The sequence below is a fragment of the Sunxiuqinia elliptica genome (genome assembly GCF_900113005.1).
Classification (GTDB): Bacteria; Bacteroidota; Bacteroidia; order Bacteroidales; family Prolixibacteraceae; genus Sunxiuqinia; species Sunxiuqinia elliptica.
Genome location: NZ_FONW01000001.1, coordinates 115,343 through 230,685 on the forward strand (window position 1 = coordinate 115,343; position 115,343 = coordinate 230,685).

General features: G+C 41.7%; 76 protein-coding genes and 1 tRNA gene (2 of these 77 running past the window's edge). 23 read left to right on the forward strand and 54 right to left on the reverse strand.

Features of this window, described 5'->3' with window-relative positions; all coding sequences use genetic code 11:
- From BM156_RS00455 to BM156_RS00515, 13 genes are all read right to left on the reverse strand, one after another.
- A protein-coding gene (locus BM156_RS00455; RefSeq protein ID WP_093917853.1) for an MATE family efflux transporter crosses the window boundary here: on the reverse strand, positions 1–226 show its 5' portion. The gene continues 1,331 nt to the left of window position 1, outside the view; the window shows 226 of its 1,557 coding nt (coding positions 1–226); its start codon is at positions 224–226; the stop codon falls past the left edge of the window.
- A 605-nt stretch (positions 227–831) separates the two neighbouring features.
- Positions 832–1,725 (reverse strand): carbohydrate kinase family protein, encoded by an 894-nt coding sequence (locus BM156_RS00460; RefSeq protein ID WP_093917854.1) that lies wholly within the window; start codon positions 1,723–1,725, stop codon positions 832–834.
- A 189-nt stretch (positions 1,726–1,914) separates the two neighbouring features.
- Entirely contained in the window at positions 1,915–4,611 is a 2,697-nt protein-coding gene (locus BM156_RS00465) for a glycoside hydrolase family 2 TIM barrel-domain containing protein (protein WP_093917855.1), read from the reverse strand.
- Positions 4,612–4,756: 145 nt separating this feature from the next.
- Positions 4,757–7,486, reverse strand: a complete 2,730-nt coding sequence (locus tag BM156_RS00470) for a sugar-binding domain-containing protein (protein ID WP_093917856.1) — start codon at positions 7,484–7,486, stop codon at positions 4,757–4,759.
- A gap of 5 nt (positions 7,487–7,491) precedes the next feature.
- Positions 7,492–8,940 (reverse strand): arylsulfatase, encoded by a 1,449-nt coding sequence (locus BM156_RS00475; RefSeq protein ID WP_212733378.1) that lies wholly within the window; start codon positions 8,938–8,940, stop codon positions 7,492–7,494.
- Between the two features lie 93 nt (positions 8,941–9,033).
- Positions 9,034–10,548, reverse strand: a complete 1,515-nt coding sequence (locus tag BM156_RS00480; RefSeq protein ID WP_093917857.1) for a RagB/SusD family nutrient uptake outer membrane protein — start codon at positions 10,546–10,548, stop codon at positions 9,034–9,036.
- Between the two features lie 12 nt (positions 10,549–10,560).
- Positions 10,561–13,905: a TonB-dependent receptor gene (locus BM156_RS00485; protein WP_212733379.1), complete on the reverse strand. Its 3,345-nt coding sequence runs from the start codon at positions 13,903–13,905 to the stop codon at positions 10,561–10,563.
- Between the two features lie 149 nt (positions 13,906–14,054).
- A complete protein-coding gene (locus tag BM156_RS00490; RefSeq protein ID WP_170846811.1) occupies positions 14,055–15,038 on the reverse strand; it encodes a FecR family protein in 984 nt (327 codons plus the stop codon).
- Positions 15,039–15,119: 81 nt separating this feature from the next.
- The gene (locus BM156_RS00495; protein ID WP_093917859.1) at positions 15,120–15,707 is read right to left on the reverse strand and encodes an RNA polymerase sigma-70 factor; all 588 of its coding nucleotides are present in this window, start codon (positions 15,705–15,707) and stop codon (positions 15,120–15,122) included.
- Positions 15,708–15,874: 167 nt separating this feature from the next.
- Positions 15,875–17,485 carry a RagB/SusD family nutrient uptake outer membrane protein gene (locus tag BM156_RS00500; RefSeq protein ID WP_093917860.1) on the reverse strand — a complete coding sequence of 537 codons (1,611 nt, stop codon included), beginning with the start codon at positions 17,483–17,485 and terminating at the stop codon, positions 15,875–15,877.
- 28 nt (positions 17,486–17,513) lie between these two features.
- On the reverse strand, positions 17,514–20,900 hold the full coding sequence (locus BM156_RS00505) for a TonB-dependent receptor (RefSeq protein WP_093917861.1): 3,387 nt from the start codon (positions 20,898–20,900) through the stop codon (positions 17,514–17,516).
- A 164-nt stretch (positions 20,901–21,064) separates the two neighbouring features.
- The gene (locus BM156_RS00510; RefSeq protein ID WP_093917862.1) at positions 21,065–22,120 is read right to left on the reverse strand and encodes a FecR family protein; all 1,056 of its coding nucleotides are present in this window, start codon (positions 22,118–22,120) and stop codon (positions 21,065–21,067) included.
- Positions 22,121–22,376: 256 nt separating this feature from the next.
- On the reverse strand, positions 22,377–22,967 hold the full coding sequence (locus BM156_RS00515) for an RNA polymerase sigma factor (protein ID WP_139218181.1): 591 nt from the start codon (positions 22,965–22,967) through the stop codon (positions 22,377–22,379).
- A 683-nt stretch (positions 22,968–23,650) separates the two neighbouring features.
- Between BM156_RS00515 and BM156_RS00520 the strand changes: the two genes are divergently transcribed.
- Positions 23,651–23,839, forward strand: a complete 189-nt coding sequence (locus tag BM156_RS00520; RefSeq protein ID WP_093917864.1) for a hypothetical protein — start codon at positions 23,651–23,653, stop codon at positions 23,837–23,839.
- A gap of 73 nt (positions 23,840–23,912) precedes the next feature.
- Here BM156_RS00520 and BM156_RS00525 read toward each other — a convergent pair.
- The 4 genes from BM156_RS00525 to ileS all read right to left on the reverse strand — a co-directional run bounded on the left by BM156_RS00525 (position 23,913) and on the right by ileS (position 28,754).
- A tRNA-Ile gene (locus BM156_RS00525) sits at positions 23,913–23,989 on the reverse strand.
- 97 nt (positions 23,990–24,086) lie between these two features.
- A complete protein-coding gene (locus BM156_RS00530) occupies positions 24,087–24,743 on the reverse strand; it encodes a lipoprotein signal peptidase (protein ID WP_093917865.1) in 657 nt (218 codons plus the stop codon).
- Between the two features lie 79 nt (positions 24,744–24,822).
- Positions 24,823–25,200, reverse strand: coding sequence for a TraR/DksA family transcriptional regulator (locus tag BM156_RS00535; RefSeq protein ID WP_093917866.1), 378 nt, complete (start codon positions 25,198–25,200; stop codon positions 24,823–24,825).
- Positions 25,201–25,316: 116 nt separating this feature from the next.
- On the reverse strand, positions 25,317–28,754 hold the full coding sequence (gene ileS, locus BM156_RS00540) for an isoleucine--tRNA ligase (RefSeq protein ID WP_093917867.1): 3,438 nt from the start codon (positions 28,752–28,754) through the stop codon (positions 25,317–25,319).
- Positions 28,755–29,012: 258 nt separating this feature from the next.
- On the opposite strand from ileS, the gene BM156_RS00545 reads away from it, so the two are divergent.
- The 4 genes from BM156_RS00545 to BM156_RS00560 all read left to right on the forward strand — a co-directional run bounded on the left by BM156_RS00545 (position 29,013) and on the right by BM156_RS00560 (position 38,596).
- Positions 29,013–30,854: an AraC family transcriptional regulator gene (locus BM156_RS00545; RefSeq protein WP_093917868.1), complete on the forward strand. Its 1,842-nt coding sequence runs from the start codon at positions 29,013–29,015 to the stop codon at positions 30,852–30,854.
- A gap of 352 nt (positions 30,855–31,206) precedes the next feature.
- Positions 31,207–34,365: a SusC/RagA family TonB-linked outer membrane protein gene (locus BM156_RS00550; RefSeq protein ID WP_093917869.1), complete on the forward strand. Its 3,159-nt coding sequence runs from the start codon at positions 31,207–31,209 to the stop codon at positions 34,363–34,365.
- A 56-nt stretch (positions 34,366–34,421) separates the two neighbouring features.
- The gene (locus tag BM156_RS00555; RefSeq protein WP_093917870.1) at positions 34,422–36,101 is read left to right on the forward strand and encodes a RagB/SusD family nutrient uptake outer membrane protein; all 1,680 of its coding nucleotides are present in this window, start codon (positions 34,422–34,424) and stop codon (positions 36,099–36,101) included.
- Positions 36,102–36,241: 140 nt separating this feature from the next.
- On the forward strand, positions 36,242–38,596 hold the full coding sequence (locus BM156_RS00560; RefSeq protein ID WP_093917871.1) for a GH92 family glycosyl hydrolase: 2,355 nt from the start codon (positions 36,242–36,244) through the stop codon (positions 38,594–38,596).
- 147 nt (positions 38,597–38,743) lie between these two features.
- On the opposite strand, the gene BM156_RS00565 is transcribed toward BM156_RS00560, so the two are convergent.
- From BM156_RS00565 to BM156_RS00635, 15 genes are all read right to left on the reverse strand, one after another.
- Positions 38,744–41,158 carry an ABC transporter permease gene (locus BM156_RS00565; RefSeq protein WP_093917872.1) on the reverse strand — a complete coding sequence of 805 codons (2,415 nt, stop codon included), beginning with the start codon at positions 41,156–41,158 and terminating at the stop codon, positions 38,744–38,746.
- Between the two features lie 50 nt (positions 41,159–41,208).
- Complete coding sequence (locus BM156_RS00570) at positions 41,209–43,602, reverse strand: ABC transporter permease (RefSeq protein WP_093917873.1); 2,394 nt, start codon at positions 43,600–43,602, stop codon at positions 41,209–41,211.
- Positions 43,603–43,626: 24 nt separating this feature from the next.
- On the reverse strand, positions 43,627–46,050 hold the full coding sequence (locus BM156_RS00575) for an ABC transporter permease (protein ID WP_170846812.1): 2,424 nt from the start codon (positions 46,048–46,050) through the stop codon (positions 43,627–43,629).
- Between the two features lie 14 nt (positions 46,051–46,064).
- Positions 46,065–48,407 carry an ABC transporter permease gene (locus BM156_RS00580; protein ID WP_093917875.1) on the reverse strand — a complete coding sequence of 781 codons (2,343 nt, stop codon included), beginning with the start codon at positions 48,405–48,407 and terminating at the stop codon, positions 46,065–46,067.
- Between the two features lie 114 nt (positions 48,408–48,521).
- Positions 48,522–50,912, reverse strand: coding sequence for an ABC transporter permease (locus BM156_RS00585; RefSeq protein WP_093917876.1), 2,391 nt, complete (start codon positions 50,910–50,912; stop codon positions 48,522–48,524).
- Positions 50,913–50,978: 66 nt separating this feature from the next.
- Complete coding sequence (locus tag BM156_RS00590; RefSeq protein WP_093917877.1) at positions 50,979–53,372, reverse strand: ABC transporter permease; 2,394 nt, start codon at positions 53,370–53,372, stop codon at positions 50,979–50,981.
- Between the two features lie 43 nt (positions 53,373–53,415).
- A complete protein-coding gene (locus BM156_RS00595) occupies positions 53,416–55,740 on the reverse strand; it encodes an ABC transporter permease (protein WP_093917878.1) in 2,325 nt (774 codons plus the stop codon).
- A 239-nt stretch (positions 55,741–55,979) separates the two neighbouring features.
- Positions 55,980–58,358, reverse strand: a complete 2,379-nt coding sequence (locus BM156_RS00600) for an ABC transporter permease (protein WP_093917879.1) — start codon at positions 58,356–58,358, stop codon at positions 55,980–55,982.
- Positions 58,359–58,369: 11 nt separating this feature from the next.
- A complete protein-coding gene (locus tag BM156_RS00605; protein ID WP_093917880.1) occupies positions 58,370–60,769 on the reverse strand; it encodes an ABC transporter permease in 2,400 nt (799 codons plus the stop codon).
- A 44-nt stretch (positions 60,770–60,813) separates the two neighbouring features.
- On the reverse strand, positions 60,814–63,183 hold the full coding sequence (locus BM156_RS00610; RefSeq protein WP_093917881.1) for an ABC transporter permease: 2,370 nt from the start codon (positions 63,181–63,183) through the stop codon (positions 60,814–60,816).
- 29 nt (positions 63,184–63,212) lie between these two features.
- Positions 63,213–65,606 (reverse strand): ABC transporter permease, encoded by a 2,394-nt coding sequence (locus BM156_RS00615; RefSeq protein ID WP_093917882.1) that lies wholly within the window; start codon positions 65,604–65,606, stop codon positions 63,213–63,215.
- A gap of 101 nt (positions 65,607–65,707) precedes the next feature.
- The gene (locus BM156_RS00620) at positions 65,708–66,406 is read right to left on the reverse strand and encodes an ABC transporter ATP-binding protein (RefSeq protein ID WP_093918653.1); all 699 of its coding nucleotides are present in this window, start codon (positions 66,404–66,406) and stop codon (positions 65,708–65,710) included.
- Between the two features lie 66 nt (positions 66,407–66,472).
- Positions 66,473–66,835 (reverse strand): four helix bundle protein, encoded by a 363-nt coding sequence (locus BM156_RS00625; RefSeq protein ID WP_093917883.1) that lies wholly within the window; start codon positions 66,833–66,835, stop codon positions 66,473–66,475.
- 115 nt (positions 66,836–66,950) lie between these two features.
- Complete coding sequence (locus BM156_RS00630) at positions 66,951–68,201, reverse strand: efflux RND transporter periplasmic adaptor subunit (protein WP_093918654.1); 1,251 nt, start codon at positions 68,199–68,201, stop codon at positions 66,951–66,953.
- Positions 68,202–68,371: 170 nt separating this feature from the next.
- Positions 68,372–69,721 carry a TolC family protein gene (locus BM156_RS00635; protein ID WP_093917884.1) on the reverse strand — a complete coding sequence of 450 codons (1,350 nt, stop codon included), beginning with the start codon at positions 69,719–69,721 and terminating at the stop codon, positions 68,372–68,374.
- A gap of 236 nt (positions 69,722–69,957) precedes the next feature.
- Between BM156_RS00635 and BM156_RS00640 the strand changes: the two genes are divergently transcribed.
- On the forward strand, positions 69,958–71,325 hold the full coding sequence (locus BM156_RS00640) for a sigma-54-dependent transcriptional regulator (protein WP_093917885.1): 1,368 nt from the start codon (positions 69,958–69,960) through the stop codon (positions 71,323–71,325).
- Entirely contained in the window at positions 71,322–72,677 is a 1,356-nt protein-coding gene (locus BM156_RS00645) for a sensor histidine kinase (protein WP_093917886.1), read from the forward strand. Before BM156_RS00640 ends, BM156_RS00645 begins: the two co-directional genes overlap by 4 nt.
- On the opposite strand, the gene BM156_RS00650 is transcribed toward BM156_RS00645, so the two are convergent.
- From BM156_RS00650 to BM156_RS00670, 5 genes are all read right to left on the reverse strand, one after another.
- Positions 72,674–72,865, reverse strand: a complete 192-nt coding sequence (locus BM156_RS00650) for a PspC domain-containing protein (protein ID WP_093917887.1) — start codon at positions 72,863–72,865, stop codon at positions 72,674–72,676. The two genes, BM156_RS00645 and BM156_RS00650, sit on opposite strands and share 4 nt — an antisense overlap.
- Before the next feature lie 52 nt (positions 72,866–72,917).
- Positions 72,918–73,415, reverse strand: coding sequence for a DUF4252 domain-containing protein (locus BM156_RS00655; RefSeq protein WP_093917888.1), 498 nt, complete (start codon positions 73,413–73,415; stop codon positions 72,918–72,920).
- Positions 73,416–73,587: 172 nt separating this feature from the next.
- Positions 73,588–75,195, reverse strand: coding sequence for a PspC domain-containing protein (locus BM156_RS00660; protein ID WP_093917889.1), 1,608 nt, complete (start codon positions 75,193–75,195; stop codon positions 73,588–73,590).
- A gap of 47 nt (positions 75,196–75,242) precedes the next feature.
- The gene (locus BM156_RS00665) at positions 75,243–75,575 is read right to left on the reverse strand and encodes a PadR family transcriptional regulator (protein WP_093917890.1); all 333 of its coding nucleotides are present in this window, start codon (positions 75,573–75,575) and stop codon (positions 75,243–75,245) included.
- 57 nt (positions 75,576–75,632) lie between these two features.
- The gene (locus BM156_RS00670) at positions 75,633–76,106 is read right to left on the reverse strand and encodes a hypothetical protein (protein WP_093917891.1); all 474 of its coding nucleotides are present in this window, start codon (positions 76,104–76,106) and stop codon (positions 75,633–75,635) included.
- Between the two features lie 837 nt (positions 76,107–76,943).
- On the opposite strand from BM156_RS00670, the gene BM156_RS00675 reads away from it, so the two are divergent.
- The 5 genes from BM156_RS00675 to BM156_RS00695 all read left to right on the forward strand — a co-directional run bounded on the left by BM156_RS00675 (position 76,944) and on the right by BM156_RS00695 (position 87,437).
- A complete protein-coding gene (locus tag BM156_RS00675; RefSeq protein WP_093917892.1) occupies positions 76,944–79,658 on the forward strand; it encodes a TonB-dependent receptor in 2,715 nt (904 codons plus the stop codon).
- A gap of 138 nt (positions 79,659–79,796) precedes the next feature.
- Positions 79,797–81,737, forward strand: coding sequence for an endonuclease (locus BM156_RS00680; protein WP_093917893.1), 1,941 nt, complete (start codon positions 79,797–79,799; stop codon positions 81,735–81,737).
- Positions 81,738–82,114: 377 nt separating this feature from the next.
- Positions 82,115–85,324, forward strand: a complete 3,210-nt coding sequence (locus BM156_RS00685; protein ID WP_093917894.1) for a beta-galactosidase, LacZ type — start codon at positions 82,115–82,117, stop codon at positions 85,322–85,324.
- A gap of 201 nt (positions 85,325–85,525) precedes the next feature.
- Positions 85,526–86,518 carry a quinolinate synthase NadA gene (nadA, locus tag BM156_RS00690; protein ID WP_093917895.1) on the forward strand — a complete coding sequence of 331 codons (993 nt, stop codon included), beginning with the start codon at positions 85,526–85,528 and terminating at the stop codon, positions 86,516–86,518.
- Positions 86,519–86,702: 184 nt separating this feature from the next.
- Positions 86,703–87,437 carry a hypothetical protein gene (locus tag BM156_RS00695; protein WP_093917896.1) on the forward strand — a complete coding sequence of 245 codons (735 nt, stop codon included), beginning with the start codon at positions 86,703–86,705 and terminating at the stop codon, positions 87,435–87,437.
- On the opposite strand, the gene BM156_RS00700 is transcribed toward BM156_RS00695, so the two are convergent.
- The 9 genes from BM156_RS00700 to panC all read right to left on the reverse strand — a co-directional run bounded on the left by BM156_RS00700 (position 87,430) and on the right by panC (position 95,002).
- The gene (locus BM156_RS00700; protein WP_093917897.1) at positions 87,430–88,353 is read right to left on the reverse strand and encodes a CPBP family intramembrane glutamic endopeptidase; all 924 of its coding nucleotides are present in this window, start codon (positions 88,351–88,353) and stop codon (positions 87,430–87,432) included. The genes BM156_RS00695 and BM156_RS00700 overlap by 8 nt on opposite strands.
- Positions 88,354–88,455: 102 nt before the next feature.
- Positions 88,456–89,364, reverse strand: coding sequence for a DUF4252 domain-containing protein (locus tag BM156_RS00705; RefSeq protein WP_093917898.1), 909 nt, complete (start codon positions 89,362–89,364; stop codon positions 88,456–88,458).
- Between the two features lie 72 nt (positions 89,365–89,436).
- Positions 89,437–89,886, reverse strand: coding sequence for a hypothetical protein (locus tag BM156_RS00710; RefSeq protein WP_093917899.1), 450 nt, complete (start codon positions 89,884–89,886; stop codon positions 89,437–89,439).
- On the reverse strand, positions 89,843–90,382 hold the full coding sequence (locus BM156_RS00715) for an RNA polymerase sigma factor (RefSeq protein ID WP_093917900.1): 540 nt from the start codon (positions 90,380–90,382) through the stop codon (positions 89,843–89,845). The genes BM156_RS00710 and BM156_RS00715 overlap by 44 nt, the downstream gene beginning before the upstream one ends.
- 93 nt (positions 90,383–90,475) lie before the next feature.
- Positions 90,476–91,816 (reverse strand): GntP family permease, encoded by a 1,341-nt coding sequence (locus tag BM156_RS00720; protein ID WP_093917901.1) that lies wholly within the window; start codon positions 91,814–91,816, stop codon positions 90,476–90,478.
- Between the two features lie 41 nt (positions 91,817–91,857).
- Positions 91,858–93,222 carry a DNA repair protein RadA gene (radA, locus tag BM156_RS00725; protein ID WP_093917902.1) on the reverse strand — a complete coding sequence of 455 codons (1,365 nt, stop codon included), beginning with the start codon at positions 93,220–93,222 and terminating at the stop codon, positions 91,858–91,860.
- A 2-nt stretch (positions 93,223–93,224) separates the two neighbouring features.
- A complete protein-coding gene (gene rfaE2, locus BM156_RS00730; RefSeq protein ID WP_212733380.1) occupies positions 93,225–93,713 on the reverse strand; it encodes a D-glycero-beta-D-manno-heptose 1-phosphate adenylyltransferase in 489 nt (162 codons plus the stop codon).
- Between the two features lie 84 nt (positions 93,714–93,797).
- The gene (panD, locus tag BM156_RS00735; RefSeq protein ID WP_093917904.1) at positions 93,798–94,148 is read right to left on the reverse strand and encodes an aspartate 1-decarboxylase; all 351 of its coding nucleotides are present in this window, start codon (positions 94,146–94,148) and stop codon (positions 93,798–93,800) included.
- An 11-nt stretch (positions 94,149–94,159) separates the two neighbouring features.
- Positions 94,160–95,002 (reverse strand): pantoate--beta-alanine ligase, encoded by an 843-nt coding sequence (panC, locus tag BM156_RS00740; protein ID WP_093917905.1) that lies wholly within the window; start codon positions 95,000–95,002, stop codon positions 94,160–94,162.
- A 154-nt stretch (positions 95,003–95,156) separates the two neighbouring features.
- Here panC and BM156_RS00745 point away from each other — a divergent pair, with 154 nt between their 5' ends.
- The 6 genes from BM156_RS00745 (at position 95,157) to BM156_RS00770 (ending at position 102,254) form a co-directional block, all read left to right on the forward strand.
- A complete protein-coding gene (locus BM156_RS00745) occupies positions 95,157–95,960 on the forward strand; it encodes a glycogen/starch synthase (protein ID WP_093917906.1) in 804 nt (267 codons plus the stop codon).
- Positions 95,961–95,988: 28 nt separating this feature from the next.
- Positions 95,989–97,359 (forward strand): DUF4270 domain-containing protein, encoded by a 1,371-nt coding sequence (locus tag BM156_RS00750; protein WP_093917907.1) that lies wholly within the window; start codon positions 95,989–95,991, stop codon positions 97,357–97,359.
- 40 nt (positions 97,360–97,399) lie between these two features.
- The gene (gene glmS / locus BM156_RS00755) at positions 97,400–99,238 is read left to right on the forward strand and encodes a glutamine--fructose-6-phosphate transaminase (isomerizing) (protein WP_093917908.1); all 1,839 of its coding nucleotides are present in this window, start codon (positions 97,400–97,402) and stop codon (positions 99,236–99,238) included.
- Between the two features lie 61 nt (positions 99,239–99,299).
- Positions 99,300–101,165, forward strand: coding sequence for an Ig-like domain-containing protein (locus tag BM156_RS00760; RefSeq protein ID WP_093917909.1), 1,866 nt, complete (start codon positions 99,300–99,302; stop codon positions 101,163–101,165).
- The gene (locus BM156_RS00765; RefSeq protein ID WP_093917910.1) at positions 101,104–101,958 is read left to right on the forward strand and encodes a DUF3108 domain-containing protein; all 855 of its coding nucleotides are present in this window, start codon (positions 101,104–101,106) and stop codon (positions 101,956–101,958) included. Before BM156_RS00760 ends, BM156_RS00765 begins: the two co-directional genes overlap by 62 nt.
- A gap of 2 nt (positions 101,959–101,960) precedes the next feature.
- Positions 101,961–102,254 carry a hypothetical protein gene (locus BM156_RS00770; protein ID WP_093917911.1) on the forward strand — a complete coding sequence of 98 codons (294 nt, stop codon included), beginning with the start codon at positions 101,961–101,963 and terminating at the stop codon, positions 102,252–102,254.
- On the opposite strand, the gene BM156_RS00775 is transcribed toward BM156_RS00770, so the two are convergent.
- On the reverse strand, positions 102,255–102,647 hold the full coding sequence (locus BM156_RS00775) for a DUF3859 domain-containing protein (protein WP_244525701.1): 393 nt from the start codon (positions 102,645–102,647) through the stop codon (positions 102,255–102,257).
- Between the two features lie 75 nt (positions 102,648–102,722).
- On the opposite strand from BM156_RS00775, the gene BM156_RS00780 reads away from it, so the two are divergent.
- The 5 genes from BM156_RS00780 to BM156_RS00800 all read left to right on the forward strand — a co-directional run bounded on the left by BM156_RS00780 (position 102,723) and on the right by BM156_RS00800 (position 109,351).
- A complete protein-coding gene (locus BM156_RS00780; protein ID WP_093917913.1) occupies positions 102,723–103,079 on the forward strand; it encodes a hypothetical protein in 357 nt (118 codons plus the stop codon).
- 217 nt (positions 103,080–103,296) lie between these two features.
- On the forward strand, positions 103,297–105,648 hold the full coding sequence (locus tag BM156_RS00785) for a TonB-dependent receptor (RefSeq protein ID WP_093917914.1): 2,352 nt from the start codon (positions 103,297–103,299) through the stop codon (positions 105,646–105,648).
- Between the two features lie 91 nt (positions 105,649–105,739).
- Complete coding sequence (locus BM156_RS00790) at positions 105,740–106,660, forward strand: hypothetical protein (protein WP_093917915.1); 921 nt, start codon at positions 105,740–105,742, stop codon at positions 106,658–106,660.
- Positions 106,661–106,906: 246 nt separating this feature from the next.
- A complete protein-coding gene (locus tag BM156_RS00795; RefSeq protein WP_093917916.1) occupies positions 106,907–108,016 on the forward strand; it encodes a Gfo/Idh/MocA family protein in 1,110 nt (369 codons plus the stop codon).
- A gap of 147 nt (positions 108,017–108,163) precedes the next feature.
- Positions 108,164–109,351, forward strand: coding sequence for a hypothetical protein (locus BM156_RS00800; RefSeq protein ID WP_093917917.1), 1,188 nt, complete (start codon positions 108,164–108,166; stop codon positions 109,349–109,351).
- A gap of 67 nt (positions 109,352–109,418) precedes the next feature.
- Here BM156_RS00800 and mgrA read toward each other — a convergent pair whose 3' ends face one another.
- The 7 genes from mgrA to BM156_RS00835 form a co-directional block, all read right to left on the reverse strand.
- Positions 109,419–110,408, reverse strand: coding sequence for an L-glyceraldehyde 3-phosphate reductase (gene mgrA, locus BM156_RS00805; RefSeq protein ID WP_170846813.1), 990 nt, complete (start codon positions 110,406–110,408; stop codon positions 109,419–109,421).
- Between the two features lie 137 nt (positions 110,409–110,545).
- Positions 110,546–111,256 (reverse strand): class I SAM-dependent methyltransferase, encoded by a 711-nt coding sequence (locus BM156_RS00810; protein WP_093917919.1) that lies wholly within the window; start codon positions 111,254–111,256, stop codon positions 110,546–110,548.
- A gap of 14 nt (positions 111,257–111,270) precedes the next feature.
- Complete coding sequence (locus BM156_RS00815; RefSeq protein ID WP_093917920.1) at positions 111,271–112,026, reverse strand: sulfite exporter TauE/SafE family protein; 756 nt, start codon at positions 112,024–112,026, stop codon at positions 111,271–111,273.
- Positions 112,027–112,158: 132 nt separating this feature from the next.
- Positions 112,159–112,494: a YXWGXW repeat-containing protein gene (locus tag BM156_RS00820; RefSeq protein WP_093917921.1), complete on the reverse strand. Its 336-nt coding sequence runs from the start codon at positions 112,492–112,494 to the stop codon at positions 112,159–112,161.
- Between the two features lie 107 nt (positions 112,495–112,601).
- Positions 112,602–112,985: a YkvA family protein gene (locus BM156_RS00825; protein WP_093917922.1), complete on the reverse strand. Its 384-nt coding sequence runs from the start codon at positions 112,983–112,985 to the stop codon at positions 112,602–112,604.
- Positions 112,982–113,995 (reverse strand): tRNA dihydrouridine synthase DusB, encoded by a 1,014-nt coding sequence (dusB, locus tag BM156_RS00830; protein ID WP_093917923.1) that lies wholly within the window; start codon positions 113,993–113,995, stop codon positions 112,982–112,984. The genes BM156_RS00825 and dusB overlap by 4 nt, the downstream gene beginning before the upstream one ends.
- Positions 113,996–114,188: 193 nt before the next feature.
- Positions 114,189–115,343, reverse strand: the end of a protein-coding gene (locus tag BM156_RS00835) for an efflux RND transporter permease subunit (RefSeq protein WP_093917924.1). 2,286 nt of this gene lie beyond the right edge of the window; 1,155 of the gene's 3,441 nt are visible here — the last part of the coding sequence; the start codon falls outside the window, past its right edge; its stop codon occupies positions 114,189–114,191.

A 115,343-nucleotide genomic window follows, 5' to 3' on the forward strand; every position in this document is an offset into this window, starting at 1 on the left:
CTTCACCCTGGGCATAGGACATAAACCGCTGTGTTGCAGAAGCCATTGCACTGTTTAAAAAGGCAAGCATCGCAATAGAGCCTCCTACAACATTAAAAATACCATAATCTTCGGCACCCAAGGCAGCTAAAACCAGTCGGGTTGCATAGAGCGAGATAAAAACAGTTATAGCCATCCTGGCATACAGAATGCCGGTATTAACTGCTACTCGTTTGGCAGGTTGCATAATATCTTTTAAATAAATTGGAAGTTAAAGTCAGGGTGTTACAAACGATTAGTTGTAATGACTTTGAGACGAGAAGTTTTAACAGAAAAATCCACTTAACTTCTTGCGGAACCGCAAATAGCAATTCGAAATAGCCTCACTAAACCAATACTGTAACAACACCAATACAAAAAAACGCCTAACAGTCTATAGCTTCGCTTCGTGCCTCCCAATTATCACTAATTAGTAGCCTACCTATTTATATAGTTAAGATTTGAATCGTCTGCTAAGCATGCTACACACATCGTTACTTATAAGTAATAAATGCATACAGCTTCGCTACCTGACTCCCAATTTAGACTTGTTGTCTTCATGGCATTCCAGTAGCTTTTTTGTACTTCCAAATATCCTTTGAGATGTGTTATAAAACAATGGGTAATTTCACGTAAATACAAACCGCATCTTCTAAAAGGCCTGTAAATACTGATCAAATAACAATAGAATACATAAAGAGAAAAGCTTTGACAAAGTCATCCCCCGACTAAAAAAAGATAAAAAAGTATGGATCAGGATGTTGAAATTAAAGTTGTACTCCCAGTAATGAGGGTTATTACCCATTCAATGTCTTATGAGGTCATCAGAGAACGAACTTCATCTAAGTTATAAGCAGGAGTAGCTCCCGATTTTGAGGCGACAAAAGCACCTGTCGCGCAAGCAAAGGCTAAAGCCGTAGGATAGTTCTCTCCATCCAATAAGGCAGACACCAAACCCGCAAGAAAAGCATCTCCGGCACCTACTGTATCTACCGTTTCCACACGATAGCCCGGATGCTGATAGCAATCCCCTTCAGCCCACAGGGTCGCACCATCCGCTCCTTTAGTTACACAAATCAGCTGTGTACCATAGCGCTGTGCCAACCAAGTCAAAAGTTCTTCTTCTTTTAAATGATGTTGATCAAACCAATTGGCAAACACCTTCAACTCATCGTCATTCAGCTTGATAATATCGGCCTTCCGTAGTAAAGGTTCTACAAGCTCTTTTCGATCATACGGCTTCCGAAGGTTTACATCAATTAACTTTAAGATATCAGGTTGCAGTAAACTCATCAGCGTATTACGAGTTGTTTCATTGCGCGAAGCTAAAGAACCAAAAATCAGAAGTCCAGCTTGATTCGCTGTTTTCTCTAATAGGCTTGTCCTTTCAATATTATCCCAAGCTACCGGCTCACAAATTTCATAGCTTGCATTATTCTTTTCATCCAGATGCACTAGCACCTCACTTGTTGGAAGTTCATCATCCAGTTGGATTAACTCACAACTCAAGCCACTTTGTTTCAAAAAGGTCTTTAACTCCTCTCCTGGCTGGTCAGCACCTACACGACTTGCAATTACGGCATCCTTTCCAATTGCATTTAAATGCAAAGCGACATTCATCGGAGCACCTCCCGGCTTTGCTCCTGAAGGTAATCGGTCCCAGAGAACTTCACCAAAACAGAGATTTTTTTTACTTCTGACTTTCACGGCTTTCGTTTTGAGTTTCTCAAATATAGCTATCCTCCCCTGAATTACTCAATCTCTGCTCCTGTTATATAGGATCATCGATTCAACCACTGCTATAGGCTTTCTTCCGGTTTTAAATAGAAAAACGGGAATACCCTTCTATGAATGTTGGTATTCCCGCTTCCAATAAAGGCTCAAGCAGAGTAATGATTAATCGAGTCCTTCAAATTCTTCTTGCTGACGTTCAATCTCTTTTAGCTTCAACTGATTCAACTCACGCTGGGTTTCTTCTAACTTTTGTTTTAATTCTTTCACTTCAGCTGGTTCAACATCATTGGAACTTGTTCGGGTTGTTTGCCCAACTTTTGCTGCCGGCTGCTCATTATAGATAAACGACATATTCGCAGGAATGCTTTCGATAACCAACTCACCTTTTTCGAGACGATTAATACCTCCAAATGCAGGTTTTGCAACAATGGTTATTTTCCCCGGAGTAGTGGTTGAGCGAATCAATGCAGGAGCTGTCCCCCATTCAACCCGGCGCGGATTGGCGCCAATAGTCGCATCACCAACCAAGCTGCCTTCCCCACTAACTTCAAAATAGATCTCATCTTCACATAAACGCTTGACATTACCTCGATCGTCCTCAACAAAAGCAACGACGGAGAGCAGGTCAGATCCATCAGCTTGCAAAGGCGCACCAGCATGATCAACCTTTAATACAATACGTGTTTTTCGACGGGCTGGCATACGGGTGCTGGTTGTTACCACCTTTCCATCTATAACTCCTTCGGCGACAACGGTTGCTTGATCAAACTTTCGAGCCCGATGTAATTTCTTTTCTTCCATGAAATCGAAAGCATCCTCAAAAACGACAATTGGATGTTTAATACCCGGTTCATCATTTCCAGCCTTTTGCGTTCCAACTTCTTTCCCAAATACCGTTAGCCGAACCTCGTCACAGTTGGTATAAACAGTAATGTCTTTACTTGAAAAAGGCGAAAGCTCATTCGCAATATAAACCATTGGCCCATTGGCTACATTGGGAACTTCCAGTTGCGGCTCACGCTGGCTGCGGAACATGTACCAAGCGTATTTGGGCTGCCGGAACGCATCCATGATACCGCCCCAAAAAGGATCGGGATGGTAGCCCCGCTGGTGGTCGAACGAGTGCCACATGGTGCCGCCAACATGCTGTCGAGGTGTTTTATACAACCGGTCAATACATGAAAACGGATAATCGGGTTTGGCATAGTGATTGGCTTGGATCAACTGAGGTGCTTCGCCCCAACTAAGCGGCATCCGGCTAGTTGAGTTGTGTGATGACCAGTCATCCACATTATCGCCCCATTCGCGGGTAAACACCGACTGCTCCATTTCATATTCATCACGAGGGTGAGCAAAAACGACATCGAATATTTCGGTTGTTTCGGGATGTGATGGCGACAAATCAGCTGCCGTATAAGCTCCCTGATAAGGAAATTCCTCGTGTACAATGTTATGAACTGTTTGCGCAAATTCTTTGGGATAATGTGTTTCGTTCAGGATTGGCTCCCAAAGCATAACACTTGGATGGTTACGGTCACGACGGATCATATTGCGGATATCGCTGTAAACACGTTCGCTAAAGATTGGCTTTTTGTTGTAAAACTGCCAACCAGGAGTCGCTACAATAACCAGCATGCCTAACTCATCACAAGCATCCATAAAAGCAGGATCCTGAGGATAATGAGCAGAGCGAATCACCCGAAATCCGGCTTCACGTAATTTTTGAACATCGCGCCAGTGCATGTTATTTGAGATGGCATTCCCCACATAAGCAAAATCCTGATGCCGATTGCCTCCAATCAACTTATCTTCAAAAGGTTTATTATTAATATACAGGCCATCTCTTCCCCGAAATTCAATTTTTCGAATACCAATACGAGTTCGGACTGCATCAATCGCACCTGAAGAACGCCCCAAAACACGAGAATCCAGCTGATATAAATTTGGATGATCGGGATGCCAAAGCTGCGGATTGTCAACAATAATTTTCTGCTTAACCGTTCGGCTTTCACCGGCTTTCATTGTCAGGCTGCTTTGGGTTTTACCAACAGCTTTATCCGCTTCATCTCGTATAACCGATTCCAGTTTTACGGTTTGCTTCCGCCCCGACTCATTCAAAACATGCGTTTCAACAACGACTGCTACCTGCTTTTCAGAAAGATTTTCGTAATGCACAAAAACACCGCCTCCAGCTACCACATCCGAAAAATTAGGATTGGTAATGTGAACAGGATTTGTTTCAACCAGCCAAACATCCCGATAGATACCCCCAAAGTAGGCGAAATCCATTGTTTCCTGTGGCTTTCCTGGCGGATAGTCCGGGTCGTCACTGTTGTCGGCCATAACAGCAATAACATTATCTTTTCCAAACTCAATATAATCTGTTACATCCACAATGGATGGCAAGAAACCGCCAAAATGAGACTTAACAAACTTACCGTTTATCCAAACTTTTGACTTGCCCATAATGGCTTCAAAATGGACAAATAACTTCTTACCGGCCTGCTCATCAGTTAGTCGAAACTGCTTCCGGTACCAGGCTACTCCCTGGTAATTTATTCCACCGCTTGCCTCTTCAGGCAACAGCTCCAAACCATGTGGAACACTGACCAGCTCCCATGATGAATCATCAAAGTCCGCTTGCCAAGCATTTTCCATATCGCCTTTGAAAAATCGCCAACCAACATTGAAATTATATACGGTTCGCCCTTCACTTCCAGCTTTATAAAAACCTGCGTGCGAATAGTCTCTGGAACGAACCTCGATTGACTCTCCCGGCCATTGAGCCGAAACTCCAACTGAAACAATGGATAACACACATAAGGTGACCCATTTCAAAAACCATCTCCTCTGCTTCATTCTTTAAATTACTATTTTATCACCTGACAGTTAATAATCAATAAAGTCAGGTCTATGTTTAACTTTAATAAAAAAACAAGTCGACTTTGGCTGTCCATTTTCGATTATCCATTTGCCGTTAATCTTACTTTCATTGGAACAACAACTATTTAAACAATGATTTTAACTCCATCAAGTCAAGTTGTTGTGTCGGGTTAAATTTATCACTAATCAAGTATTCAATTATTGAATTTCTCAATTGCCCTGCTTCTGGTCGTTCAGCGAGTTTTGTTTCAATATCCATGCTACAAACCATCAATTTTCCTTTTCCAACTTTACATTCAAACAGCGTTGCCAATTTATGATTTCGTCCATAATGATCAATCACACGAATAATGGGTTGTACATTAGTGCCCAGTGTATCCAAAATAATGGAATTCGACATTTCCTGCAAACTCCACCATTGCCAGTTGCTATGATATTCTGTGGGAAAATCCTCAAAAACAGGATGTTTTGGGTCACAAAGAATCCCCATAGTTGTATTACCTCCTCTAGGCTTTGTCCAGAACCAGGTCGGACTCCAAAAAACGGTTTTAGGATTTCCCTCAAGGCAATTGCTCAGGTTTTCTTTGGCAGACAACAACAAAACATTTTCACCTTTTTTAAGTGCATCTATTGCTTTTTCATCCAAGGTGTTCCGAACGACCAAACTTTGTGGCCAGACCTTTGCCTCGGCTTCAGGATAGCACCAAATATCCCAATTATTGAGGTATTCCGTACCTTCAACTTCGACAGATACAATAAGCTTGGCTGCCTTTTTTACAAACGATAAATCAACATTTATATCGCCCAAAGAAACACGTTCGCCTTGCGGAATATCCTGTAGTCCGAAATTTCCTTGTTTAAGAATTTCACCGGCTTCGTTGTGTATTGTCCAAACTGGCTTAGCCTGTTTTAAGGATGCTGGTCCGTAGTTCAGGATCTCAGCTTCGGCAACAAAATTTTCATTGGAAGCATAGGTTCTTTTCTCCATTCGTAACAAAGGAGTTACAGGACTGCAAAACTTACGAAATTCCTCCTTCGTAATTCCTCCTTTGTTAGCCCAAAATGCATCAAATAAACCAACATGTGCCGTTCCCTGACCCGGATAATCTTGCAAAGAAAGTAGTTGAAAGCCAGCATTACCTTCACTTCTCATTAAGACTTCGATCTCCTCTTTATATAGAATTGCAGAAAATTTTGCTGTTGCACTTGTAAATTGAGATGCCAGATCAAGCATTCCTTTTTCTTCTAAATCTCTTTTTATTGCTTCCAGGTTAACAGGCTTTAACACACCGGTATATTTGGGAATTTCATGAATATTTGGATAAACGGCATGTTGACCAACTTCGTGGGTAATAGAAGCAAATCTGTAGTTGCTGTAATATTCGCTGTGGTCTTCTGCGGTACCCGGTGTTTGAAATCCCCTTTGTCCTCCAACCCGGTATTCATCTACTTTTGAGCGGCTTACCTTATGATCCATTCCATGTCCGCCCGAAGTTGTGGAGTACAAATGACGGTTATCGTCTTCCTTAGCCTTTGCTATCATCGCTGCATTAATCCCTTCATCAGGACCTTGTTGACTTAACTCGTTGCCACTAGTCATGAACATAAAAGATGGATTATTTCCATAGGCTTTATTAATTCGCAATAATTCGTCCATAATGAATTTATCCCGTACCGTGTCATTATACACATTGGCACGAGGAGCTTCAGCCTGGATATACATCCCCAGAATATCTGCCGCTTCGAATGCTGCTTTAGGAGGACACCACGAATGTGTACGCATGTGGTTGAGTCCATAGCTTTTCATGGTTTTCAATACGTTCATCCAGCCACCAATTGTCATGGGTGGATAACCTGTTTCAGGGAAGATACAACACTCGAGGTTTCCACGCATATAGGTGCGTTTACCGTTAATGGTGAATGTGGTGTTCTCAACACCCAACTCGCGCATTCCGAATGATGTTGCCTCCACATCTTTGTATTTCCCAGCAGACAATTCCGCTTTCAAACGGTATAGAACGGGTGAGAATTCATCCCAAAGCTGAACATCATCTCCCATATGAACAAAGCCCTCAATAGTTGACACGCCACCGTCAACCTTAAAATTAAGGATTTGGCTCCCAGCCTTTATCCCATTTTCTTTTAGCTCAGTTCTTAGCTTAATTTTTCCTTCAACTGCCACACCAGTTTTGTTGTAGACCTTACAAGTTACTTTTGCCCGTTTATTCGCGACATCCGGATATACACGTATATCATCCATGTATACGGGATCTTTAACTTGTAATTCTATGCGACCAATAATTCCGTTCCAGTTGCTTTGCGTGTGTTCAGACACAGAAGAAGCAAACATTCCCAAGCTAAATGGATAGTTATTGTCTACACAAATGGTTAACGTATGTTTTCCGGGTTTCAGAAACGATGTAAGATCGTATTGCTGAGCCGTACTCAAACTATTTTCAGAACCTATGTATTGGTTGTTAACCCACACCTGCGTAATCCAGTGACAACGTTCCAGAAATAATACAAAATGTTTGTTACCCCAGTTTTTAGGAATTTCAATTTCTCGCTTATACCAAGCTTTCCCTACGTAATAGTGGGGGCGTATGAGCGCGTTATAAGGATCTTTGTATTGTTCTGGTTCTCCCAAGCCTGCCTCGTCTGTAGTTCCCGGAAGTTTTATCCTATGGCTTAACTCTTTTCCAAACCATTTTTCTGTTAGTCCTAAATCATTCGGGTCAAGCTGCACGTTCCACTCTCCCGACAAATCAACTAAAACATTTTCATTTTGGGGACTGCAGGCAAACAGGCATCCCAGAATACAAATAACTATCCAATAACTTACTTTTTTCATTGGCGCTAATTTTTAGCAGTTCGCTCCTTATACTTTTTTGCAGCCACATAATTCTGGACTTTACCTCCAAAAGGAAATCCTTCAGTATCGGTCCTGCTCTCTTTAAACAGTTTTTTTACCTGTTCAACAAGTTCCGGATGCTCACCTGCCAAGTTCTTTGTTTCAAATAGATCTTTTTCCAAATTATAGAGTTCAACAGGAGATTCAACGCCATACCTCACTCCTTTCCATTTACCAATACGTACAGCTTGCCTAAAACCACCATCTGGAAGTTTAGTTCCCCAACCATCAATTTGTAGTTCCCAATACAAATAACTGTGTTTTTGCTGGTTACCTCCTATCAACTCTGGTAAAAAAGATATTCCATCTGTTTGCTGAGGTGCCTCAATTCCCGCAATTGCCGCCAAGGTTGGCATAAAATCCTGAAAGGATCCCACATGTTCAGACACCGTACCTTGTTCAATTTTGTCTTTCCAATAAGCAATCATTGGTATACGGATTCCCCCTTCATACATGTCTCGCTTATAACCTTTCAATCCTCCACAGCTATCAAAAACACGGTGGTCATGGCCACCTTCCCGATGTCCTCCATTATCGCTGGTGAAGAAAACCACGGTATTATCCAGTTCGCCTGTCTCCTCCAATTTCTTTAATAGTCGTCCTATTTGTTTATCGAGTAAAGTAATACGTGCTGCATGTCGTCGCTCGGTTTCCGGCCAGCCCTGACCTGCATACAATTCCTTATTTCGGGTATAACGCTCATGCCCATGAGGAATGCGATATGACATGGTTATAAAAAAGGGCTTATTATCTTCTTTTTGATCAAGATAATCCAAGACAAAATTGGTACGAAACTCATCGATACAGTCGTATTCTTCCTGATCGTAACGAATGGAATCATGATCTATGTTGATCCAATGGACTAGTTCATCATAATTTTTCCCGCCAAATCTGGAGGGCCATTGTTCTTGTATAGCATAATCAAATCCCCGGTTCATCGCCCAGGTTGATTCGTCATTCGGATCATCCAAATGCCACTTGCCAATAAAAGCGGTTTGATAACCGGCTCCTTGCATCATTTCTCCGAGGGTTAGCTCATCCTTTTTTAATGCCACCCTTTTCCAAACATTGTTAGGGTAAATTCCGCTGTTGCCCCGGATACTCGCATGCCCCGCATGTTTCCCGGTCATTAGTACCGCACGGGAAGGAGAGCATACGGAAGACCCCGCATAAAAACTGGTAAATCGTACTCCTTGTTGAGCCAAACTATCCAGTACCGGGGTTTTTATTTGTTGCTGCCCATAACTTCCCAGTTCTCCATAGCCCATATCATCAGCTAAAAGAAAAAGGATATTGGGCTTTTTATCTGGAACTTCCTGCTGTGCTTCACACGATAATACCAAAGGAGCTATACACAGCATTAAATTCAAACTTGAAAAATTCATTTTACTCATTGATTTTAGGTTTTCAATACCACATGGATCACATCCAGAAATATGCAAGGAGTATTGTCTCCTTGCATATTTTTAAGCATTCACTTTCAGTTACTACCAACCAGTAGACTGTTCAAGAAGTGGATTGTTTTGCACTTCCTTATTGGGAATTGGGAAGTATAAATGCTTTTCACTAAAGTTTTGAGCTCTAACTGGATCTTGCTTCTGAAGAGCTTCTTCCAGCATCCCCCAACGACGGAGGTCATAAAAACGAACACCTTCTTTTGCAAACTCAATGTACTTTTGATGAATCAATTCTGCCTTAAGCGACTCTTTATCCGTTCCTCCGGAATACTCAGCCAAGTTAGCTCGCTGCCTGATTTGATTGAGATAGCCAATGGCTTCATCGGCATTTCCGAGCTCCAGTTCAGCCTCTGCCAAATTGCAAATAACATGTGCGTAGCGAATATAACGTTCATTTATCGCTGACATCGGATCCAATTCTTTTTCTCGCGTATAGGCATTTTGATACTTGGTAAACCAATACGAATCATGTTTTTCGGGAGCAAAAACCTCTGTAAACGGTTTTAGATAATACATACATCCGGGATAGTTCCATGCCACAGTCATTCGCGCACGAATATCAAAATTTTCATCCAAGTCTTTTTCTTTCCAAAATTCATCCATCAAGACTTGAGTTGGTACCGCCTCAAACCAACCACCAACTTCAGCAGCAGCATACTCTTTGGCAATGGTATTGGATTGTGTGGCATTTACATCTTCACCGTCACCCCATTTATTTGTACCACCCGACATATCAAATATAATTTCAAAAACGCTCTCTTTATTGTATTCATGCGCTTCATCAAAATTCCATCCATACTCAACCAATTCATAATCGTATGGAGCTTTAGTTAATGGTTCCAACTGCGTTTTTGCATTGTCCCAATCATTCATTTCGATATAGATTTGACCAGCTAAGGCTTTCGCAGATCCTTTTGAAGGCTTACCTTTTGCAGAGGCAGCATCGGTAATCACAGGCAATAAGTCTTCTGCTTTCTTCAAATCAGCTAGTGCCTGAGCATAAACCTCTGATTGCGGTGATTTTGCCAAAGGAAAGGTGGTTGGGTCTTGCGAAGCTTCTAAACGAATAGGAACATCTTTAAACTCACGCGCCAAAATATGGTAGTAGAATCCTCTCAAGAAATAAGCTTCCCCCAAGATTTTATTCTTAAACTCTTGCGAAAATTCTTTCTCTTCTAATTTTTCTTCTATCAAGTTACATCGGTATATCCCTCTATAACATTGGCTAAACATGAAGGCCACCCATTTATTATCTGGATCATTTGTAAAACGACTAACCTGATAAATTCCGCCAATATCATTTCTAAATTCAATCTCGTCAGAACGTCCAATTCGCAACATCACACAACGAGTTCCTGTATATCCTCCCGCTAATCCACTCTTTGCTGACACATATGCAGAAATCAAAGCTTGTTCAAAATCGGTCTCTGTCTGAAAAAAGGTGTCTGTAGTTATTTGATTTGGATTCGTAAGATCCAAGTTGTCCTCACATCCAGTAACCAAGATTACGACAATCATGGCCATTAGGTAAACTATATTCTTCATTTTCCAGTTTTTTTAATAAGTTACATTAATCCCAATCATATAGATTTTAGAGGCCGGATAGGCAAAATAATCGTTTCCTCTGGAGTATGAGTTAAACGAATTATAGTCAGGAGAAACTCCCTTGTATTTAGTAAAAGTAAAGGGGTTTTCGAGGCTAATATAAGTTCTGAATCTCGAGAATTTGTTTAAAAATCCTCTAGTTGGAAGATTATATCCTAGTTGAATACTTCTGACACGTACATAGTCCCCCTTTTCAAGATAACGATCAGAGTTGGTCCGGTAGTTTCCATTGGGATCATCATATCGTAGGTAAGGCTGAGAGGCATCTTTGTTATTTTCTGTCCAATAATCTAAGGTTGATGACAAATAGTTGGTTCCGTTAACCACAGTTGTCAGGACATTTCGTGTATCATTCAGTATTTTATTTCCAAATACCCCCTGAACATCCACCCGGAGATCAAAATCTTTATACGCAACATGATTATTCAATCCGAATGAGAATTTAGGAAAGGGACTTCCCATATAGATTCGATCATCATCACTAATAACACCATCATCATTGGCATCAATAAACTTAACATCGCCCGGGACTGCCTGAGGTTGAATTAAGCTACCCTCCTTACTGTGTGCATCAATAGCGACCTGATCCGGGAACAAACCATCTGTTGCCAGCAACCAAAATCCACCAATTGGATAATTTTCCAATGTTTTGGTTGTATAGCTACCTCGAAAAGATTGCCCCGAATTAATCACTTGATCTTCGGACACTAGCTTTTCAACATTATTCTTAATAAAGTTCCCGTTAAAACTCACCGAATAATTTAGATCATTAGTTATATCATCTCGCCATGAGATTGCAAACTCTAAACCTTTGTTGGAGATCTGCCCGATGTTTTGAATCGGATCATTGGTTCCTCCTGATGAATACGGAATTGGAACTGTCAGTAGAATATCGTCAGTGAGTTTATTGTATAAATCGACTGTTGTAGTCAGTTTCCCTCGAAAAGCAGTCAGGTCAAAGCCAACATTCATCATGCTGGTTTTTTCCCACTCAACGATAGGATTGACAAACTCTCTTGGAAAAGCTCCTTGATGTACACCACCATCTCCATCTGCATAATTAATACCTGTTTTCACAGTTGACGTGTATTTATAATCACCAATCTCCTGGTTTCCAAGCTCACCATATCCGCCCCTGATTTTCAGAGCATCAAGCCATTCAACATCGGATAAAAATTGCTCTTCGGCAATGTTGTAACCAACGGAGAAAGAAGGGAAATTTCCAACTCGTTTATCTTTAGCAAATTTTGATGAAGCATCGCGTCTAAGAGTTGCTGTAAGCAATAGTTTATTTTTATAGGAATAAAATACCCTGGACAAAACAGAAGCTAAGGCACTTTCTACTGAGTTTCCTGTAACCATCCGGTCAAGTGTTGCAGCATCAAGCTCAAGCAAACCTGTAGGTAAAGTTGACCCGGAGCCAAACAAGTATCGGTATTTAGTGTTCTGATAGGTGTAACCAACCAAAGCTGTTATTTTGTGATCGCCAAAAGTTTTATCAAAATTTAGCGTATTCTCTACCAAAAGACTCTGTGTCATCGGTTGGTTGCGAGAAACTGAGTTTTTTATCGAAGAGGCTTGCCCCATATCATATTTTCCACTGTAGGTCATGTTGTCTCTAACATTAACACTTGGAGTAACATCGATCTTATATTTCAGCCCTTTAACGATTTCTGCCTGTGCCCATATCTTCGCATAAATATTCCAAGCATGACGATAGGCATCATAAATATAGGGATCGGTGGTTGCCAAAGGGTTCACCAGATTCATGGCATCACCATAATTACTTCCATAACCTCCCAGGTTGTTTTCATCATAAAGCGACATTGTTGGTAATGCCTGTAATACTGATCCATAAAGGCCACCTCGAGGATATGAGGCAATTGAGGGCTTGGTATTTTCATAATTTAAAAGAATATTATTCCCTGCCGAGAACCAGCCTTTCTGGTATGATGTTTTAAACTGTCCATTTACTCGTTCGTAATCAGTTCCTTTAATAATACCATCTTCTCCTAAATAACCTAAACCTGAATAATATTTAAAATTTTCCGTTCCTCCCGACAATGACAAGTTGTAGTTATGCCTAAAAGCAGGCCCCATCATTATATCTTGCCAATCATTATTTTCTTTTGATTCCAGGTCAGTCAACATTTCCAACGGAGCCAAGCCTGAATTTGTCCGAGCCAGATTTACCACTTCAGCAACTCCATTGGCATCCAACAAATCCAAGTATTTGGCAGGAGTTGCAATTCCCATGTTTGCTGAGAAATTAAATGTTGGAACACCTTTGGAGTTTTCTCCCGATTTGGTAGTAATAATTACCACTCCATTTGCAGCTCTTGAGCCATAAATTGCAGAAGCCGAGGCATCTTTTAAAACGTTGATACTCTCAATATCATTCGGATTGATGAAATCCATACTTCCCATATAAATTCCATCAATGATGTATAGCGGAGATGAATTATTCAGTGTTCCGATCCCCCGAATCATAATGCGGCTTCCCGCTCCCGGAGCCCCACCTGAGGAGACAATTTCGACTCCTGCCATTTTTCCTTGCAACGCTTGTCCAATATTGGTATTACTTTGCGTACTGAGTTCCTCGGTTGAAACATTAGAGACAGACCCCGTTAAATCAGATTTCTTCTGAGTTCCATATCCAATGGCAACCACTTCCTCCAACCCAATACTTTCTTCTTCCATACTTAAGTTAATGATTACCTGTCCTCCAACAGAGACCTCCTGAGTTCGCATTCCGACAAATGAAAACACAAGCACTCCATTAGCTGGAACATTTCCAATAGTATAGTTCCCATCAAAATCAGTAATTGTACCATTCGTGGTTCCTTGTTCAACAATGGTTACTCCTGGCAAGGGAGCCCCTGTATTATCGGTAACTTTTCCTGAAACACTAATTTTCTTTTGGGGAAGAAGCGACTGGCTATTCGAGATAACAATATTCCGATCAATGATATGATACGTATATCTCTCATCCTTTAACACTTCTTTCATTACTTCATCAATGTTCGCATTTTTCAATTCAACTGAATACCGCTTATTTAAATCAATTTGATCTGATTTAAAAAAGAAGCCAAAATCAGACAAACGTTCAATCTCATCAAAAACTTGAATGATCGAAGCATCTTTCAGATTCAGATTCAATTTGGTACTTTGAGAGTATGTTCTGGCAGAAAGCGTCATTACTGACAGAAACAGAAATCCAATAACTAATTTCATAATCAATAAGCCTTTCATAATTCCATATCTAAAAAGATATAGATCATGTTGTTTTTTCTTCATAAATTTGAGTGTTATTACATTAATAATGGGCCAGCGATCTACCATAATCTTTCTGGCCAAAAAATCCAATAGCCGGGGTGGTTGCAGCCTTCCCGGTTTTTTTTTAGAATCTTACTTAATCTGTTTTCTTCTCATAGGCAATTTCATTTTTAATAGATGATTACGAGGTCAGGCCCTCCTGGTTTTTCAATGATTTTAAAATTTAGATTAGTCGTTATTTTTAGCATTTTGAGCACATAATGAACTGTTGTTGATCGTTTAATTTTCCCCGTGTAAATCTCCTCTCTGATCTCCTCATTATCAAATCTGAATTCTACATCGTACCAGTTCTCTAGTTCTTTACAAATACTTTCTAAACTCTTATTGTGGAAGACAAATTTACCTTCTCGCCAAGCCGCTATTGCTGACACATTGGCTTCTTCCAGCCTCAGCCTTGTACTTGATTGTTCGTAAATAGCAATTTGCCCCGGGTTCAATGCCAGTAATGATCTTCCTGCCTCATCTCTCAACTCAACATTCCCCTCAATTAAGGTGGTCTCAATTTCCTGATTTCCCTTGTAAGCCTTTACGTTAAAGGTCGTTCCAAAGTCATAGATTCCGATATTACCGGCATAAACAACAAATGGGCTTTCCGCAACATGTTTCACGTCAAAAAGTGCCTCTCCTGATAGATACACTTTACGCTCACCTGTCTCTGGATTGCTTATGTAACGCAATTCAGTCGCAGAATTAAGCCAGATTGTTGTTCCTTCATCCACCTCAATTTTTGCGACACTTCCTTTCTCTGCCTTATAAGTTTGTGATATAATATTAGCAGTTGTTGTATTCTGTCGGACATACAAGGTTCCTAGTATACCAACCCCAAGTGCCAAAATAACAATAGCAGCATACCTGAATACTCGGTAAATATTCGTCCGTTGACTCTTCTTCTTATCGATATGCCTCCAGAGACTAGCCAATTCCTTCTTCTTATCAATATCATATTTCTTTTTTGAGACCTTCACCCAAAGGTTCTTCATTTCGTAATGCAATTCTTCTTTGGCTTGGCTTTTCTGCAATGTGTTGTAGTATTCCGACTTCTCGTCTTCTGTTGCAGTTCCAGATAATATTTTGGCAATAAGATTACTTTCCATTGTCATTTAGTTTACCACTAAACAAACGACTTTAGAAATACCCTAATGGAAATTTCAATTTTTTTTAGGGCTCAATAAAAATTACGATAATAGGGTCGTGATAACAGCAATCGTAGGGAGTAAATCTTTTAGGTCTGAACGAAGTAATTTTAATGCTTTGGTCAAATGAGCCTCCACTGTTTTAATCGATATATTTAGCTCATCAGCAATTTCTTTATTTTTCTTATCCTCAAACCGGCTCATCAAAAATACTTTTTGACAGTGTTCTGGAAGTCGTTGAATCGCCCTTTCAACCCTTTCCTTTAACTCCTCAAATTCCATGTAGTCAGATCCCATCCGGCTTAGGGACTCATAGGCATAGTGCATCTCCATCCACTTTATTTTTTCATGTTCTTTGATTAGAAACTGGCGACGTTTCAACACATTCAAACAATTATTCTTGGTAATCGTGAATAAGAAATTACGAATATTTGAATTGGGGGCTAAATCAGACCTGACTTCCCAAAGTTTAGTAAAAGAATCCTGAACAATTTCCTTCACTTCTGCTTCATTGCACAAGTATTGATAACTTAGATGGTAAAGCATCTCGTAATATTGATCGAAAACAATATTGAAGACAGACTTGTCTCCCTGACTCAAACGCATTATTATTTCACCAGATGTCACCATTTAAACATGAGAGTTAGGCGAATTTAAAAAAACCTTTGCACATCCCAACAAACAACATCAAAACACCTAAAATATTTTTCAGACCAAAACAATACCGTATAAAAACTACCAAAGCCATAATTACAAAGAATTATGGCTTTGGCCTATTATTTAGAAACTAAAAAAGATCAATCCCATCCTGGGTTTTGAGTCAGATTTTCATTTAAACCCAACTGGCTAATTGGCAATGGCCACAAGTAATGTTTTGCAGGATCGAAAGTCCGCTTACTGGCTGGCTGAGCAATAATAATACTGTCAGCTGTCAGATTCAATGACTCTGGATTTACGTCCTCATATTCGCCGGCAAAAAGACGTGCTCCATAAACCGTTTCAGGCATCACATCTTCTGCAATCTTCCAACGCATAATATCATCGTAACGGAAACCTTCCATAACCAACTCACAACGACGCTCGCGTCTGATTTCTTCCAACATATCCAATCCATTAGCCTGCACAAAAGCATTAGTCAGATGTGGCATTTCCACTCGGTCTCTCAACTTGTTTATTGAGATATTCAGATCGGTATCAGAAATTTCGCCATCCAACTCATAAGCTGCTTCGGCATAAATCAAAAGCACCTCTGCATAACGAATAAACATCCAATCGATATAAGACTTTTGAGTTTCCCATTCTGCTGCATAGGCATATTTCTTGAACAAGACACCGGACAAAGTTGAATAAATTGAAGGAGTCCAAGGGTTACCCGCACCTTTCAGGTCATCTCCTCTTTTAAGAATAACAGACAACAAACGTGGATCACGATTTTCAAATTCGGAAGCATATTCAGTCCAACCTTGGAACAAAGCTGACTTTTCAATTGGCAAACCATCCGTACACAAGTATGAATCGAGCAATTTACGCGTAGCACAAGCTTGTCCTTGTTCCAGATTTCGATTATTGAAATAAGCTACCGGATTGTCGTCTCCTGTTCCATACTCATGAGCCAAAATGGTTTCGTCACTACCTTCACCATCATACAAGAAAAGGCTGTTGTAGTTATCGTAACCATTTCCTTTAGCGGTGTACAATGCGTATTCACCACTTTCAATCACTGCTTTTGCTGCAGCTTTAGCTAGCTGCAAAAGTTCAGTTTCATACCCATAATTATGGTATTTCGCACGAGTACCTTCATACAAAGCTACACGGGCTTTAAGAGCCAAAGCTGCCCCTTTAGTTACCCGTCCTTTTTGGCTTAATCCTGATTTAGCAGGGAGGTGAGTTACAGCAAAGTCAAGATCAGTGATTACCTGATCAATTACATCTTTTCTGGGTGCACGACTTCCATATAAACCTTCACTAGTAATATCCAATACTTCTAATACCAAAGGAACATCACCATAAGCTTTTACCAATTGAAAATAGGCAAGTGCCCGGAAGAAACGCGCTTCCGATTCAAGTGTATTTGAAGCATTCAGCTCAACCTCTCCCAATTTCTCTATAATATTGTTGGCGCGTCGAATCACGATATATGAACCATTCCACGGACCAAAGTTTGAACTAGGCTGGTATGAACCTTCGCTAATACTATTCGCGGAGTTTCCTACCTGGATATCACTCATGTTATCATCATTGAAGCGTCCCCAACCAGGAATTGAGGTATACAGCGCATTTAAAGCCTGCGTAAAATCGCCTTCTGTTTTCCAGAACACCGCATCCGACAAATCTCCCTCTGGATAACGGTCCAAGTCACATGAAAAACTTATCAAGGCAACGAGTAAAAGAATAAGATATTTCTTCATAATGTTTGTCTTTTTGATTTAGCTAAGATTAGAATGTTAGATTTACCCCAAATGCAAATCCTCGAGTAAATGGATAACGGTAACTACTTCCCTGTGGCATCTCAGGATCATAAATTTCAAGGGTTTTTGTTTTCTCCCAAAGATCTTGTCCTGTAAAATAAACACGCAACTTCTCAATTCCAGCCCGCATAGTAACTTTCTTGGGAATGGTATACCCCAACTGAATATTCTTTAAACGGATATAAGCACCATTCTGAACCCAGCGATCGCTAACTTTATAGTTATGGAATCCACGTTCGTACAAACGAGGGAAATAAGCATCCCGGTTATCCGGGGTCCAGTAATCGCGATGAATAGTATATGGATTTACCCAGCTGTAAGCAAATGGCATCAGGTCCATATTATTTACATAGAAGTTACGTTTTCCTACTCCCTGAAAGAAAGCTGTGAAATCCCACCCTTTATAAGAAGCATTGGCTGTAATACCGTAGTTATAACGAGGACTAGTATTACCCAAATAAACCAAGTCTCCATGATCTTCAATGGATTGACGCCCTGCATTGATTTTGTCATCGTCATTCATGTTGACATATTTGACATCACCAACATCGGTCACACTACTTTGGAAAACATGATCTTCAACCTCTTCGGGAGTTTGAAAGAAACCGTCCGTTTTGTAGCCGTAGATTGAATTAATTGGCATGCCCTCAATCAACTTATTCATTCCCTCTTTAATTACATCCTTTCCATAGTAATCAACCAACTCATTTTCACTATCTCCTAAGTTAAATGCAACGGAATAAGAAAAATCGTTGATCTTTTGTTTCCAGGTAGCTGACATTTCCCATCCCCAGGTTTTCAATTCTCCTGCGTTGAATGCCGGAACACTCACTCCGATTACCGAAGGATAAGTTACATTAACCAACATGTCCTTATTATACTTCACAAAATAATCTCCTGTTAAGTATAGCTTATTGTCGAAAAAGCCTAAGTCAATACCAATATTGGATGTTTCAATAGTCTCCCAACTCTTCTCAGCTGAAGCTAAACGTCCTTGGTAAATATATTGGCTTTGTGCGCCATCCAGAATAAGTCCCTTGCTACTATTTAACATTGCAATGTAATCGTAGTTACCAAGCACATCACCATTTCCTAAGCGTCCCCATGATGCGCGAAGCTTGGCTTCGTTCATAAACGGAACATTAAACCAAGACTCTTGTGAGATACGCCATCCAAGAGAAAACGATGGAAAAATTTGATATCGATTCTCTTTTGCCAATTTAGAACTACCATCATACCGCACATTCGCTTCAAAAAGATATCGACTATCGTAATTGTAGGTCAAGCGCCCAAACACAGCCTGAAATGCATTCGATTGCATATTGTCACTAGCTTTATAGCTGCTGATATCGGCCCAGTCGAAACTGTACAAATTGTCATTAACCAATCCATTAGCCTGAGCATTCCAATAGGTGTAGTCATACTCTTCAAAAGAATAACCTGCTAACCCATGAAAGCTGTGTTTTCCAAAAGACTTGTCGTAATCAACCAGAAACTGGAAATCTTTCTTCAATACTTCGGTATTACTTCTATAAACCTTATCGTTCTTATTATCCCATCCAATAATCGTTGAACCATCTGCACCAATAATAGGAGCCTTTTTCAAAAAGCTGAAAGTTCTATTCCAGTCGCTACGAAGACCTCCCAGAACTGTAAACTTCAATCCTTTTACCAGGTCTGTAACATACAAACGGCTATTCAACTGGTAACGATCTTTTGTTACGTCTGTTGTTCCGGCAGTTAACTGAGCTGCAAAGCCTGTCATATCACCAAGTGGCGTATAAAGTGGATACAAACCACGAATCGTATAAATCTTATACAAGTTAGAGTAGTTTCCTTCCATATTTCCATAAGAAGGTTGATCGTAGCTGTTGCGGTAGAATGAAGCATCTGTTTCCAGACGAACGTATTTGTTAATGTCCGATCCCAGGTTAATACGCATTGAATAGCGCTGGTTATCATCATTTCCAAACTTCAACAAGCCTTTCTTTTGGAAATAAGTAGTTGATATCCGGTAAGTCAGTTTTTCCTGTCCTCCGGAAATTGCGACGTTATGATTCTGTTGTGGCACGTTATCGTTAATCATCAAATCTACAAAGTTGTTATCACCATACCACTTCCACGCATTCGGTTTGTTTGGGTCTGTTTCGTACCAGATATTAGGATCATTGATTTTTTCAATATCCTCAGGTTTCCAGTTGGCAGCCAGGCCGGCATTCTCTCTGGACAAGTTTTGCATTACTGCAATTTCTCCCATTGGAAGCGGTTCTGGCATTCGAGCAGGTTTGTTTATTGTATAAAGGCCATTATAGGTAACTGTTACTTTGCCTTTTGCCCCTTTTTTGGTAGTAATTAAAATAACACCTCCTGCAGAACGTGATCCGTAAATAGCAGCAGCAGCAGCGTCTTTCAATACCGAAATTGACTCAATGTCTTCGGGCTGTACTCGGTCCAAACTTCCCGATACCCCATCAATTAAAACCAATACTGGCTGGTTGTTGATTGAAGTAGCTCCACGAATCTGGATTTTGAAGTCTTCCTGTCCTGGCAACCCACTTCCACGAGTAACGACTGCTCCAGGCACCGCACCTTGAAGTGCTTCGATGGTTGTACTTGTTGGACGATTAGCCAATTCTTCAGCTTTTACAGTTGCTACAGATCCGGTTAAGTTCACTTTCTTTTGCACACCGTATCCAACAGCTACTACTTCTTCCAAACCAATACTCTCTTCTTCCATGCGAAGGTTGATGTTGTTTTGTCCTTCAACTGCAATCTCTTCTGTTTTCATTCCTACAAAAGAGAAAACCAAGGTGCCGTTGGCTGGAATATCTCCCAAGGTGTAGTTTCCGTCAAAATCGGTAATTGTACCATTGGTGGTTCCCTTTACAGCAACAGTAACTCCAGGTAGTGGAGATCCGGTGTTATCCGTTACTGTTCCTTTAATCGTAATTTTTTGCTGAGCCAGTGCTTTCATCGCATCAGCACTAGCAGAGGTCAGAATAATCTGCCGTCCTTTTACTTTATAGTCAACTGCCGAGTTCTCAAACAATCGATCCAGAATTTTATCGACCGAAGTTTCGTTTATACTCAAGTTTACTTTCCTATCAACATCAATTATCTTTTCTGAATAGAGAAAAAAGAAATCAGTTTTGTTTTCAACAGCTTCCAGTACCTCACGCACCGTTGCATCTTTAAGTTCTAATGATAGTTTAGTCGATTGGGAAAAGGAATTATTTCCTAAAGCTCCCAAAAATGTAAGCATAATTACACAAAGTGTCAGTTTCATTTTCAAAAAGGTTTTTCCCACCTCCGGAATAGTCAGTCCCAGAGGGTGATCCCATACTTTTTTTTTCATACTTTTGTTTTGATGTGGTTTGAAATGGTCAATCTATTATTGACTGTTTTAAATCTTATAAGCAGGGAAATGTGCCAGCATTTTCCTGTTTTTCAGTTAGTAACTTTTTTTATTAGCAGCTATCCATAGGCCATCTCTTCATTAATTAATTCATTGATTTTTTATTATTTCTTTTTGAAGCCGAATTGTACTTTTTGCTTTGAAAAGCTTCCGTCAGCCGCTCTTACCCCCGGAGTTACATGAAAACTCATGGGAAGTGGTTCTGTTAATAATTCGAGCACCTGAGGCAGTGTCTCATCTGTAAAAGTGGCTGTAACCGTTAGTTCTTTTACCAATTCATTACTCAGCTCAACATCAGCATTAAACCAGCGTCCAAGCTTTTGAGCCACAACAGGCATTGGATCATTCCGAAATATCAGAATACCATCTTTCCAGGAGGTATATTTTTCGATATCCTTCGACTCAACTGAATAGGAGTTACTATTCACATTAAACTTCAGGCATTCGTTAGGAGACATCGCTCTGATCTTTTGTGAATTTCGTCGATCATAAACAATCACTCTCCCTTCAACAAGTGTTGCTTCCACGCGATCGTCTGCCTCGTAAGCATTAACATTGAAAACTGTTCCAGTTGCCTTAACATCTAACCGTTTTGTTCCTACAACAAAAGGAACTTTCGAATTATGGGCAACCTCAAAGTAAGCTTCCCCTTTCAAGAAAACACGTCGCGTATCCGACTCAAACCGATGCGGATAACGCAATTCGCTACCATGATTCAACCAAACCTTTGTTCCGTCGCCCAGTTCCAAATTAACTCGCGAACCTGCTGGGGCAATCACCTCCATATCGGGCTGGTTTGCTGCAAATTGGTCGGAGTAACGAATGGATGTATAAATCAATAGCGATAAAACAGGAAGCAAAAGCATGGCTGCAACCTTGGTGACTAAAGCTAACCATGGTTGTTTTTTTCTTTTAGGTAGTTCAATAACCTGACTCGACTTTTGCTCTAAATTAATTTGATGATGAATCTTGTCCAAGACTCGACTATAGCGTGCTTTCTCTTCAGGAATAGCCGTTTCATTCAGCTCGTCCCAGATTTCCCGAACCAAATTCTTAGCCGCCTCACTCTTTCCTTCATCCTTAATCCAAGCCAGAACCTCGTCGAATTCAGCCTCTGTACACGCCCCCTGTAAATACTTAAAAAATAACTCTTTGGTCATATGCGATTATCTTAAAACCACCAACACGTTCTCTCCCTGTTAAGATCCTAATCAAGTGGGATCATCTTCGCCCTTATACTTCTTTAGATCTCTGTATTTCGCAATACGATTAAGTATTCAAACACCACTACTTCTTCCAGAAAAAAAAATTCATTCCCTCTAATTCTCATCATCATGCACAGCAACAAACACGACACAATCAGATGTAGCACAAGCAATTAAAAAACAGAAAAAAGTATATTTGTTTCTGTCTTTTTTACGAAAAAAGGCAAATAAATAACAAACTTGTTAAGGTTGAATGATCGATGTGTTCTCGCAAAAAACGAAGTGCTTTCACCATATGATTTTCCACAGTGTTTTTAGAAATTCCCAACTGTTTAGCAATCTCCGGATAGCTTAGTCCTTCTTCACGATGAAGCAAATAAACCTGACGTTGACGCTCAGGCAATCTGGATATCAAGTTTTCAACCTGTTTATTGAGTTCATTAAATTCAAGTTCATTTGTGGAGGACGGAGCACTAATAACCACTGACATATTTTTGAGGTAGTCCAAATACTTAGCATTGTTCATCCGCTTTCGGATCAGATCAATGGAGTGATTATATGCAATGGTGAAGATGTAGGCATTTAATGACTGATAGTTTTCCAATCGTCCACGATATTCCCATAGTTTGACAAAAACCTCTTGCATGATATCCTCAGCCTCCTGTTCATTTTTCAATATTTTCCGAATAAATGAAAACAGTTTATGACTGTATAATTCATAGATTTTGTCAAAGGCAAGCATATTACCGGCCTTCAAATCCAGTAAAAGTTCTTGTGTAATATTCTCCTTTAAAGCACTCAAAACCAACTAAATCATTTTTACCAAAAGTCAAAAATACAAAAATTGTTCTTCAGATAACCAGATTCTTTTAGATCGATTTCTCTCCTTCAAAACCTCTGAAAAAAGACTTAACGATAAACTCAATGCAATCGATTGAATTTCATTTTCATTCCCCTTCATGTCATTATCAAAAAAAACATGCGCCCAAGTCAGGTAAGAAACTAAAGATATGATACTTATCAGAATCTAATCTGAAAAAAATCGCGTTCTTATAAAAAAAAATAAAACATCATTCTTCTATTCCTATCTTCCTGACAATAGACATAATAATTTAAAATCAAAATCAAGTCTTTCCTAAAAAAAAACGTCAATACTAAAAATCGACTAATTTACCTTCTCCATTCTTAAACACTGGAATACCAAACACTTCAAAACTCATTTTACAAAATTGAATATCACCCAAAAATTAACCTAACAAAAATCATCCTAACCATTGGCTTCAATAATCCGTAGAATTCTAAACATGAAACTCCAATAGACCAAAGGAAACTTAGAATCATGAAAAAAGAATATCAATGTCATCTTCTTAGAAATGGATCACCGCCGATCCATCTGGCGCGATCAGCATCATCGTGTTTAACACGTATTTTGGATTGCTGCAAGCTTACAACATTATGGCATATTAACCTCAAAATAAGCATCCTATGAAAAAGCGATTTAATATTTACAGCATGGGAGTTTTAGTATTAAAAGATGACACCTTAATAAAACTCAAAAAGAGCCTTAACAAAAAAGGAATCCAAAAAAAGATTGACGTACTTGACCAAAATGAGTTCTTTATTTACCATGATCCGGAAACAGGACGCCAATGGGAATACGAAAGGGTTATTTAGATCATCAGGCAAACACATCGATTACCGATAAATGACAAAGCGTTGTATCTTTTTGGATACAACGCTTTTGTTTTGGTGGGCCCACCTGGGCTTGAACCAGGGACCACCTGATTATGAGTCAGGTGCTCTAACCAACTGAGCTATAGGCCCTAAAATATTTTAGATTCAATCTTACGATTTTTTTCGGATTGCAAGTTTACAACATTAGCTGAATATACACAAGCAAAATTTAATATTTCTCTATTATCTACGCCTCTTGTCCTGAGCTTGTTTCAGTCTTGGTTTCTTCGTCATGATCAAGCTTGCTGAATAGCCCTCGGTAAAACAACAGGATACTAAAAATACCAATGGTTATTGAGGAATCAGCAATGTTGAATACCGGACGGAAAAACAAGAATTCGTCTCCACCCCAGAATGGAAGCCAAGCAGGATAACGTCCGGAGAAAAGAGGAAAATACAACATATCGACTACCTTCCCATGCAGGAATGAGGAGTAACCTCCCTCTGCAGGAAACAACTGCGCCACCTGACCATAGCTTTCATTGAAAATAAGGCCATAAAAAGCGCTATCGATAATATTTCCAATAGCTCCGGCAAAAATCAAAGAAACGCATGCGATAAAGCCCATGGGCACCTCTTTATTTTTAATCAGTTTTAGCAGGTACCATCCAATTCCGATGACTGCGACAATCCGGAATAAGCTTAGAAACATCTTTCCGTATTCTCCAGCAAACTCAATTCCAAAAGCCATTCCATTGTTTTCAACAAAATGGATTAGAAACCAATCTCCAAATACTGAAAATTCTTGTCCAAGATACATATTGGTTTTAATCAGTATTTTAACAACCTGATCAACCAGGAGTACAAGAAAAACCAGAAGTACGGATTTCGTTAATCTAGACATGATCTTTGATTTTCTTATAAAAAAATGATTGGAAGGTATTCTCACTCCCAATCATCTTTTATATCGTATTGCAAACTTTTTATTTTTGACTATTCTTTGCTTCAATGCTCAAAGTAGCATGCGGGACCGCCCGCAAACGCTCTTTAGCAATTAGCTTTCCGGTTTCGCGACAAATGCCGTACGTTTTATTCTCAATCCGTACTAAAGCTGCCTGAAGATGCTGAATGAACTTCAACTGCCGCTGGGCTAATTTTCCAGCTTCTTCTTTCGATAAAGTTGCTGCACCCTCCTCCAAGACTTTAAACGTTGGCGAAGTATCTTGTGTGTCATTACCATCGCTTTGCGTAATCGAATTCTTATAGATTTCGTAATCCGCCTTAGCCTTTTCAAGTTTGCCAAGAATCAGTTCCCTGAATTCCACCAATTCTGCATCTGTATATCTCGTTTTGTCTGCCATAACCGAAAATTTTAGAGCAACCTGTTTCAAGGTTACGTGATCATCATTAGGACCCTAAATTATAAAAATATTTTTAATTGTATAAGGTCTTAAAACATACGAAAACGGTTACTGGTTCAACTTATTTTTTGTAACTGAATAACTGCTTCAACCTCTTGGTCAATCTCGACCTTGCAAGCTGTTGCTATATCCAATTCATCGACCAACTCAAGACTTTCACCTAGTGTTTGATTACTAATGTAATCGCGGAAGTTCTCAACTGCCTGATTGTAAAAGTCATGCTTCTCGATTTTTATATAAATACGATCAGTAACTTCGAAATTACTTTCCTTCCGAAGGTTTTGGATCTTGTTGATAAACTCCCGGGCAATTCCCTCTTGTTTCAGGTCTTCACTCAAGTTAATATCCAACGCAATCGTCATTCCTCCTTCAGTAGCTACCAGCCATCCTGGAATATCCTCTGTCATTATCTCGACATCAGCTATGCTTAATTCAATGGTTTCTTCATTCAATTTTAACGCATAGGATTCAGCTTTTTCCAATTCAGCGATCTGCTCCTGACTAAACTGAGCCACCGCTCCGGCAATCTGCTTCATCATTTTTCCATACTTTGGTCCCAGTGTTTTGAAATTGGGCTTAATCTTCTTCTTGATGATTCCGGCAGTGTCTGTCAGGTATTCCACCTCTTTCACATTAACCTCTGAAAGAATAATGGACTCTACGGCTTCGAATTGGACTTTGAAATGCTCATTCAGCACAGGAACCATAATTTTAGCCAGCGGCTGACGCACCTTAAGCTTTTCTTTTCGGCGTAAACCAAGAATCATCGAAGAAGCTTTTTGTGCAATCGCCATTTTTTCTTCCAAATCCTGATCAATCAATTGATCATCTGCAACTGGGAAGGTAGCTAAATGCACACTTTGATCAGGCTCCAAGCCTGTAAGTTTATTCAAATCAGTGTATAGCTGATCGGCATAAAACGGCGCAATTGGAGCTGCCAACTTAGCCACAGTTACCAAGCATGTGTATAGCGTTTGGTAAGCCGACACCTTATCCTGGTCATATTCGCCACCCCAGTAACGTTTCCGGCTCAAACGAACAAACCAGTTACTCAGGTTCTCGGTAACAAATTCGGAAATAGCACGCCCTGCACGAGTTGGCTCATATGTTTCCAGACTGTTACCCACTTCCTTCACCAATGAATTTAGCAAAGAAATAATCCAGCGATCAAGCTCAGGACGTTCACTAACCGGAATCTCAGCTTCCTGGTAACGGAATCCATCGATGTTCGCATACAAAGCAAAGAAACCATAGGTATTATATAAGGTACCAAAGAATTTCCGACGTACCTCGTCAACGCCGGCAACATCAAACTTCAGATTATCCCAAGGCTGCGCATTGGTCAGCATGTACCAACGCAATGGATCTGAACCGTATTGCTCAATGGTTGCAAACGGATCGACCGCATTACCTAGGCGTTTCGACATTTTGTTACCAGCTTTATCCAGTACCAATCCGTTCGAAATAATGTTCTTAAATGCAACTGATTCATCAATCATGGTTGCAATAGCGTGTAGGGTAAAGAACCAGCCACGTGTTTGATCCACTCCTTCTGCAATAAAGTCAGCAGGGAATACATCTTTAAAAATGTCGCTGTTTTCGAATGGGAAGTGACGTTGCGCATATGGCATCGCCCCCGAGTCAAACCAAACATCGATCAAGTCTGGCTCACGGAACATTTTCTGTCCGTCCTCGCTCACCAAAAAGATGTCGTCAACATACGGACGGTGTAAATCAATTTTATCGTAATTTTCTACGGTGTTATTTCCAGTTTCAAATCCTTCATAAGGATTTTTCTCCATCATACCCGCAGCAATTGCTTTTTCAATTTCCCGCATCAGCTCTTCAACCGAACCAATACATTTAGTTTGAGCACCATCTTCGGTACGCCAAATTGGAAGTGGCGTTCCCCAAAAACGAGAACGACTCAGGTTCCAGTCAACCAAGTTTTCCAACCAGTTGCCAAAGCGGCCAATTCCAGTTGATTTCGGTTTCCAGTTAATGGTGTTATTCAACGCAATCAGCTTGTCCTTTACAGCCGTTGTTTTAATAAACCAGCTATCCAATGGATAATACAACACTGGTTTATCAGTCCGCCAGCAATGTGGGTAACTGTGTTCGTGCTTCTCAATTTTGAAGGCTTTATCGTCCTTCTTCAACATCACGGCAATATCCACATCAACCGTTGAGTACGACTCGTCCAATAACTCGTCGTATTCATTTTTCACATAGCGGCCGCTAAACTCAGGATAAGTTTCCTGATTGACATTGGTTTTCACAAAGTCAGAAGACAAATCCTCAATCCGGAAAAAACGTCCTTTGCGATCGACCATGGGTTGATTTTTGCCTTCCAAATCCTCAACAAACAATGGAACAATCCCATTTTGTTTTGCTACCCGGTCATCATCAGCTCCAAAAGTTGGGGCAATGTGTACAATTCCGGTACCATCTTCGGTCGTTACAAAGTCGCCTGTGATCACGCGGAATGCATCGCCTTTAGGTTGTACCCAGTTGATCAGCTGCTCGTAGTTAACTCCGGCCAGCTCTTCTCCAGTGTACTCAGCCACCACCTCAAACGGAATCTTTTTATCTCCCGGCTTGTACTCGTCCATCGCCAGTTCAGCATGTTTTGGGTTGAAATGAGCATTCAACAAGTCTTTCGCCAAAACCATTGTTGCCGGAGCTCCGGTATAAGGGTTGAACGATTTAACCTTCACATAGGTAATTTTCGGTCCAACACAAAGTGCGGTATTCGAAGGCAGAGTCCAAGGAGTTGTCGTCCATGCTAAAAAGTAAACAGGCGTATCTACTCCTTCAAACAGGAATTCAGATTTTTCATCGCGAACAACCTCAAACTGAGCCACTGCAGTCGTATCTTTTACATCGCGGTAACAGCCCGGTTGGTTTAGCTCGTGCGAACTCAATCCAGTTCCGGCAGCAGGTGAATACGGTTGAATGGTGTACCCTTTGTACAACAAGCCTTTGTCAAAAAGCTTGCGCAACAACCACCAAACCGTTTCGATATAACGGTTATCGTAAGTGATGTACGGATCATCCATATTCACCCAGTATCCCATTTGACGAGTTAGTTCTTCCCACTCTTTGGTATACTTCATCACTTCGCGACGACAGGCAGCATTGTATTCCTCAACCGTAATTTTACCACCAATATCTTCTTTGGTAATGCCCAGCGATTTCTCTACACTAAGCTCAACAGGCAAACCATGAGTATCCCAACCAGCTTTCCGGTGAACCCGGAAACCTTTCATGGTTTTATACCGGCAAAAAGTATCTTTAATAGCACGTGCCATTACGTGGTGAATTCCAGGCATTCCATTAGCCGAAGGAGGTCCTTCATAAAAAACAAAGGTTTCATTACCCTCTCGGGTACTTATACTTTGATGAAAAGTATCATCTTCTTCCCACTTTTTCAGAACATCCTTGTTCACCTGAGAAAGATCTAATTGCTTGTATACAGGGAATTTACCACTCATTAGGTTCCTATTTTTTCGTTCTTTTTTAAGAAGGTACAAATATAGAAATTTTTTGGCATCGGGGGGCCTAGTTCTTGTTCTTTAAAGAATTACCCGATCTTCTCTTTTTTTGCACCCCTCATTTTTGTAAAAGAGCACCCGCAACCCAATCGTGTTTTAAAAAAAATGCCAATCTTTTTGAGAAATCATTCCAACTAATCCTAAAGTCCATTAATTTTAGAAGCTGCTAGCGCTTAACAAAACCCAAAAACTGCTTCAATGAGATTTTACTTGTTGCTTATCGTTCTTCTTTTGTGCGTCTCTGTTTCTGCTCAGGAAACACAGCAAGACTCCATCAGAATGTATTTCAAACAAATAGAACGACTGATCGACAATAAGCAAGATTATCCTGAGATCTTTTCGGAACCAGAACACTTGCTTCTTCAAAAAGCCAAAGCATCTGGTGTTGAAAAAGTTGAATTGCTCCTTCAGCTATATGTTTCGTACATGTACAAATCGATTGAAACAGCCAAAAGCCTCAACGACGAAGCCTTACACCTTTCCCAAAGCATTGGTTTTAAGGATGGCGAGCTGAGAGCGAAATACAACCAAGCCTATCTTATTTTCATCAACGGTGGTTTTGATGAATCGATGAAAATAGTGATTAACACCGAGCAAGAGGCTGACAAACTAAGCTACCCGGAATCGTATGCCGACTTTAAAACGCTAAAATCATATATCTACACAGAACGGGGCGAATACGATTTGGCGCTGGAAACCGGCCTCAAATTACTGGATGAAGCCGAAAAATCGACAAACAGTTACCTACTAATGAAAGCCTGTTTCTCGCTGTCGCACTATTACTTGCGCATGGAGAGCTACTCGACTGCGCTTAGCTACTGTTTGCGTGGGCTAGAGCAAATTATCAAGCTCAAAAAGTTCTATTATGTGTATCCTAAGATTGACGAGATTGCTCGCATGACTGCCAAGCTAAACAATACGCAAGGAGCACTCGAAGCTTACGATTTTTTTTTGGAGGTTGAGCGAAAAGCCGGGCCCGCAGGAAGCTTCATTCAAAGTATTGTGTACATGAACATGGCTGATATTTACATGCACAACCAAAATTTGGATAAGGCTCAAGAGTTTCTGGCAACTGCCCAGCAAATGAACTATGAGAATAAATACAAATTCCGTATTCCACGTGCATGGATCCTGCAAGCTGAGCTTTTTCTATTGAGCAAAGATACCACCAACGCCATTCATTGCTACGAGGAAAGCCTGGATGCAGCAGAAGCCATCGATGCATTTGATGTGGTGAAATCCAACAGTTTTATTCTTGCCGAATTGTATAAACAACAAAAACAACCGGCCAAAGTCTACGAGTACACCAACCTTTACAATGCCATACGCGATTCGCTTTTCAACAACGAGAAAGAACAAAAAATCATCATTTTGGAAACTCGTCGAAAAGTGAAGGAAGTGACCCAAATGAAAAAGATCCTGGAGCTTGAAAACGAGGCGCAACGTAACAAACTTAAGCTCATTGCAATCATCCTTATTTTTATTAGCATGAGTGCCACAGGAATGACCTACTCCTACTTTAAAGTAAAGGCCAAAAATAAATTACTGTACCGCCGGACCGTTGAACTGGCTGCCATGCAATCTGAAAAACCACTACTTAAAAAAACGGCACCACCAGTCAAAGAGGCTTCTCCAAGCAAAACGCAAGCCAGCAAAAAAAATCAAGCCATCGATGATGATTTGAAAGACATGATTCTTCACCGCTTGGATAAATTGGAACAGGACAACTTCTTTTTAAATCCCAACTGCAACCTTCATGAGGTCGCAACACAGCTTAAAACCAACTCGAAATACCTTTCGCAGGTAATTAACCAGGAAAAAGAATCCAATTTCAACAACTACATCAATGAACTCCGTATCAACTATCTGGTTGCAAAACTATGGAAAGAGCCTGAATTTAGAAGAAACAAGCTCAGTTACATGGCTATTTCAGTCGGGTTCAATAACCTAAACACTTTTACCGCAGCTTTCAAAAAGCGACTTGGAATCGTGCCTTCCTACTTCATCAAAGAGTTAAACAAAGAATCCAATCCAGATTAGGTGCACTTGATCAATTCACAGTCCCAAACTTCCTTGTTACAGTTAAAAATATCATCTCGACTTTTCCTTTAAAAAAGCACAAAAAATCGGCTCATTTTTACCAAAAAAAGTCTTTATAAGCCACTAATTATTCTCAAAAAGAAGAATATTTACGAATTACGCCATTGAGGAAAACCGGCAGTTTTAGACTCATTTTCATGCGTTAACGACCGTGATATTCCAAAATTCTTGAATTTTAGACCGCTTTCCAGACAAAAAAGAAGTAAAGCCATATATCCTGAATACCTTGATCAAGCATTTTTTACCGAATGCACGTTTTTCATCCATTAACTATTTAAAACTAATCTAGCTTATGAGAATTAAAATGAAGGATTTATTATCCTTGCTATGCCTGATGTTTTTTTCACACATCGTGCTAGCCCAATCGATCACTGTCTCAGGGAAAATAACGGACGTACAAGGCAGTCCGCTTCCTTCTGTTAGTGTAATCATCGAAGGAACCTACGAGGGTGTTCAGTCTGATTTTGACGGAAACTACACCTTAAATGCCACCAAAGGACAAACCCTGATGTTTTCCTACATCGGAATGGAAACTCAGCGAGTTATTGTTGGCGATAATCCAACCATCAATGTAACCATGGCCGATGCCTTAAGCGAATTGGAAGAAGTCGTTGTTACCGGTTATTCTAAACAATCGACCCGAAATATCACAGGCTCGGTAACCATTGTAAAAAACGAAAACCTGGAAGCTGTCTCTCCCGTTAGCGTTGAGCAATCGCTGCAAGGACAAGCCTCGGGTGTTTTAGTTGGTTCTGAAGGTGGTCCTGGAGGATCAGCATTGGTTCGTATTCGTGGTTTTGGAACGGTTAACAACAACGATCCCCTCTATTTGATTGATGGTACTCCGACAACCTCTGGAATCAACAACCTAAACCCGGCCGATATTGAGTCTGTTCAGATTCTGAAAGACGCATCGTCAGCGGCAATATATGGTTTTAGAGCTGCCAACGGGGTAATTATTATTACCACCAAAGGAGGCAAATATGCCAGCAAATCAAAAATTACATTCTCCGGAAATACAGGAGTTGACTTCGTGTCCAAATCTGATTTCCCTGAATTTTTGACTCCACAAGAGATGGCTGATGTTATCTGGACCCGTTTTAAAAATGATGGCACAGATCCTTCTCATCCTCAGTTTGGCAATGGTGCACAACCCGTATTGCCGACCTACCTAACACCAGCGGGAGCAAGCACTGCAGATGAATCAACCTACAACGCGTTGACCAATAAAATTACCAAAGCCAATAAAGAAGGTACCGATTGGTTTGATGAGTATTTTAATCCTGCCTTAGTACAAGACTATAACCTGGGCATGTCAGGGGGAACTCAAACAGCCCGCTTCAACATTGGCTTAGGCGTTTTGCAGCAAGACGGTGTGGCTTTAGAAACTTACTTCGACCGCTATACTTTCCGGGCCAACTCTGAATTTAAGGCTTCGGATAAACTCCGTTTTGGGGAGTCGTTCAATCTTTCCTATTCTGAGCGTGTTTCAGCTGGCGGCAACCAGAATACTGGTGGTGATATTTCATTCATCTACCGTGCCGACCCAATTCTACCTGTACACGACATTGCCGGGAACTATGCCGGAACCCAAAGTCCGGGACTTGGAAATGGGTATAACTCAGTAGCTGCAGCCAAGCGTAACAAGGATGATGTAGCCCGTACTTCCAGAGCTTTAGGAAATGTTTATGCTGAAATGGATCTTCTGAAAGGCTTAACATTCAAATCCAATATTGGGTTGGATTATGGAACCTACCATTTCTCAAACTTCCGAGGAATGAATCCAGAAGTATCAGAGCCCAACTCGGTAAACAAACTCGATGAAACGACCTGGTACAATTTATCTTACACTTGGTTTAATACACTTAGTTACTCGGTTAGCCTGGATGACCACCATATCGACGCTTTGGCCGGTACGGAATTTTTCAAACATCAGACACGTACATTCAATGCTGCCCGTACCGATTTTTTCACAGAAGCTCTTGACTATCGCTACCTGGATGCAGGTACTGGTACCAGCACGAACTACGGCTACGGCGGCAAACGTGCCTATTTCTCTGCTTTTGGAAAAATTGATTATAACTATGCTGACCGCTACTTGCTTTCATTCTCGATACGACGTGATGCAACCAGCCGTTTTGCTGAAGACAACCGCGTGGGGTACTTCCCTTCATACAGTGTCGCCTGGCGTCTTTCCAATGAAGAATTCATGAAAGGCTTATCTTTTATCACGGACCTGAAAATTAAAGCAGGTTACGGAGAGCTTGGTAACGAAAGTATTCCTGAAGGAAGAGTATCCAACTTATATGGTAACGATATCAATACATCCAACTACGACATTGTTGGAAGTAACTCTTCTGCAACAGCCGGTTACAATTTACTCTCCATTGGAAACCAAAACTTGAAATGGGAAACCACCACAACTAAAAATATCGGTATTGATGGTATTCTTTTCGATAGCAAACTGAATTTCAGCTTCGAGTATTACAAGTCAGAAACTGTGGACATGTTGTTGCGTAGCGCTGGCGATATCACCCTGATTGGCCATGTAACTGCTCCATACGACAACTTAGGAAGTATGGAAAACAAAGGTTTCGATTTCTCAATTGGATACAACGGAACAATTGGGAACGAACTGAAATTCAATGCATCGACCAACGTTTCTGCATACAAAAACAAGGTGTTAACCTTAACGGATAATTCAGACTACTTCCTAAATGGTAATGCCGCCCGTGAAACGTATCCATCGCGTACGCAGGCAGGACACCCACTCGCTTCTTTCCATGGATTCATTATCGATGGTATCATTCAGAATGAAGCTGAACTGGATGCTGCTGCTGACTACCTGGGAAAAGATGTTGGTACATTCAAATACCGCGACGTGGTTGAAGACGGTGTAATTAACGATGATGACCGAACTTACATTGGCAATCCTCATCCTGATTTCACTTATGGTATTAATTTGAACATGGAGTACAAGCAGTTTGACTTTGCGGTGATGTTCCAGGGAAGCCAAGGGAATGACATTTACAACTTCACCCGCTTCTTTACTGATTACAACAGTTTCCCAGGAGCCAAAAGCTATCGCTACAAAAACTCATGGACCTCCAGTAATCCGGGAGCAACTTTACCAAAGCTGACCAACAATCCGGCACAACACTACTCGAGTGCCAGTACTGATTATATTGAAGATGGCTCATACCTGAGATTGAAAAACATTCAATTTGGATACAATTTTCCTAAAGCAGTCACTTCAAAACTCAACATCGGTTCGTTGCGCCTGTTCGTTCAAGCCAAAAACCTCATTACCTGGACCAACTACTCGGGTCTTGACCCAGAGATCAACCTGCAACGATACGGAGGTGATGATGTGAACCTGGACATCGGTATTGACCGTGGTGCGTACCCTGTTGCAAAGTCTATTCTTTTTGGTGTTAACCTAACGCTCTAAGCCGGTTTGACAACCATTACATGAATTATGAATGAATTTCTAAAAAATTGAAACGAATGAAGAAAACAATCATATCATCGCTATTTGCCTTATTGGTGTTGGCAGCATGCGAAAACAAACTGGACATCAATCCCCAGGGAAGTTTGACCGAAGGGGTTATTGAGATCAATGAAACCTGGGTTGGACAACAGCTCATCAGCGCCTATGCCATGCTAGACGGAAACCCCGGCTACTTCTGGGCTCCCGCCTCAAACTGGACGTTGGGCGATGTAGCTTCTGATGATTTTTACAAAGGAACAACCATTTCGGACCAGCCACCACTCAACGAAATTGAGCGCTATGCCCCCAACACCACGAATATTTACCTGATCCGGAAATGGCAGGCCATTTATGAAGGCATTTACCGTTGTAACCAAACACTGAATTCCATCAGTATGGCTATTGAAAACGGTGTTGAAGAGAGTAAGCTAAAACCATTAGGTGCTGAAGCTCGTTTCCTCCGTGGGCATTATCATCTGGAAGCCAAGAAAATCTGGAACAACATTCCTTATATTTCTGAAACAACAGTTGAAGCAGTTCCAAACGATGTTGATGTGTGGCCAAATATTGAGGACGATTTGAAATATGCCGTTGACAACCTGCCTGATACTCAAGATGACGCTGGTCGTCCGACTTCTTGGGTTGCCAAAGCATACTTAGCCAAAGCACACATGTTCCAAAATGACCTTGATGCTGCCGGTCCAATCTTGGATGATGTCATCAACAATGGTCCATTTAGCCTGGTAACCAACTACCATGATAATTTCAATGGCGAGAAAGATAATAATTCAGAGTCTGTCTTCGCTGTACAAAACTCGGTGAACGATGGTGGCGATGGCTACATTAACGGAAACCGTGGAAACCGTTTGAATCACCCGTATGCAGCTGATGCTCCTGGTGGTGGTTGCTGCGGATTCTTCCAACCTAGTCAAAACCTGGTTAACGCCTACAAAACCGACGAAAACGGCTTGCCTTACCTGGACACATTCAACGATGAAGATGTTAAAAGTGACCAAGGCGTTCCATCCGATCAGGCATTTGCTCCTTACGAAGGAACACTGGATCCACGTTTGGACTGGACAGTTGGCCGTAGAGGTATTGAATACTTAGGCTGGGGACCAATGCCAGGCATGCGCTGGGTACGTGATCAAGCCAATGGAGGCCCATACGTAGCTAAGAAACACGAAGTTTTGAAATCGCAGGAAGGAACAATTTCAGCAGCAGGATTGCCTCAGTACAACGCCATCAACACCCCGTTGATTCGCTACTCGGATGTTCTTTTATGGAGAGCCGAAGTACATGTTGAAAACGACCAACTGCCTCAAGCAATGGAACTGGTCAATCAAGTGAGAAGAAGAGCTGCAAATCCTAATGGCTTTGTTATGAATGCCGATGGCACACCAGCTGCCAACTACTTCATCAAAGAATACACTGAATTTCCTTCAAAAGAATATGCCGAAAAAGCCGTCCGCTTTGAACGCCGACTTGAGCTGGCATCCGAAGGACATCGCTTTTTCGACCTGGTACGTTGGGGAATTGCTGAATCGGTACTTAACGCTTATGTCTCAGCAGAGCAAGACCAACGGGTATACCTGAAAGGAGCCACTTTTGTAAGTGGTACCAATAGCTATTACCCCATTCCATTGGAAGCTATCAATACTTCAAGAGGAGTCTTGAAACAAAACCCTGGCTACTAAAATGGTTAAATAATTAGTTTTAAAAAAAGGAGGCAATACCTTAAAAAGTATTGCCTCCAATTTAAGTAAGTTAATACAACAACAAACTCGCTCTTAACAAACAAGCTATTCATTATCCACCCGAGGTATCAATTATTACTATGAAATCATTAATTCGAAAAACATTTTTCTTCGCGTTGGCTTCACTCCTTGTTTTGTTCGCCTGTCACTCCAATCAGCAAGCTGAAAAATCAACAACAACAGATCATTCCAAAAACCTGATTCAGTTTGTCAACCCCTTTGTCGGAACAAAAAACATGGGACACACATTTCCCGGAGCAGCCGCTCCATTTGGAATGGTTCAACTAAGCCCGGAGACCAATCAAGAGCCATTCAACAAGGATGGACGCTACAACCCCGACACTTACGCCTATTGTTCCGGCTACCAATATGCTGATTCAACGATCTTTGGATTTAGCCATACCCATTTTAGTGGAACTGGTCATTCTGATTTAGGCGATTTTTTGATTATGCCGACCACCGGAGCCCTTCAACTGGAGCCCGGAAAAGCCGGCCAAGCCCAAAGTGGCTTTCACTCCAGCTTTTCGCACGACAATGAAGAGGCTGAACCTGGCTATTACCAAGTAAAGCTGGATGATTACAACATCCATGCGGAGCTCACGGCTAGCGAACGGGTTGGTTTTCATCAATACACGTTCCCCGAAGCAGAGCAGGCACACATCATTCTCGATCTTGTTTCGAACATCTACAATCACGAAAACAAAAACGTGTGGACTTTCGTCCGGGTTGAAAATGACTCCACCGTAACCGGATTCCGCCAGACCAATGGGTGGGCACGCACCCGAACCGTATTTTTTGCCATGCAGTTTTCAAAAGCTTTCAGCTCTTATGGCCATAAAAAATACGATGACGTAACCTACAATGGCTTCTACAAGCGATTTGACGAGTCTGAGAATTTCCCAGAAATGGCCGGAAAAAATATTCGGGCTTACTTCAACTTCGCCACCCAAGCCGACGAAAAAATCAAAATCAAATTTGCGTTGTCAGCAGTAAGCACGCAGGGAGCATTAAAAAATCTGGCGGCGGAAATTCCTCACTGGGATTTTGACCAAACCAAGCAAGAAACACAGGCTAAGTGGAACCACGAACTGGCCAAAATCGATGCGAAAATGCCAACTCCCGAGCAACAGGAGACATTCTACACCGCCATGTACCACACCATGCTCAACCCCGTGGTGTACGAAGATGTGGATGGCCAATACCGCGGACTTGATCAGAACATTTATCAATCTGAAGGATTTACCAATTACACGATTTTTTCGTTGTGGGATACCTACCGTGCGTTGCATCCACTGTTTAACCTAACACAACCGGCACGCAACAACGATATGATTAAGTCGATGCTGGCTCATCATGACCAGAGTGTCCATAAAATGCTTCCCATTTGGAGCCACTATTCCAACGAAAACTGGTGCATGATTGGCTACCATTCCGTTACGGTACTTGCCGATGCGATTGCCAAGGGAACAACTGATGTTGATTTGAAGAGGGCTCTGAAAGCCTGCCAAAATACTGCAACGGTCCCCTACTATGATGGACTTGACAGCTACCTGAAGCTTGGCTACGTTTCAAACGAAGCCAGTGCCTACTCGGTATCCAATACGCTGGAATATGCTTATGACGACTGGTGTATTGCCCAAATTGCCCACGAAGCCGGTGATCAGGAAGCCTACCAAGCCTACCTGAAACGCTCCGAGAATTACGAAAATGTTTTTGATGCCAAATCAAACTATATGCGCCCTCGGCTAACCAATGGTGATTGGCGACAAAATTTCAATCCGCTGGATACGCACGGCCAAGGTTTTATTGAAGGGAATGCCTGGAACTACGGGCTTTATGTCCCGCACAACATCGATCACATGATCAGCCTGATGGGCGATAAGGACGAATTTACCGATCATTTGGATCGCATTTTCACCACCGAAATTGAAGATAAATACATTGAGCAAAACGAGGATATCACCCGCGATGGAATTATTGGCAACTATGTACATGGCAACGAACCAGGACATCATATTCCTTACCTGTACAATTGGACCAATTCCCCTTGGAAAACACAGGAACGCGTGCGGATGATTATGGACACCATGTACAGCAACGCCAAGGATGGCCTGTGTGGTAATGATGATGCTGGACAGATGAGTGCCTGGTACATCTTCAGTGCTTTGGGTTTCTATCCAGTTCTGCCGGGTTCTGCCGACTATTCCATAGGAAGTCCATTGGTGCAGGAAGCAAGCATTCATTTAGACAATAGGCAAACCTTCACCGTTAAGGCAATCAATCAAAATCCAGAGCATATTTACATTCAGAAAGTAGAACTGAATGGCGAAGTACTGAACTTCCCAACCATTTCCCATCAGGATATTATGAAAGGAGGAACACTAACTTTTTACATGGGAAGTGCTCCAAACAAAACCTGGGGAATACGTAATTAAGCAGCAATCAATCAAACTGTAGCCAACAAATAGCTACAGTTTGATTACTCCTAAACAGGAAAATACCTTAATCGAAAGGCTCATCTAACCTAAGCGATTTATATATCAGAAAGCCTCCATCTCATCCGATGGCCTTTGACGTATTCCTCATTCATACCTCAAGGCCTCAACCGGATTGCGGGTGGCGGCTTTCCAACTTTGCCAGGCAATCGTAAGCATAGCAATTCCAAGTGTTAAAGCTCCTCCCAGCAGGTAAACCCACCAGCTAATTTCAGTTCGAAAAGCATAATTCAGCAACCAGCTTTTCATTGCAAATACCGATATTGGAACTGCAATCACAATCGCAATGAGCAGTAAGGTGACAATCTCTTTAGAGAATAGAAAAACAACATGTCCGACCTGAGCTCCAAGCACTTTACGAACACCAACTTCCTTCACTTTTTTCGAGGCAGTGAAAGTTGCCAAAGCCCACAAGCCCAACATTGAAATGAAGAATGCCAAGCCCGTAAAAACGCTTACAATTCGCCCAAAACGACGATCGGTTTTATATTGCTGATCAAAAAATTGATCCAAAAAGAAATAATCGAAACTAGATTCTGGGAAATAGGAATTCCAGCGTTGCTCCAACAAACTCAAAATGGCATCGTAATCCTTTCCAGCTGTTTTAACAGCTATAAACCGGGGACCAATCCAACCAATCCGGCCATTCATTAAAAAGATAATTGGCGTGTGGGCATTACTCAAGCCCCGTTGATGCCAGTTCTTGACAACTCCTATAATTTCAGCAGGTTCAGCTTCTCCTTCCAACATCACACGCTGCCCAATGGCTTCATCAGGTTTCACAAATCCGAAGGAAGCCAAAGCAGCTTCATTGAGCAGGATATTCTGCTGGTCGTTTCCAAAACCGCGCTGAAAAGAACGGCCTGCTGCCAACTCAAAATCAAAGGTTTCAACAAAATGATCATCCACCGTCAGCATTTCAAACAAGCGATGCTGCGTTTCGTCTCCCTGCAATCGGTTCGACGCAAAATAAGCCACTTCCATACCCGGCACCGAACCCGCGACAGTCGCCGATTGGATGTTATTCTCCTGCTTCAGGTTGTCGGCAAACATGGCTACTTTTTGCCCCAGCTCATCGCGACTAACCGGATACTTTAACACAATGGTCTGATTGATGTCCACGCCCAAGTCCTGTTCCTGCATAAAACGTACTTGCTTATACACGATAAACGTTCCGCAAATCAAAAACAAGGAAGCCGCAAACTGAAAAACCACCAGTATCTGACGAGTGGTTCCTGCTGAGCCTGAATTAAAATAGTTTCCTTTAAGAATGACAGCTGGTTTCACACGGGTCATCACAAATGCCGGATAGAACCCCGAAGCAACAATTCCTAAAAGCAACATCAATATAGTTGATATCCAGAAGCGAGGCTCCTTCAGGATAAATAAACCAACAGATTCTCCTATCAGCTGATTAAACAAGGGGCGTAAGGCCAAAACCAAAATGGCCGCCAATAAAATGGCTAGCAGGTTAACAATCCACGACTCAGTCATGTACTGCCGAATCAGTTGCAATCGGAACGCCCCGGAAACTTTACGCACTCCCACATCTTTTGCCCGCTCCATCGATCGGGCTGTCGTTAGATTCACGTAGTTAATCCAAGCTGTCAGCAAAATAACAATTGCAATGATCACGAGTGTTACCAATGCACGTTGGTTTCCTTTCGTTTCCCGCTCATATTGTTTTTGAGGATTCAAACGAATATCACTCAAGGGGACAAGCGATACCCCCCACTTTTTGTTTTTCAGGGCATCACCCGTTTTATATTTTTCGGCCATCTGGGGAAAAGCAGCTTCAAGATCTGCTGGATTTTTCCCTGGGGATAGTTCCACATAGGTGTAGGCTTCATGGATGTACCAATACTCACGCATCCAATCGGGCAAGGAAGTGTACGATATCAGGTAGTTATAACGAATGTGCGAGTTCTGTGGAAAGTTTTCAACTACCCCCGTTACTTCATACCCTTGAAAAGAAGAGCCTGAAGCAAAAGTCAATATTTTTCCAATTGGATTTTCGTCCTTGAAAAAACGGTGAGCAACATCGCGGGTAATAACAACCGTATTGGGTCGTTCCAATTGCGAAGCCACATCGCCCTCAAGCAACTGAAAATCGAACACCGAGAAAAAAGAAGGTCCGGTGTAGGCAATCCCTGTTTCCCGACTCCGCTTTTCCTGGTAAGAAACCACCTGCTCCATATTATGCACGCCGATACGCACATAGTCCTCAACGCCTGTCATCTCATTTTGAATGGCACTTCCATAACCAAATGAACTGGTTGCCCAATCATCCGTTAACACATCCCCCTCATAAAACTGACTTTCCACACGGTAAATTCGATCGCGTTTGCTGTGCATGCCATCAAAGCTGTACTCAAAGCTCACATAATTCAAAATGAGCACAGCAACCGCTAATCCAATTGCCAATCCAAATAAATTAATAATGGAAAAAAGTTTGTTCTTAGCCTGGTTACGGAAGGCTATTTTCCAGTAATGCTGAAACATAATTTCTAATTTCGTAGTGTATACTATTTTAATGTTTATTCTTTGTTTTATTATTCATATCGCAACGCTTCAACAGGATTCCTCGTGGCTGCCTTCCACGACTGAAACGAAACCGTTAGCAAAGCTATCCCCAAGGCCAGCAATCCGGCCAAGGCAAATATCCACCAGCTTAAGCTGGTTTTGTAGGCGAAATTCTCCAACCATTTATTCATCGCATACCAAGCAACCGGACAGGCAATCACAAAAGCAATAGCTACCCATTTGACAAAGTCTTTATTAAGCATCGTAAGGATTTCGGAAATCTTGGCCCCATTGACTTTGCGGATGCCGATTTCTTTGGTGCGCTGCTGCGAAATAAATAATGCCAATGCACTAATTCCTATGATGCTAATCAGTATGCTGATGCTTGAAAAGGCAAAAAGAATGCGGACAAGAGTGGTTTCAGCTTTATATTGCTGTGCAACTTTCTCATCCATAAAAAAGTAATCCATTTCTTGGTTGGGGAAATACTCGCTCCATACCCTTTTTATGGCATCCATTCCAGCATGCAACCCCCCTTCATTTAAGCGTATATGTGCAAAACGAGCACGGTTTCTCGCTTCATCCAAGCTAAAAACAAAATCACCAATGGTTTCATGTGCCGAGTTGTAATTGAAATCTTCAACAACTCCAATAATTTTTATAGCCCGATAATATGCTTCCCAACGTTTCATAGGTTGCGTTTGCAAATATGAATTAAGTTCTTCTATACTACTGTGTTTCTCCATTAAACGTTTGTATAAATGGTTGTTTATAACCATTCCCCGAATAGTATCGGCAGTGGGATTTATCCAGTTTTCAATCAATTTAATGTTCATGGTTTTAAGGTAATCGTAGTTGGCAGCAACCAATTCTGCGGTTCCTTCAATACCAAAACCTTCGAGTTCCAATTTTTGTGTCGGATATCCGAAGTACTGATATGCCATACCAACTTCGGTCACCTGACTTTGATTTTTAAGCTCTTTTGTAAAAGTACCTGAATCCTTTCTTAGGTCTTTCATATGTAGAACAACTATATTTTCCTTATCAAAGCCTAAGGGTTTATTTAATACGAAGTCAATTTGTTTGTTTACCAAGAAAGTTCCTGATGCCAATACAACTACAATAGCAACCTGACCGACCAAAAGGCTTTTTAGCAAATAGCTTCCCGAGAAATTGTTCCGTTGGGCAAGAATATCAATCGTGGAATTTCTACGTAAAAAGAACACAGCAACAAAAAGGGCTGTTACTGTTAGAGACACACCAATAACCGCTAGGATACTCCAGTAAATAGCCGGTTCGTTGAAAAATATTTTAAACTCTATGTCAAACAATTGATTAACAAAGGGGTTCGCACTTTGAACAAATAACAAGGAAATACCAATTGACAGCACACATACGATCAATGCTTCGGTTAATACCTGCCTGATAATTTGCCACTGGTTAGCCCCAATGGACTTTTTTAATCCCAGCTCTTTTGAGCGCTTTATGAGCTTGGCTACAGTGAGATTGGTAAAATTTAACAACGAAACCAGCAGAATAATAAAGGACACAATTATAAATAGTGAGATGTTTATTTTGCTCGAACTTTCGCGCAACTCGAAACGAAAATCTGATTTCAGATGGATGTCGTCCAATGGAAACAAGGAAAAATCCCATTCTTTGGGGCCACCTTCCTGTTTTAAAGAACTCTTATCCCAAAAAGCTGCGATCCTTTTGGCGACCAATTCGGGAGATGCACCTTTTTGAAGTTTAAAGTAATGGTAAGCCCATAGCCTTTTTAAGTTAGGAATTGTTTTTTCAAAGGACCTTTGCATATTACCTTTTTGCGATGCCAGCAATTCGTATTTTAAATGTGTTTTGGAATGGGCATTTTTTACAATTCCACGAATTTCATAATCGCCAATATCATTTTTGTATTGCCCGGCTTCAAATTTGATGATTTGACCAACCGGATTTAGGCTTCCATAGTGTCTACGAGCAAAATCTTCTGAAATGAAAACGGTATTTGGTTGCTCCAATTCAGATAGGTCACCTACTTTCGATTTAACTTCAAACATTTCAATAAAAGCATCATTAACCCATAAAATATCGTTTTGATAAAACGAGTCGTCATCTATTTTTATGGTTCCAACAGGACAATGTACAAATTGGGTCGCCAGTTCCACCTCCGGAATTTCTGACGAAGCGGAATGAACAATCCCTAAACTACGTGCCCATGGTGAATCTTTGCTTATTCCAGCAGTTGAAATTACCCTGTAAATATTTTCATGTCCCGCAATATGCTTGTCAAAACTTTTCTCATTTGAAACATAGATAAATAGAATGAAAAATGATGAAATGCCAATTACCAAGCCAAAAACATTAACTAGCAGAAAAGCTCTGTCTTTTAAAAGTCGGCGAATGGTTATTCTGAAGTTATACATGGTTTAATGTGCTTATAGGTTGTTTTATTCATACCGCAAGGCTTCAACCGGATTCCTAGTGGCTGCCTTCCACGACTGAAACGAAACCGTTAGCAAAGCTATGCCCAAAGCCAGCAAACCAGCCAAGGCAAATATCCACCAGCTTAAGGTGGTTTTGTAGGCGAAGTTTTCGAGCCATTTATTCATCGCATACCAAGCAATCGGACAGGCAATCACAAAAGCAATAGCGACCCACTTGATAAAGTCTTTGTTGAGCATCGTAAGGATTTCGAAAATCTTGGCCCCATTGACTTTGCGGATGCCAATTTCCTTAACGCGGGCAGAAGCGATTAACCAGGAAATCGTAAAAAGATTGATCACACTTATAAAAATCGCCACCAAAATAAATAAGCGAAATATCTTAATCAGCTCATTTTCTTTCTGAAACTGCTTGTTGTAATGATCTTCCACAACTAAAAACTCAAACGGATAATTGGGAAAAGTGACTTGAAACTTATCCTGAATAAATGGGATCACCGATGCATAATTGCTCGTTGCCAACTTCAATGAATAATTTCCCCAGAGCATGTTCTTCGTCCAATCAATCAACACAATGGGTTCATGCTTTTCTTTTGTGCTTGAGAAATCAACATTCTCGGTCACTCCAATGATCTGTACATCAAAGTCCTGCATTCCACTTTCATCCTTCATGTTCAGAACCCGACCAATCGCATCGGTAGGATTTTCGAAGCCCAGAACAGATAAACAAGCGCGGTTAACAATGCAAGCATTCTTCCCTTCGGCATTGCCCGAAAAAATGAAATTCGTTCCGGCCAGCAACTTCATCTTATAATTTTCAATGTAATTGCTATCCACCACCATGATGGCTGCTTTCCCCTCCTTTTGGCTCTCCACTTCCTTGAAATTAAAATTATACGCAGGAAGATCTCCCGGAATTTTATTTGAAATCGAAATCCCAAGAATCGCATGATGACTCAAAAGGTCATGTTCAAATGCATTCAAATTGGAAACCAATCCAGATGTTCTTCTAAGGTTTTGTGGCACCTTAACAACAAGTGTATTTTCAATATCCAGCCCTTTATCCTTTTCAAGCATGTAATTCAGCTGCTTATTCATTCCCACAATTCCCACAACAATAGCGATGATGATCACAAACTGCCCCACCACGACCAGTTGTCGGTAAGAAATACCGTTCCCAATCGGCTTATACTTCAAGGTCATCAGCTCAAGAGCTGAAAACTGATTAATCAGCCAAGCAGGCAATGCTCCGTTAATCAGCACACTTAATAACAAAATTCCAAACAATCCACTCAAGAATAAGGGTTCCCTGAAAACAGGCTCCAGCAACATGTTAAACTCATTGCGTAGCAAAGGCGAAAGTGCCGAAACAGCAGCAAGAGCAATAAGCAAGGCTAACAAGTGGATCACCAAAGACTCCGCAAGCGAAGCCCATACCATTCCCAAAGACGTGGCTCCATTAATTTTTTTTACACCAGTATATTTGGCTGAATGAATTAAGCGCGAAAATGAAAACTGAATGTAGTTGAAGCCGGAGGCGACAAGAATCAACACTCCAACCAGAAAAATAAGGAAAACATATTCAGCTTTAGAATTATGCTGTAGCTCATCCTTTAAATCCGAATGAAGATGAATTTCATTCAGTGCTTGCAAATGATACTCGTGTCTTACTTTTGTTTTTTCAAATGCAATCTCTTTGTTCGCTGCAACCAAACGATTAATCCCCGATTCAATATCACGAACTTCGGCCTTCTCGTTCAATCGCAGGTAAGTATAAAATCCAACCTCACCCCACTGTGCTTTCGCCGGAGGGGGTAAATGCATGTCGTCGTGAAAAGAAAGCAACACCTCTGCCTTAAAATGCGCCTGACTGGGAATATCCTGAAAAACGCCGTCGATGGTATATTCATAGCCCGGATATTTAAACAATTGCTGACCGACAGGATCAGATGATCCAAAATATTTTTTAGCGGTACTTTCTGAAATAATTGCTGTGTATGGGCGTGTTAAAACCTGCGATTTATCCCCCTGTAATAGCGCGATGGAAAAAACATCCAAAAAACCGGGAGATGCATGATAGATCTGAGGATTCGAGAAAATCTCTTCGCCGATTTTATACTGCGGATTGCTCGCTTTTGTTATAAAGCCCGCTGCAACTACCCCCGGATAGCTCTCCTTTACCGAAGCTGCTACCCCTCGCTCACATTCCGGAACAGAAAGGCTTAACTCGTTCCCACTGTACACATCTGTGGTAACCCGATAAATGTTCTTATTATCCGGAAAAACACGATCAAAACCATGTTCGTAAAATGCATAGGCTGCAACCAGGACAAAAGTAATTATCCCAATACAGACAGAGGAAAGCAAAAACAAAGTATGCTTTCTTTCTCGAAGCAGATTTCTGAAGGCCATTCGCAAGTAGTAGTTCATAATCATGTCTTTAATTATTCATACCTCAGTGCCTCCACCGGGTTACGCGTGGCCGCCCGCCAGCTTTGCCAACTAACCGTTAGCAGGGCAATTCCCAAGGCCAGGAATCCAGCCAAAGCAAAGATCCACCAGCTTAAGGTGGTTTTGTAGGCAAAGTTTTCAAGCCACCTGGTCATAGCATAATATGCAATTGGCGTGGCGATTATAAAAGCAATCACCACCCACTTGACAAAGTCTTTGTTGAGCATGGCGAGTATTTCAGTTACTTTGGCACCGTTTACTTTTCGAACACCGATTTCTTTGATACGTCGTTCCATTACAAAAAGCGACAGGCCTACTAAGCCCAAAATTGCAATGGATATAGCCAGCACCATAAAACAGGTGAATATCGTTTTAGTATATTTTTCCGATTGGTACAATCGCTCAAACCGCTCATCAATAAACTGGTAAGAAAATGGAGAACCGGATAAGTCGAAATCCTGCCACGTGCTTTTAATAAACCCAATTGTATTAGACAGGTTCGCTGGATTTATTCGTATTGAGAGGCGGTTATAGCTCGGAGCATCCTTGTACAGGATGATCGGGAATACGGCATTGTGCAACGATTCGTAATTGAAGTTTTCCAACACACCAACGATTCTCCCTTTTTCATTTCCATATTCAACAAACTGCCCGATTGCTGCTTCAGGCGACTCCCATCCAATTTTTTCCACAGCCGCGCGGTTAACCAAGTATTCCTTCTCTTCTTTTGTTTTACTGCTGATATTATTCCCGGCAATCAATTTCATTTCGTAGGTAGGAACAAAATATTCGTCAGCCCGAATATTGGCCACTCGAAAACCAAGCGGTTCCATTTTTCCATTGTTGGAAGCTTTCATCCCATTACTATCAGCAAGACGTTGCGATGGTACTCTCTTAGAGCCTGATACCTCAAGGATTGTTGGATTTTTAATTAGCTGATCCCGAAGTACCTTCAATTTTTCAATATGATTGGGCGATGCACTCACGGTAATCACATTTTCCTGGTTAAGCCCAAGATTCTTTGTCTGCAAATAGTCTAATTGTTTATTCACTGTCAGGAATGACATAATCAGGGCTATTGAAACAAAAAACTGAAAAATCACCATCCCGTTCCGAAACGACATTTTGCTATTTGTAGAACTGTTCTTTTTACTCGACAGCAATATGTTGGCCGGGTACACTCCTGATATCAATCCAATAAAAATTGACAGGATGAAAAATAGAGCGATCATATTGAGGTTTTGACCAACTGAAAATGCCAAGTTGCTGTTAAAAAGATCAGCGAGATAAGGAATGGCCACACGAACAATGAGTAGCGCAACAATTAACGATACAATGCAGAACAAAACCGATTCGAGCATGAGTAAAGACAAGATGCGTTTACCTGTTGCCCCAATCACTTTTTTAATCTGAATTTCTTTAATGCGTTTGGTATAAATAGCCGTATTCAGGTTAATGTAGTTGATGCTTCCCAAAAGCAGAATTAACAGTGCGATCGATAACAATACATAAATACTTGAACGACTTCCATACCAGTTAAAATGGATATCCGCCAGTTTTTCCATCCTGATTTTTGTCCAACTGGTTCCGTTGTCAAATTGTTTGTTGATGAATTCATCGAGGCGGGAGTCCAACTGCTGAGGTTTATTCCTCATCAATGCAAATGTTTCGTAATTATTGCTGCCCCAATCCTTTAACTCACTTTCACCAACGGCATTTGCATAGGTAGAAAAAGAGATAAAGATTTCAGGTCGGAAATGGTTATTTTGCCCCCAGTCTTTGAATACTCCGGTAACTTTTAGATTATAGCTAGTTCCATTCTCATCGAAAAACTCCATTGCTTCACCAACAGCATATTCCTTATTAAAATACTTATTAGCAATCGTTGCAGAGATAACAGCAGTCAATGGTTCGTTTAACAAATTGTCTTCGGCAGAAAGCCCTTCGAATGAGAAAATATTCAGAATATCTGGCTCAGCAAAACAAACATCTGGTTCGGTAACTTTTTGATCGTTCATTCGAAAAAGCATGCCGGCATGAGATACCCGCGCGATATTTTCAATCTCCGAAAACTCGTCTTTCAGCAGTGGTGCAATGGGAGGAGCGACATAAGGCAAATGAAGATTTTCAGTTCCATTGTTATCGTAAAAATACCGATGAACGCGATAAATCTGCTCAGCATTTTTGTGAAACTTGTCGTAACTCAATTCATTCTTAATCCAAAGGCCAATAAAAACAACACAAACAAACCCAATGACCAATCCTGTAAAATTTATGGAGGTGTACAAAGGGTTTCGTTTAATAAAGCGGAGAATATTTGTACGTAATTTTTTCATTTTTCAACCTTTTTTTATCTATACTCTTTATCAGAATTGAATGTTTCTTGATCTGCAATTACTCAATCACTTAGCAAGAAACAAGCTTCTCTATCAAGTCTCAGCAATGCTTAATTATTCATACCGCAACGCTTCCACCGGGTTTCGGGTAGCTGCACGCCAGCTCTGCCAACTAACGGTTAATAGTGCAATCCCCAAGGCGAGTAAACCAGCCAAGGCAAATATCCACCAGCTTAAACTGGTTTTGTAGGCGAAGTTCTCCAGCCATTTAGTCATGGCATAGTATGCAATGGGTGTTGAAATAAGAAAAGCCACCATTACCCACCGAACAAAATCTTTGTTGAGCATCGTCAGTATTTCGCCGACTTTGGCTCCGTTGACTTTGCGAATACCGATTTCTTTGGTTCTTTGCCGACTAATTAGAAGCGAAAGACCAAACAAGCCCAAACTCCCAATCAGAATAGCAACGCCTGCCAGCAAACCAATAATTTTTGAAAACCGAATCTCGGCTTCATAAATTTGATTCAGAATATCATCGGTAAAATCGAAATCAAAAGCCGTTGTTCCTCCCGTAGTTTTCCAAGCATCTTCTAAAAAGGCAATGGTCTTGCTAATATTTTTAGTTTTAATCCGAACCGCAATTTCGCGACACATTTGGGGATTAATCCCAATAAGCATAGGCGTGACAGCTTCACGCACCGAATACATGTTAAAATCTTTTACAACGCCAACTACCGGACCAAAAGCCGTTTGCTCTCCAATAATCTCTGTTAAGCCGAGTGTTTCAATAGCTTGTTCGTTTACCAAAACCCCCGTTGCATTCTTTTCCTTGTCAAAATCGTTTCCCAGGATCAGCTGCATTCCCATGGTTTCGGCAAAGCCATAATCGACAAACAGGCCATTCACTTTCACCAATTGGTTCGGCTCATCCACTTTGGGAATTGACAAAAACATTTTGCCTTTATGCGGCGGAATCCAAAGGGCCCCACTCACTTTAACAACGCTCGGACTTTTCAGGATTTCCTCCTTAAATAACGCGTAATTATGATCGCCCAGAGGAATGCGAACCAAACCTTCTTTTTCAATCCCTAAATCTTTATTAAAAGCATAATGCACTTGCTTTTTAGAAAGAAACATCACTGCAATTAAAACCATAAAAACGGATAGCTGAAAAACCACCATGGCCTTCCGAACCCGATGCTTATTGTTGGCATTCGCATACTTTCCTTTCAATGTTTCTGTAAGCCTGAAAGAAGTAATTTTCAATGCAACCAATACCCCTGACAGGACTCCTGTTCCAACCGCAACCAAAAGCAAGATTGAAAGACTTAGCAACAACTGATCAGTGATAACCAAGACGTATGATTTTCCCAACATCTGGCTAATCAACGGCAAGCTTAACTGGCAAGCCAGAAGCGAAAAAGGCAAGGCAATCAACACCATCAAAACGGACTCGGTAACCAATTGGCCCACCAACTTCCCCCTGGAGGCTCCGCAAACTTTTCGTACTGCTAAAGCTTTGGTTTGCATCAGGGCTTGAGCCGAAGAAAGATTGAGGTAATTGACACAGGCAACGGCTAAAATCAGAATCCCGATACCAACTAAGGTCAATAACATGGAACGGTTTCCCTTATCTCCAGCATTGTTATCAACGATTTGGCCAGATTCAAAATAAATATTGGTTAAAGCCTGCAGTGAAAAGTTTAGCTGGTTGTCTTCGCTGGAATACTGTTCTCCCAGCTCACGCAACTTCGCCTCAACCGATGTAGGGTCCACTGCTTTATTCAACAGCAAATAAGTGGTGAAAAACAAACCATTCTCCCAAGACTCCCGCATCTCCTGAATCTCAGGAACCTCACCTGTCGAAATTAAGGTCTGTTTCAAATTTTCCAAACCAAACTCAGGACTGGCCACCAGACTGGCCTTAATGGTCGAATTCGGTGCAAAATCTTCAAAAACAGCAACAACCTCCATGTTGCGCTCTGCTCCATCTTTCCGAACGGTGAGCATCTCACCCACTGGATTTTGAGTTCCAAAATACTTGCTCGCTGCTTCCTGACTAATGACAAGCTTATTTTTAGAATGATCAAAACCGGAAAGTTCCCCATGAATCAACTCCACACCAAACATGTTAAAAAAGGCAGCTTCGGTGCAAAGTAGGCTATTTTCAGGAAGGTATTCCTCCTCTGCTTTTACCTCCAGATGATGAACAGTATACTGGTGAACGAAAGCCTCAACCTCGGCAAACTGCTCAAAGGCTGTTGAGCCCAGAACAAAAGGCGTATTGGCCCACTGATTATCGTCATCTTCGTTGTAGTTAATCACCCGAAAGATTTGATTCCGGTTAGCGAACGACTGGTTATAGGACAACTCATTCAACACAAAAACCAGCACAACAGCAACAATTCCAAGCCCCAAAGTCAACCCAGTCAAATTGATGAATGTGTTGGTTTTGTCCGAACCAAAATGGCGAAAAGCAGTTTTCAAATTATTGCTGATAGTCATTGCGTTAAGTTTTTAGCGTTTTATACATCGTTAGTCCGTTCTAATTCATATTCCAAGAATATCTTTCTACTCATACCGCAGTGCCTCCACCGGGTTTCGGGTAGCGGCACGCCAGCTCTGCCAACTTACTGTTAGCAATGCAATTCCCAGAGCCAAAACCCCAGCCAGAGCAAAAATCCACCAACTTAAACTAGTTTTATATGCAAAATTTTCGAGCCATTTACTCATGGCATAATAGGCGATGGGACAAGCAATCACAAAAGCAATAGCCACCCACTTGACAAAATCTCTGTTCAGCAAAGCAAGGATTTCTGAGATTTTGGCACCATTCACTTTGCGAATACCAATTTCTTTGGTACGATGTTGAATTGTGAATACAATCATCCCTAAAATTCCAAGAATAGAAAGAAGAATCGCAATACCAGACAACACAGAGATTGTTTTTGCAGTATTTATTTCAGCCTGATAGTTGGAGCTTATTCGCGCATCCATAAATTGCATACTAAAAGGATATTCAGGTGCAATTTGGCTCCATACACTTTTCATACTGGCAACTGCCTGAGAGTAGTCTCCCTCATGTAATCGTATGACAATATTATGATGCCCCCAGTCTCGAATATAATACATAATTGGCTTGGCACTTTCTTTCAATGTAAAATACTGCATATCCTCAATGACTCCAATAATCTCCAACTCTCCATTCGGAGTAAACGCGTTATTTAAGCCCGCAAGTTTCTCGCCAACCGGGTTTTCAAGTCTCAGCAAATCAACGGCTGATTGATTGATCACAATCTTATCCCTTTTGTCCAGCTCAATCTTTTCATCAAAGTTCCTGCCTGTAATAAACCGTGCACCTACCGCTTCTAAGAAGTCATGGTCAACAACTATTTGAGCTATATTTTGATTTTCACTAACGTCTTGCCCTGGCAATCTAACCGGAGAGTAATTATTAATGTAACCTGCGGGAGCATTCTGCGTAACTCCAACAGCATCAACAAGTGGCAGTTTTTCAATCTCTCCTTTAAAGCGATCATACCTTTGATTCATATTTTCGCTATAAGGATTTGTTACAACTAACACATTTTCCTTATCAAAGCCAGTCTTAGTTTCAAGAACAAGTTGCAATTGACTACTAACCACGACAACTGCCACAATTAAGAATGTTGCAATACCCAATTGAAAAACAACAAAAGCTCCGCGAACTTTTTGCTGCTGTTTTATCCCTTTTCGTTTTAATATCCCAACTTGACTTTTTATGGCCTCAGAAGGTTTAAATGAATTAAAAAACAGAATCGGATAAGCAGTAGACAAAAGAGCTGAGACTAAAATCAGAGGTGTAAGAAAACCAAACAAGGAAAAACCAAGTTCCATTGATTTTCCGGTCATTATATTGACATAGGGTAAGACCAGAGCTGTTATGCACAACGAAAGAAGTAGCGAAATAATTAGCAAAACCAAAGTTTCGAATCCTTGCTCAACGCCCAAAATAAATCGCGATGCCCCATTAACTCTCCGAATTCCGGTTTCCTTTATCTTTTTCCGGTAATTTGCGGTTAACGTATTGATATAATTGGTCGTGGCAATTGTCCAAATAAGGAAAGCAATAAACACAACTCCAATAACCACTTTATAATCTCCTTTTATCGCATTGTCCCATAATGTTCCAGCCGACCTTAAGTGGATATCAGCCAGCGGCTCTAAATACATTTGAAATTTAAGATCTTCATCGGCAATTTTATGACCTTTTGCAAAAAGCTCAGTGAGCTGATTTTCAATCCCATCAAAATCTCCGTCACCCGGAATCAGGAAATAGTAATTAAATGCAGTCATATACCACTTCGTTAGCAAGTTATTATTTAGCACTTTATAACTTGAAACCGAAGCCAGCATGTTCATTCTAAAATGCGACTGTTCTGGCAAATCCTTTACGATCCCTGTTATGGTAAAATCATGGTTATCCAGATGAATCAGCCTCCCCATCGCATCTTGGTCTCCAAAATATTTTCGTGCGATCGATTCTGATAAAATCATACTCAAAGGAGCTTGCAATGCCTCCTCTGGATCTCCTACTAAAAACTCAAAATCAAGTATTTTTAGAATTTCTGGGTCTCCGAATAATATATTGGTCTCGATAAAAGGTTCATTATTTACTGAAATGTATCTCTCGCCAGTTCCCAATTGCAGCCGCGCATATTTTTCAATTCCTGTCACCGAGCCAAGATTATCATTATACACTCCGGGAAAGGAACAATTGACCATATTACTCCCATCAATTGCCCGGACATTTAACCGATAGGTTTGCTCAAAATTGGCATTGTACTTATCAAACTGCATTTCATCAGTTGCAAGTAAGTATACCAGAACCGCACAACAAAAGGCTATTGAAAAGCTTACAACTGAAAAAACTGTAGATAATCGATCTTTTATCAAGTTTCTGATTAGTATCCGTATTTTAAACATACCTATTCTTTATTTTCACTTCATTAAATATGAAATTCTCTTATTATTCATACCGCAAGGCCTCCACGGGATTCCGGGTAGCGGCACGCCAGCTCTGCCAAAGCACGGTAATCACCGCAATCGACACAGCAATTAATCCTGAGACCAGAAATACCCAAACCGTAATTTGAGTGCGGAACGCATAGCCCTCAAGCCAGCGATTCATCACCATCCAAGTAATTGGTGACGCGACAAGTCCGGCCAAGCAGCCCGAAATCAGGAATGGCTTAACAAAGCGTCCTACAATGGACGGGACACTCTCTCCCAGACACTTTCGAATTCCAATTTCTTTAATTTTTTGCTCGGTAAGAAATAGCACCAAGCCCAAAAGTCCCAAGCAAAGGACAATGACAGTGAATACGGAGAAAATACCCACCAACTTGCCAAGTACAATTTCCGATTTTAATTGCCGGTTGTACTCATCGTCCAAAAAGGCATAATCAACCGGAAAGGCAGGTTCAATTTTTTCACATGCTACAATTATATTATCGATTGTCTCTTTGACATCGGTCGTCGCAACTTTCAATACCAAGTAATTTTGAGACCACGATTCTCCCAAGCTAATTGCCATTGGTTCGACCGATTCGGATAACTCGTTAAAATGCATGTCATTCATCACTCCCAGAATGGGATATTCGGTTCCATAGCCACTCAAGGTTCTGCCAACGAAAGAATCCCAGCCTATCATCCTGGCAAATGTCTTATTGATTACAATTCCCTGTCGTTGTTCGCGGAGGTAATCTCCTTCAGCCATTGTAGCGCCGAATGTTTCCAGCATGTGCTCATCTGTCCGCCAGTTGGTCACCAAGGGTTTAAACATCGGATCCTTCCCTTCCCAGCTCCAGCCTTCTCCGTTGTTCCCAATTGAGTTGGGTAAGTTCGAAACCACTGAGCCAGACAAAACGCCCGAAGATCGCTTCAGTTCTTCACGTAAAGTTTCAGCATGCTTCCCGAGTTTTCCCTGAAGCTTGACATAGAGCAACTGGTCTTTTTCAAACCCCAGCTCCATCTGCTGCATATACTCCGTTTGCTTCCCAATAATCAAGGTCGAAGACAATAGCACAATCGAAACGGCAAACATCATTACCACCATCGAGTTGCGGAAAATTCCCCGGCCTTTTGTCGTTTGGTAGTTTGAGCTCAATGTTTGAATGGGAGAAAATGAAGAGAGAAAAAATGCGGGATAGCTTCCAGCCAAAAATACTGTAAGCACATAAACTCCAACAAGAATGCTGATCGGAATCCAGGCAAAGAGCGTTGAAAGATCGATATGCTTTCCGATGGTGTTGTTAAACAAAGGAAGCCCTACAATTGCCAACAACAAAGCCAATACAAAAGCCAGAGCTCCAATAATAGCAACCTCGGAATAAATGATTCGAACCACATTCCAGCGCGAGGCTCCGATTGTTTTTCGCAGACCGGTTTCCTTAGCCTGTTTCGAAGACTTGGCAGTTGCCAGGTTGATAAAATTGAGGATCGCCGAAACAAGTACCAGAATGGCAATTATTCCAAAAATTCGGATGTTCCGAATATGATTTCGTTCATACAAATAGCCATCTTTAAACAGATAAGCCCGCAGGAAATTGGTCGATTCAGGCATTTCTTGCTGAATGCGATTGGTCACCGATGAAGCAACGGCCTCAAATGCTTCCGGACGGTTCAGCAAGCCAAAAGTTCGAAAGCTGTTATTATACCAGGTTGATAAATAATTGTCGTTGGAATAATACATCCTCAAATGCTCCAGAGGAATCACCATATCGAAATCAATGGTTGAATGCGACGGAATATCCTGAATTACGCCCGAAACCATCAAGTCCAGCTTATTATTCAATTGCAAGATCTCACCAACAGGATTCGATTTCCCAAAATAACGCTGAGCAGCTGATTCCGTCAAAATCACCTGGTTTTCAGCATCACCAGAGTTCGATCCGCCGTGTATAAATGGGAAAGAGAAAATGTCGAATAGCGAATAGTCAGCAAAGGCAACTCCTTCCATAAACCGTTTCGAGCCTGAAGTAACCAACATCTCACTGTAAGCCGGAATATACCGACAAGTCTTTTCCACTTCAGGTATCTCAGCCTCAATGGCTGTTGAAACAGCCGGCGGACAACCACCAAAAGTAATTTTTTCTGGCCCTCCTTCCAGGTAAGCGTGTACCACAAAAATACGATCCAAATTGGCATGAAAGCGGTCATGGCGAACTTCGTCTGCAATCCACAAAAAGATATACATCACACACACCAAACCAACCACCAATGCTGCAATTCCCAATGAATTAGAAGCCTTGTTCTTTTTTAATTTTCGGAGAGTAAATAGAATATTTTTCATTTATTAACGAGTACTTATCAAACTTGGTATTTTATATCATCCACCTTTACTAGTCAAACACGATGCCTTACTCCTAAGCACAAAACAATTAGACACTTAGAAAAAATACACAAAATTCAGGTGTCTAATATTTTGACAGAATGTGTACAATTTCTTGTCAGCTGCTACTCCCAGGCATGGCGCAAAACAAATGCCCCTCCAACTCTTGCCCTCTTTAGCTCGCAACGCAAAAAACTACGCTACTCATACCGCAAGGCTTCCACCGGGTTTCGGGTCGCTGCTTTCCACGATTGAAACGAAACGGTTAGCAGTGCAATACCCAACGCCAGCAGCCCGGCCAGCGCAAATACCCACCAGCTTAAGGTGGTTTTGTAAGCAAAGTTTTCGAGCCATTTATTCATGGCATAATAAGCAATGGGGCAAGCTAGCACAAAGGCAATCGCCACCCATTTGACAAAATCTTTATTCAGCATTGAAAGTATTTCAGAAACTTTCGCTCCGTTGACTTTGCGGATGCCGATTTCTTTGGTGCGTTGTTCCATCACAAAATAGGTCAGCCCCACCAGCCCCAAGCACGATAGCAGGAGCGAAATAATTGTTGTATAGGATAAGATTTTCTGAAACTGCCGATCTTTCTGATACAGGCTTTCCCATTTTTGGTCAAGGAATTGATACTCCATCGGAAAATCGGGAGAAAACCGGTTCCAAGCCATCTTCACTCGATCTATCGCCTGATCAAAATTCGCAGAAGTCGGCGCATTCATTTTAAGATACAGAACTTCATCACAATCCTGAGAGCACATGTAGCCAGCCGCTCGAACCGGCACGTGAAGCGACTCAAAATTGAAGTCGGAGACAATTCCGACAATACGGCCATGCTCAGGCTTCGAGCTAGCCATTTTAGCCGTTTCAATAGTTTCGATTTGAAATGCTCGTTTAGCCGTCTGGTTAAAAATAAACTCCTGTTTGCCATTTGAATTTTGATTGAAGCCGCTTCCTTCCAGAATCTCAATTCCGAAAAACTCAAAGAAGTTAGGGACGACAGACAGTTTCGAAAAGTTGACCTCACTTGTCTCTCCATCTTTCTCCATCCTCCGTCCCCAATTTTGAGCATTATCAACTAATACACTCTCCGAGAACGTATAATCAGTCACTTCAGGAATTTGCGCCAGCTCACTTTTAAAAGCCTCAATGTGCTCATAGAGCGCATCATTCAGATTCGCATAGATGATGCTTTCCTTATCAAAGCCCAAATCCTGGTCCTCCAAATGCTGACTCTGCTTCCGAATCGTCACAATGGATGTCATCAAAGCAATGGTCACCACAAACTGAAAAACGAGTAATCCGTTACGCGAAAAGCTCCTACTTCGTTTCTCCTCCTGTTTTCGCAGCAAAAAAGAAGGAACCCTCCGACTCAACAACACTCCCGGAAGCAAGCCAGTGCTTACAAGCATCAGCGCCACCACCGCAAGCAACATCAAAATATACTTTAATGAGATAAAGCCAGCTAATGAATAAGATGATGATGTCAAGCTGTTAAAAACCGGAAGAATAACTGCAGTTAGCAAAAGCGATAACCCAACAGCCAATCCAAGCTGGATCAATGATTCCGCAGTTACCAACTGGACGATTTTGGAGAAACTGCTTCCCATCATTTTGAAGATTCCGATATTTTTGTTCCACTTTTCGCGTTGAGCAGTAACCATATTCACATAGTTGATGCAAGCCAAAAGCAACACCAGCAAGCCGGTAATCCCAATGATTGCTAACGTCAGGCGATTGCCATGCCGCAAAAAACGCAACTCGTGAAGGTCAAAATAAACATCAGAGAAAGGGAATAATCCAAACTTGATATCCTCTTTCATATCAGCAGGAACCTTGTCTAGTGGAATGGTTTTTAGTTTGGCTAAAACGCCCTCATAAGAAGCGTGGTTATTGAGCCGGGCAAAGCCTTGATAGTTCTGCGATCCCCAATGCTTCATGTTGCTGACATACCATCCGATTTTATAATTGGTTTGAAAAGAAAGGACAGCTTCAAAGTTCCAGGACGACTCCTGAGGCAGATCTTTGATGACAGCCGTTACTTCCAACTCTTCACCCTGTAAATAAGTTGCATCGTAGGTTACAGTTTTTCCAACCGGATTTTCATCCCCAAAAAGCTTACGGGACAAAGATTGCGTAATAACCAATTTATTGGATGTATTTAAGCCTTCCACCGGATCTCCCCAAACAGCCTCAAAAGGAAAAACACGAAAAAAACATGAGTCGGCAGTAAGTAAGCGCTCAAGCTTAAACTTTTGTTGCCCTTCTTTTAAAAAGACTTGGGGCGACCAATCTACTGAGCAATAAGTTATTTTATCAACTTCCGGGATCTCTTCCTTAATCAGATTAACCATGTTCTGGGAAAGATGAACACCCGAATCATCCCCATTGGTTACACAGTAGATATTGTCAATTTCAGAAATAAAACGATCGGTACTTTTTTCCTTCATCACAAAAGAAAAAATCAACATGCTTGTGGTTAAACCAACCGTTAAGCCCACAATGTTAAGTAGAGAAACGACTTTGTTTTTCTTTAAATTTCGGAAAGCTAATTTTAAACTTTTGGATAGCGCCATAGTTCATGTTTTTATTCGTATCGCAAGGCTTCAATCGGATTACGGTTTGCAATCCGGGTATAGTTAACAGCAGCAATCAGTGCTATCAGCATCAAAAAGAATAAGCTACAACCAGCAAATATTCCCCAGTGGAGATCAATTTTCGAGGCAAAATTTTGCATCCATCGTCCGGTGATAATCCAAGCGCCAGACAAGCCAATTAAAACTGCCGGAATGGCAATATACTCTAAATCTGTGATGAAGGCCTGCAAGATATCCGATAGGTTGGCTCCACTAATCCGTCGAATTGCCAGCTCTTTGCGACGACGGTTGCCCTCGTTGGCCGTATAGCCTAACAAGCCAATCACGGTGATGAGCAAGATGATAAAATTCCCCGCCATCATTGCATTCCGGAAACCTTTCTCCGAGAGGTAGCTTTTTTGTTGTTCGTCTTGTAAACTCTTAATTACAGCATCCTGATGAGGCAATACCCGGTTAAAAACGGCAGCCATCTTTGCAGGCAATCCGGCCTCTGCACTCGGGTGTGCCTTGACCAAAATATTAAACGAAAAGGATGGGTTGTTGACCATTCTCTCAGCAAACTTCTCCTCTGACATATAAAAGAAGACAGCCGGTCTGGTGTCTGGCGAAGCCATCGAACGGATAATAAAGTCATCAAAAACACCACGAATCGTTGTTGAACCATGCTCCGTTACTCCCAGCTCTTTCCCAAGCACGCCATCGGTCCAGCCATTGTTCATCAGCAACATTTCCGCGCCTTTATCGCTAATCAGCAAATCGTGGCTAACAGCAGTTTCTTCAGAGAAATTTTGACCACGAATCACCGGAATATCAAGAATTGAAAGGTAATTTTCATCAATAAAATAGAAGTCCGCTACATTAAACAATTCCCGTTCGCCATCGGGCGAAAGGACATTATTTCCCGAAGCTCCATCGGTTGGAACTCCATCACCCATGCCAACAAGCTCAATCTCTGGCATTGATCGCAATTCATGCAGCACAGCCGAAAGCTTACGTCCATCCATACCACTGGTTGATCCATAATAAACTCCTTCGGTTCGGTAACCATGATCGGCATCTTTCATTTTATCGTATTGCAAGGACACAATTACCAGAACAGTCAGGATGAACGACGCTCCAATGAACTGCAGCGAAAGCAATGCCAATTTCCATTTATTTCTTTTTTGACGATAGTCGCGAAAAGCTGTAGCCACTGGAATTCGCGAAAAGAACTTGCCTGGCAAATAGCTAATCAACACTACCAAGGCCGTTATCACGCCCAACAAGGGCCAAATTACCGTAGGATTGAGAACTGAAACCAATTGGTGATCCAACTGCGTCTCTGCCAATGGCCTTAACAACAGAATAATGAGGGCCGCACCAGTCAACGAAATCAAAAACAAAAGAAAGGTCTCGGTAAAGATCATTCGCAGTAAATTTTGCGACAATGCACCACATGTTTTATGAATGGCTGAAGTTTTTGCCCGATTTACCAAAGCGCTTAAAGTCAGCAAAATATAATTCATCATCGATACGAACAGGACAGCCGCCGCAATGATGCTCAAAACCAAGATCATATCCTTCACATTCGCCACATGAATTTTGGTTATGGGCTCAAAAGAATATTTTAAAACAAAGCCCTGCTGAGTTTCTTCCAACGCTTCAATATCCTGGTGCTTCTCCTGCATTTTACGCACTGCAGGGGCCAGGCTTTTCGGATCAACGCCCGGCTCAAGCTTTACACAGGCATAATACCGATCGTTTCCCAACCAGTTTTCTCGTCCATCCCACATAAACTCATCAATGGAAACCATCGACACCAGAACATCATAATTGTAGTTCGTATTTTCAGGCAGCGCTTCAAATACGCCGGCAATCGTTACTTTTTTTCCGGGATACTCCTTCAACTCAATTACTTTTCCAACAACATCGCCTCCCATATCTTCAGCCACCTCGCTAGACACCATGCAACTCATTGGGGACTTGAGCGCTTCTTCGGCATTTCCTTGAAGTACCGGCCTCGGCAGGACGTCAAATAAATATTCATCGGCTAAAGAAAAGCTAGCCTTGTAACGCTTAAAGTCATCCGTATAAAAGATGGATGAGCCCAGTGGATTTAAACGTGTTGCAAGCTCAACTCCAGGCACTTCAGCTTTTAATCCCGGAGCAATCGCACCACTAACCCGGGAGTAATTGCGCAACTGATCTGACGACTTATCAACTTTAAAATTTTCGTGGACAACATAAATTCGATCTGCATCAGGATAAAAGCTATCATAGCTGTAGAAATAAAACACCTCTGCCAAAAGCAACAAACTAAAGGACAAGCCCATAGCCAGTGAAACAATTCGTGTTACCGTATGCTCTCCCTTTCGAAACAATCTTCGAAAGGCAATTTTTAATGAATTCATATATCTAATTTTTTTCTCTAATTCTCTTCTTCATCGAATTCCAACTACTCGTATCGAAGTGCGTCTATCGGGTTTCTGGTAGCTGCTTTAATGGTTTGGTAACTTGTACTAACCAATACTATGAGCAACAAAAGCCCCGTTCCCATCACAAAAATCCAGGGTTGTGCGGGTAGCTTATTTGCACTTGGAAGCGACGTATATACCAGCCAGGCACTTGGAAAAGCAACCAACATGGCCAGCAACAACAAGAGGTAGTATTCGCGATTCAGCAGATGGAATATTCCCAAGGGGGAACTGCCATTGATTTTCCGGATTCCGATTTCTTTGGTTCGCCGTGCAACAACAAAAGCCACCAAGCCAAACATTCCGACTACGGCCAGTAAAATATTCAAGACCGTAAAAAACAAAAGCGTCTTGTTCACCGAATGGTATATCTTGAAGCTGTATTCACTATTAAAAGCGGAAGGAAAATCCTTAACCTCAAATGGATCATTGGGAAATGCCATTTTCAACTCATTAGTAATGATATTTCTTGCATGAACAGCTCCATCCTCTCGAACACGAAAAGCAAACACCCAGTTCCCCTCAATTTCATTCGGGGCAAGTATCAAAACACTTGGCTCAACCGGGTTGTGCATATCGTGATAAATAAAGTCTTCCACCACGCCTACAATCGTAAGCTGGTTATCGTTAACTCGTTTGCCAATAGGATCGTCCCAGCCGAAACACTTCGCAGCAGCCTCGTTTATGACACAACTTTTCCCCACATCTCCGGAAAAAGCAGTCGCAAAGTTCCGCCCTGCAGTCAGATTGGTATTTAGCAAAGTAAAATAGTTGTAGCTTACGGTATTGAAGCGGCAAGTAACTTTCTCATTCGGGTCGCCCCCCTCCCAATTGGTCATTCCCCCTCCTTGATTAACAAACGGAAAGTTCTTGGACATGGCTACGTCAACAATTTCCGGATGCTGTAAAAGCCGATCGCGCAACTGATAAAAATCAACACGATTCCCGGATGCATTCAGCTCGGAGTAAAGCAAGCCATCGCGTTGAAACCCCAAGTCTTTATTGGCAACATACCTGATTTGCATGGAAAAAGAGGCCGTTAACACAATCAGGAAGAGTGAAATAGCAAACTGGAAAGTCACCAACGCCTTTTTCAGGCTAAAAGTATCTCGCTGTTTATTTAGAAAATTCCCTTTAAAGAGTGTCGTGATTTTACTGGCTGCCATAAACTTGGCGGGGTAAACGCCCGACAGCAATCCCACACAAACAGCTAAAAGCAGCAGTGACAAAACAAACTTCCAATCGGTAATCAAACTGAATGTGATTTGTTTATCGACAACACTATTGAAAAGTGGCAACAAAAATGCCGTTGCCACGAGTCCCATTACCAATGCGACAACACAAACACCCACAGTCTCGCTTAAGAATTGGAGCACTAACTGCCACCGACGACTACCAATTACTTTTTTTACAGCAACCTCTTTGCCCCTCATCGAAGCTTGTGCCAACGATAGATTGACGTAGTTAAAACCGGACATGATCAGAATAAATACACCAATCAATCCAAATAGCTTAAGAATAATCAGGTAATCGTTGCTATCATTAAAATTCAGGTAAACCTTTGAAAGCGGACATAATTGCATCTCACCAAATTTGAGGTTCTCATAAGCGGCAAAAAGATGCTGGATCTTAGCTTCTGCGTTCTTGGCTTCAACACCACTTTCCAACAAGGTGTACACCATACAGTCCTTGGCCCAGAACGATGATCGATCAACCCCTGCCAATGGTTTTAAGCTTGAAAATGAAATGATATACGAAGGACGTAAACTGCTGTTGAAAGGTAAATCCCGATAAACTCCGGTCACCGTCAAGGGATGTTTGTTCTCCAACAAAACAAATTCGCCAATCACATTCGTTTTATTAAATAACTTTTGTGCAAGCGTTTCCGACAATACCACCGAATAGGGTTGAGCAAGCGCATGTTGTTGTTCGCCCCCAACAAAACTAAAGGAGAACACATCAAAAAAGCAGGTGTCAGCATAAATTCCTTTCACATCGTGCACCTGGTGTTCTGCATCAGTTCCCAAAAAGGTTGATCCAGCCTCGTTAATCACAGTCACTTTCTCAAATTCCGGAAACTGGCGCTCAATCATCTGAGCAGTAACAGGTCGGTTGTGAGGCGAAATGTTATTTCCACTAGTGGGATGGATAGCATTGGTATTTCGAATTTGAACCCGGTAAATCCGATCATATTTCTCATGACTTTTATCCCAGTTCATCTCATAACGGATAAACAGAGCAATCAACGCAAAAGCCGTAAAACCAACCGTTAGTCCCACCAGGTTAGTGATGGAATACACCTTGGTTTTCTTTAGCTTACGGATAGATAGTTTGAAAAATATTGAGTTCATTTTATTCTTGTTTTCATTTTAGTTGAGGCTCATTCATACCTCAATGCTTCCACTGGATTTCGTGTAGCCGCTTTCCAGCTTTGCCAGCTAACCGTTAGCAGCGCAATGGCCAAAGCCAGCAAACCGGCCAAGGCAAAGATCCACCAACTCAGGGTGGTTTTATAAGCAAAGTTTTCAAGCCATTTACTCATGGCGTAATAAGCAATGGGACAAGCAATCACGAAAGCAATAGCCACCCATTTTACAAAGTCTTTGTTGAGCATCGTAAGGATTTCGGAAATTTTGGCCCCATTGACTTTGCGGACACCGATTTCTTTAATTCTGCTGCGCGTATCATAAAGCGAAATGGCAAACAAGCCAATTGACGAAATCAGGAAAGCAATGCATGTAAAAATCATGTAGATCTCACTAAGTCGTTTTTCCTTCCGGTACATAGCCTCAATATTGTCGGCTAAAAAAGCATATTCGAATGTTTCTCCCGGATTAAGCTCATCAAATAATTTCTGTACAAACTGGATCCCCTCTTTCGCAGTTTCTTCTTCAAACCGAATCATAAAGTTGGCTTCGACATCTTCAAAATACATCATAACCAAAGGGCGCGGTTTTACCGATAAATGTTCGGAATTAAAATCCTTTACAACCCCAAGTATTTCAAAACCGGCATTCTGATCATCCGAACGGGACCAGTACTTATTTAAAACTCTTGCTGAAGAAATATCCTTAATCCCCCAATACTTCTTCGCAGCCTCATTAATCACAACTTTATTCTCCCGCTGCTTATCTTTCTCCTTCTCAAAAAAACGACCTTCCACAAGTCGTAAGTCAAGAGTTTCCATATAATCCGGTGTCAATGCAAGAAAGTTGGCAGAAGTGTAATCTCTCGTATCTCCCTGTAATTTCCATGGCATTACATGCGTGTTGATTGGCGAATTTCCTTGAGTAAAAGACTTTATAGCACTGCTGGTTGATAGTTCATTTACAACATATTGAAAATTTTTCTGAGCTTCTTCCCGCTGTACTGCCCAGTCCTCCTTGTTTGTTGGGAAAGGCTGCTCTCGAAAAAGCCTGGTCGTAATAATATTTGCAGAATGAAATCCAAGATCTTTATTCAACATTAAATGAAGTTGCTTTACCACAACAATGGAAGCTACCAGTAAAATCAAAGAAAGTGAAAACTGAATCGTAGCCACCACATTTCTTCCTGCCAGTTTATTCCCTGATAAGACTTGATTCTTTAAGCTTTTTGCTAACGAGATTCTCAGAAAAACCACCGAAGGATAAATCATAGAAGCCAGAACAACTGCAACCAAAATAGCTAGGTTTAGCAAAAGTACCTGCCAAAAATCTGGATTCAGTTCAACTCCTACAATCCGATTAAAATGAGGAAGTACCAAAAGAAACGTTACCGAAATCATCACTGCAGATGATAAAATAAGCATGCCCAACTCAGTCAATTTTTGATAAAAAATATGTTTTTGGCTTGCTCCTGAAATTTTATTGATTCCAATATTTTTGACAGATGAGTTAATACTTATGATCTGCAAATTTGAAAAGTTAAGCAATGTTATTACAAAGATTATTGCAGTGATGACTAGTAAGATAGAGATGTTCTTTGGATTACCATGTTTTGGAAAAAGCCCATTGAACGACGCCCCTGAGTTGTCGTTGTATATCTTGTCAAAAGCCATTACATCCATCCGGCTATTTTTAAACTGAGGATGTTGATGTCCTAGGTTCTTTATTTGCTCTACAAAACCGGTTTTATCGAAACCGTCGTCAACCAAAATAAAGTTACCTCCCGATCGATTAAATGAAGCGGAATGCTCCGGCAGAATAAAGTCGAAATTTAGAGAGCTATTGACAGGAGGAGTTTCGACAATTCCTTTCACCGTATAATTTTGCTGCACTCTTCCTGACAGCTTAACAGTCTTCCCCATGGGATTTTCACTACCAAAGAAGCGTTTTACAAGCCTCTCGGTAAAAACGACAGCATCTGGTTCTTTCAAAACAGCACTTTGATCTCCTACTTTTAGTTTAAAATCAAAAACGTCCAAAAAAGTACTGTCAGCTACAATTCCTTCTGGAGAAATCGACCTCTCATCGTATTTAAAAAGAAGCTCCCCTTGGGCAAACTTCTTTACGCTAGCCAAATTTTCAATTCCAGGATAATCTCTATAGTTAAAACCAAAAAACGAATTCGCATCAATTGCATCCAACTGGCTTTCTGGCGATTGTTGAATTATCAAAAGAAAGATGTCCTTTTCCCGCTTGTGAAAGTTATCCATTGACAATTCGTTATGGATATAAGTATACAGCAACGAAATACAGAGTGCGCTTAGTAATATCGTCACTAAACTACCCGCAAAAACCAGCCTATTTGATTTGAAGTTTCTGAAAGTATATTTTAGATAGTATCTTACCATAATTTCATTTTTTTTCGCATACCTCAACGCCTCTACCAGGTTTCGTGTAGCCGACACCGGCCTACGAGCAGCATCGCAAGCCCTAAAGCCAAAACACCTGGCTACAACAAGACCTCGCCCAGTTGCTTTTTCACTTCCTCGGTAATAATCTGTCCATCAAATAGATTAACCACCCGGTGAGCAAATTCGGAGTCGTGCAACGAGTGGGTAACCATCACAATGGTAGTTCCTTCACGATTCAACTCGGTAAGCAGGTTCATCACTTCCAATCCGTTTTTCGAATCCAGGTTACCGGTAGGCTCATCCGCTAGAATTAGTTTTGGATTAGCCACGACAGCACGAGCAATGGCAACACGCTGCTGCTGACCTCCAGAAAGCTGTTGCGGGAAGTGCTTCCGTCGGTGACTGATTTTCATGCGCTCCAGCACTCGTTCAACCATGGCTTTACGCTCGCTTGCTTTCAGTTTCAGGTAAATTAGAGGTAATTCAACGTTTTCATACACGTTCAACTCATCAATCAGGTTAAAGCTTTGAAACACAAAACCGATGTTTCCCTTCCGAAGTTGGGTCCGGTTACGTTCTTTCAACTGGCCAACCTCCTGCCCATCAAAAAAGTAATCGCCACCACTTGGATTATCCAGCAAGCCGATAATATTCAGCAAGGTGGACTTTCCACATCCTGAAGGCCCCATAATAGCCACAAACTCACCTTTCTTTACATGCAGGTTGACATGGTTCAGCGCACTGGTTTCAATCTCCTCGGTGCGAAAAATTTTGGTTAGATCTACTGTTTTTATCATAGTTGTATTAGCATAGAGCAGAGCGCATGGGGCAAAGAGTAAAAACATCAGCCCAAAAACTCTTACTCAGTTTCTTAAAATTGATTTTCTAAAATTCGTTATTTTTCTACTTAAAGAGTCTAAATCGTTTAACACCTGATTCAATTGCTCTTCATCCAAAAACTGACGTCTGAAAGCAACATATGCGATATTGGCTGTCTCAAAAACAGAACGTCGTGCCATATTCAAAAAGTTAGCAAAGTCCTTCGCGGAAAAAGAGCCAGAACCTTCAGCAATATTATTAGAAATACTCAATGATGCAGCTCTTAGCTGTTCAGCTACTCTATAATTTCTTGCATCTCCCATCTCTTCTGCCAAATCAAAAAGCTGATCATTTAATGTAATCGCCTCCTTCCAAATATCTAAATCCATAAATCTAAAATGTGCCATAATTAAAACTTTAAGTGTTCATTCAATTTATGAATTTTAGTTTGATTCTCATTTGTTAAACCAGCAACAGCCCCCCTTTGCTCTTTGCCCTATGCACTCTGCACTCTGCACTCCGCTATTTAAAGACAATCTTATCGTTATCGCCAAAAAGCTCGTAGCTGGAAGTGATTACTTTTTCACCGGGCTCAAGGCCTTCCAGGACTTCGTAATATTGCGGGTTTTGCTTGCCAATGCGAATGGGGCGCTTCACTGCTTCAGTTCCGGCTTCATTCAACACAAAGACCCACTGCCCACCGGTGCTTTGAAAGAAGCCTCCACGAGGCAGCAACAAGGCTTTTTCGGCCTGTCCCAATTCCAACTTAATGTGGTAGGTCTGACCCGCCCGAATGTTGTCCGGCTTTTGCCCATCAAACAACAGATCGATTTCAAACTGCCCTTCCCGAACCTCGGGATACACTTTTTTGACATTCAGCTGAAAGTTGGTTCCACTGCGATCGAAAGCAGCCGCCAAATCGCGTCTTACCCGGTCAATGTAATGCTCATCAATGCGGGCCTTCACTTTGTAATTGTCCAGCACATGAATCAAGCCGATGCGCTGTCCCTGCCCAATTGACTGCCCAATTTCGGCATCCAACATGCCCAACTGACCATCAACCGGAGCTTTCACATTCAGGTTGTCCAACCGTTCGCGCACCAACTTCAACATCTGTCTCATTTTTTTGAGGTCAATTTCCAGCGTATTCATCGATGTTACCCGAATCAGAGAATCATTCTTTGCTTTTAATTTATTGATTTCCAGCAATCGGGTTTCAAAATCGAAATCTTCCTGTGCCTGTAAAAAATCTTCCTGTGAGATCAACTCATCATGAAACAGCTTGGTATATTGCTCAAAATGACGCTTTTTACGAATAAGTCGGTATTCATTCTCAAGAATATTGCGTCGCGACTGAATCAACTCGGTCTCAAAGCTAATCTTGGTATTCCGCAGGTAATTCTCTTTCTCAGCCAATGAAGCTTCGCTATTCATGATGGTTTGATAAAGTTGGCTGTTTTCAAGCTTTAGAATAATGTCGCCCTTCTCCACCATCGAGCCTTCTTCAATCAAGCGCTCTTCAACCCGGCCTCCCTCAATCGCATCGAGGTAAATGGTGGTAATTGGTTCAACCTGCCCAATAATGGTGATGTAGTCGTTAAACTGACCATCCACGACCGAGCTGATACTTAATTTATCTTGCTCAGCCCGAAAGACAGACTGATGGTCACCAAATGCAATTTGGTACACCAAAAACAGGAATCCCAGTATCCCTCCTGCCAGGTAAAAGTGCCAGCGTTTCAGCCCTTTTTTCTTCTCTATTACTTTATCCATCGCCATAGCTAAAATTTTATTTCAAGTTTTTTAATTCCAGTTTTCCTTTTCACTCCAAGTCCTTGACAAAAATCATCCCCGATAGCTATCGGGGCGCTTTCCGTTTTCCCGTCTCCCGTTTCCGTTCTCCTCTTGCCTCTTTACCCTCTGCTCTCTGCCCATTGCAATCATTATTCTTCCCAAAAGCGAACGCCTTTGTAGAAGTCTACAACCCGTGCTTTAATTGCCCACTGCAGGCTCGCCAGCAGTCGATTACTCTGCGCTTCGCCCAGACGATTTTTCACAGCCAGCAGCTCAATCACATCGATCAGCCCTTCATCATATTTTCGCTGGGCAACTTGAAAAGCCAGATCATCTGCCTCAACCTGCTTGCCAGTCTGCACAAATTCACGAAAAAGCGCTTGCAACTCCCTGCTGTTATTTAGCAACTCGTAATATACTGTTTGCCGGTATCTATCCACCTGAATCTGCGCCTGCTCTTCGGCCAACTTTGCTTTCCGATATTGACTACGAATCTGGTTTTTAGCAAATACTGGAATTGAGATAGAAGCCCCAACATATTGACTCATGTTGTTATCCAATTGGGTTTTAAACGCAATTGTCTTCCCGTTATCATCCCGATAGGTTTCGTAATAGCCGGTACTGATTGATGCATTTAACTGAACAGTCGGAAAAAACTGACCACGAATAACTGCAGCCTCCTTTGCCGAAGCCTGCAAACGAGCCTCAGCCATCTTTACAAAAGGCGACTGAGTTACAAACGAAGCAAAGAGGGAGTCGTTAGCCAGCAGCATACTGCTTACCAGCTCCGGCTCCTCCGCTTCTATTTGCATTTGTGTCAGCTCTCCTGCAGGCAGATTCATTAACTGTCCCAGCCTTAGGCGTGCTTCTTGTTTTTTGTTTTCAGACTGAATGAGGTTCAGCTTCTCCTTTTCGTAAGTGGCCTGAATTTCGGCAAGATCAGTTCTCGCTTTCAAGCCTGTTTCTATCAATGCTTCTGTTTTCTTCAAGTTGATTTCAGACAAGCGCAATTGCTCCTTCGCAATTTCAATTAACCCGTTGTAGTAGGTTACATCGTAATACGCCATCAATATTTTAAAAGCCAGGTCATCCTGGTTGTTAATCGTTTCCCACTGAGCTGCTTCGCGCCTAAAACGAGAATACGCAATTTGGTTTTGCTGAATGAATCCACGAAATAAAGTCAAACTGGAATTCAGACTATTGGAGTTATTGAACAGCTCGGTATTAACAATATCGTTGGTGCTGGGATCGACCGATCGCCCAAAGTTTAAGCCTGCTGATGAAGAAGCAGAAACAGAAGGAAGTAAGTTTAGTTTAGATTGAAGCTGATCAATCTTTGCGGCTTCTTCTCCCAACTTCAGGTCGTACTGATCCAGGTTGTTTTGCAAGGCATAGTCAATACATTCATTTAAATTCCAGGTTTCTTGCGCCCCCAAAGGAAATCCAATTCCAAGGAGCAGAAACAATAGTAGTCCGTTTTTAATGGTCAATCTTCTCATTCGTATCTAACATCATTTTACATTCACGACACAGATTCTTTTGATCATTTCCAGATCTCAAATCCCAAACACAACGAGTCAATAACCATTACGATGCCAAAACACTAACAATCTCATTTAGAAGCTACTTAATTCAAACTGCACTCATAACCTGTAAAATATATTGACAAAAGAATGTAAAAATATTTGACACATTATTGTACATCCATTGCCGATCTTCTAATTTTAAACAAAAAATGCCTAAAGGGAATATCCTGATCGTTGATGATAACAAAAGCGTATTGAGTGCGTTGGAAATTTTATTGATGCCCGAATTTGATCGGGTTCATTGTTTGTCAAATCCCAACCTGATCACGACCGAGTTGCGCAAAAATTCGTACCAACTGGTTTTGCTTGATATGAATTTCAAAGCTGGCGTAAATACAGGTAACGAGGGAATTTTTTGGCTAAACCAAATCAAGGAGAACCATCCGGAAATTTCAGTGGTGTTAATTACGGCATATGGCGATGTTGAACTGGCGGTAAAAGCCTTAAAGCTAGGGGCAACTGATTTTATATTGAAACCCTGGGACAATACCAAACTGCTGGCCACTATCCGTTCTGCCATCCAGCTAAGCCTATCGCGTGAAGAGGTTAAACACCTTCGCCTAAAAGAAAAAGAACTCAAAAAGGTTATCAACCGCGACGAAAAATTCATTATCGGCTCGTCGCCCGAGCTGATGCACATTTTGAAAATCGTTCGGAAAGTAGCCAAAACCGATACCAACATTCTGATTACCGGAGAAAACGGCACCGGAAAAGAGCTCATCGCTCGGGAAATTCACCGTCTGTCGATGCGGAAAGAAGAAATGCTCGTTGGAGTTGATATGGGGGCTGTTAGCGAATCGCTATTCGAAAGTGAACTGTTTGGCCATGTAAAAGGAGCCTTTACAGATGCCCGCGAAAACCGGGCTGGTAAATTTGAAGTGGCCAATAAAGGCACCCTTTTTCTCGACGAAATAGGCAACCTTTCCTTCCACCTACAAGCCAAACTTCTGGCAGCCATCCAAAACCGGGAAGTTACCCGCATCGGCTCCAACCAGCCTGTTCCTGTGGACATCCGTTTGGTTTGTGCCACCAATAAAAAACTGCCCGAGCTGGTTGAAAAAGGACTTTTCCGTGAAGACCTGCTTTACCGGATTAACACCATTCAAATAGAAGTTCCCCCCTTGCGCGATCGTGGAAATGACATCCTGGTTCTGGCGGATTTCTTTCTGAAAAAATACGCCTACAAATACGATAAAACAGCTTTAAAGCTGAACAACCAAGCTCAGGATAAACTGCTGAAATACCACTGGCCGGGAAACATTCGGGAGTTGGAGCACAGCATTGAGAAAGCAGTTATTTTAAGTGAAAACAATATTCTGAAAGCTGATGACTTTTTTCTAAGGCCGGTTACCGGACACAAAACCGATCCGGATTGCCTTCGATTAGAAGAAATGGAAAAGCGGCTGATTCAAACGGCTCTGGATAAAAACCCCGGAAACGTAAGCGCAGCAGCCGACCAACTCGGGATTACGCGCCAAACACTTTACAACAAAATGAAAAAATTCAGAATCGGATGAGCCACTCTTTCCTTTTCAACATTATCAGCCGGCTCATTCTTATTGTAGCCACTTCGGTCGGCATTGGATGGGCGTTCACCTCGGAACAGCATGCATTTGCCGGTATCGGACTCTGCCTGCTTCTCGTGATCTTAATCAGCAACCTCATTCAATACCAAAACCGGGTCAATGAGCGCATCAGCTATTTTTTTGAGGCCGTTAAAAACGAAGACTTTAGCTTGGCATTTCCTTCACATAAAAACGACCGAATCATTCAAGAGCTCAACCAACACCTGGCCGAGGTAAATGAGCAGATACAACGCATTCAACTAACGCAACACCAGCAGGAACAATATTTCAGGGCACTGATTGAACATGTAGGTACCGGCATCCTAACGTATGACGATCGGGGCTTTGTCATTCATGCCAACCGATCGTTAAAAAACCTGTTTGGGCTGGAGCAATTTACCCATCTTCAGCAACTCGAAAAAGTAGATCACCAACTCGCTCAGCTGCTTCCTCAAATCCATCAGCACGGACAACGGCTTGTTACTTTTAACGGCAAGCAGGGCAAAGTGAATATCTCCATCAAGTCAAGCACCTTCAAAAACAAAGAGAAAAACCTGGTTTTGCTTTCGGTACAGGACATTAACCGAGAGCTGGATGAAAAAGAGCTGGACTCCTGGATGCGCTTGATCCGGGTGCTAACTCACGAAATTATGAACTCCATTGCACCGGTTACCTCACTTTCAGAGAGCTTGAGTAGCTACTTTCAAAAAGAAGGCCAGCCGATTGCTCCCGAACAAATCAATGAAAAAATTATCGGCACCACCATTCGTGGACTCGATATCATCAAGGAACAAGGGCGAGGATTAATTTCTTTTGTTGAATCGTACCGCAAACTCACACGGCTTCCCAATCCAAACAAACAGCCCATTGAAGTAGATGGCCTGTTGCAAAAAATGCACCTGTTGTATAAAGCTCAAAATCAGGATGACAAAATCCACTTGGAGGTAAACACAACCTCAAATGATTTGATTATTCATGCTGATGAAAAAATGATCAACCAAGTCTTGCTAAACTTAGTTAAAAACTCGAGGGAAGCACTTGCTGAAACGGAATCTGGAAAGATCGAGATGTTGGCAGGACGCAATAAGAAAGGACAAATCGAGATTTGTGTCAAAGACAATGGCCCCGGGATTCCAGCTGAGCTTTTGGATGAGATTTTTGTGCCATTTTTCACCACCCGCGAAAACGGAAATGGGATCGGACTCAGCCTGTCCCGGCAAATATTAAGGCTGCACGGAGGCAGCCTTAATGTACGGTCAGTTCCCAATAAGGAAACTGTATTTTGCTTGCTGTTTAATGACTAAGCAACTCCCGGGTCTGGTAGAACAATAGCCAAAACCAGGTAGGCAATTAATACCAACGGATTGAAGAAGCAAAGAACGACAAATCCAATCCGTACAATTACCGGATCCAACTCGGGATTAAAGTATTCGGAGATCCCGGCACAAACTCCGACCAATTTTTTATCGTATGATTTTGTTAAGCGTTTCATGACTTTATTGTTTTCTGTTTAACTGTTTTCTTTCGGCTCGCTCATCAAACTACTAGTCTCCTAATGACATGTTTAAACCGATTTCGCGTACATTGTCGATATCATCAATATCGAAATCACCATAAAAAGAGATTAAAAACTGAAGATCATCATCGGACTCATTTCGAATAAAAACATGGAATTCAGACGCTTTCCGTTTATTCCCCAGCATCCAGACTTCACTTTGATTTTCCGCATCAGCTTTAACAACCCGATCGTATGCCCGAGGGAGTAAGCCCGAAGCTTTGCTGATAAACTCGCTTCCCGTTAAATTCCCTTTCTCAGGATTGTACGATAAAAACCGGATCTCATTCACATCGCCTTTGATGTTTTTCCCTTCTTCATCCAAATTGATATCGAAAAGATCCTGCATACTTTTATTGAAGGAGAAGTAGCTTACACCGGGTTTGTTTCTGAATGCATCAAATACTTTGTCTGACTTACTCTGAGCAGCTGCTGCTCCGGCAACCAATACCAAGGCTACAAGAATAATTATTCGAACTGATTTCATGCGTTTAAATTGTTTAGTTTTCAATGATATTCAAGCAATTGTAATAAATCTGAATCTCTGAGTTTTGAGTTTAGTGTCCTTGCCGAAGGCTGACCCGAAAGCCAACCTCCGAAAACAAAAACACAAGGACACAAAACTTTTATTGTTACGTTTTCAGTATATCTAAATCTAATTACGAAGGGTCTTCTTCCAGACCAAGAGGAGTCATTCTCCAATACTTACCCACCATATCGCCATCCCAGGTATTCGAAACATTTTCGATATCGTAGATAATTTTGATCAGGTCGTCATCCAGATAAACCCGTTTTCCTTCAGGAACTTTAACAGTAATATCAACTTCTTGCTGCAACCAACGGCTTCCCTGCTCCAAGCGATAATAAGGATTGAAGTAAATGGTCGAGTCTTTCACGTCGTAACGGTAAACGATTTCCTCCACATGATCCTTAGCTTCTTCAGAACTGCCTCCCCTTGCTTTCTTTCTGATCAAGATTACAAAGTCATCCGTACTGCTGCTTTCCACATCTAAGCGAGGATTACCCAAAAGAATGGTTTCTCCATTCTCTGAAATAACCTTCATGCGATCCAGATCCATGTAGTCGTAGTAATTTTGGCTATAGTTATCATCTCCTAGTTTCAGGTAAAGTGTTTCGCAATCCTCACAGGAAACCACATTACTTTCGCTAACCGTAGTCTGCTTGCTGTAGTCATCAACCTGCGCCAACGATACCACAATAACTGTAACCAAAGCCACCAACCATACACCTAGTGCTCCTAAGAAAATTAGTTTATTATTGGTTTTGAAACGAAAGACCATTTTGGTACCGACAAACAGAATGCCTAGCAATGGAATTCCGACTAAGAATGCGATAGCTACCAGTAGGATAGTCAAAGAGCCTGCACTAATAAAATAGTTCGCTACACCAGGCACGTGAAACTCAGGGCCTAATCCAGAAAGCCATGGAGCAGCTTCCATGAATGAGTGGCCGACAATCATCGATGTCAAAAATGATAACAAGCCTACGAAACCAAATAGGATTAATCCTACTCCGACAATAACCACGACAACTTTTAAAAGAACTCGCAGAACACTGTAAGTCATTTCGCCAAAACGTCCGACCTGCTCGCGTCCTTTGTTATAGGAATCAGAACTACGAAATTTTTTATAGCTGGCTTTTACCTCGGTTACTTCTTCTTTAATTGACTTTTCAATGTTGGAAACAGTCGCTTCCTGCCCGCGCATCTCCAAGCGTTGAGCGGTTGTTTTTGCCTTTGGAACAGCAATCCACAACAACAGGTATACCGGAATAATTGCACCGCTGGTCAAGAAAATCAGGACAAAGCAAATGATACGAAGAACCACCGGATCAACACCGAAGTAGGCTCCCATTCCGCCGCAAACACCTCCCAATACCCGATGGTCTGGATCACGGTACATGCGTCTTTTTATTTTATTTGTTGCCGTTGAGCCGGCTGCTCCTTCGGTTGCTTTTTCCGTTTCCTCTTCCTCTTCTTCTCCTTCCATAAAGTCTTCTGGTTTACCCATCCGACTGATCACATCATCAACCCACGATTCAAGAATAACATTCTTATCTTCTTTGCTCATCTTTTCACTGAAAAGCTCTGCAATCCGGGTTTCTATATCTTGCAAAATCTCACGTCCCTCTTCGTCCGAACCAAAGTGTGCATTAAGCATTTGCAAGTAGGTCTGCAGCTTTTGATAAGCATCCTCATCAATGTGAAAAACGCTGCCGCTAATATTAATTGTAAATGTCTTTTTCATCTCAGTTTGTTTTTGTGCGTTTGTGCTTTTGTTTTTCTGTATGCTATTTACGACTTGCTTAGCTTAATGGTGTTAACTGCCTCAACCAGTTCATTCCATGACTCTCCCAATCCAACAACAAATTGCTTCCCAACTTCTGTTAATTCATAGTACTTACGAGGAGGTCCCTGGGTTGATTCTTCCCATTTGTATGCCAGCAATCCGGCGTTTTTCAAACGGGTTAACAACGGGTACAAGGTTCCCTCAACGACAATCAGTTTTGAGTTTTTTAACTCATCGATGATGTCACTTGCGTAAAGGGGTTTCCCGTCCAGTACCAGCAGAATGCAGTACTCTAAAACCCCTTTTCGCATTTGTGCTTTTGTATTCTCGATCTTCATGATTTCTCCCTTTCTTGAACATTAGTGATGGAACTTACCGGAACCGACCTGTTGGAATTACATTCTCCAGTATTTATCATCGGTCATCCAGGCCTCCAACTTCATTTCGCGATCAGTCTCCAGGCTAAACCGGTTGCTGAAATGCTTGTCGCTTGACATCCATTCTTCAATTTCCAAGCTCTTTTCAACTTCAGGTTGTGCCATGGTTACAAAAGCGCCAAAATAAACATCATCGGTCATCCAGGCTTCAACTTCCATCGGCTCTTCAACAGCCTCCTCAATGTAAAATGCTGAACTTTCAGCTTTAGCCGGCAGTGCGTTGGATGTTGTGGCGGCATCTGCTTCCAACTCTTCAACCATCAACATCGCCACTTTTCCAAAACTGTTGTTGGTTAATAATTGCTTCCAAAATCCCTGTGCACTAACAGTAAAGCTTATCAATACAAAGCTAACAATAACTGCTGCACTTTTTAACAATACGCGTTCTACTTGATTGCTTTTGTTTCCTGTTTGATTGTTTTGTGTTTTCATGATTTGGGCCTCCTGTCCTTTTGTTTCTGTTTTCTGTTTTCCTAATTGTTTTCTAATTGCTTTGAGAACTTGTTTGTTTCTGTTTTCTGTCTTTAAGACGACTAATTTTTGTTTTCGTTACAAGTTATATAGAACTTTTTTTAAACTACTTCCATTCTTTACCTTGTTTCTTGCTATACAAATATATGAACATTAAATGGAACTATGCAATACAAAGTACCATATATTTTAAAATTTTCTTGAAGAAAAAACACAAAGCTCTAATTGACAGCTATTTAGAAAATCAAAAAAATTAGATTTTTTTTTAGGAATTATAGAAGTTTTATAAAACGGGGGGGAATTATTGTTTAATAGAAAGAAGTTTTAGGCAAAAAGAATTAAAAAAAAATAAGCAACTCCAACAAATTTGACCTATTTATTATCGATTATATCCCCTAAGAGGACTCATCAATTTCAAAGAAACAGCAAAGTCATCGTTAATTTATACCCTATATATTAAAGCTGTCTCCATCTCTTTCTGAAAAGTTCAGTATTTAATAATACCTTATTCACTTCCAATTTATCAAAGCAACGTAAAAAATGACTACCTTTCAATCCATCGACAAACGAATAAACCCCTAGCTAACAAACTATTTAAAATCATTCTATACTTAACTTATACTTTACATTAAATTTAAAACTATCATGTTCCTTTGCATCTCACGTGTATTACAAGACATTTCAACCAAACCCGTTAATAACCTGTTAATAGCAAGTTAATATCTATTATGCAAGATCATTTCTTATATACATGATTTGTAATATCTTGACAAAATTCATTTTCCAAAACTACATTCTATGAAAACACATCTATTGAAATTTGCGTTCCTGGTCGTATTTGGCCTCAGTTCTTTAGTTGCTCTCTCGCAGGGAACGATTAAAGGGAAAATTGTTGATTCGGAAACGAACGAATCCCTAATTGGTGCCAGCATTGTCAAATCAGGGACAACTACGGGTACCGTGACTGGTATGAATGGCGAATTTTCACTCAACCTTGAGGCTGGGAGCCACGCACTCCAAATTTCCTATGTGGGCTACAACACCCAAAAGCTAAATGTGAGCGTTTCAGAAGGCCAAACAATCACTCTAAAAACAATCATGCTTGAAACAAGCTCTATCGCGATTAATGAGTTGGTTGTTGTTGGAAATGGAGTAATTGACATCGCCAAAGACCGAGAAACTCCAGTTGCTGTATCAACAATTAAATTAACCGAACTGCAAACAAAATCAGGAAATCAAGAATTCCCTGAGATCATGAAAAACACACCTTCGGTTTATGTTGCAAGTCAAGCAGGTGGGTATGGGGACTCCAGAATCAACATTCGTGGTTTCTCTCAAGAAAACCTGGCAGTACTTTTCAATGGTCAACCAGTTAATGGTATGGAAGACGGAAAAGTATACTGGTCCAACTGGCAAGGGCTAACAGAAATTGCTAACGCTGTCCAAATTCAACGAGGCCTGGGATCCTCTAAGCTTGCAATTTCTTCAGTTGGTGCTACAATTAACGTAGTAACGAAAGCCACCGATTTAAAAGAAGGAGGAAGAGCCTCTATTCTGATGGGGAACGATGCTTACACAAAATACACTGCATCCTATTCTACTGGGTTAAATGATAAAGGATGGGGTATGAGTATTTTACTTTCACACTGGCAAGGTGATGGATACAACGATGGAAACAAAGGACAAGGTCAAACCTACTTTATCTCTGTTGGATACAAACCATCCAAAAAGCACTCTTTCAATTTCTCTGCAACAGGAGCTCCACAGTGGCACTACCAGAATTACACAAAAACACTCTCGGACTACGACAGAAATGGGGATGGCAAAATCAGCAATAAAGAACAGCGCTTCAATAACAACTGGGGTTATTACAAAGGAGATGTTTATTCGCTGCGTGAAAACTTTTACCACAAACCGGTTGCAAACCTAAACTGGGACTGGACCATCAACAAAACAACTTCACTGTCTACTGTATTATATGCCTCAGTAGGACAAGGAGGAGGAACTGGTGGTTATGGCTCTGGTCGGGACTACTATATTTATGATAGCAATGGACAACTTGATTTTGATCAAATTGAAGCCAATAACAAAGCAATCGACAGCTCAGGTGAAGACTTCAATATCCCTGGAAAAACAATTGGTAAATACGGAACCGGAGCGATAAGAAGAGCATCGATGAACATGCACCGCTGGTTGGGAGCAGTTACAAACTTCAATCACGAAATCAACGAAAACTTCTCTTACAACGTTGGAGCAGATTTCAGAACTTATTTTGGAGAACACTTCAGAGTTGTTGATAATCTATGGGGATTAGATGGCTACTGGGATGATAACTACAATGGAGCAGGATTTCAGGAAATGTTCCCAGGAGGACGTGTTTATACCCAACAACACGAAGCTAGTCCATACATGTTCTGGACCAATAGAAACGACGTTCTTGATGACAAATTAGACTACCACAACAATGAACGAATCTCATACTCAGGCATTTTTGGTCAATTAGAATACAAAAATGAAGTGGTATCTGCTTTTATTCAAGGAGCACTCTCAACTCAAAGCTACCAACGTTTTGACTACCACTCTTATTCGAACCCTGACGATCAAATTTCTGAAAAACTACATCACGAAGGATTCAACATTAAAGCTGGTGGAAACTACAACATCAACGAACAACACAACGTATTCTTCAATACAGGTTACTATTCACGTCAACCATTCTTCGATGATTTATTCCTGAACTACTTAAATGACGTTAACGAAGATGTAGGCAATGAGGGAATTCTAGGACTAGAAGCAGGATATGGTTTCCGTAGCAGATCTTTGGACGTTGATGTCAACGCTTATTACACCAAATGGAGCGATCGTCAAATTCGCCAGTCAGGAGACTTTGACAATGATGGTGAGCGCGATGATGTTGCGCTATTTGAAAATGTAGCTGAGAAACACATTGGACTTGAAGTTGAACTCGAATCTAGAATAACAAACAACCTTACTTTAAGAGGTTTTGCCTCAATTGGAGATTGGGAGTATGCAGGTGATGTAAATGCCAATATCTGGGATGAGAACCGAAACCCAATTGGAAGTGGCTCAAGCACACTATTCCTTGATGGCGTTAAAGTAGGAGATGCTGCTCAAACTTCATTTGGACTATTAGCTGATTACAAAATAGCCAAAGGTCTTTCTGTTGATGCAGATTACCGCAACTACAGCAACCTTTATGCAAGTATTGATCCTGAGTCTTTTGACACAAAGGGCCATGAAGGTTCTCTTGAGTTACCTTCTTTCGGACTGCTTGATGCAGGTGCTTCTTACCGGTGGTACATGAAGAACAACAGTGTGTTGAAATTCAGAATTAATGTTAACAACGTTTTGGACAAACAATTCATCACACAATCAGACACAAACATCCACCCTACAAGCGGAGACGCAGAATGGGAAGGTGTTAATATGAAAAACAAAGTGTACTTTGGAAATGGAACAACCTGGAATGCTTCTGTTAGCTTAAGCTTCTAAGACATTGACCATATCGATAAAAAATGCCGCTAAATGCGGCATTTTTTATTTTCCACATTCTCCTAAAATCGACCTCTTTGCTCTGCCTACTCGTATTCAGATAATTTATATCTTCATTTACTAAACAACCTGCTGAAAATGATATTTAAAACCCGACAAACCAGTTCAACTAGTAAGCACATGCACAAATGGCTATTCATCCTCCTTACCCTTTTCGCATTCACTAAGTCACATGCTCAGCCTGTGGGCTATTACAATAATGTGGAAGGAAAAAGCGGAGACGAACTAAAAACGATTCTAAATGAATTGATCGACAACCACGTTGACTTCTCCTATTCATTTACAAAAAACATTATCAATTATGCTGATGCCGATCCGAATAATCCCGATAATGTCATCCTGTTCTATTTACAGGAATCGCGCGATGCCAGCCAATACGGAACCGGTGGTGACAACATCAACCGCGAACATGTTTGGGCAAAATCTCACGGCACTTTCTCCGGTATCCGCCCAATGGATAGTGATGCGCATAACCTGCACCCAGCTGACGCCTCGGTGAATGAAGATCGCGGAAACAAAGATTTTGACAACATTCAACCCAAAGGAAGCCAACACCCGGAAGCGATTTATTGCTACTTTACCGATTCGACCTGGGAACCCGGACCAGCAACCAAAGGTCAGGTTGCCCGAACACTTTTTTACATGGCCACCCGTTACGAAGGCACCAACGAAGAAATGGACCTGGAACTGGCTCGCTACAACAACACCTATCCGAAGCCATTACATGGCAACCTGGACGCCCTACTTGAGTGGAACCGACAATATCCGCCTTCTGAATTGGAACGCCGACGCAACGAACGCATCTATGAATCACAACAAAACCGCAATCCTTTTGTCGATCATCCCGAGTTTGCCGATTTCATCTGGGGAGAAAAAACACCCACAGGGATTCAGTTCTCCAACTTCCAAATGACACCCCAGTTCCCGAAACCAGGTGAAGCCATCAATCTCGCCATAACAGCAGAAGGAGAATCTAACATTAATGAGCTGCAGCTCACCTGGGGAGCCTCCTATCAATCCAGCGATAACCAAGCCACCATGCAAGCCAATGGCAGCACCTATTCGGCAGAATTTGCCCCAGCAGGAATGCAGGCGGGTGATTGGTTACACTTAACAGCACGTGCAGTAACTGCTGACTCCACCTACCTTTGGACAGCCAGCTACCGTTATCCCGAAACAACACCGCTGGAAACAATCACTTCCATTCCTGATGTGCAGGGCACCGGAGACCAAAGTCCCCAAACAGGACAAACGGTCACCATCGCGGGCCGGGTAACCGCGAATTTTGACTACGCCTTTTACCTTCAAACCAACGAAGAAACCCATGCGGGGATCAATGTCTACAACACTCTTTACCGCGGACAAGTAGGCGACAGCCTTATTGTTAGAGGAACCATTGATGAGTACAACCAATTAACCGAGTTATTGGATGTTGAGTACATTTATAATTTCGGGAATAACGAAGCGATAACTCCCAAAACAATCACAACAGCAGATTTTAGTGAAGCCTATGAAGGCATGCTGGTCAGTGTTCACGGAGCCTCATTTTTTCGAGAAGCCGGTCAAACCATTCCCAACGAAGAGGCATCATTTACCATCACTGATGCCGATGGAGCAGCCACCGTTTACTTCTCGAACGACTCGCGCCTTGCCGGAGAAACACTGCCTAACGGCTACCTCAACATCACTGGCATCCTGAGTCAATACAAGGATACCTACCAATTGATCCCTCGCAACAAATCTGATATCGATCTATTAACCAATGCGCCTGATTTAAAACAACCAACAAGCTTTGCTGAAATCTATCCAAATCCAGCCAGCAATTACCTATACATTAAAACCAAGCGGCAAATCAAAGAATTAAAACTATACAACCTCAACGGCCAATTAATAAGAAGCCAAACAGGCAACAAAAAGCAACTACAAGTTACCGATTTAGCTCCGGGAGTTTACTTACTGGAACTGCGATCGAACAATGATCAGTTAAGCCGGCATAAGTTTATTCGGACGGTAGAGTAGAGCTTTATGCCAGTTTGCAACACTCCGACTTTGACTAAAACACCCAAAATCGCTGGTGCTAAATGTGGGATTTTAAAAGCAATTTGTAGAAAGAAAATAAGATCTACCTCGAAATAGTAAGCCACGAAAGACAGGCGGATTGCCTGTCTTTTTGCGTTTTCAACAGCAGGCATTTCGCTATAAAAAGTTGACTACCTATTTTTTGGAGTTCTTTTTTTCTTGTTTTTCAGAAATATTTTTAGGATTTTTGCGTACCTACCAGTACCAACCGGTTAGGTTAAATTTTTAGCATTAAAAATAGAGCGGTTGCAAGTTCCTTTCCTGGCTTTATCATTCAGGCAGGTATGAGCTATCCTAGAAATAAACAATTTAAACCAATGAAAAGCTACTACTCATTTGCTTCAATTTTACTCATGCTTGTTGGCATAGCATGCACCAGTAAATACGAAGATGTTCCCTTTCAGGAACCCAATCCAAAACCATGGGAAGATCCCCAAATTATACACATCAACAAAGAAGCACCACGTGCACACTACATTCCCTATGCTACCGAAGAGGAAGCAATAGCCGATGAAATTTGGGAGTCACCATTTATTCAAACACTAAACGGTACTTGGCAATTTCACTTAGCTCAAAATCCAAAAGAACGCCCTTTCTGGTTCTTCAAAGATGATTATGACACCAAAGATTGGGATGAAATTGAAGTTCCTTCAAATTGGGAAATGAAAGGTTTTGACTACCCCATCTACACAAACGTCAAGTATCCACACTCAACAACACCTCCACTTATTCAGGGGGATTACAACCCCGTAGGATCTTACAAACGAACGTTTGAAATTCCTGCTGCTTGGAGCAAAAAAGAAATTATCCTTCATTTTGGAGCAGCCAGTTCAATGCTCAATGTATGGGTTAACGAACAGTTCGTAGGCTACAGCGAAGACAGCAAAACACCTGCAGAATTCAACATCACCCCTTATTTGAAAAGTGGAAAGAATACCTTGGCCGTTGAGATTTTCCGTTGGAGCGATGCCAGCTACCTCGAAGATCAGGATTTCTGGCGCATGAGCGGAATGACCCGTGACGTCTTTTTAATGGCTCGTCATGATCAAAAAATACAAGACTTCACCGTTCACTCCAACTTGGATGAAAACTACCAAAACGGACAATTCAAACTGGAAGTGGAACTACAAAGCACAGGCGATACACAGCAGCCAGTTGTTCTTGAGGCTGAACTTCGGGATGGCAAGCAATCCGTTAAGTCATTCAAACAAGAGCTTGACTTAAAACCAGGTTTAAAAAGCATTCCATTTGAAACACAAATTACTAATGTGAAGAAATGGTCTGCCGAGCAACCCAACTTATACCTGCTGCTACTTACCTTAAAAGATGCCGATGGGAAAACATTGGAAGTTATCCGGCAAGATGTTGGGTTCCGCACCGTGGAAATCAAAAACGCCCAACTGCTGGTCAACGGAAAACCCATTTATATGAAAGGGGTTAATCTTCACGAACACCACGATGTTAATGGCCATGTTGTTGACAAAGCAACCATGCTGAAAGACATTGAAGTGATGAAGACTCACAATATTAATACGGTTCGTACTTCACACTACCCACAACCCGAACTGTGGTACAAACTCTGTAACCAATACGGCTTATACCTGATTAATGAAGCGAACATTGAGTCGCACGGAATGGGCTATGGCGAAGAATCACTGGCGAAAGATCCGGTATGGGGCAAAGCTCACATGGATCGTACCATCAACATGTACGAACGGGATAAGAACCAACCAGCTGTAGTGATTTGGTCACTGGGGAATGAAGCTGGTAACGGTGTCAACTTCAAAGAAACCTACAAATACCTGAAGAAAGTTGACCAAACTCGACCCGTTCAATATGAGCGTGCTGAACAAGGAGAAAATACAGATATCGTCTGCCCCATGTATGCTCCGATCCAACACATGGTAAACTATGCCAAATCAAATCCAGAAAGGCCATACATCCAATGCGAATACGCCCATGCCATGGGTAACAGTGTTGGTAACTTGCAAGATTACTGGGATGTTATCGAGACCTATGATGTACTTCAAGGAGGCTGTATTTGGGATTGGGTTGACCAAGGACTGTTAACCACCAATGAGCAAGGTGAAGAATTTTGGGCCTATGGTGGCGACTTCGGACCAGACACTGTTCCTTCTGATGGCAACTTCTGTCTCAATGGATTGGTTGATCCAGATCGCGGAGTAAAACCTCACCTGCTAGAGGTAAAAAAGGTATATCAAAATGTTGGGTTCAAAGCCAAAAACCTGAAGAAAGGATTGGTTGAGATCACCAATAAATACACATTCAATAACCTGAGTGAGCTGGCAATCAGCTGGAACATCACAGCCGACGGCAAGGTCATTAAGCAAGGAGAACTGAAAAACTTTGAATTGACTCCAGGAGCAAGTAAAACTGTCAGCTTGGATTACTCAATTAATCCAGAGCCAGGCACTGAATATTTCCTGAACTTCTCAGCAAAAACAAAAGCGGCTAAAAATTTGGTTCCTGCGAACTATGAATTAGCTGCAGAACAAATGGAGCTGCCTTTCTTCAAACCAGGAAATAAAGAAGCAATCTCTGGTTTCCCAGCAATTGAACCCAATGAGACCGCTGATGCAATTTCAGTTAAAGGTGAAGGTTTCAGCCTGACCTTTGACAAGAAAGCGGGTGTCATGAGCAGCTTCAAAAGCAACAATACCGAACTGATCAAAGAAGGCCTTATCCCGAATTTCTGGCGAGCCCCAATTGATAATGACTATGGAAACAACCTGCATAAACGCAGTCGTGTCTGGCGTAAAGCTGGCGAAAACAGAGAAGTTACAGCCATCAAACTAACAACGATTTCAAAACAGCAAGCAAAAGTTGCCATTCAATTTAAGCTGAAAGACTCAGATGGCAACGCGATTGCAAACTATGAGTCAGTCTACACCATCTACGGAAGTGGCGATGTTGTTGTTGACAACCAATTTAAGATGACAAAAGACGATCTTCCCGAAATCGTTCGCATGGGAATGAACCTGCAAATGCCTCGCCAGTTCGACCAAATGAGCTGGTTTGGACGCGGACCTCAGGAATCTTACGCTGACCGAAAAACAGCTGCCTTCGTTGGCCTGTACTCCGGATCGGTAGCCGACCAATACTGGGCCTACTTACGTCCACAGGAAAACGGAAATAAAACTGATGTTCGCTGGATGACCATTACAAATCAATCCGGAGAAGGCCTGTTGTTTGTCGGCGAACCTTTGTTATCGGTAAGCGCGCACCACAACATCATGGAAGATTTTGAATCGCCAGCAAAGACAGATGGCGTCTTGAGAGATGGCAAAAAACCTCTTCGTCGTCACACAACCGACGTGAAGCCAAGAGAGCTTACATCAGTCAACATCGACTACAAACAAATGGGAGTTGGTGGTGACAACAGTTGGGGAGCATGGACACATGAACAATACCGATTAACTGAAAAAAGTTACAGCTATTCGTTTAGAATGCGCCCATTGACTTCGGAAATCGATCCGGTTGTCAATGCAAAATTGAAACTCAATTAATACTATTTATTCCTCTCCTACGAGGCAAGGCCCTGACTAACGAAGATTTAGTCGGGGCCTTTTTTGTCAGCCTCAACAGGAATTAAGCTTAAAAAACAGAGCTGACCTTTTCAAAATCAAAACATTTCAAGTTTCTGATACGTTTTTTTAGAGGAATTCGTAATTTTGCGCCCATTATTCTGAAAAAAGGAGTATTAAAAGATGGAAAATCTACAGGCACAGGAGCAGTTGGAAAAAATAGGTTTCATTGATGAGAAAATTGACCCCACGCTTAAACTGGTGGACGAGATAAACCGGCTCAAGAAAGAGAAAAATGCAGTCATTCTAAGCCACTATTATGTAGAAGGAGAGTTGCAGGACATAGCCGACTTTGTTGGCGATAGTTTGCAACTGGCACAGGCCGCAGCAACAACTGAGGCTGAAATGATTGTATTTGTTGGCGTTCACTTTATGGCTGAAACGGCAAAAATCATCAATCCGTCCAAAAAAGTAATTTTACCTGACCTGAAAGCAGGATGCTCGCTGGCCGAATCGGCTCCGGCTGAAAAATTCGCTGCCTTCAAGCAAAAATATCCTGATCACCAGGTGATTTCTTACATCAACTGCACGGCCGACCTGAAAACGATGACCGACGTTGTTTGTACTTCATCCAATGCCGTTAAAATCGTGGAGAGCTTTCCGAAAGATGCCAAATTGATTTTTGCTCCGGACAAAAACCTGGGAAATTACATCAATAGCCAAACCGGCAGAGAAATGGTGCTTTGGGATGGTGCCTGCATGGTTCATGAACAGTATTCAGTTGAGAAGATTATTGAACTAATGGATGCTCATCCAGATGCTGAGTTTATTGCTCACCCTGAGTGCGAGAAGCCTGTTTTACTGTTAGCCAAGCACATTGGCTCCACCAGTTCGCTGCTGAATTATGTCCAGCAAAGCCCTGCTACAAAATTCATTGTTGCTACTGAAAGTGGTATTCTGCATCAAATGAAAAAGGCTTGCCCCGATAAAATCTTTATTCCAGCTCCTTCAAATGATTCAACCTGTGCTTGCAACGACTGCTCGTACATGAAGCTAAACAGCCTGCAAAAGCTGTACATCTGTATGAAGCATGAACTTCCGGAAGTTAGCCTTCCGAAGGACGTCATTGATAAAGCTCGGGTTCCAATCGAAAGAATGCTTGAAATTTCTAAGTAAAATCATTCCTCACAAGTCGGATTCGCTAAGTTGCTCATTTTTAATTTAGCGCATTCGCTCAAAGCATGCGAATACCCCGTTAATACTCACTTGTGAACAGGAAGCTGTTAATTAGTTTTGCTGCGAATACACCAAAACGCTTGTTTGGATTTCATATCTTCGTATTAATCGAAAAATAGAATTTATGCCGTACAGAAGGTTGCCTAATACGGATCAAGCCAGAATGAAAGCCATTGAAATGGCTTTGGAAAAGGGTAAGCGAACTGCACTAAGTGAGTTAGCTTTCAGTCAGCAAACGCTTGAAAAAATCCAGATTCTATACCCTCGATTATCGAACGCAGTGCGCCAACTGCAAGCAGCCAAGCAAATTCAATTCGATCGCTCCAACGAATACGGCAATATCTTTAAAAAGGCCAAGCTTTATGTATCTCACTTTGTGCAGGTGCTGAATTTTGCCATTCTTCGTGAAGAGATGAAACCCGAAGTACGCGAATTCTACGGACTCGATGTTCACTCATCCAAAGTTCCCCCGCTCAACCTTGAAAAAGATATCCTAGCTTGGGGAGAACGTATTATGGCCGGCGAACAACAACGCTGCATGCGTGGAGGAAGCGCTATTTACAGCCCATCCATTGCTTTGGTGAAAGTACACTACGAGTCATTCAAAGATGCCTATCACCATCAAAAAATTCTGCAGAACAATACCAACCGGGCTTCTCTAAAAATGCAGGAAATGCGAGAAGACGCAGATGCCATTATTCAGCAATTGTGGAATGAGATTGAGGAAACTTTTGAGGCACTGCCCGGAGAAACTCGTCGTGCCAAAGCTCAGGAATATGGAGTTGCTTATGTATTCCGGAAATCGGAGCTAAAAAAGATGGAAGCTGAGAAGTTGCAAACCAACCTCAACTTCAACTAATACTGGTTTTTCTCCGCATTACATACAAAAGCCCGACACACAACACCAAGCTCATCAAGGCAATTGCAAATGACGAACTAAATGATTCAGAATACTGATTCAGTGATTCCACTGTTTCACTTCCTCCGTGCTCGCCATGCAAGATTAGTACACCCACGGCATTATTGACAAAGTGTGCCAAAATAGGCAACCACATCGATCCGGAATAAACCAGCAAGTAGCCAAACAAGGCTCCTAAAACCATCCGTGGAATGAAGCCATAAAACTGCATATGAAGGGCACTAAACAGAAAGGCTGAAATCCAAATTCCCCAATGATAGTTTCGGGTCATTTGCGTAAAGATCTTCTGCACCACGCCCCGGAACAACAACTCCTCCCCAATGGCGGGAATCACAGCAATCATAAAAAGATTAAACAGCAGGCCCCATACCGTTTCAACCTGAATAAAGCGTTCGATCAAATTAGCGGCCTGATCTTCCATCGTCCGCATCCAACTCTCGATTCCACTTAAAGCCTCGGGCAAATGCATCTGCTCATTCAATGCGCCTGTGAAACCCACCAAAGGACCGGCAACCAACACAGCCAACAGACCAACAATGACTACCCCACCATCCAGTTTTCGGTTTAACAGCAGATAGTTCGCCGGTTGTCCTTCAAAAAAGTAAGCAATCAGAAAAGGCGGGACAACAAACAAACCAATGGACTGTACCACCTGAAAATACTTCAACAAAGCAATTGCCGAAGGATCTGAAGGATCAAAACCGGAAAGCCCATTCATCATATCAGAGGCTCCCACTACCGGAATAGCAACCAAAATCGAAAGGATAAAAACGGCAACAAAAGATACCAGAACAATAAAAGCTGCCATAACAAACTGAGAAGCGGGTTTCATTCCCCGAAATGCAGTAAAAGCCATAACTGAAATTTTTGAGTCTCCAAAGATAAGCTGCACCAGTCAAAAAAAAAACCGGGAAACAACTTTCCCGGTTTGTCCGTGCCATTAAAACTATGATACAAACTACCTGTTCTTGAGGTAAATCTTTACTTGCGCATTTTTTTCTTTGCCTTCCTCTTTGCGAGTAACCTCGATGGATTCTATCTCATCTGAATCTACATTATGGAAATCCTCCACATCGACTTTTTCATCGTTGATGAAATATTCGGCATTTTTACTATCAGACCCACTGATAATTAACGGGTACTTTTTATACTTTTTATAAAAATCCTTCTGGTATTCACCCAATTCTTTTTGATGCTCAATAAAATCAGCACGGTGCTTCTCAAACTCTTTTCTTGCTTCACCAACGTGCTTTTCAATCTCCTTGCGTTGCTCCTCCGACATCTGATAACGACTCATATCTGGCATAGCAAACTCGTAATTAAAAAAGAAGTTATCCGGTGCCTGCCTGTTATCAAAAACACGCAACTGCTCCAGCCCGCGAATATTCATAGCACGACTCAAGCTCGCAATGTTCGCCAGATCAATGATCCCATTCATTTCAATCAGGTTTACTGATATGCTATTGCTGCTAAGCAAACCCATGCTGGTTATATCATCGTTCTCTTTATTAATGTAAATCTTCAAATCGCTATTGGCTTGCTTCTCAGTCTTAAATAAGGAATAATTATTCTCTTCATAATGGCTTCGAATCATCATTTTGATTTCATCCATTAATTCCTCATCCTCTGTATTCATCGTTTGGCTCACTACCGACATGTTTTCCAACTCGTTCAACACTTCGTACACCGGATCATCTTCCGCAATGTTCTTCTTTTTCAGGTAAAGCTCAAACATGTCACTGGTTAGCTGGACAGCACTAAAGCCCTCCACCTCGGAATACATTTCCACCAGCTCATCAAAAATACCTTGTGCTTTAGCCGGCAACACAAACAGTAAGGCAACCAAAATAATTACTACTTGTTTCATCTGCTTAATTTTTTATTTGCTAAATGTTTAAAAATCTAAAGACATTCAGTACTTCTTATTTTTTTAAACACACTATTTCGCAATGATTTCCAAATTCTCATCTTTAAAAAGTACTACTACCTCATCATTCTCCGGTGGCTGAACGCCAATGGATACTTCCATCAAAGCCCGCTCCATCAAGGCAAACTGTTCATCAGCTGCAAGCATTTGTTGATGCTTTTGATATCCGCTAAACCAGAACACGACACCCAGTAAAAGCACTGCAGCAACCGAGGCATACCTCATCCAATGCAGCTTAATCGTTTTGTTCGGTTTTTGCTGTTGCATAAACCCCTTTAGCAGTTGATCTTCCAATCCTTCTGGTATTTTTGCCTCTTCTTTATAGTAGTCAAAAATCAACTGTTCATCAGCAAAAGTCTCCTCTTCACCAGCGATAAAGTCTTTCAATAAAGCTTCCTCGTCCAGCTCAGTCTCCCCTTTATAGTACTTTTCCAACAGCTTGTCTGCTTGTTCTTTGTTCATAATCGTAGATTTTTCGAATCTCTTCTTTGATCATCACCCGGGCCCGCGACAAAATCACTCGTAAATGAGGGACTTCAAACCCTGTCATTTGTTTGATTTCATCAAAGCCTAGCCCATCAATCTCACGGTATTGAATGACTTCCCGGTATTTGTCCGGGAGCTGCTCAATCACCTGATGCACAATAGCCAGCTTCTCCCTGGCCTCATGGCTAACTCCCTGCTGCGGCAGGTTCATCAACCGATAGTCCTCCGCGGCATCAACCAACTGATCCCGCTTCTTTTTCAGTACATCGAGGCAGTGATTCCGACACAGGGTCAACACATACGCCTCTGGTTTTTCATACTGCTGAATATTCTCCCGCTTGTTCCATAGCTTTATAAGAATGTCTTGCAGAGCATCCTGCACATCCACCTCATTTTTTAGCAAACGCTTCACCATCGGATAAAGCTTACGAGACCAAGGGAGTATGTCTTGTTTAAATTGTTCAGCAGTCATTTCAACATTAAAAACGATTCAGTTACAAGTTTGTAACAAGTTACGGTCTTTTTTCTTGAAAAAGCGACAACCAAAAAGAAGTAACCACCTGAATTACAACAAAACAAGACTGAAAAAATAAATGGTTAGCATAGCAGCCAGCCCTTGAAAAAGGGTAGCCAGTGTGTGGGTTTTATAGCCAACAGAAACCGGCATCTTACTAAACTGGGTCACCACCCAAAAGAAACTGTCGTTGGCATGAGAGATGGTCATTGCACCGGCACCAACAGCCAATACCGAAAGTGCCTTCCCCATAGCTGAATCAAGTCCTAAGCCAGGAAGCAAAGGCGCAATCAATGCAGAAGTAGCAACCAACGAAACCGTAGAAGAACCCTGAGCCGTTTTCAATGCAGCAGCAATGATAAATGGCAAGAAGATTCCTAGTTCGTAATCAGCCAACAAAGCCCCCAGTGAGTCGCCAATATGTGTTGCTTTAAGCATGGCACCAAAAGCTCCACCAGCTCCTGTTATTATTAATATAGAAGCAGAAGCCTGAATACCACTTCCAACCCATTCAGTTATTTTCTCCGACTTTCCTTTGATCAATAAGAATGAAGAAAACAATCCTAAAAATAAAGCATTAACCGGATCTCCCAGAAAATTAATCGTTTGGAACAAAATACCCGTTTCATTTTCAACCACAAGTAATACAATTGAGCGAATGGCAATCAAAATAATCGGTAAGAAAATTGGGAGTACCGAAAGCCAACCAGAAGGCAACTGTCGTTCATCGATTACCTGATCTTCTTCAACCAAATGATCTTCCTCGCTTTGATAGCGCTTCCCCGTATAGTTTGCCCACCAATAACCAACAAGCATGGCAACAACGGCAACCAACAAACCAAGCAAAATAACCATTCCCAATTGGTTATCAATTCCCAGGTTGCCAGCAGCTGCTATCGGCCCGGGGGTTGGAGGAACTAGGGTATGAGTAGCATACAAACCTGTAGACAGCGCAATACTCATGGCAATTGCCGAACGACCGGTTTTCCGGATCAATGATCGTTTTAAAGAAGACAAAATCACAAAGGCAGAATCACAAAATACCGGAATGGAGACAATGTAACCAATCAAGCCCATTGCCAATGTCGGATACTTCTTTCCAACCAACCGAATCACCAATTCGGCCAACTTAATGGCCGCTCCTGATTTTTCCAGGATGGTGCCGATAATCGTTCCCAGGATAATCACGATACCAATATAAGCCATGATGTTTCCAAATCCACCGGTAATGACTTTAACGATATCCGGTGCCGGCATTCCACTCATAAAACCGACGCCATAACTAGCTAAAAGCAAAACCAGAAAAGGATGCATTTTCAGTTTGGTAGTTCCCACAATGATAAATAGAACGGAAATCAAAAGTGCTCCGAGTAGAATAACATGTTGGCTCATTGGTTTGGTTTGTTAGGTTTCGTGTTGCGGGAAATGTCAGTTTAGGATTTTCGAAACAGCCTCCGGAAGAAATCATCGACCCGGTCAACTGCAACAATGTCTATTTTAAATTTAGATAAATTTAAATTCTTCCCACTCTTTGGAACGAAGATCTTCTTCATCCCCAGCTTCTCGGCCTCAGCAATACGCTGCTCCAACCGGTTAACCGCACGAATTTCGCCCGACAAACCAACCTCTCCGGCAAAGCACTGCTCCTTGTCAATAGCCAAGTCAAAATTAGAAGAAAGAATGGCTGATATAACGGTCAAATCAATCGCCGGGTCATCAACCTTAATGCCGCCGGCAATGTTCAGGAAAACATCTTTCGCCGCCAACTTAAAACCGGCCCGCTTTTCAAGCACAGCCAACAACATGTTGAGCCTTCGTAGGTCAAACCCGGTAGACGATCGCTGTGGCGTTCCATACGCAGCCGTGCTGACCAACGATTGAATTTCGATTAGTAACGGACGATTACCTTCAATTGCCGCGGCAACAGCCGTTCCGCTCAGCCCCTTATGATCACGATTGATCAACAGCTCCGAAGGATTACTCACCTCTCGCATCCCTTCCTGATTCATCTCAAAAATGCCCAGTTCCGAAGTTGATCCAAACCGGTTTTTAATCGATCGTAGAATTCGGTACAGGTATTGATTTTCGCCTTCAAACTGCAGGACCGTGTCCACCATATGTTCCAGCACCTTTGGCCCCGCCAAGCTTCCTTCCTTCGTGATGTGCCCGATAAGAATGGCAGGAATCCTTCTTTCCTTAACAAACTTCAAAATACCGTTGGTGCATTCCCTGATCTGACTAACCGAGCCAGGTGAAGATTCAATATGAGCAGTAGCTACCGTTTGAATGGAGTCGATAACCAATACTTCGGGTTCCAAGTGCTCACAATGCGTTATGATATTCTCCAGCGATGTCTCACTAAGGAAATAGCAATTCTCGTTCTCGCGCTTCAAACGATTAGCCCGAATCTTTATTTGCTGGATGCTTTCCTCTCCAGACACATATAAGATTTTGCGCGACTTCAAATCAAGTGCGACCTGAAGAACCAAGGTTGATTTTCCGATCCCCGGTTCACCGCCAATCAACACCATTGATCCCGGCACCAATCCGCCTCCAAGAACCCTATTGAGCTCTTCGTTGTAACAGTCAATTCGCTGAATTTGCTCAATACCTACCTCGTTCAACTTTTGAGGCTTCGCCCCACTTGCTGTTCGCGAACTCAGCGGACTCTTGGTTTCTTTTACTACCACTTCTTCCACAAAGGTATTCCACTCACCACAACTGGTACAGCGACCAACCCACTTGGGAGACTGATTACCGCAGTTTTGACACACATGTACTGTTTTGACTTTAGCCATAGTCAGAGATCTTTTATTTGTTGGATTAAAGCAGAAGTAGAATATCCTTTCGTCAGCTCGATGGTTTCCACCGTTCCCCCACGAGCCAGGACAATGTCGTAACCGGCAATTTCTTCGATGGCATATTCATTGCCCTTAACCAGTACGTCGGGCTGTACGAATTTAATCAAATCGTAAGGTGTTTCTTTGTCAAACAAAATAACCGCATCCACCATCTGAAGCGCCGCAAGCATCAAAGCACGAGCCTGCTCATCCATCAGAGGCCGCTTAGAGCCTTTCAGTTGTTTTACGGAACGATCGGTATTTAAGCCCACAATCAGCTTATCGCCCAAAGCAGCTGACTTAAGCAAAGAATCAATATGTCCCCGGTGCAATAAATCGAAACAACCATTGGTAAAAACCAGTTTCTGATTGCTTGTTTTCCACATTTTCAGGGTGTTAAAAAAAGCGTCGCATGAAGGGTAGATCTTGGCTGTTAGTTCGTTCATCATTTTACTGAAGGATAAGCAGTAAAAATAAGAAAACCCCAAAGCTAAAAAAAGCCTTGAGGTTCAAAATATGGTCGAAAACCGTATCTATACGATTTTGTTGGTCTCGATATCCGGGAATACCAATTGAGGCTTAAAGCTTTTAGCTTCCTCAAAATCCATCATGGCATAAGAGATAATAATTACCACATCACCAACGGCCACTTTTCGGGCTGCCGGTCCATTAAGGCAGATGACTCCTGAATTTCGTTCACCTTTAATCACATAAGTTTCCAAGCGTTCTCCATTGTTGATATTGACCACTTGCACCTTTTCGTTTTCAATCAGGTTTGCGGCATCCATCAATTCCTCATCGATCGTGATACTTCCAACATACTGTAAGTTGGCTTCGGTAACACTCACCTTATGTATCTTCGATTTACAAACTTCAATAAACATGCTATCGTTTTTTATTCAAATACAATATTATCAATTAACCTAATCTCACCACAATGAACAGCAACGCAACCCACTTTGTTTAGGGGGTCCTCCCAGCGTTCCACCGCATTAAGATCTTCATCATCAGTAATTTCAAAATATTCAGTTTGCAGATAGGGGTTTTGATCAATCGTTGAAACAACCCACTGCTTAAGTTCTTTTACGCTCATCTCAGAGGCTTTGTTCCGCGCTTCTTTCAGCGTTTGGTAGATATGAGGTGCATTTTCGCGTTGCTCCGGACTCAACCGTTGATTTCGCGAACTCATCGCTAAACCATCTTCTTCCCGCATGATTGGGCAGGGCACAATCTCGATTGGCATACTCAGTTGCTTTACCAATGCTTTGATAATCACCAGTTGTTGAAAATCTTTCAAGCCAAAAAAGGCTTTATCTGGCTTAACCATATCAAATAGCTTGCTAACCACTTGAGCCACGCCGTTAAAATGACCAGGCCTGAATTGCCCCTCCATCACCTGCTCCAACTTGCCAAAGTTAAACTGACGCTTATCTTCCTCAGGGTACATGGTAGCAACCTCAGGCGCAAAGACCAACTGACAGGCAGTCGGATCCAACAAGCTAAGGTCCCGTTCCAAAGTCCGAGGATAGTTAATCAAATCATTCTTATCATTAAACTGGGTAGGGTTCACAAAAATGCTAACAACAACAAAGTCTGACTGTTGCCCGGCAATGTTTACCAACGAAAGGTGCCCGGGGTGCAGAGCGCCCATGGTTGGTACAAAACCAACCGTATTTCCTTCCTCTTTTTTCTTCCTTATGAGTTCTTGTAACTCTTTTATTTCCTTTACAACCAGCATACAGGAATTGAATTAATGGTGCAAAGTAAATAAATAAATCAAAACAATAGACAGACTTGCTTCTTAAGTTTTTTTAAGACTCCTGTAACCTCCTAAAATTGAATATTCGCGATATTTTTACTAATTTCGCACAATCAAATTCAGCAATGTTTCAATGGAAAAGAAAAGAGTATTATTCATCTCTCAAGAAATTACCCCCTACCTTCCAGAATCAGAAATGTCGGTTAAATCGAGGTTTTTGCCTCAAGGAATCCAGGAGAGAGGCCGGGAGATCCGCACATTCATGCCACGGTATGGTAGTGTTAACGAACGTAGAAATCAGTTACATGAAGTTATTCGGCTATCAGGGATGAACCTGGTAATCAATGATGCCGATCATCCACTTATTATCAAGGTGGCCTCTATTCAGGCTGCCCGTATGCAGGTTTATTTTATTGATAACGAAGATTATTTCCATCGAAAAGAAATCTTAAAAGACAAAAAAGGCAAAGAATTTGAGGACAATGACGAACGGGCAGTCTTTTTTGCTCGTGGAGTATTGGAAACAGTCATCAAATTACGTTGGGCTCCGGACCTAATTCACTGTCACGGATGGCTAGCGTCATTGGTTCCACTTTATATTAAAACGGCTTACCACGACGATCCGTTGTTCGCCAATTCAAAAGTTGTGTACTCGCTATACAATGAAAACTTCAACAATCCGTTAAGTGCTAATACCAAGCAAAATGTTTTGCTCGACGGAATAAATGAAGAAAATATCAAGTTATTAGAGGAACCAACATATGAGAATATGAGCAAACTTGGAATTGAATATGCCGATGCCGTTATTCAGGGCAGCGAGCAAATTAATCCAAATTTGACAGCATATATTGAGGCCAAAAACAAATTATTTTTAAATTATCAGCCCGAAGAAACTTACATCGACGCTTACAATGAATTTTACGATAAGGTCTTGTAAGTAAGTGGACTGACAAAACAATGTTTGCGTGAAAAGAAAACTTGCAACTCAAAGTAAACTAGCAATAGTTTTTACTTTATTGGCTATTGGTTTGTGGAATTGTCAAGAGGATCCGAACGGAACAGGAATGGAACTTCTGCCTGGTTCTGATATAAAAACAGTAGGTCAGGACGTAGAAAAAGAGTCCATATCGGCATATACTGAAAAAGATATGTTGTTGCGTACCGACGAACCCAACTACAATTTGTTTGGAACGTTTAACGATCCTCTGTTTGGAAAAACAACCAGTCATTTCGCCACGCATTTCCGGCTGGGTGGCTATCCTGATTTTAAAGATATCACTCAGGTTGACTCTTTGGTCTTATACTTTCTTTACAAGGAGCTATATGGAGATACCTTAACCATGCAAACCTTGAAGGTGTATGAACTCGAAGAATCTATCTTTCTGGATACAACAGACGTAACAGGAACGGGAGATTACCCTTACTACCAAGATGTTGATCTAAAAGCACTGGCCAATCCAAATCCGATTGGTGAATTGGACTTTTATCCGACTTTCAGAATGGATTCAACCGAAACCGATACGCTTATTCAGGAATTGGCCATTCGTTTAGATGATGCGCTAGCCCAAAAACTAGCCAATGCTGACTCGTTGGACATGATCAATAACGATGTTTTTACTGAATTCTTCAAGGGGCTATATATTGAATCTCAAGACGTTGATAATGGAGGAGCTCTATTAAGCTTAAACACCCTTTCCGCTGGTTCAAATCTAAGATTATATTATACCTATATGACCGACAAAGACACTGCGAATCGTGACTCTGTCATATATCGGGTGAACAAGAATTCCGCCCGGATCAATAGCTTTACGCATGATTATACCAATACGCCATTTGCCGATCAGTTGAATGAGCATCCTTCTGAGCCAGACAGCCTGATTTACCTGCAAACAACAGGAGGGCTTCGCACCAAGATTGATATTCCAACGCTTGACAACTGGGAAGATTCCGCAAATATAATCATCAACAAGGCAGAGTTGATCTTTCAGGTTGATACGGTTGCCTCAGATTTCCGCAACTATAAGATCCCTTTATCTGTTGTGCTTAGTGCCATTGACGGAAGTAAAGAAGAGGGTGATGAAGGTTACCTTTATTTACCTCATGATTTTACGGTTTCGCCAGCCCTTTATGGTGGCTTTTACAACAGCGAAGAAGCAACTTATAATTTCAATATTACACACCATCTGCAAAAAATCATTGATGAAGATGAAATAACCAATGACGGATTCTATCTGTCAACCCTTTATCAAACTGAAAGAGCACGCAGAGTGGTATTAAAAGGATCAAGTAGTCATGTTGGAATTCGTCTGGAAGTGACTTACACGAAACTGAAATAGCACGACCAATCGGTTCCACAAAATTAAACCCTTAAAAATTATGTGTGGAATAGTTGGTTATATTGGAGATAAAAATGTTTTCCCAATCCTAATTAAAGGATTGCAACGCTTAGAATACCGGGGATATGATTCCGCCGGTATTGCTATTTATGACCATTCCCTAAACGTATTCAAACGACAGGGAAAAGTAAGTGAACTGGAGGCCTTTGTCGCCGATAAAAATATCGAAGGACACTCTGGAATCGGGCATACCCGATGGGCAACGCACGGTGAGCCTAACGACACCAATGCTCACCCACACCAATCCATGCACGGCAATTTTGTTTTGGTGCACAATGGTATTATCGAAAACTATGCGCGGCTAAAAAAAGACCTTACCAACAAAGGTTATACTTTCCAATCAGAAACCGATACCGAAGTATTAGCCAACCTGATTGAATATTTCTATTTGATGGACGAGGTAACCGATGCAGAGACAGCCGTTCGCCTGGCTTTATCAAAGGTGGTCGGAGCTTATGGTATCGTTGTCATCTGCAAGTCGGAAAAAGAGCGAATGATTGCTGCTCGCAAAGGAAGTCCGCTGGTTATTGGAATTGGCCAAGGCGAATACTTCTTAGCCTCAGATGCCAGTCCGATTATTGAATATACCGACAGTGTTATTTACCTCAATGACGGTGATGTCGCAATTGTAGAGAAAAATAGCCTCACCCTAAAAACGGTACAAAATGATCCGGCCAACTTTAAGGTGACAAAAATTGACCTGAGCATTGGAGACCTGGACAAAGGAGACTTCGATCACTACATGCTCAAAGAAATTTTTGACCAACCACGAACCATTTCCGACACCTACCGAGGACGTATTAGGGCCAATCAAAACGAGATCGTCTTAGGTGGTTTAATGGATGTTTTTCCTCGTTTGGTCGAAGCCAAACGGATTATCATCATTGGTTGTGGAACCTCCTGGCATGCTGCATTGGTTGCGGAATACCTGATTGAGGAATATGCCCGTGTTCCCGTTGAAGTGGAATACGCATCGGAATTTCGTTACCGCAAACCCATTATCAACAAAGATGATGTGGTCATTGCCATTAGCCAAAGCGGCGAAACAGCCGATACACTTGCCGCACTCAAAATGGCGAAAGCCAAAGGCGCTTTGATTATAGGAATCTGCAACGTTGTTGGCTCCAGCATTGCCCGCGAAACTGATGCAGGAGTTTACACGCATGCCGGAACAGAAATTGGTGTCGCATCGACTAAAGCATTCACCGCCCAAGTAACAGTATTGACTTTGTTAGCCTTTAAACTAGCGAAAGGCAAAGGAGAGATCGACCAGAAGCTTTACGAAACACTCATTCAGGAAATGTTGGAGATTCCTCAAAAGATCGAAACCATCCTGATGAGCCATCCTTACATCAAAACGGTTGCAGAAAAGTACAAAGACGCTATCAATGCGCTCTATCTGGGACGTGGCTACCTGTTTCCTGTTGCTTTAGAGGGAGCGCTCAAATTAAAAGAAATTTCATATATGCACGCTGAGGGTTATGCGGCCGGAGAAATGAAACATGGGCCAATAGCCTTGGTTGACGATAATCTGCCAGTCGTTGTTGTTTCAGCCAAAGACGACTACTACGAAAAAGTAGTTAGCAACATCCAAGAGGTAAAAGCCCGAAAAGGAAACATTATCGCCGTCGTTACAGAAGGGGACAATGGTCTTCGAAAAATGGCTGACGATTTGTTTGAAATTCCGGAGTCGCACCCAGCTGTTGCCGCACTGCTTACAGTAGTCCCTTTACAGTTATTTGCATACTACATTGCCCTGTTAAGAGGCTGCGATGTCGATCAGCCACGCAATTTAGCGAAGTCGGTTACCGTTGAATAAATCAATACGAGTAAACAGCAAATACTATTGAAATTAGTATGTTTGTACGGATTTAAAGACAATGAAAAGAATTTTCCCCATACTGATATTGGCTTATGTAGCCTATCTGGTGTTCACAACATCGTGTGCCAATCCTGGAATGCCTTCGGGTGGTGACAAAGACACCATTCCTCCGGTCGTTATTAAAACAGAACCTGGATTTAATGCCCGGATGTTTCAAGAGTCTGAAATAAGACTAACATTTAATGAGTTTGTCATTACGGATGAGCTTCGAGAAGCATTGGTGGTATCACCTCCCCTGAAAAAACGCCCTTTGATTCGCTCTAAGTCCAAAACACTCATCATTGATTTAGGGGATGATTTACGCGAAAACACGACTTATTCCCTCGATTTTAAAGATGCCATAAAAGACAATAACGAAAAAAATCCACTGGAAGATTTTCGATTCTCGTTCAGCACTGGAGCCGACTTTGACAGCTTGATGATTGGTGGCTATGTCAAAAATGCTCAGAATCTGGAGCCCGTTGAAGGTGCTCTGGTTATGTTGCATTCCCTACATGAAATAGATGCCTTTAAGGACAGCATTCCTGACTACATCGCAAAAACCGATGAAGAAGGATTTTACATCATAAGCAACATTGCTCCGGGAACCTACCGATTATATGCAGTTCTGGACGCAGACAACAGCTTAACGTACAACCAGGAATTGGAACAAATCGCCTTTGTTGATTCGTTAATCATCCCGCAAGATTTAAATCTTCCAGGCTACGATACCGAAACAAATCCAGAAGACACGGTCAGTGTCTCAACGAAACAGAAAGATGCCTTGGAAACGCCTTTCTTTCTTATGCTTTTCGAGGAAGAGTCGTTCAGTCAATACTTGGATAATAATAAACGGGACCAAGCGAATATGCTCAACCTGTACTTCTCTGAATCGCTGAGTGACTCATTTCAAGTTGAGCTCCTTCAACCAGAACCGAGCAAGGAGCCATGGAGCTATATCGAATACAACAAAACTCGAGACTCATTGATGATTTGGTTGACCGACACCGTATTAAGCCAGCAAGATACCATTTTGATGGCCATTCAATACCAGGTTGCCGACAGCTTGAACAATCTGGTTATGCGACATGATACACTCGATTTCTTTTATAAAAAACCAGAAAGTACAAACAACAGACGACGTCGCAAGAAAGATGACGACAAACCAGAACCGATTCCTCACATCACCTTTAAAAACAACTTGAAGGGTCAGGGGTATGATGTGTATCGCAATATTGTTTTAGAAACACCGGAACCATTGGAACGCTTTAACTGGGATGCCATTCAGTTGGTACAGCAAGTGGATACCTTGGAAGAAACCGTTGAGTTTGAGATGTGGCAAGATTCCTTATCGAAACGAAAGTTTTACATCCATCACCCATGGGAGTTCGAGCAAACCTACCGTTTAAAGGTTGACTCGGCTGCTGCCTACAACTATTCTGGTCACCCTTCCAACGAAATCAATCAAAAATTCACCATTCAGGAAGAAAGTCACTATGCAAAAATTATATTGGCGATTGGTGGGTTGAACGAACCAGGAATTGTACAGCTGCTAGATAATTCAGATGAAGAAAAAGTACTTCAGGAAATTAGAATAAAAGGAGACGGTGAGATTGAATTTCCTTTCCTTGAACCGGACAAATATAAGATCCGCCTGGTATTTGACAGGAATGATAATGGTAAATGGGATACCGGAAACCTGGATGAAGGACTTCAACCAGAACGAGTAATGTATTATTCCAAAATCCTCAAACTACGGTCTAACTTCGAAGTAAAAGAAGGTTGGGTACTACCAATGGTTCAATACGAAAAAGAACTAATTGATGAAAACAAAGAGAAAGCCAAGAAGAAGCAATCGCAACGTTCGGGACGCCGTAATTTCTAGCCTTCTCTTTTTGCTCGCATTTGGTTGGATTAGCCCTAAAGTACAGGCGCAATCAACGGAGAACGCATTTTTAGCTGGAGAAAGGCTAACGTATGGAGCCTATTACCACTGGCACCTGTTATGGGTTAATGCCGGCGAAGTAATCTTCACAACCGACACCATAAAGCACAATAAAAACAAGCAATGGCATTTCTTGGCTACCGGGAAAACCTTTAAGGCTTACGACCTATTTTATACTGTGCGTGACACCTTTGAAAGCCGGGTTAATTTCGTTGATTTTGCCCCTGATTATTTCATCCGGAAAGTAAACCATGGGAAAAGCTCAACCCTACACGAGTACGCTTTCAATTCGGATGAAAACAAGATCAGCTCCTACATCAAGCGTGAAGATGCTAAGCCTTTTCGCGATGAGTTGATCTGGAAACCATCAACAGCCGATATGTTGAGTACGGTTTATGCTTTCCGCAACTATAACTTTGAACAGTTAAAAAAGGGAAAACAAGTAAATTTTCGGATGTTGGTTGATAACAAGACCGAAGATTTGTACTTTCGCTACGAAGGTCAGGAACAAGTTAAAACGCGCAATGGCCGAAAGTTTAACTGCCACCATGTGGTCATCAAGCTCTTGGGAGGCGATTTCTTCCCAGACGGTGAACATATGGATGTTTGGTTTACAGCCGACCAAAACCGGATTCCAATTAAAGTTGAAACCAAAATTGTGGTGGGTTCAGTAAACGCTATTTTAACCGACCTGGAACATATAAAATATCCATTAACGTCAGAAATTAAATAATTATGGCAAGTGTTCGGAATTTAAAGAAAGACATCGACTATTTGGTGTCGCTGGTCGTTGTTGATTGTTTTCAATACATCAGCTATTTTGACAAGGCAGACAAAGAAGCTGCAACAAAGATCGTTGAAGAAATTATGACTAAGCGCTCGGAGCTTCGTCAGCGTACCAATCATCCGGATGGCAAAGACAATCCGAAGTTAACCAAAAGCCATTACCGGAAAATTAGCGAAGATTTGCTTAGCGCATGCGATGAAGCTTATGCCACCTTAGGCAAACTGGTTGAGCAAGAAGCTTAATTAAGCTTTTGAAATCAACTTCAAAATTTTATCAGCAATCACCTGCCCATCGAGGTAGGTGATTAAGCGCCATTCCCCCAACTTATCTTCCAATGGCTCCCAAATGCAATCGCCCAGAAAAAAGACGTAATCATTGCTGTTGATATAATATTCTCCCATAAAATCAGGCATCACAACTCCCGCATCATCCTTAAACGGTGGATGAATAATCCGAAACTCCAGTTTCTTCCCTTTCGCTTTACGTATTTTCAGAATATAGCCAAACTCGGTACCTATTTCAGCTTCAATCGTATCGGTAATATTTACGATTTTGGGCAGGTTTCGACTTCCTCGGTCCCACTCTGTGTACTGACCATAACTATATAGCTCTATATCGATCTTTTTCTTTGCCAATGGTATGTTAACTTTTTTGTTTTTACCAATTAAGAATCATTCAAAATAAAAAAGAGCATTATCTTTGCATCCTCAATGCTGACGCTGCGCAAATATATAAAAGTATTTATTCTTTTGGTGTTGCCTGTTTACCTATTCCTACTGGTCAACTCCATGATGAACATGCACTTGCACGTTCTGTCAAATGGAATGATTGTCAGGCATGCTCACCCCTTTAATCACAAAAAAGACGCCAAGCAGCATCACCACCACTCGAAATCAGAAACTTGTTATTACCAGGCCTTTTTTCTGGACTATCTGGACACCTCGGAGCCCATTCAACGATTTATTTCCGATGTGATTATCACCGACTTATTCTATGCTGTTATTCCGCTTTGTCCAACTTCTGAAATCATCAACCTCAATGATCTTCGCGGACCTCCAATGAGTTAAAGCACATCTCTTCGGGCACAAACTATGTAAAATAATCACTATTGTAGCTTATTCAAATCCCAACATTTGGGGATTGTAAGCTTAGCATCCACCCGATACTTTTGTCATAAAAAAAACAGACGCAGTTCTTTAGAGCGATCGAAAGAACTCCAAATTACTCATTGATGATATTTTATTGATCCAGTCAGGGATCTATAAAAAACCAAAACAACTTGTTATGAAGAAAATTCTTCTTGTGGCAGTTATGTCACTGGTATACCTTGTGTCTTATTCTGAAGACGAACCCAAAGGAAAAATTACGGACACCATGCTTTTTGGCGATGTTCGCTCTGAAGGAGAGCACATCCCATTTGCAACCATTCTTATAAAAGGAACGACAGTAGGAACTGCTGCTGATGCTACTGGGCACTACAAATTAGTTGGGGCTCCTGAAGGAACTCAAGAAGTGGTTATTTCAGCGGTTGGCTATGAAAGTCGAGCCTATGAAGTAAAACTTAAAATTGGCAAACCCATCACCCTCATCGCAGAATTAGATCCCGACCAGATCGGGCTTGAGCAAGTCGTGATTACGGCAGACCGAAGTGAGAAATCGCGTCGTGAAGCTTCCACCATTGTTAGTACCATCAGCCCTCGATTACTTGAGAACACTCAAAGTATCACCCTAAGTGAAGGCTTGAATTTCACGCCGGGTTTGCGCATGGAAAACAATTGCCAGAACTGTGGGTTCACCCAAGTTCGGATGAACGGTTTGGAAGGTCCTTATTCACAAATTCTGATTAACAGCCGCCCTGTATTTAGCGGCTTAGCAGGAGTTTATGGACTGGAACTGATTCCTGCCAACATGATTGACCGAGTAGAAGTGGTTCGTGGAGGAGGCTCCGCCTTATTTGGCAGCAATGCCATTGCCGGCACCATCAACCTAATTACCAAAGAACCCGTTCAGGACACCTACAGCATCAACAGCTCGTTGGGTCTGATCGGCTCAGAAGCAACGCCAGATTTCAACCTTAGTATGAACGGATCAATTGTAAGCGATGATTTTCGCTCGGGCATGAGCTTTTATGGTTTTAAACGTGAGCGCGATCCTTACGATGCCAATGACGATGGTTATTCTGAGATGTCCAAAATCAGCAACAGTACGTTTGGAGCCAGCTTTTTCCAACGCTTAGGAATGCGATCTAAAATCAATCTCGATTACTTTTTCATCAACGAATCGCGACGGGGAGGAAATGATTTTGACCTGCCCAACCACGAAGCAGACATTTCAGAGGCTGTTGATCACCAGATCAATTCGGCCAACCTCACCTTCGATCACTTCATGCGCGATCATGATAAACTCAGTTTCTTTGCGGCAGCCCAATGGGTAGAACGTGGCTCCTATTACGGAGCCGAACAAGACTTATCAGCCTACGGTAATACTGATGATCTTGCCTATTCGATTGGTTCGCAATACCACCGCGATATCGAAAAACTTTTGTTTGCCCCTTCAGAATTAGTGATGGGACTTGAAATGACAAGCGATGCTTTGACAGATAAAAAGCTAGGCTATCTTGACCTGGAAACCATGGAACACGTCGAAACAACCACGATTGCCGATCAGGAAGTTAACACAGTAGGATTCTTTGCTCAAAACGAATGGGTCAATGATAAATGGCGTTTTTCCCTCGGATTTAGAGTGGAACACTACGCAATTTCAGACAAAGCAGGATCCAGTGGCGATATTGATGGTGACGTTTTCAGTCCGCGTGCAAGCGTATTGTATAACCTGACCGATAAAATTCAGCTGCGTTCGAGCTTTGCCAAAGGCTATCGCGCTCCTCAAATTTTTGATGAAGACCTGCATATCGAAACTTCAGGAGCTCGCCGGGTTACTCATGAAAACGATCCTAACCTGAAACAGGAGAACTCGCACAGTGCGACTTTTTCAATCGATATTTCACAAGACTTTGGACGCTGGCAAACCCAGTTCCTAGCCGAAGGCTTTTACACCGTATTGGAAAATCCATTCACCAACGAATACGGAACACCAAACGAGCAGGGAGAGGTGGTTTACACCAGAATCAATGCTGAAGATGGCGCCAAAGTACAAGGTGTTAATCTTGAATTTAACGCTTCTCCTGGTGCGCGCTGGATGTTCCAATCGGGATTAACATTCCAAAAAAGTGAATACGATTCACCTCAAGAGTTCAATGAACGTCGCTTCTTCCGGACTCCAGACAGCTATGGTTATTTATCGATGAGCTACTCTCCTGTCGCTTCATTCAAAGCCTCATTAACCGGCAACTATACTGGAAAAATGTTAATCCCCTATTTTGGAAACACCTTGGATAAACCCGAAGATGGTCAACTTAACGAAGTCGATTCCTTCTTTGATCTGGGAATGAAAGTGAGTCAAAATATTGAACTTTCAGGAGATCTACAGCTTCAATTATACGCAGGTGTCAAGAACCTGTTTGATGCTTATCAAGATGATTTCGACCACGGTATCGACCGGGATCCAGGCTACATTTATGGCCCGCTATCACCACGAACCATCTACTTTGGACTTAAAATTGGAAACATTTTCTAGAGACCAACAGACATAACGCTTCATTATTTGACCGCCCACAAAATAATACTATTTTTGTGGGCGTTGTCATTTTAGCTAAAATTCTGGAAGTATGAGCGATTCGGTCGAAAAGAAGAAAAAATTCTCGCTGGGAGAAACCGACAAAGAAAGACGTAACAATCTGATTGTTATATTTCTGAGTGTCATTTTAATTGTTGTTGTCGTGCTGCTGTTTATGCAACGTGGCGAACACAAACAGATTATGCGCTCCTTGAATGCCGAAAAAGATTCCATCCAGATAGAACTGAACCAAATGGTTCAGAACTACGACAGCTTGAAAACTGACAACGACACCATCAATTCTCAATTATTTGTAGCTCAAACCAAAGTTAAAGACTTGTTGCTGGAAGTTGGCCAAGTAAAAAAGGCCAGCTACGAACAAATTGAGCGCTACCGTGAAGAAGTTGGCTCTCTGCGTCGAATTATGCGAAACTACATTGTTCAGGTTGACTCCTTGAACCGCCGAAATAAGGAATTGATGGAAGAAAATGCGCAAGTAAAACAGGAGTATGCGCAAATCGAAAATCAAAAGAAAAAGCTGGAAAAAGAGAAAGAACGTCTCTCACAACGGGTAGAAAAAGCCGCAACTCTTGAAGCTAAAAGCTTAGTTGCCTACGGAATTAACAGTCGTGGGAATGATGTCAACAACAGCAAGAAAGCGGAAAAAATTCAGGTGAACTTTACTCTAGGAAAAAATATCACAGCCAAGCGAGGTGCCAAAAATATTTACATCCGTATTCAGCGGCCAGATCAAATTCTACTCATGAAGTCGAAGAACGATCTATTCCGGTTCGAAGACCTGCGGATTCCTTATTCTGCCATGCGTGAAGTTACCTATGAAGGGAATGACCTTCCGGTTAATATTTTCTGGGATAACAATGGCGAACAAGCTCTAATTCCGGGCGAATATACGGTTGATGTATTTGCAGACGGAAGCAACATTGGCACCACCAAGTTCAGCTTTAAAAAATAAGCTTCCAACACTTGGATAGCTCCTGATACGGTTGATTACAACTGTATTACATCCCGTCTCTGAGAAAAAATAGCCATTAGCTCATTTCCTTGGTTTTATGCATTCTACGCCTGGAATTGTTTCGATATTTCTGCGGCTAAATGGTCGTTCTCCCAAATTAATACTCTCAATAATCGAAAAACAGCTCGGCAAATTTGTACATTGCACACTTACTTGTCATTACAAATTACTGCAAAACCGACGATCATGTTTAAACAACTTGCTATTCTTCTAGTCCTATTCCAATTAATAGCCGGAAACCTGTTGGCACAAGACGAACCGTTAAAAGTTGGAGTCATTGGACTGACACATTCTCATGTACATTGGATTTTTGGGAGTGAAAAACAAGGCGATATTCAAATCATTGGAATTGTTGAGCCCAACCGGGAGCTAGCCCAAAGATATGCCGAGCAGCACGGCTATTCGATGGATTTGGTTTATAGCTCCATGGATGAGCTATTGGCAAACACCCAACCAGAAGCAGTAACGGCTTTTGGCAGTGTTTACGATCATTTAAAAGTCGTTGAAACCTTTGCTCCAAAAGGAATTCATGTGATGGTTGAAAAACCCTTAGCAGCCAACCTGAAGCAAGCCCAACAAATGGCAGACTTGGCCCGAAAACATCAGATCCACCTGCTTACGAATTATGAAACCACCTGGTACCCGACCAACCATCAAGCCTATGAGCTTTTAAAGAAAGAAGATGTTGTTGGCGCAACACGAAAAATCATTGTTCGCGATGGACACAAAGGCCCCAAGAAGATCGGGGTCAACCAAGAGTTTTTAGAATGGCTGACCGATCCGGTTTTAAATGGAGGTGGCGCCATCACCGACTTTGGATGCTATGGAGCCAACCTGATCACTTGGCTAATGGATGGCAAAAAACCTAACGCAGTTACAGCAATCACGCAACAGCTTCAGCCCGAAAACAATCCCCTAGTAGATGACGAAGCCATCATCCTGCTGCAATATGACCAAGCCGTTGGTGTCATTCAAGCCTCCTGGAACTGGCCTATCGGAAGAAAGGATATGGAGATTTATGGACTCAAAGGCGTGATTTATGCTGATAATAGCAGCGACCTTCGCGTACGTATTGCTGAGGGCTACGATGGCTACGACAAGCAAAGCTATCAACTCGAAAAGCGTAAAGCTCCTTATCACGATCCCTTTTCGTTTCTGGCAGCCGTAGTCAAAAACAAAATTGAAGTGCAGCCCAACGATTTATCATCTCTTGAGAATAACCTGATGGTCATGGAAATTCTGGACGCAGCTATCCGCAGCGCCAAACAAAATAAAACCATCAAGCTAAAGGAGTAGGAATAAGACGAATAAGTTCATTCAAAAAGATAGGATCAAGACAATTTACCCTATGTCCCACTCTTTCTGTCACACCAATTAGCTTTACAACATAAAAATAAAGTTCGCTTCATTGTGTCCACTTTTTATCTTGGTACAAAAAACAAAATGAAACGCCTACTCAATTCCAAAACTTGGATCTTAATTTTGCTGTACTGCCTGGTCCAATTTACCTATTACTCTTTAAGGGCAGGAGGCTTTCTTCATTTTATAGATCGCTTCGGATTTAGTAAAGACGATGCACTGGAAGTGTCTCAACTATTTCAATACATCCCCCTAATCGGGTTGATCGCTGCAGCCATCTTTATTCCTCTCAATCGATTTCTACAAAAACTATGGATCTACTTTATTCCCATCTTCATTGGAATAGGCCTGTGTTTGATTCCTCAACCGCTTGTGGTTATGACTGGGATAAGCCTTTTCTTGGTAACCGGAGCATTTATAAAAGTTAACGTGTTGGTTCAGCTATTCACCAGTCAAGAAAACTACAAATATTTTGATGATCGAATTTTCATCCTGCTATTTCTCCTAATCAACCTGGCTACTTTCTTATCGCCACTTAGCTATGAGCTTTTTAGCAAATATATTTCTCAAAACTTGGCTCCAGGAGTACCGTCCTTGATCTTATGGGCAATTGGCGGAGCGCTTTTCTATCGTTATTACCAAAATCAACCACCGCTTGAATTCAAGGTCAATTATCAATCCTTGCGAATCAATCCACTGTGGGTTTTTGGTAGTGCATTCCTGCTCCTTCTTTTATACTCACTTCTTCACTCCCGCTTTAGCGTCATCATTAAGGATACAACATTGCCCAACTTTCGTGCTTCCCTACCATACGCACTAACCGGACTAACAGGAATTATAACTGCCGTTGGATTGCTTTACTTACCACGCTATAATACCTTCCAAAAGGTAGTAACTACAATCATCTTACTTCTTGCTATTTGTTGTTTAACGGCACTCTTTTCATCTTCTGAAAGCCCTAATTTCATCAAAGGTTGGGCCATGCTCATGACTGCAAGCTACTCGATCTTGGATATCTTCATATACCCCGTACTCTACACTGTGGTACTGATTTCCTTCCCAACAACATGGAGCTACACTGGAATTGCCCTGTTTATGGCCATTCCACAAACCTTGTATCACTTATCCGAAAACCTGGGAGTGATTGAATTTAAAGGTGATTTGATTCTTGTTGGCTTGCTTCTTTTGGCCGGACTATTCTTGATTCTAAACTGGAACGGCCAGTATGCATTCAAATACAACAACTCAATACAGCACGCAAATCAAGAGTAAAAGCTAAAATAATTACCCATAAAAAAACAGGCTAAAAGTTATTTAGCCTGCTTTTCTGTAGTATTGTTTAGTCTTTCAAAATAGACTCAATTAAATCAAGTTCTTCTCGGCTGAAATCAAGCTGATTAAGCATGCTGATGTTATCATCTAATTGCTGCACCGAACTGGCACCAATTAACACCGAAGTGACTCTTTCATCTTTCAAAATCCAGGCTAAAGCCATCTGGGCCAGTGTTTGTCCCCGTTGCTCAGCCAATTCGTTTAGCTTCTGCACTTTGCCAATTGCAGGCTCTACCTGTTCTGCTTTTAAAAAGCCCCAGGATTTTGCGGCCCTTGAACCTTCCGGAATACCTTTCAAGTACTTGTTGGTTAGCAATCCCTGAGCCAAGGGTGAAAATGGGATACATCCAATACCCTCTTCTTCCAGCACATCCAGCAAACCCTCTTCAACCCAACGCTCAAACATCGAGTACTTTGGCTGATGAATCAAGCAGGGGACGCCAAGATCCCGTAAAATTTTGGCTGCCTCACGAGTGCGATCAGCCGGGTAATTTGAGATTCCCGCATAAAGTGCCTTTCCCTGACGCACAGCCTGCGCAAGAGCTCCCATCGTTTCCTCCAGTGGAGTTTCCGGATCTGGGCGATGTGAATAAAAAATATCGACATAATCCAGCCCCATGCGTTGTAGACTCTGATCGAGGCTGGCAAGCAAGTATTTCCGACTTCCCCAGTTCCCATAGGGACCAGGCCACATATCGTAACCGGCTTTGGTCGAAATCACCAATTGATCACGGTAAGGCTTAAAATCCTGCTTAAAAATCTTTCCAAAATTTTCTTCTGCTGAGCCATAGGGTGGCCCGTAATTATTGGCCAAGTCAAAATGAGTGATGCCATTGTCAAAAGCATGCCTAAAAATGGACCGGCCATTCTCAAATACATCAACACCACCGAAGTTGTGCCACAAGCCCAACGAAACAGCTGAAAGCTTTAGGCCCGAACGTCCGCAGCGGTTATACTTCATTGAATCATACCGATTCTCGTTTGCTAAATAATTCATGATTACTATTGTTTGGTTTGATTTAGTTCGAACTCATTTCTACGAAATTAACAAATATTCCCGTCTTACTCATGAGTTTCCCTTGGAACAATTCAGCCTTCCAGATGTTCGACATCAACAAGAAACCGACCTTAAAATCAAGCCTGGGCAATCAACAATAGTTGAGGAGCCAAATGGAAACCATGTTGCTTTAAACGCTCCTTAAACAAGGGGAGCTGATCTTTTTTCTCATCAAACTCGGGACGTCCCTGCAGCTCTTCCAAAAGACTTTCCATCTGCCGATACTTATCATCTAAAAACAACTCATCATGATTAACCTGTTTCATTTTTAAATGAAGGAAGGCATGTTTAACCTGCAAGCCATTGGCTTCTGCCAAATCCATAATTTCCTGCTCCGTCCACGTTGGCCGATGCGTGATACCATGTAAACGATCGACATAAGACTTAAAATGATGTAGCATCCGATGGTTTTGCTGCGCTTCGGTTAACTCCCCATCAATCACCTCATTAACAATTAGCCAACCACTAGATCGAACGACCCGCTTCATCTCTGCCAAAGTCTGTTCCAACTGTGCTAAATGATGCAAAGCATTGGATATGCTCACCAAATCGAACTGATCATTTTCAAAGGCCAGCTTTTCTCCATGCATACAGCGAAACTCCATGTTCTCTTGCGGAAATCGTGCGCGCGCTTCTCGCAACCACACTTCTCCCGGATCAATTCCTAAAAGCTGCGTTTCCGAACCAAATGTATCGTTTAGTACCTTGATAAAATCACCAGCCCCACATCCAACATCGAGGATGCTTTGAATCGTTTGATCCTTGAAAAATTCTTGTAGTTGTTTCATGCCATATGCTGTTTTTATATCAGTAGTAAAAAAGCCGAAGCAGCTGTGACAATAATCACAAAAGCCCGGTAAGTTTTCTCCGGAATATTTTTCACCAACCAGATGCCAAGGAAAGCTCCCAAAGCAATGGCCGGAAGCGTCAAAATGTTAGTTGTTAAGCTACTCCAGCTAATCGTTTTCCAAACCAAAATATGCAGTGGAAATTTAAAGAAATTGATGATCAGAAAGAACCAGGCTGAGGTGCCAATAAAATTGTTCTTTGGTAAATGCATCGCCAAGAGGTAAATCGCAAAAATAGGACCTGCGACATTACCAATCATCGTAGCAAAGCCACCTAAGAGTCCCATTGATGCCGCAAACCACCATTTATCTGGAAATACCTGCTGCCCCTTTTTCCGATCTTTCCAAAGCATCAGTCCAATGCAAACAAACACTAAAATAGCGATTAAGTCCTTAAACTGTTCATCATTAACAATCTCGCCAACCCACAAAGCCAAGCCCACACCCACGAAAGCCCAAGGTAAAATCTTCACCAAATAGCTCCATTGTGCATGCCGACGATAATAGCCCACACCAAAAAGATCAGCCATCATCAAAATGGGTAATAAAACTCCAGTGGATTGCTTGCCTCCAAATAAAAAGGCAAGGACTGGTACTACCAGCATCGACACCCCCGGAACGCCTACTTTGGACATCCCTATGAGCATTCCACATAGCGCCATTAAAAACCACTGAAAAGAAGTTAAATCGAAAGGACTGAGTAATTCCATCTTGTTTGTTTAGCCTCACAAAAGTAATAAAGTTGGGCCGATTGGAAGAAGTTGAAATGAAAAAAGGCCGGACTAAGCCGGCCTTTCACCCAAAAAAACACGTACAAACAAGTATACAAAAACACGAGTAAGCTATTTAAAAAAGTAGCGTTTCCGCTTTATCTTTTCCCATTTTCCAGGAATCCATTTCCAGCCTCTGGCTTGCTTTTGCCAATGCCCCGGATTCCACTGCCTATTCTCCTTTTTCTCAACCCACCGTGCACTTACCCAAACATACATTTTCGAAGGACGGTGCCAAATCCAATGCCCTGGGATAAGCTGATAATCGGGTCCGGGTTTCTCCGGAGTCGGTAACTTAACTTCCGGAGGTGTCGGTTTCTGCTCTACCGTAACCTGGGCTTTTGCAATACCTTGCGATAATACAATCGCTGAAAACCCGACAACAAGAATAAGCAAGGTTCGTTTCATGGCATTGAGGCTTTTTGTTTCGAATGAAAAATCAAAAACAATGCCAAAACATAAACAGAAACTATGTTTTATATGAGAAAGCCAGTAAAAACGGGGGTTTTAGAATTCTAAAAAATCTTATCGTGAAGTTCATCCAGCTTCGATTCGTCGATGTTTTTAAACCACAATCGAAGCCGGTCTTTAGCCTTTTCCTGTATTTGAGGCGTAATGTTACTACTGATTTGAGATAGAGCAAAGATCAATACACCAAGATCATCACTAAAGCCCACTAATGGAGCTAAGTCTGGAATAGCATCAGTTGGTAGAATGAAGTAACCTAAAGCTGCAGCAATCGTCAGCCTGGTCTTGAATGAAATCGAAGGATCTTTCATCAGGTAGTACAGCAACAAGGCAGCATAGGCAACCTGAATACCGGCTGTTTTAGCAAAATCCCGCAACTTCTGTTGAAATGATTGATCACTGTAAAACCGTTTGTAATCGTGTTCGTTCATTTTAAACTCGCGTTTGTATAATCAACCCGCATATCGCCATAGTGTTCAACAATTTCATTAAGTGTGGCTTGTACGTCTTCCAACTCTATGGCTTGCAACAGCTTAATCCGGTGTTGCCTAAAATCGGGTAAAGCCGGGAAATATTTGGCAAAATGCCTCCGCATCATCAAAACACCCGTTCGTACATTATCCTTCCAATCAATGGACATTTGCAGTTGATCACGAACATTCTGCACGATCTCTTCAACCGTAGGAGCAGGCAATACTTCACCGGTAGCCAAGTAATGCTTTACTTCCTTAAAAATCCAAGGACGACCAATGGCTCCCCGTCCAATCATCAGGGCATCAACCCCACTCAGATTCAAAAACTCGCCGGCTTTTTCCGGCCCATTGATATCCCCATTGCCAATGATCGGGATCTTGATGGCCGGATTATTTTTCACCTCTGCAATCAGGCTCCAATCAGCCTCTCCGGTATATAATTGTTTGCGGGTTCGCCCATGAATTGCCAGAGCAGCTACCCCAGCATCCTGCAAACGTAATGCCGCGTCCATGATCACTTTTGAATCTTCATCCCAGCCCAAACGCGTTTTAGCTGTTACAGGTAACGAAACAGCTTTAACAATGGCTGCTGTCATCTCCTGCATTTTATCCAAATCCTGTAACATGCCTGCTCCAGCCCCTTTACGAACAATCTTCTTCATCGGACAGCCATAATTGATATCGATAAAATCAGGCTGAAACTCCTCGACTCGCTGTGCAGCATGAACCATCGAATCAATATCGTACCCATAGATTTGGATCGCCACAGGCCGGTCAAAATCAAACAAGTGCATTTTCTGCTTGGTTTTGGCAATGTCTCGTATTAACGCTTCAGACGACACAAACTCCGTGTACATCACATCAGCCCCATACTTTTTACACATGTAACGAAACGATTTGTACGTCACGTCTTCCATCGGCGCCAGGAACAAGGGCATTTCTCCTAAATCAATCGATCCAATCTTCACAATTCAAAAGTTTTAGAGCACAAAGATACAAACTATGTGATTGTTCAAAACACCAACTACATCATCGCTACTCAATTTGATGATTTAGCAATTTTCGCGGGATTCAAAGAACAACACTTAGACCTTCATCAATAAAAAAAGGCCTCATCGTGTTGTGGATGAAGCCTTTCTTCTATATGGTTCTATATAATAATTACACTTGTTCCTGTGGTTTGTGTTCTTTATTTTCTTCGGGCAATATGCGCAACATTTTTTTGATGCGATAATTAATCCGAATGGTTAACATGTACATCACCGGAGCAATTAACAAGGTGAGGAAAGTAGCAAAGGTTAACCCAAATATTACAGTCCATGACATGGGGCCCCACCAAGCAGTACTTTCACCTCCAAGGGCAAAATCCGGATCAAAATGCGTGTACAAGGTAATGAAATCGAAATTCAATCCTACCGCTAACGGAATTAGCCCCAACACTGTCGTGATAGCCGTCAGCAATACCGGACGTAAACGGGTTTTTCCTGCCATAACCAGGCATTCAATTTCATCTTTAACAGGAAGGAAGGTACCTTCGCTTACTCCCAACTCTTCACGCCTTCTTTTTCGCATCAGGTCAATGTAGTCAATCAATACAATTCCGTTATTTACCACAATACCTGCCAGCGAGATAATTCCAATTCCGGTCATGATGATTACAAACTCCATTTTAAAAATGGCTAGTCCGAGGAATACCCCAATGGTACTGAAAAGTACAGTCATCATGATAATTGCCGGACGAATAAACGAGTTAAACTGTGTAATCATGATCAATCCAATCAAAGCCACAGCAACCAACAGGGCAAATATCAAGAACTGGCTACTTTCGTCTTGTTCTTGCTGCTCACCGGTAAATTCGTAATCATAACCTTCAGGCATTTGGTATTCAACCAACAACTGCCTGATCCGGTCATTCACCTCATTGGCATTATACCCTTCAACCACATTCGAGCTAATGGTAATCACCCGCTTAAAGTCAATCCGGTTAACCTTATCATAGGTTGATGAATATTCAAAATCAGCTACAGCTGAAATCGGAATCTTGTTTCCCTCAACCATCAATTTTTGATTCATCAAGGTTGATACATCATTCCGGTATTCTTCTTTCAAACGAATGAAGATATCGTACTCATCTTCACCATCCTTATAATCACCAACATCATAACCATAAAGCGAGTTCCGCAAGGTCATCGCAATTTGCTGAGTTGACAACTCATAACGGCGTGCTTTTTCACGATCAACTTTGATCAGCATCTCTGGCTGATGCACGTTGATATCCAGCTTCAATTCATCAATTCCCTGGATATTATCCTCATT

Excerpts from the sequence above, each read along its gene's own strand:
- BM156_RS00465 (WP_093917855.1), bottom strand. The coding sequence starts at position 4,611 with ATGAAGCAGAGGAGATGGTTTTTGAAATGGGTCACCTTATGTGTGTTA.
- BM156_RS00470 (WP_093917856.1), bottom strand. The coding sequence starts at position 7,486 with ATGAAAAAAGTAAGTTATTGGATAGTTATTTGTATTCTGGGATGCCTG.
- BM156_RS00475 (WP_212733378.1), bottom strand. The coding sequence starts at position 8,940 with ATGAGTAAAATGAATTTTTCAAGTTTGAATTTAATGCTGTGTATAGCT.
- BM156_RS00480 (WP_093917857.1), bottom strand. The coding sequence starts at position 10,548 with ATGAAGAATATAGTTTACCTAATGGCCATGATTGTCGTAATCTTGGTT.
- BM156_RS00485 (WP_212733379.1), bottom strand. The coding sequence starts at position 13,905 with ATGAAGAAAAAACAACATGATCTATATCTTTTTAGATATGGAATTATG.
- BM156_RS00490 (WP_170846811.1), bottom strand. The coding sequence starts at position 15,038 with ATGGAAAGTAATCTTATTGCCAAAATATTATCTGGAACTGCAACAGAA.
- BM156_RS00495 (WP_093917859.1), bottom strand. The coding sequence starts at position 15,707 with ATGGTGACATCTGGTGAAATAATAATGCGTTTGAGTCAGGGAGACAAG.
- BM156_RS00500 (WP_093917860.1), bottom strand. The coding sequence starts at position 17,485 with ATGAAGAAATATCTTATTCTTTTACTCGTTGCCTTGATAAGTTTTTCA.
- BM156_RS00505 (WP_093917861.1), bottom strand. The coding sequence starts at position 20,900 with ATGAAAAAAAAAGTATGGGATCACCCTCTGGGACTGACTATTCCGGAG.
- BM156_RS00510 (WP_093917862.1), bottom strand. The coding sequence starts at position 22,120 with ATGACCAAAGAGTTATTTTTTAAGTATTTACAGGGGGCGTGTACAGAG.
- BM156_RS00520 (WP_093917864.1), top strand. The coding sequence starts at position 23,651 with ATGAAAAAGCGATTTAATATTTACAGCATGGGAGTTTTAGTATTAAAA.
- BM156_RS00530 (WP_093917865.1), bottom strand. The coding sequence starts at position 24,743 with ATGTCTAGATTAACGAAATCCGTACTTCTGGTTTTTCTTGTACTCCTG.
- BM156_RS00535 (WP_093917866.1), bottom strand. The coding sequence starts at position 25,200 with ATGGCAGACAAAACGAGATATACAGATGCAGAATTGGTGGAATTCAGG.
- ileS (WP_093917867.1), bottom strand. The coding sequence starts at position 28,754 with ATGAGTGGTAAATTCCCTGTATACAAGCAATTAGATCTTTCTCAGGTG.
- BM156_RS00545 (WP_093917868.1), top strand. The coding sequence starts at position 29,013 with ATGAGATTTTACTTGTTGCTTATCGTTCTTCTTTTGTGCGTCTCTGTT.
- BM156_RS00550 (WP_093917869.1), top strand. The coding sequence starts at position 31,207 with ATGAGAATTAAAATGAAGGATTTATTATCCTTGCTATGCCTGATGTTT.
- BM156_RS00555 (WP_093917870.1), top strand. The coding sequence starts at position 34,422 with ATGAAGAAAACAATCATATCATCGCTATTTGCCTTATTGGTGTTGGCA.
- BM156_RS00560 (WP_093917871.1), top strand. The coding sequence starts at position 36,242 with ATGAAATCATTAATTCGAAAAACATTTTTCTTCGCGTTGGCTTCACTC.
- BM156_RS00565 (WP_093917872.1), bottom strand. The coding sequence starts at position 41,158 with ATGTTTCAGCATTACTGGAAAATAGCCTTCCGTAACCAGGCTAAGAAC.
- BM156_RS00570 (WP_093917873.1), bottom strand. The coding sequence starts at position 43,602 with ATGTATAACTTCAGAATAACCATTCGCCGACTTTTAAAAGACAGAGCT.
- BM156_RS00575 (WP_170846812.1), bottom strand. The coding sequence starts at position 46,050 with ATGAACTACTACTTGCGAATGGCCTTCAGAAATCTGCTTCGAGAAAGA.
- BM156_RS00580 (WP_093917875.1), bottom strand. The coding sequence starts at position 48,407 with ATGAAAAAATTACGTACAAATATTCTCCGCTTTATTAAACGAAACCCT.
- BM156_RS00585 (WP_093917876.1), bottom strand. The coding sequence starts at position 50,912 with ATGACTATCAGCAATAATTTGAAAACTGCTTTTCGCCATTTTGGTTCG.
- BM156_RS00590 (WP_093917877.1), bottom strand. The coding sequence starts at position 53,372 with ATGTTTAAAATACGGATACTAATCAGAAACTTGATAAAAGATCGATTA.
- BM156_RS00595 (WP_093917878.1), bottom strand. The coding sequence starts at position 55,740 with ATGAAAAATATTCTATTTACTCTCCGAAAATTAAAAAAGAACAAGGCT.
- BM156_RS00600 (WP_093917879.1), bottom strand. The coding sequence starts at position 58,358 with ATGGCGCTATCCAAAAGTTTAAAATTAGCTTTCCGAAATTTAAAGAAA.
- BM156_RS00605 (WP_093917880.1), bottom strand. The coding sequence starts at position 60,769 with ATGAATTCATTAAAAATTGCCTTTCGAAGATTGTTTCGAAAGGGAGAG.
- BM156_RS00610 (WP_093917881.1), bottom strand. The coding sequence starts at position 63,183 with ATGAACTCAATATTTTTCAAACTATCTATCCGTAAGCTAAAGAAAACC.
- BM156_RS00615 (WP_093917882.1), bottom strand. The coding sequence starts at position 65,606 with ATGGTAAGATACTATCTAAAATATACTTTCAGAAACTTCAAATCAAAT.
- BM156_RS00620 (WP_093918653.1), bottom strand. The coding sequence starts at position 66,406 with ATGATAAAAACAGTAGATCTAACCAAAATTTTTCGCACCGAGGAGATT.
- BM156_RS00625 (WP_093917883.1), bottom strand. The coding sequence starts at position 66,835 with ATGGCACATTTTAGATTTATGGATTTAGATATTTGGAAGGAGGCGATT.
- BM156_RS00630 (WP_093918654.1), bottom strand. The coding sequence starts at position 68,201 with ATGGATAAAGTAATAGAGAAGAAAAAAGGGCTGAAACGCTGGCACTTT.
- BM156_RS00635 (WP_093917884.1), bottom strand. The coding sequence starts at position 69,721 with ATGAGAAGATTGACCATTAAAAACGGACTACTATTGTTTCTGCTCCTT.
- BM156_RS00640 (WP_093917885.1), top strand. The coding sequence starts at position 69,958 with ATGCCTAAAGGGAATATCCTGATCGTTGATGATAACAAAAGCGTATTG.
- BM156_RS00645 (WP_093917886.1), top strand. The coding sequence starts at position 71,322 with ATGAGCCACTCTTTCCTTTTCAACATTATCAGCCGGCTCATTCTTATT.
- BM156_RS00650 (WP_093917887.1), bottom strand. The coding sequence starts at position 72,865 with ATGAAACGCTTAACAAAATCATACGATAAAAAATTGGTCGGAGTTTGT.
- BM156_RS00655 (WP_093917888.1), bottom strand. The coding sequence starts at position 73,415 with ATGAAATCAGTTCGAATAATTATTCTTGTAGCCTTGGTATTGGTTGCC.
- BM156_RS00660 (WP_093917889.1), bottom strand. The coding sequence starts at position 75,195 with ATGAAAAAGACATTTACAATTAATATTAGCGGCAGCGTTTTTCACATT.
- BM156_RS00665 (WP_093917890.1), bottom strand. The coding sequence starts at position 75,575 with ATGAAGATCGAGAATACAAAAGCACAAATGCGAAAAGGGGTTTTAGAG.
- BM156_RS00670 (WP_093917891.1), bottom strand. The coding sequence starts at position 76,106 with ATGAAAACACAAAACAATCAAACAGGAAACAAAAGCAATCAAGTAGAA.
- BM156_RS00675 (WP_093917892.1), top strand. The coding sequence starts at position 76,944 with ATGAAAACACATCTATTGAAATTTGCGTTCCTGGTCGTATTTGGCCTC.
- BM156_RS00680 (WP_093917893.1), top strand. The coding sequence starts at position 79,797 with ATGATATTTAAAACCCGACAAACCAGTTCAACTAGTAAGCACATGCAC.
- BM156_RS00685 (WP_093917894.1), top strand. The coding sequence starts at position 82,115 with ATGAAAAGCTACTACTCATTTGCTTCAATTTTACTCATGCTTGTTGGC.
- nadA (WP_093917895.1), top strand. The coding sequence starts at position 85,526 with ATGGAAAATCTACAGGCACAGGAGCAGTTGGAAAAAATAGGTTTCATT.
- BM156_RS00695 (WP_093917896.1), top strand. The coding sequence starts at position 86,703 with ATGCCGTACAGAAGGTTGCCTAATACGGATCAAGCCAGAATGAAAGCC.
- BM156_RS00700 (WP_093917897.1), bottom strand. The coding sequence starts at position 88,353 with ATGGCTTTTACTGCATTTCGGGGAATGAAACCCGCTTCTCAGTTTGTT.
- BM156_RS00705 (WP_093917898.1), bottom strand. The coding sequence starts at position 89,364 with ATGAAACAAGTAGTAATTATTTTGGTTGCCTTACTGTTTGTGTTGCCG.
- BM156_RS00710 (WP_093917899.1), bottom strand. The coding sequence starts at position 89,886 with ATGAACAAAGAACAAGCAGACAAGCTGTTGGAAAAGTACTATAAAGGG.
- BM156_RS00715 (WP_093917900.1), bottom strand. The coding sequence starts at position 90,382 with ATGACTGCTGAACAATTTAAACAAGACATACTCCCTTGGTCTCGTAAG.
- BM156_RS00720 (WP_093917901.1), bottom strand. The coding sequence starts at position 91,816 with ATGAGCCAACATGTTATTCTACTCGGAGCACTTTTGATTTCCGTTCTA.
- radA (WP_093917902.1), bottom strand. The coding sequence starts at position 93,222 with ATGGCTAAAGTCAAAACAGTACATGTGTGTCAAAACTGCGGTAATCAG.
- rfaE2 (WP_212733380.1), bottom strand. The coding sequence starts at position 93,713 with ATGATGAACGAACTAACAGCCAAGATCTACCCTTCATGCGACGCTTTT.
- panD (WP_093917904.1), bottom strand. The coding sequence starts at position 94,148 with ATGTTTATTGAAGTTTGTAAATCGAAGATACATAAGGTGAGTGTTACC.
- panC (WP_093917905.1), bottom strand. The coding sequence starts at position 95,002 with ATGCTGGTTGTAAAGGAAATAAAAGAGTTACAAGAACTCATAAGGAAG.
- BM156_RS00745 (WP_093917906.1), top strand. The coding sequence starts at position 95,157 with ATGGAAAAGAAAAGAGTATTATTCATCTCTCAAGAAATTACCCCCTAC.
- glmS (WP_093917908.1), top strand. The coding sequence starts at position 97,400 with ATGTGTGGAATAGTTGGTTATATTGGAGATAAAAATGTTTTCCCAATC.
- BM156_RS00760 (WP_093917909.1), top strand. The coding sequence starts at position 99,300 with ATGAAAAGAATTTTCCCCATACTGATATTGGCTTATGTAGCCTATCTG.
- BM156_RS00765 (WP_093917910.1), top strand. The coding sequence starts at position 101,104 with ATGAAAACAAAGAGAAAGCCAAGAAGAAGCAATCGCAACGTTCGGGAC.
- BM156_RS00770 (WP_093917911.1), top strand. The coding sequence starts at position 101,961 with ATGGCAAGTGTTCGGAATTTAAAGAAAGACATCGACTATTTGGTGTCG.
- BM156_RS00780 (WP_093917913.1), top strand. The coding sequence starts at position 102,723 with ATGCTGACGCTGCGCAAATATATAAAAGTATTTATTCTTTTGGTGTTG.
- BM156_RS00785 (WP_093917914.1), top strand. The coding sequence starts at position 103,297 with ATGAAGAAAATTCTTCTTGTGGCAGTTATGTCACTGGTATACCTTGTG.
- BM156_RS00790 (WP_093917915.1), top strand. The coding sequence starts at position 105,740 with ATGAGCGATTCGGTCGAAAAGAAGAAAAAATTCTCGCTGGGAGAAACC.
- BM156_RS00795 (WP_093917916.1), top strand. The coding sequence starts at position 106,907 with ATGTTTAAACAACTTGCTATTCTTCTAGTCCTATTCCAATTAATAGCC.
- BM156_RS00800 (WP_093917917.1), top strand. The coding sequence starts at position 108,164 with ATGAAACGCCTACTCAATTCCAAAACTTGGATCTTAATTTTGCTGTAC.
- mgrA (WP_170846813.1), bottom strand. The coding sequence starts at position 110,408 with ATGAATTATTTAGCAAACGAGAATCGGTATGATTCAATGAAGTATAAC.
- BM156_RS00810 (WP_093917919.1), bottom strand. The coding sequence starts at position 111,256 with ATGAAACAACTACAAGAATTTTTCAAGGATCAAACGATTCAAAGCATC.
- BM156_RS00815 (WP_093917920.1), bottom strand. The coding sequence starts at position 112,026 with ATGGAATTACTCAGTCCTTTCGATTTAACTTCTTTTCAGTGGTTTTTA.
- BM156_RS00820 (WP_093917921.1), bottom strand. The coding sequence starts at position 112,494 with ATGAAACGAACCTTGCTTATTCTTGTTGTCGGGTTTTCAGCGATTGTA.
- BM156_RS00825 (WP_093917922.1), bottom strand. The coding sequence starts at position 112,985 with ATGAACGAACACGATTACAAACGGTTTTACAGTGATCAATCATTTCAA.